103 protein-coding genes, 2 tRNA genes, 1 pseudogene and 1 riboswitch (1 of these 107 only partly in view) are annotated in these 113845 nt (G+C 69.1%); of the genes and pseudogenes, 51 read left to right on the top strand and 55 right to left on the bottom strand.

What is annotated here, in order from left to right:
- Positions 1 to 130, bottom strand: the 5' end (the start) of a protein-coding gene (locus ACFZDI_RS23090) for a helix-turn-helix domain-containing protein (RefSeq protein WP_391252882.1). The gene continues 1106 nt to the left of window position 1, outside the view; only the first 130 of its 1236 coding nucleotides appear in the window; the start codon lies at positions 128 to 130; its stop codon lies off the left edge, out of view.
- A complete protein-coding gene (locus ACFZDI_RS23095; RefSeq protein ID WP_391252884.1) occupies positions 127 to 447 on the bottom strand; it encodes an antibiotic biosynthesis monooxygenase in 321 nt (106 codons plus the stop codon). The genes ACFZDI_RS23090 and ACFZDI_RS23095 overlap by 4 nt, the downstream gene beginning before the upstream one ends.
- Before the next feature lie 190 nt (positions 448 to 637).
- Here ACFZDI_RS23095 and ACFZDI_RS23100 point away from each other — a divergent pair, with 190 nt between their 5' ends.
- The 13 genes from ACFZDI_RS23100 (at position 638) to ACFZDI_RS23160 (ending at position 7429) form a co-directional block, all read left to right on the top strand.
- Positions 638 to 967 (top strand): hypothetical protein, encoded by a 330-nt coding sequence (locus ACFZDI_RS23100; protein WP_193505173.1) that lies wholly within the window; start codon positions 638 to 640, stop codon positions 965 to 967.
- 2 nt (positions 968 to 969) lie between these two features.
- Entirely contained in the window at positions 970 to 2310 is a 1341-nt protein-coding gene (locus ACFZDI_RS23105; RefSeq protein WP_391252887.1) for an FtsK/SpoIIIE domain-containing protein, read from the top strand.
- Between the two features lie 77 nt (positions 2311 to 2387).
- On the top strand, positions 2388 to 2567 hold the full coding sequence (locus tag ACFZDI_RS23110; RefSeq protein ID WP_391252889.1) for a hypothetical protein: 180 nt from the start codon (positions 2388 to 2390) through the stop codon (positions 2565 to 2567).
- A gap of 76 nt (positions 2568 to 2643) precedes the next feature.
- Positions 2644 to 3312: a DUF2637 domain-containing protein gene (locus tag ACFZDI_RS23115; RefSeq protein ID WP_391252891.1), complete on the top strand. Its 669-nt coding sequence runs from the start codon at positions 2644 to 2646 to the stop codon at positions 3310 to 3312.
- 19 nt (positions 3313 to 3331) lie between these two features.
- On the top strand, positions 3332 to 3520 hold the full coding sequence (locus tag ACFZDI_RS23120) for a mobile element transfer protein (protein ID WP_391252893.1): 189 nt from the start codon (positions 3332 to 3334) through the stop codon (positions 3518 to 3520).
- A gap of 12 nt (positions 3521 to 3532) precedes the next feature.
- Positions 3533 to 3688, top strand: coding sequence for a hypothetical protein (locus tag ACFZDI_RS23125; protein WP_391252894.1), 156 nt, complete (start codon positions 3533 to 3535; stop codon positions 3686 to 3688).
- Between the two features lie 14 nt (positions 3689 to 3702).
- A complete protein-coding gene (locus tag ACFZDI_RS23130) occupies positions 3703 to 4011 on the top strand; it encodes a SpdD protein (RefSeq protein ID WP_391252896.1) in 309 nt (102 codons plus the stop codon).
- A gap of 1 nt (position 4012) precedes the next feature.
- A complete protein-coding gene (locus ACFZDI_RS23135; protein WP_391252898.1) occupies positions 4013 to 4249 on the top strand; it encodes a hypothetical protein in 237 nt (78 codons plus the stop codon).
- A 94-nt stretch (positions 4250 to 4343) separates the two neighbouring features.
- Positions 4344 to 4523, top strand: coding sequence for a hypothetical protein (locus tag ACFZDI_RS23140; protein ID WP_391252900.1), 180 nt, complete (start codon positions 4344 to 4346; stop codon positions 4521 to 4523).
- A 5-nt stretch (positions 4524 to 4528) separates the two neighbouring features.
- A complete protein-coding gene (locus ACFZDI_RS23145) occupies positions 4529 to 4699 on the top strand; it encodes a hypothetical protein (RefSeq protein WP_391252902.1) in 171 nt (56 codons plus the stop codon).
- Complete coding sequence (repSA, locus tag ACFZDI_RS23150) at positions 4696 to 6087, top strand: replication initiator protein RepSA (RefSeq protein WP_391252904.1); 1392 nt, start codon at positions 4696 to 4698, stop codon at positions 6085 to 6087. Before ACFZDI_RS23145 ends, repSA begins: the two co-directional genes overlap by 4 nt.
- Positions 6084 to 6272, top strand: a complete 189-nt coding sequence (locus ACFZDI_RS23155) for a helix-turn-helix domain-containing protein (RefSeq protein ID WP_007453452.1) — start codon at positions 6084 to 6086, stop codon at positions 6270 to 6272. Before repSA ends, ACFZDI_RS23155 begins: the two co-directional genes overlap by 4 nt.
- Positions 6272 to 7429, top strand: coding sequence for a tyrosine-type recombinase/integrase (locus tag ACFZDI_RS23160; RefSeq protein ID WP_391252907.1), 1158 nt, complete (start codon positions 6272 to 6274; stop codon positions 7427 to 7429). Before ACFZDI_RS23155 ends, ACFZDI_RS23160 begins: the two co-directional genes overlap by 1 nt.
- A 55-nt stretch (positions 7430 to 7484) precedes the next feature.
- Here the strand turns inward: ACFZDI_RS23160 and ACFZDI_RS23165 are convergent.
- From ACFZDI_RS23165 to dnaA, 9 genes are all read right to left on the bottom strand, one after another.
- Positions 7485 to 7561 (bottom strand) — tRNA-Ile (locus tag ACFZDI_RS23165).
- Positions 7562 to 7686: 125 nt separating this feature from the next.
- Complete coding sequence (locus ACFZDI_RS23170; protein ID WP_391252909.1) at positions 7687 to 8475, bottom strand: DUF3566 domain-containing protein; 789 nt, start codon at positions 8473 to 8475, stop codon at positions 7687 to 7689.
- Between the two features lie 19 nt (positions 8476 to 8494).
- Positions 8495 to 11089, bottom strand: a complete 2595-nt coding sequence (gene gyrA / locus ACFZDI_RS23175) for a DNA gyrase subunit A (RefSeq protein ID WP_361114610.1) — start codon at positions 11087 to 11089, stop codon at positions 8495 to 8497.
- Between the two features lie 42 nt (positions 11090 to 11131).
- Positions 11132 to 13192 carry a DNA topoisomerase (ATP-hydrolyzing) subunit B gene (gene gyrB / locus ACFZDI_RS23180; protein ID WP_234750274.1) on the bottom strand — a complete coding sequence of 687 codons (2061 nt, stop codon included), beginning with the start codon at positions 13190 to 13192 and terminating at the stop codon, positions 11132 to 11134.
- 433 nt (positions 13193 to 13625) lie between these two features.
- Positions 13626 to 14171, bottom strand: coding sequence for a DUF721 domain-containing protein (locus tag ACFZDI_RS23185; RefSeq protein WP_234750276.1), 546 nt, complete (start codon positions 14169 to 14171; stop codon positions 13626 to 13628).
- The gene (gene recF / locus ACFZDI_RS23190) at positions 14168 to 15289 is read right to left on the bottom strand and encodes a DNA replication/repair protein RecF (RefSeq protein WP_234750279.1); all 1122 of its coding nucleotides are present in this window, start codon (positions 15287 to 15289) and stop codon (positions 14168 to 14170) included. Before recF ends, ACFZDI_RS23185 begins: the two co-directional genes overlap by 4 nt.
- 54 nt (positions 15290 to 15343) lie before the next feature.
- Positions 15344 to 16219, bottom strand: a complete 876-nt coding sequence (gene gnd, locus ACFZDI_RS23195; protein WP_361114601.1) for a phosphogluconate dehydrogenase (NAD(+)-dependent, decarboxylating) — start codon at positions 16217 to 16219, stop codon at positions 15344 to 15346.
- A 208-nt stretch (positions 16220 to 16427) separates the two neighbouring features.
- The gene (dnaN, locus tag ACFZDI_RS23200; protein ID WP_234750285.1) at positions 16428 to 17558 is read right to left on the bottom strand and encodes a DNA polymerase III subunit beta; all 1131 of its coding nucleotides are present in this window, start codon (positions 17556 to 17558) and stop codon (positions 16428 to 16430) included.
- Between the two features lie 904 nt (positions 17559 to 18462).
- Complete coding sequence (gene dnaA, locus ACFZDI_RS23205; protein WP_391252914.1) at positions 18463 to 20493, bottom strand: chromosomal replication initiator protein DnaA; 2031 nt, start codon at positions 20491 to 20493, stop codon at positions 18463 to 18465.
- 374 nt (positions 20494 to 20867) lie between these two features.
- On the opposite strand from dnaA, the gene rpmH reads away from it, so the two are divergent.
- The 9 genes from rpmH (at position 20868) to ACFZDI_RS23250 (ending at position 27865) form a co-directional block, all read left to right on the top strand.
- Entirely contained in the window at positions 20868 to 21005 is a 138-nt protein-coding gene (gene rpmH, locus ACFZDI_RS23210; protein WP_003956500.1) for a 50S ribosomal protein L34, read from the top strand.
- A gap of 21 nt (positions 21006 to 21026) precedes the next feature.
- Entirely contained in the window at positions 21027 to 21398 is a 372-nt protein-coding gene (rnpA, locus tag ACFZDI_RS23215; protein WP_361114595.1) for a ribonuclease P protein component, read from the top strand.
- Complete coding sequence (gene yidD / locus ACFZDI_RS23220) at positions 21395 to 21769, top strand: membrane protein insertion efficiency factor YidD (RefSeq protein ID WP_234750289.1); 375 nt, start codon at positions 21395 to 21397, stop codon at positions 21767 to 21769. Before rnpA ends, yidD begins: the two co-directional genes overlap by 4 nt.
- A 3-nt stretch (positions 21770 to 21772) precedes the next feature.
- On the top strand, positions 21773 to 23059 hold the full coding sequence (yidC, locus tag ACFZDI_RS23225; RefSeq protein WP_234750291.1) for a membrane protein insertase YidC: 1287 nt from the start codon (positions 21773 to 21775) through the stop codon (positions 23057 to 23059).
- A 15-nt stretch (positions 23060 to 23074) separates the two neighbouring features.
- The gene (locus ACFZDI_RS23230; protein ID WP_053670147.1) at positions 23075 to 23587 is read left to right on the top strand and encodes a R3H domain-containing nucleic acid-binding protein; all 513 of its coding nucleotides are present in this window, start codon (positions 23075 to 23077) and stop codon (positions 23585 to 23587) included.
- Positions 23588 to 23711: 124 nt separating this feature from the next.
- Positions 23712 to 24428, top strand: coding sequence for a 16S rRNA (guanine(527)-N(7))-methyltransferase RsmG (rsmG, locus tag ACFZDI_RS23235; protein ID WP_234750293.1), 717 nt, complete (start codon positions 23712 to 23714; stop codon positions 24426 to 24428).
- Between the two features lie 322 nt (positions 24429 to 24750).
- Entirely contained in the window at positions 24751 to 25827 is a 1077-nt protein-coding gene (locus ACFZDI_RS23240; protein WP_308287298.1) for a ParA family protein, read from the top strand.
- Positions 25824 to 26924 carry a ParB/RepB/Spo0J family partition protein gene (locus ACFZDI_RS23245; RefSeq protein ID WP_391252918.1) on the top strand — a complete coding sequence of 367 codons (1101 nt, stop codon included), beginning with the start codon at positions 25824 to 25826 and terminating at the stop codon, positions 26922 to 26924. Before ACFZDI_RS23240 ends, ACFZDI_RS23245 begins: the two co-directional genes overlap by 4 nt.
- Before the next feature lie 323 nt (positions 26925 to 27247).
- Positions 27248 to 27865 carry a GNAT family N-acetyltransferase gene (locus ACFZDI_RS23250; protein ID WP_391252920.1) on the top strand — a complete coding sequence of 206 codons (618 nt, stop codon included), beginning with the start codon at positions 27248 to 27250 and terminating at the stop codon, positions 27863 to 27865.
- A gap of 89 nt (positions 27866 to 27954) precedes the next feature.
- Here ACFZDI_RS23250 and trxA read toward each other — a convergent pair whose 3' ends face one another.
- From trxA to ACFZDI_RS23285, 7 genes are all read right to left on the bottom strand, one after another.
- Positions 27955 to 28287, bottom strand: a complete 333-nt coding sequence (gene trxA, locus ACFZDI_RS23255; protein ID WP_030847066.1) for a thioredoxin — start codon at positions 28285 to 28287, stop codon at positions 27955 to 27957.
- A gap of 43 nt (positions 28288 to 28330) precedes the next feature.
- Positions 28331 to 29299: a thioredoxin-disulfide reductase gene (trxB, locus tag ACFZDI_RS23260; protein WP_234750300.1), complete on the bottom strand. Its 969-nt coding sequence runs from the start codon at positions 29297 to 29299 to the stop codon at positions 28331 to 28333.
- A gap of 166 nt (positions 29300 to 29465) precedes the next feature.
- On the bottom strand, positions 29466 to 30386 hold the full coding sequence (locus ACFZDI_RS23265) for an anti-sigma factor family protein (protein WP_391252923.1): 921 nt from the start codon (positions 30384 to 30386) through the stop codon (positions 29466 to 29468).
- Positions 30383 to 31108, bottom strand: a complete 726-nt coding sequence (gene sigM, locus ACFZDI_RS23270) for an RNA polymerase sigma factor SigM (protein ID WP_391252925.1) — start codon at positions 31106 to 31108, stop codon at positions 30383 to 30385. The genes ACFZDI_RS23265 and sigM overlap by 4 nt, the downstream gene beginning before the upstream one ends.
- 27 nt (positions 31109 to 31135) lie before the next feature.
- Positions 31136 to 32833, bottom strand: a complete 1698-nt coding sequence (locus ACFZDI_RS23275; RefSeq protein WP_234750306.1) for a protein kinase family protein — start codon at positions 32831 to 32833, stop codon at positions 31136 to 31138.
- 140 nt (positions 32834 to 32973) lie between these two features.
- Positions 32974 to 35268, bottom strand: coding sequence for a murein biosynthesis integral membrane protein MurJ (murJ, locus tag ACFZDI_RS23280; RefSeq protein WP_391252928.1), 2295 nt, complete (start codon positions 35266 to 35268; stop codon positions 32974 to 32976).
- A gap of 42 nt (positions 35269 to 35310) precedes the next feature.
- Positions 35311 to 37713 (bottom strand): DUF6049 family protein, encoded by a 2403-nt coding sequence (locus ACFZDI_RS23285; protein ID WP_234750311.1) that lies wholly within the window; start codon positions 37711 to 37713, stop codon positions 35311 to 35313.
- A 266-nt stretch (positions 37714 to 37979) separates the two neighbouring features.
- Here ACFZDI_RS23285 and ACFZDI_RS23290 point away from each other — a divergent pair, with 266 nt between their 5' ends.
- Positions 37980 to 39425, top strand: a complete 1446-nt coding sequence (locus ACFZDI_RS23290) for a CCA tRNA nucleotidyltransferase (RefSeq protein WP_391252931.1) — start codon at positions 37980 to 37982, stop codon at positions 39423 to 39425.
- A gap of 117 nt (positions 39426 to 39542) precedes the next feature.
- Here the strand turns inward: ACFZDI_RS23290 and ACFZDI_RS23295 are convergent, their stop codons facing one another.
- The 4 genes from ACFZDI_RS23295 to ACFZDI_RS23310 form a co-directional block, all read right to left on the bottom strand.
- On the bottom strand, positions 39543 to 40055 hold the full coding sequence (locus tag ACFZDI_RS23295; protein ID WP_234750316.1) for a hypothetical protein: 513 nt from the start codon (positions 40053 to 40055) through the stop codon (positions 39543 to 39545).
- A 125-nt stretch (positions 40056 to 40180) separates the two neighbouring features.
- Entirely contained in the window at positions 40181 to 41443 is a 1263-nt protein-coding gene (locus tag ACFZDI_RS23300) for an MFS transporter (RefSeq protein WP_361114561.1), read from the bottom strand.
- An 87-nt stretch (positions 41444 to 41530) separates the two neighbouring features.
- A complete protein-coding gene (locus ACFZDI_RS23305) occupies positions 41531 to 42613 on the bottom strand; it encodes an inositol-3-phosphate synthase (RefSeq protein ID WP_234750322.1) in 1083 nt (360 codons plus the stop codon).
- A 44-nt stretch (positions 42614 to 42657) separates the two neighbouring features.
- The gene (locus tag ACFZDI_RS23310) at positions 42658 to 43341 is read right to left on the bottom strand and encodes a PadR family transcriptional regulator (protein WP_234750325.1); all 684 of its coding nucleotides are present in this window, start codon (positions 43339 to 43341) and stop codon (positions 42658 to 42660) included.
- A gap of 402 nt (positions 43342 to 43743) precedes the next feature.
- Between ACFZDI_RS23310 and ACFZDI_RS23315 the strand changes: the two genes are divergently transcribed.
- Positions 43744 to 46398, top strand: a complete 2655-nt coding sequence (locus ACFZDI_RS23315; RefSeq protein WP_391252934.1) for a transglycosylase domain-containing protein — start codon at positions 43744 to 43746, stop codon at positions 46396 to 46398.
- 124 nt (positions 46399 to 46522) lie between these two features.
- Positions 46523 to 48034, top strand: coding sequence for a glycosyltransferase 87 family protein (locus ACFZDI_RS23320; RefSeq protein ID WP_391253234.1), 1512 nt, complete (start codon positions 46523 to 46525; stop codon positions 48032 to 48034).
- Between the two features lie 99 nt (positions 48035 to 48133).
- Here the strand turns inward: ACFZDI_RS23320 and ACFZDI_RS23325 are convergent, their stop codons facing one another.
- The 3 genes from ACFZDI_RS23325 to ACFZDI_RS23335 form a co-directional block, all read right to left on the bottom strand.
- Positions 48134 to 49165, bottom strand: coding sequence for an alanine racemase (locus ACFZDI_RS23325; RefSeq protein WP_234750329.1), 1032 nt, complete (start codon positions 49163 to 49165; stop codon positions 48134 to 48136).
- Positions 49166 to 49247: 82 nt separating this feature from the next.
- Entirely contained in the window at positions 49248 to 50369 is a 1122-nt protein-coding gene (femX, locus tag ACFZDI_RS23330; protein ID WP_351631819.1) for a peptidoglycan bridge formation glycyltransferase FemX, read from the bottom strand.
- Between the two features lie 168 nt (positions 50370 to 50537).
- Entirely contained in the window at positions 50538 to 50843 is a 306-nt protein-coding gene (locus ACFZDI_RS23335; RefSeq protein WP_234750333.1) for a hypothetical protein, read from the bottom strand.
- Positions 50844 to 51106: 263 nt separating this feature from the next.
- Here ACFZDI_RS23335 and rpsF point away from each other — a divergent pair, with 263 nt between their 5' ends.
- The 4 genes from rpsF (at position 51107) to rplI (ending at position 52804) form a co-directional block, all read left to right on the top strand.
- The gene (rpsF, locus tag ACFZDI_RS23340; protein ID WP_030847098.1) at positions 51107 to 51397 is read left to right on the top strand and encodes a 30S ribosomal protein S6; all 291 of its coding nucleotides are present in this window, start codon (positions 51107 to 51109) and stop codon (positions 51395 to 51397) included.
- A 71-nt stretch (positions 51398 to 51468) separates the two neighbouring features.
- Positions 51469 to 52056, top strand: a complete 588-nt coding sequence (locus ACFZDI_RS23345; protein WP_391252937.1) for a single-stranded DNA-binding protein — start codon at positions 51469 to 51471, stop codon at positions 52054 to 52056.
- Between the two features lie 46 nt (positions 52057 to 52102).
- On the top strand, positions 52103 to 52339 hold the full coding sequence (gene rpsR / locus ACFZDI_RS23350) for a 30S ribosomal protein S18 (RefSeq protein ID WP_003949403.1): 237 nt from the start codon (positions 52103 to 52105) through the stop codon (positions 52337 to 52339).
- Between the two features lie 18 nt (positions 52340 to 52357).
- Positions 52358 to 52804, top strand: coding sequence for a 50S ribosomal protein L9 (rplI, locus tag ACFZDI_RS23355; protein WP_033309881.1), 447 nt, complete (start codon positions 52358 to 52360; stop codon positions 52802 to 52804).
- A gap of 189 nt (positions 52805 to 52993) precedes the next feature.
- Here rplI and ACFZDI_RS23360 read toward each other — a convergent pair whose 3' ends face one another.
- On the bottom strand, positions 52994 to 54331 hold the full coding sequence (locus ACFZDI_RS23360; RefSeq protein ID WP_234750336.1) for an MATE family efflux transporter: 1338 nt from the start codon (positions 54329 to 54331) through the stop codon (positions 52994 to 52996).
- Positions 54332 to 54791: 460 nt separating this feature from the next.
- Between ACFZDI_RS23360 and dnaB the strand changes: the two genes are divergently transcribed.
- Both dnaB and ACFZDI_RS23370 read left to right on the top strand, forming a co-directional pair.
- A complete protein-coding gene (dnaB, locus tag ACFZDI_RS23365; RefSeq protein ID WP_234750338.1) occupies positions 54792 to 56273 on the top strand; it encodes a replicative DNA helicase in 1482 nt (493 codons plus the stop codon).
- Between the two features lie 73 nt (positions 56274 to 56346).
- Positions 56347 to 57732, top strand: coding sequence for a serine hydrolase (locus tag ACFZDI_RS23370; RefSeq protein ID WP_391252940.1), 1386 nt, complete (start codon positions 56347 to 56349; stop codon positions 57730 to 57732).
- A 55-nt stretch (positions 57733 to 57787) separates the two neighbouring features.
- Here ACFZDI_RS23370 and ACFZDI_RS23375 read toward each other — a convergent pair whose 3' ends face one another.
- Both ACFZDI_RS23375 and ACFZDI_RS23380 read right to left on the bottom strand, forming a co-directional pair.
- Entirely contained in the window at positions 57788 to 58240 is a 453-nt protein-coding gene (locus ACFZDI_RS23375) for a GNAT family N-acetyltransferase (RefSeq protein ID WP_234750340.1), read from the bottom strand.
- A gap of 56 nt (positions 58241 to 58296) precedes the next feature.
- Entirely contained in the window at positions 58297 to 58761 is a 465-nt protein-coding gene (locus tag ACFZDI_RS23380; protein ID WP_361114542.1) for a MarR family transcriptional regulator, read from the bottom strand.
- A 139-nt stretch (positions 58762 to 58900) separates the two neighbouring features.
- On the opposite strand from ACFZDI_RS23380, the gene ACFZDI_RS23385 reads away from it, so the two are divergent.
- Positions 58901 to 60109, top strand: coding sequence for an MFS transporter (locus tag ACFZDI_RS23385; protein ID WP_391252944.1), 1209 nt, complete (start codon positions 58901 to 58903; stop codon positions 60107 to 60109).
- A gap of 67 nt (positions 60110 to 60176) precedes the next feature.
- Positions 60177 to 60599 carry a heme-binding protein gene (locus ACFZDI_RS23390; RefSeq protein WP_391252946.1) on the top strand — a complete coding sequence of 141 codons (423 nt, stop codon included), beginning with the start codon at positions 60177 to 60179 and terminating at the stop codon, positions 60597 to 60599.
- 71 nt (positions 60600 to 60670) lie between these two features.
- Here ACFZDI_RS23390 and ACFZDI_RS23395 read toward each other — a convergent pair whose 3' ends face one another.
- Complete coding sequence (locus ACFZDI_RS23395) at positions 60671 to 61534, bottom strand: GNAT family N-acetyltransferase (RefSeq protein WP_391252948.1); 864 nt, start codon at positions 61532 to 61534, stop codon at positions 60671 to 60673.
- A 569-nt stretch (positions 61535 to 62103) separates the two neighbouring features.
- Between ACFZDI_RS23395 and ACFZDI_RS23400 the strand changes: the two genes are divergently transcribed.
- A complete protein-coding gene (locus ACFZDI_RS23400; protein WP_391252950.1) occupies positions 62104 to 63582 on the top strand; it encodes a globin domain-containing protein in 1479 nt (492 codons plus the stop codon).
- Between the two features lie 9 nt (positions 63583 to 63591).
- On the opposite strand, the gene ACFZDI_RS23405 is transcribed toward ACFZDI_RS23400, so the two are convergent.
- The 5 genes from ACFZDI_RS23405 to ACFZDI_RS23425 all read right to left on the bottom strand — a co-directional run bounded on the left by ACFZDI_RS23405 (position 63592) and on the right by ACFZDI_RS23425 (position 67437).
- Positions 63592 to 64074: an NUDIX domain-containing protein gene (locus ACFZDI_RS23405; RefSeq protein ID WP_234750352.1), complete on the bottom strand. Its 483-nt coding sequence runs from the start codon at positions 64072 to 64074 to the stop codon at positions 63592 to 63594.
- Positions 64075 to 64204: 130 nt separating this feature from the next.
- On the bottom strand, positions 64205 to 65110 hold the full coding sequence (locus tag ACFZDI_RS23410) for a LysR substrate-binding domain-containing protein (RefSeq protein WP_391252953.1): 906 nt from the start codon (positions 65108 to 65110) through the stop codon (positions 64205 to 64207).
- 198 nt (positions 65111 to 65308) lie between these two features.
- Positions 65309 to 66565 (bottom strand): cystathionine gamma-lyase, encoded by a 1257-nt coding sequence (locus ACFZDI_RS23415; RefSeq protein WP_391252955.1) that lies wholly within the window; start codon positions 66563 to 66565, stop codon positions 65309 to 65311.
- Positions 66562 to 67053, bottom strand: a complete 492-nt coding sequence (locus ACFZDI_RS23420; RefSeq protein WP_391252956.1) for a low molecular weight protein-tyrosine-phosphatase — start codon at positions 67051 to 67053, stop codon at positions 66562 to 66564. The genes ACFZDI_RS23415 and ACFZDI_RS23420 overlap by 4 nt, the downstream gene beginning before the upstream one ends.
- Positions 67054 to 67059: 6 nt before the next feature.
- On the bottom strand, positions 67060 to 67437 hold the full coding sequence (locus tag ACFZDI_RS23425; protein WP_234750357.1) for a phage holin family protein: 378 nt from the start codon (positions 67435 to 67437) through the stop codon (positions 67060 to 67062).
- A 60-nt stretch (positions 67438 to 67497) separates the two neighbouring features.
- Between ACFZDI_RS23425 and ACFZDI_RS23430 the strand changes: the two genes are divergently transcribed.
- The 4 genes from ACFZDI_RS23430 to ACFZDI_RS23445 all read left to right on the top strand — a co-directional run bounded on the left by ACFZDI_RS23430 (position 67498) and on the right by ACFZDI_RS23445 (position 69774).
- On the top strand, positions 67498 to 67815 hold the full coding sequence (locus ACFZDI_RS23430) for a cupin domain-containing protein (RefSeq protein WP_234750358.1): 318 nt from the start codon (positions 67498 to 67500) through the stop codon (positions 67813 to 67815).
- A gap of 163 nt (positions 67816 to 67978) precedes the next feature.
- Positions 67979 to 68191, top strand: a complete 213-nt coding sequence (locus ACFZDI_RS23435) for a DUF5326 family protein (RefSeq protein ID WP_234750359.1) — start codon at positions 67979 to 67981, stop codon at positions 68189 to 68191.
- Between the two features lie 324 nt (positions 68192 to 68515).
- The gene (locus ACFZDI_RS23440; RefSeq protein WP_308287297.1) at positions 68516 to 69241 is read left to right on the top strand and encodes an IclR family transcriptional regulator C-terminal domain-containing protein; all 726 of its coding nucleotides are present in this window, start codon (positions 68516 to 68518) and stop codon (positions 69239 to 69241) included.
- Positions 69242 to 69339: 98 nt separating this feature from the next.
- Positions 69340 to 69774, top strand: a complete 435-nt coding sequence (locus tag ACFZDI_RS23445; RefSeq protein ID WP_234750360.1) for an SsgA family sporulation/cell division regulator — start codon at positions 69340 to 69342, stop codon at positions 69772 to 69774.
- A gap of 229 nt (positions 69775 to 70003) precedes the next feature.
- On the opposite strand, the gene ACFZDI_RS23450 is transcribed toward ACFZDI_RS23445, so the two are convergent.
- Positions 70004 to 71752 (bottom strand): YibE/F family protein, encoded by a 1749-nt coding sequence (locus ACFZDI_RS23450; RefSeq protein ID WP_391252960.1) that lies wholly within the window; start codon positions 71750 to 71752, stop codon positions 70004 to 70006.
- A 72-nt stretch (positions 71753 to 71824) separates the two neighbouring features.
- A riboswitch (TPP riboswitch) is annotated at positions 71825 to 72014 on the top strand.
- Here ACFZDI_RS23450 and thiC point away from each other — a divergent pair.
- Positions 72007 to 73809, top strand: coding sequence for a phosphomethylpyrimidine synthase ThiC (gene thiC / locus ACFZDI_RS23455; RefSeq protein ID WP_391252962.1), 1803 nt, complete (start codon positions 72007 to 72009; stop codon positions 73807 to 73809). Its footprint overlaps the riboswitch before it by 8 nt.
- 90 nt (positions 73810 to 73899) lie before the next feature.
- Here the strand turns inward: thiC and ACFZDI_RS23460 are convergent, their stop codons facing one another.
- Positions 73900 to 74664 (bottom strand): hypothetical protein, encoded by a 765-nt coding sequence (locus ACFZDI_RS23460; protein ID WP_391252964.1) that lies wholly within the window; start codon positions 74662 to 74664, stop codon positions 73900 to 73902.
- Between the two features lie 814 nt (positions 74665 to 75478).
- On the opposite strand from ACFZDI_RS23460, the gene ACFZDI_RS23465 reads away from it, so the two are divergent.
- Positions 75479 to 76393: a phosphotransferase gene (locus ACFZDI_RS23465; RefSeq protein ID WP_391252966.1), complete on the top strand. Its 915-nt coding sequence runs from the start codon at positions 75479 to 75481 to the stop codon at positions 76391 to 76393.
- Between the two features lie 75 nt (positions 76394 to 76468).
- On the opposite strand, the gene ACFZDI_RS23470 is transcribed toward ACFZDI_RS23465, so the two are convergent.
- The 4 genes from ACFZDI_RS23470 to ACFZDI_RS23485 all read right to left on the bottom strand — a co-directional run bounded on the left by ACFZDI_RS23470 (position 76469) and on the right by ACFZDI_RS23485 (position 81863).
- Positions 76469 to 78034 carry a recombinase family protein gene (locus ACFZDI_RS23470; protein WP_391252968.1) on the bottom strand — a complete coding sequence of 522 codons (1566 nt, stop codon included), beginning with the start codon at positions 78032 to 78034 and terminating at the stop codon, positions 76469 to 76471.
- Between the two features lie 296 nt (positions 78035 to 78330).
- Positions 78331 to 79203, bottom strand: a complete 873-nt coding sequence (locus ACFZDI_RS23475) for a hypothetical protein (RefSeq protein ID WP_391252970.1) — start codon at positions 79201 to 79203, stop codon at positions 78331 to 78333.
- A 183-nt stretch (positions 79204 to 79386) separates the two neighbouring features.
- Complete coding sequence (locus tag ACFZDI_RS23480; RefSeq protein ID WP_391253236.1) at positions 79387 to 80472, bottom strand: metallophosphoesterase; 1086 nt, start codon at positions 80470 to 80472, stop codon at positions 79387 to 79389.
- A gap of 278 nt (positions 80473 to 80750) precedes the next feature.
- The gene (locus tag ACFZDI_RS23485; RefSeq protein WP_234750368.1) at positions 80751 to 81863 is read right to left on the bottom strand and encodes a LacI family DNA-binding transcriptional regulator; all 1113 of its coding nucleotides are present in this window, start codon (positions 81861 to 81863) and stop codon (positions 80751 to 80753) included.
- 431 nt (positions 81864 to 82294) lie between these two features.
- Here ACFZDI_RS23485 and hisC point away from each other — a divergent pair, with 431 nt between their 5' ends.
- Positions 82295 to 83374 (top strand): histidinol-phosphate transaminase, encoded by a 1080-nt coding sequence (gene hisC, locus ACFZDI_RS23490; protein ID WP_391252972.1) that lies wholly within the window; start codon positions 82295 to 82297, stop codon positions 83372 to 83374.
- A 161-nt stretch (positions 83375 to 83535) separates the two neighbouring features.
- Here the strand turns inward: hisC and ACFZDI_RS23495 are convergent.
- Positions 83536 to 83923: pseudogene (locus ACFZDI_RS23495) on the bottom strand (cyclophilin-like fold protein).
- Positions 83924 to 84072: 149 nt separating this feature from the next.
- Here ACFZDI_RS23495 and ACFZDI_RS23500 point away from each other — a divergent pair.
- The 4 genes from ACFZDI_RS23500 to ACFZDI_RS23515 all read left to right on the top strand — a co-directional run bounded on the left by ACFZDI_RS23500 (position 84073) and on the right by ACFZDI_RS23515 (position 91338).
- Positions 84073 to 85581 (top strand): cytochrome ubiquinol oxidase subunit I, encoded by a 1509-nt coding sequence (locus tag ACFZDI_RS23500; protein WP_391252974.1) that lies wholly within the window; start codon positions 84073 to 84075, stop codon positions 85579 to 85581.
- A 20-nt stretch (positions 85582 to 85601) separates the two neighbouring features.
- On the top strand, positions 85602 to 86606 hold the full coding sequence (cydB, locus tag ACFZDI_RS23505) for a cytochrome d ubiquinol oxidase subunit II (RefSeq protein ID WP_391252976.1): 1005 nt from the start codon (positions 85602 to 85604) through the stop codon (positions 86604 to 86606).
- Between the two features lie 12 nt (positions 86607 to 86618).
- Positions 86619 to 90107 (top strand): thiol reductant ABC exporter subunit CydD, encoded by a 3489-nt coding sequence (gene cydD, locus ACFZDI_RS23510; RefSeq protein ID WP_391252978.1) that lies wholly within the window; start codon positions 86619 to 86621, stop codon positions 90105 to 90107.
- Between the two features lie 175 nt (positions 90108 to 90282).
- Positions 90283 to 91338, top strand: a complete 1056-nt coding sequence (locus tag ACFZDI_RS23515) for a peptidoglycan DD-metalloendopeptidase family protein (RefSeq protein ID WP_234750378.1) — start codon at positions 90283 to 90285, stop codon at positions 91336 to 91338.
- Between the two features lie 18 nt (positions 91339 to 91356).
- Here the strand turns inward: ACFZDI_RS23515 and ACFZDI_RS23520 are convergent, their stop codons facing one another.
- The 4 genes from ACFZDI_RS23520 to ACFZDI_RS23535 form a co-directional block, all read right to left on the bottom strand.
- Positions 91357 to 92244, bottom strand: a complete 888-nt coding sequence (locus ACFZDI_RS23520) for a Cof-type HAD-IIB family hydrolase (RefSeq protein WP_234750380.1) — start codon at positions 92242 to 92244, stop codon at positions 91357 to 91359.
- Positions 92245 to 92326: 82 nt separating this feature from the next.
- Entirely contained in the window at positions 92327 to 93229 is a 903-nt protein-coding gene (locus ACFZDI_RS23525; protein ID WP_391252980.1) for an LLM class flavin-dependent oxidoreductase, read from the bottom strand.
- 79 nt (positions 93230 to 93308) lie between these two features.
- The gene (locus tag ACFZDI_RS23530; protein ID WP_391252982.1) at positions 93309 to 93851 is read right to left on the bottom strand and encodes an RNA 2'-phosphotransferase; all 543 of its coding nucleotides are present in this window, start codon (positions 93849 to 93851) and stop codon (positions 93309 to 93311) included.
- Positions 93852 to 94036: 185 nt separating this feature from the next.
- Complete coding sequence (locus ACFZDI_RS23535; protein ID WP_391252984.1) at positions 94037 to 95794, bottom strand: SDR family oxidoreductase; 1758 nt, start codon at positions 95792 to 95794, stop codon at positions 94037 to 94039.
- A 168-nt stretch (positions 95795 to 95962) separates the two neighbouring features.
- Between ACFZDI_RS23535 and ACFZDI_RS23540 the strand changes: the two genes are divergently transcribed.
- The 5 genes from ACFZDI_RS23540 (at position 95963) to ACFZDI_RS23560 (ending at position 99901) form a co-directional block, all read left to right on the top strand.
- Positions 95963 to 96931, top strand: coding sequence for an ABC transporter ATP-binding protein (locus tag ACFZDI_RS23540; protein WP_234750417.1), 969 nt, complete (start codon positions 95963 to 95965; stop codon positions 96929 to 96931).
- The gene (locus ACFZDI_RS23545; RefSeq protein WP_391252986.1) at positions 96921 to 97838 is read left to right on the top strand and encodes an ABC transporter permease; all 918 of its coding nucleotides are present in this window, start codon (positions 96921 to 96923) and stop codon (positions 97836 to 97838) included. The genes ACFZDI_RS23540 and ACFZDI_RS23545 overlap by 11 nt, the downstream gene beginning before the upstream one ends.
- Positions 97835 to 98746, top strand: coding sequence for an ATP-binding cassette domain-containing protein (locus ACFZDI_RS23550; protein WP_391252987.1), 912 nt, complete (start codon positions 97835 to 97837; stop codon positions 98744 to 98746). Before ACFZDI_RS23545 ends, ACFZDI_RS23550 begins: the two co-directional genes overlap by 4 nt.
- A gap of 9 nt (positions 98747 to 98755) precedes the next feature.
- Positions 98756 to 99475 (top strand): ABC transporter permease, encoded by a 720-nt coding sequence (locus ACFZDI_RS23555; protein WP_234750387.1) that lies wholly within the window; start codon positions 98756 to 98758, stop codon positions 99473 to 99475.
- Positions 99476 to 99814: 339 nt separating this feature from the next.
- Positions 99815 to 99901 (top strand) — tRNA-Ser (locus ACFZDI_RS23560).
- A 104-nt stretch (positions 99902 to 100005) separates the two neighbouring features.
- On the opposite strand, the gene ACFZDI_RS23565 is transcribed toward ACFZDI_RS23560, so the two are convergent.
- The 9 genes from ACFZDI_RS23565 to ACFZDI_RS23605 all read right to left on the bottom strand — a co-directional run bounded on the left by ACFZDI_RS23565 (position 100006) and on the right by ACFZDI_RS23605 (position 109936).
- Entirely contained in the window at positions 100006 to 100824 is an 819-nt protein-coding gene (locus ACFZDI_RS23565) for an HAD family hydrolase (protein WP_234750388.1), read from the bottom strand.
- Positions 100821 to 102098: a serine--tRNA ligase gene (serS, locus tag ACFZDI_RS23570; RefSeq protein WP_391252991.1), complete on the bottom strand. Its 1278-nt coding sequence runs from the start codon at positions 102096 to 102098 to the stop codon at positions 100821 to 100823. Before serS ends, ACFZDI_RS23565 begins: the two co-directional genes overlap by 4 nt.
- A gap of 539 nt (positions 102099 to 102637) precedes the next feature.
- Entirely contained in the window at positions 102638 to 103570 is a 933-nt protein-coding gene (gene pheA / locus ACFZDI_RS23575) for a prephenate dehydratase (protein ID WP_234750390.1), read from the bottom strand.
- 71 nt (positions 103571 to 103641) lie between these two features.
- On the bottom strand, positions 103642 to 104940 hold the full coding sequence (gene efeB, locus ACFZDI_RS23580; RefSeq protein ID WP_234750391.1) for an iron uptake transporter deferrochelatase/peroxidase subunit: 1299 nt from the start codon (positions 104938 to 104940) through the stop codon (positions 103642 to 103644).
- A 6-nt stretch (positions 104941 to 104946) separates the two neighbouring features.
- Positions 104947 to 107022 (bottom strand): copper resistance protein CopC, encoded by a 2076-nt coding sequence (locus tag ACFZDI_RS23585; protein WP_391252993.1) that lies wholly within the window; start codon positions 107020 to 107022, stop codon positions 104947 to 104949.
- 13 nt (positions 107023 to 107035) lie between these two features.
- The gene (locus ACFZDI_RS23590) at positions 107036 to 107509 is read right to left on the bottom strand and encodes a copper chaperone PCu(A)C (protein WP_234750393.1); all 474 of its coding nucleotides are present in this window, start codon (positions 107507 to 107509) and stop codon (positions 107036 to 107038) included.
- Positions 107506 to 108159: an SCO family protein gene (locus ACFZDI_RS23595; RefSeq protein WP_234750395.1), complete on the bottom strand. Its 654-nt coding sequence runs from the start codon at positions 108157 to 108159 to the stop codon at positions 107506 to 107508. Before ACFZDI_RS23595 ends, ACFZDI_RS23590 begins: the two co-directional genes overlap by 4 nt.
- 91 nt (positions 108160 to 108250) lie before the next feature.
- Positions 108251 to 108994: a DUF1775 domain-containing protein gene (locus ACFZDI_RS23600; protein WP_391252996.1), complete on the bottom strand. Its 744-nt coding sequence runs from the start codon at positions 108992 to 108994 to the stop codon at positions 108251 to 108253.
- Positions 108995 to 109114: 120 nt separating this feature from the next.
- Complete coding sequence (locus ACFZDI_RS23605; RefSeq protein ID WP_391252998.1) at positions 109115 to 109936, bottom strand: hypothetical protein; 822 nt, start codon at positions 109934 to 109936, stop codon at positions 109115 to 109117.
- A 245-nt stretch (positions 109937 to 110181) separates the two neighbouring features.
- On the opposite strand from ACFZDI_RS23605, the gene ACFZDI_RS23610 reads away from it, so the two are divergent.
- Positions 110182 to 110646 (top strand): ATP-binding protein, encoded by a 465-nt coding sequence (locus ACFZDI_RS23610; protein ID WP_391253000.1) that lies wholly within the window; start codon positions 110182 to 110184, stop codon positions 110644 to 110646.
- Between the two features lie 89 nt (positions 110647 to 110735).
- Here the strand turns inward: ACFZDI_RS23610 and ACFZDI_RS23615 are convergent, their stop codons facing one another.
- The gene (locus ACFZDI_RS23615) at positions 110736 to 113729 is read right to left on the bottom strand and encodes a glycine--tRNA ligase (RefSeq protein ID WP_391253002.1); all 2994 of its coding nucleotides are present in this window, start codon (positions 113727 to 113729) and stop codon (positions 110736 to 110738) included.
- Positions 113730 to 113845 lie beyond the last annotated feature (116 nt).

Here is a 113845-nt window from a genome sequence, read left to right on the forward strand (position 1 = left end):
CTCTTTCGACCTGTGACACCCAACTCTCTGAGCGCCCCATCGCGGCGGCAAGGTCACTCTGCGACATGCCTGCGGCGCGGCGCAGCTCCTTGATCCTCTGACCTGCCGTCTTGGTGTCGGAAGTCGTCACTTCTCGGCCTCGGTCGGGTACTTGCCGGCATACGGCTGGAGGCGGTCAACCTCGGTCTTCTCAACGTACTTGGAGCGCTCCGCCAGGAAGTGACGCGTGTGGGGCTGACGCTCGTGCTCCTCGAAGGCCGCTTGATCGGCGTACAGCTCGTAGAAGGTCCGCTCATTGGGCGCATCTTCGACCGTGTGGCACGAGTAGATCAGCGTGCCCGGTTCGTGCGCCCGGATCCCTGCTGCGGTCTGCTCGACCAGCGCGTCAAACGCTTCCCCTGCACCGTCGCGCAGCGTGAAGCGAACAAAAAGCCCATAGTTGGCCATTTCTTCCTCCTTCTTGTCGCATCCAGTCTCGCAGACTCGGAGATCTCCTACTAGTCGCAGCTTTTCTGTTGACTCGCAGTTTTTCTGCGAGTAGCTTCGATGGTGTCGCAAACACAAGCGGCCCCGGACTGCGTGCCATCCGCCAAGATCACGACGCAGCCCGGGGCCTTCCCCAAAGGGAGACTCCATAATGCCGTCCTTCAAGATCGACACGTCGACCGCCATCGTGTTCGTAGCGACCGCGCCGGAACCGAAGATGGCCAACAAGAAGACCGGTGAGCGGGCCGTGGACCGGGACACGGGTGCGGGTCTGTCGACCGTGGGTCTGCTCGTCTCGGATGAGGGGGAGGGCAACCTCTACCAGGTGACCATCCCGGAGACGGGCTACCCCGAGGGTCTCCAGCCGGGCATGCCGGTCAAGGTCATCGGTCTGAAGGCCCGTGACTGGGAGAACGAGTTCAACGGCCAGAAGCGCCACGGCATCTCGTTCCGCGCGGTCGCGATTACTCCGGCGGCCTGATCATGAGTGACCTGACGATGTGGTTGGAGGCCACGGGAGCCTTAGCGGGCGCCGGTGGTCTCGGCTACGCGAAGGTACGCGCTCCGCGTGTGTACTGGTCCTTGGTTGGGATGCCGGTCACCTGGGGCCGGTTCATCCTGTCGTACCGGTCGACGATGGACGTGTGTGGGCTGACGGTGCACCCATCGCGTCTGCGGGCGTTCATGACCCGCAGCGTGGCCCGCCGGGAGGTGCAGCCGGTCCCGCCGAAGATCCGCCGGGTACGCGGCACATCGACCGGGCTGCGGGTCACTCTGCGGCTTCCGGCTGGTCTGGAGCCTGCGGATGTGATGGCTTCCTCGGAGCGGCTCCGGCACGCCTGGGGCGTCCACTCCGTGACCGTGGTCGAAACCAAGCCCGGTTTCGTGGAACTGCGGATGACCGGCTATGACGTGCTGCGCAGGGTGCGGATGCCGCGCAAGGCTCGCCCGCACGACATGGCCGTGCCGGTCGCGGTTCGTGAGGACGGGACCGCGTTCGAGCGGGACTACCGCAAGGCCCCGATGGCCCTCACGCTCGGTGCGAACCACTCGGGCAAGTCCATGTATCAGCGCAACCTGATCAAGGGGCTGGCGCAACTGCCGGTGGCCCTGGTCGGGATCGACTGCAAGCGCGGGGTGGAGCAGTCCGCGTTCACGCCCCGGCTGTCGGCGCTGGTCACCAGCCCCGATGATGCCTCCTCCTTGCTCGGCGTGCTGGTTGCGGAGATGGAAGACCGCTTCGACCTGCTGAGTCGTCATGGGGTCTCGGACCTGTGGGAGCTGCCCGACGAGGTGCGGCCTGTGCCGGTGGTGGTCCTGGTGGACGAGGTGGCGGAACTGTTCCTGATCTCCTCCAGGAAGGATGAGGAGCGCCGGGAGCGGATCGTCACCGCGTTGATCCGGCTCGCGCAGATGGCTCGGGCGATCGGCATCTATCTGGAGATCTGCGGGCAGCGCTTCGGCTCCGACCTCGGCAAGGGGGCCACCATGCTCCGCGCTCAGCTCACCGGCCGCGTGGTGCACCGCGTCAACGACAAGCAGACCGCCGAAATGGGCCTGGCAGACGTGGCCCCCGACGCAGTCCCGGCCGCGAGCCTGATCCCGATGAACCGCCCGGGAACCGCCGTCGCAGCGGACGCTTCCGGCGGCTGGTCGAAGATCCGCACCCCGGAGACCTCGCGGGACGAAGCGGTGGCCATCTGCCGGGAGTTCGCTCACCTGGTCCCAGAGCTGCCGTTCCTCGAACCGTTCCGCCCCTACGTGCCCGCTGAGGCACCGGCGGCCGGTCCGTCGCTCGTCAAGCCCCGTCCGGTCACCGAGTAACCCACCCGAACCGCCACGGTCGGCGCGACCGCATCGCGCCAGGTCCCTACCCGAGCCATGCCCGAAGAGAGGACGTCATGGCCGAACGTAAGACCACTCGCCGCCGCAAGCCCGCCCCGAAGCCGTGCCCGGACTGCCAGGCAGGCCAGACCTCCGAGTCCTTCCAGGTCGGCGGACGCCGCAAGCGTCTGAGCAACGACCGGCAGGAGGCCCTCTGCCTGACCTGCCTCGGCACCGGCGAAGCCTGCACCGACTGAACCCGCCGGGGCCGGGCGGCCTGACATCGCTGGTCGCCCGCCCTCGGCCCGACCTCCGTGAAGGGAGGTGCCTCATATGCCCCGCTCAATCCGCATGGACGCCGTCCTCGTCCAAGCCGTCATCGCTGGCGCCCTGTCCTTCGCCCACCTGCACGACCTGGCCGAAGCCGCCGGACAGACCGGCTGGAAAGCCTGGGCCTACCCGATCAGCGTCGACCTGCTCCTGGTCGCCGCCTGGCGCCGACTGCGCACCGCCCGCTGTGACCGCTCCGCCTGGACCTGGTTCGTCATCGCCCTGACAGCCTCACTCGGCGCGAACATCGCCACCGCCGGACTCCTCGACCTGAACCAAGTGCCCGCCTGGCTGCGCATCCTCGTCGCCGGTTGGCCCGCCCTGGCCTTCCTCGGCGGAACCCTCCTGGTCCACACCCCCACCGAACCCACTGCTCCTGCACAGCCTGTGGACGACGAGTCGGCCGCGCCGGAAGTCGAGATGCACCGCACCGACGAACCCGAGCCTGCACCGCCTGCGGCTGCGACGCCGGAACTCGCACCGGCCCCGCCGAAGCCCACCCCGCCCCCGGCGCCGGTCGTCCCGGCCGCGCTCCTCGACCACGCCCGAAAGATCGCCGACACACACCGCGCCTCGACCGGCACACCGATGCCTGCCGACGCCCTGTCAGCCCGGCTCCAACTGCCTGCCCCGATGGCCGACGCCATCGCTGCCGAACTCCAACTCACCTGACCAGAAGGGAGAAATCGCCGTGCCTGCTTACCGACGCTTTCGCGACCTGATCCGCATCGGCCCCGTGCAGGTCGCCACCGCCTACGACGGCCGTGGCCGCGACAAGCACACCGCCGCCTGCACCGCCCCCGGCTGTGACTTCTCGGTCGAGTACGTCAAGCGCTCGGCGGCCGAACTCGCCGCCCGCACCCACCGCTGCAAGGCCTGAGAGGAGACCGCCATGGACGTACCGCTCTGGCTCGCCCTGCTCGCCGTCGGATGGCTCGGCATCAAGCTCGCCCGCCCGCCGTGGTGGCTGGTCGCCGTGCTCCTGGTCGGCGGCTACCTCGTCGCCGACAGCTTCCTCGCCCCCGCCCTCGGCACCGTCCTCAAGTAGAAGGGACCCCCCTCGTGTTCACCCCGAAGTACCCGCCCCAGGACACCGCACCACCGGTCACGGCCACCGCGTCGACCGCCCAGGCCCCGGCGTCCGTCCAGCCGACGGCCCCGGTGCCGGTCGCTCCCGCGGCGTCGAACCGGCCGACGGTCCAGCTCACCCCGGGTAGCGCGCTCGCCCTCGCCGCCGGTGGTGGCGCCGTGGTCCTGGTCGTCGGCGCGGTCCTGGTCTCCATGCTCCTCGCGGTCGCCATCACCGCCACCTCCGTGGCCGTGTGCGCGGTCGTCCTCCGCTCCCTCCTCAACGCCGAAAGGAACCGCTGACATGGGCATCTTCAGCCGTAAGAGCAACGACACCCCGTCCAACCCGGAAATGGCTGAACTGGGCCGCGAGTACGCCATCGCCAAGCGCCACGGCGACCGCAAGGCCCTGGGCCGCATCAATCGCCAGATCGGCGAGTCCGGCATGAGCGACAGCGACCGCGCCTCCTTCCAGCAGGGCCGCGAGTCCTACGAGTCCATCCCGCCGGCCTACTCCAAGCGCAACAACCGCCGCCGCTGAACGGCCCCCGGAGCGGCCTCGGTCGCCAAACTTCCGCCGCTCCGGGCGCCTGCACCCCTTCCAGACCCAACGGACCCGAAAGGGAAACCCCATCATGCCCGAGCACGCCCAGAACACGCCCGTCTGCCGCGACTGCGACGGCTTCCCCGTCGTCGCCATCACCACCGGCGCACGCCACCACGACGGCTCCCGGATCCTCCTGCGCATCGAGTGCCGCACCTGCCAGGGCACCGGCCGCACCCTACCCGCCGCCCTCGCACGGGCCGGGAGGTGACCGCCGTGGCTCTCCTCGACTGGCGCTCGCCCGAGCACTTCGACCACACCGGCGACAAGCCCTGCGTGATCTGCACCAAGCCCACCCCCCTGCGCTCCGACCGCGGCAAGCCCGTCCACAAGGTCTGCGCCGAGGACTGGATCGACCGCCACACCGTCCAGGAGGAGGACGCGTGACCGACACCGCCACTATGGCGGGCCTGGACCCGGCCACCCTCGCCGACGTGCTGAGGGTGGCCGGGTCCCCCGGCTTCGACCGCATCCAAGAACAGATCCGCCGCACCGGCGGCTGCTCCGACCCCATCCACCTGCAAGGCACCACCGTCACCCGTGACGCGGTCACCGGGCAGGTCCTGCACTCGTACTCGACGGACACCGAGCCCGGCGGTCGGCTTCGCGTCGCCTGCGGCAACCGCCGTGCCTCCCGCTGCCCGGCCTGCGCCTGGACCTACGCTGGCGACACCTACCACCTCATCCGCGCCGGACTCGTCGGCGACCCCGACAAGGGCACTCCGCACACCATCCGCGACCACCCGCGGGTGTTCGCGACCCTGACCCCGCCCTCGTTCGGGCCGGTCCACAACCGTCTCGGGAACCGGCCCTGCCGCTGCGGTACCCGCCACGGCGAGGACGCGCCCGAGCTGGGCACCCCCCTCGATGCCGCCACGTACGACTACGCGGGCGCCGTGCTGTGGAACAACCACGCCTCCGAGCTGTGGCGCTACTTCACGATCTACCTGCGCCGCGAGATCGCCAAGCGGGCCGGACTGACCCAGAGGGACGCCAAGGAACAGTCCCGGGTCTCCTTCGGCAAGGTCGCCGAGTACCAGAAGCGCGGGTCCGTCCACTTCCATGCCGTGATCCGCTTCGATGGCCCCGACGGGCCAGACGACCCCCCGCCTGCCTGGGCCACCCTCGACCTGCTCACCGACTCCATCCATGCCGCCGCCGCCCGGGTCACCGTCGACGTGCCCGCGGCAGGAGACCAGCCCGCCCGCACCCTGCGCTGGGGCAAACAGGTCGACGTACGCCCCATCCGGGCCTTCGACGACGGCGAGGAAATCAGCGAACAGGCCGTCGCCTCCTACGTCGCCAAGTACGCCACCAAAGCAGCCGAGACCACCGGCACCGTCGACCGCCGCATCGGCAACAAGGAAGCCCTGGTCCTCCTCGGCGTCCCCGACCACCCTGCCCGGCTCATCGAGGCCTGCCTCGACCTGCACGCGCTCTATCCGGACCGCAAGCTGCGGGACTGGGCCCACATGCTCGGCTTCCGCGGCCACTTCTCCACCAAGTCCCGCCGCTACTCCACCACTCTCGGCGCCCTGCGCCAGACCCGCGCCGACTATCGCGCCACCCAGCAACGCGAAGCCCTCGGCCTGCCCGACCCCGACGACGAGGAAGCAACCACTCTCACCCTCGCCCACTGGTCCTACGCCGGTCACGGCCACACTCCCGGCGAATCCTGGCTCGCCGCCAACATCCGCCGCGACATCCAGCACAACCGCGAGATCGCCCGCGAGGAACTACCCGCCCTGCTCGACCTGGAAGGAGCCGCTGCATGACCACTGCTGCCCCGGAACTGCTGACCGTGCCTGAGGTCATGGCGCGGTTGAAGGTGGGCCGTACCAAGGTCTACGACCTGATCCGGACGCACCGCCTCGTGTCCATCAAAGTCGACGGGTGCCGTCGCATCCCGGACCACGCGGTCCGCGACTTCATCGTTGGCCAGATCGGGGAGGCTGCCTGATGGCGAAGCGTCGGCCCAACGGCGGCGGCACGATCACCAAGCGGTCCGATGGCCGGTACCACGGCGCCGCCTACGTAACCGATACGGACGGCCACCGCGTGCGCAAGTACGTGTACGGCCGGACGTGGGATGAAGCCAACGAGAAGCTCGGCAAGCTCCAGGACCAGGAGCGCAACGGCATCCCGGTGCCCTCTCGGTCTTGGACGCTCGGCGAGTGGCTGGCCTACTGGCTGGAGCACATCGTCAAGCCGGAACGCGAGCACAACACGTACGTGAAGTACGAGTCCAAGGTCCGGCTCTACCTGCTGCCTCACCTCGGCAAAAAATCGCTGGTCAAGCTCACCCCGGCACAGATCCGCGTCTTCATGGCGGCTTTGGCCCGGGAGAAGGTTGGTGCTTCGGCCCGCTTCGAGGTCCTCCGCGTCCTCCGCAACGCCCTCAACCGGGCCATGCGCGAGGAGCTGGTCACGCGCAACGTCGCGCTCCTGGTCGATATGCCCAAGGTCACCAAAGACAGGGGCACGGCATGGAACGCCCGGGAAGCCATCGCGTTCCTACGGTCGGTCCGCGCTCACCGGCTCTACGCGGCCTGCGTCCTCGTTCTGGTCCTCGGGCTCCGCCGCAGCGAGGTGCTCGGGCTGCGCTGGCAGGACATCGACTTCGAGGCCAGCCGCTTCACCCCGGTCAAGCAGGTTCAGCGGGTCAAGGGCGTCGGCCTGGTCCTCAAGGACCTCAAGACGGAGTCCTCACAGGCCGTGCTCCCGCTTCCCGAGTTCTGCGCCCGCGTCTTGGAGGAGCGGCGCGAGCTGCAAGCCCTGGAACAAAAGATCGCCGGTGAGCACTGGTCCCAGGAGCCGGACCATGACCTGATCTTCTCCTCGGAGCACGGCGGCATGATCGACCCGGTCGGCTTCTCCCGCACCTTCGATCGGCTCGTCAAGCGGGCTGGCGTCCGCCGGATCACTGTCCGCCTCGCCCGGCACACCTGCGGCACCCTGCTCGCCTTCCTGAAGGTGCACCCCAAGGTCGCTCAGGCGATCCTCCGGCACAGCCAGATCAGCATGACCATGGACGTCTATACGCACGTGGTCGGCGACAGTGAGCGCGAAGCGGTGGGCATGCTCGCCGAGCTTCTGGAAGATCCGCTCATCGGCTGATGTCAGCCATGGATGTCAAAGACCCCCAGCCGCTATCGGCTGGGGGTCTTTTCGCTGGTGGGGCTAACAGGATTTGAACCTGTGGCCTCATCCTTATCAGGGATGCGCTCTAACCAACTGAGCTATAGCCCCGCCGCGCTCTGCGGTGTGTGTCCCGCGCGCTGACTCCTGAAGATTAGCGCACGACATGGGCAGTCCCAAAATCGGTTGTCAGTGCATCGCCAGACGGCTTCTTCAGGACAGCGACGAAGGTGACGTCACTCGTCCTCGGCGAGCGTCAGCTCCACCCCGCCCACGAAGCCCGCGGACAGGTTGTAGATGAACGCGCCGAGCGTCGCGAGGGCGGTCGCCAGGACCACGTCGATGACCGCGATGACCGACGTGAACAGCAGCACGTTGGGCAGGGACAGGAAAGCCTGCAGGTCGAAGCCGTTGGACTCGTTCGAGCCGGTGGCCTCGGAGATCGTGCCGCCGACCGTCGAGAAGACGCCCATCGCGTCCATGACCATCCACAGCACGGCGGACGCGACGATCGTGCAGATGCCCAGGGCGATGGAGAGCAGGAAGCTGACCTTCATCACCGACCACGGATCGGCCTTTGCCACGCGCAGCCGCGCCTTGCGGACGCGGGGCGTGGTGCTCGCCCCCGTGCGCGGACGCCGTACCGCACCGGCGCCGGCCGCCGCCTGCTGCTGCGCCGGGTAGGCCTGCGGCGGGTGGTACGGGCCGGCCTGCTGCTGTGACGTGCGTTCGCCGGGCAGGGGCGAGGCCGTGGCCGGTTCCTGCGCGGCCGGCTGCGGCCGCGCTCCGGCGGCGGACGTCCCCGCACCGGACTTGGCCTGCTGGGTCTGCGGACCTCGGGTGTCCGTCACAGTTCCCCCCTGTGATTCGTGCGCGTCAGGCGACGGCTCGTCCTTGGTCGAGGACTTGATCGCCTTCAGGTTGGTCGTCTGCGGGTCCGCCGCACGCGCGGCGGAGCCACGGCCGCCGTCGTCCTCCGTACCCCTCGAGGTACCGGCCGGTCCGGCGCCCGTGGCTCCGCTCACGCTGACTCACTCCTCGTGCCTACTCGGCCGAGGGCGCCTCACCCTCGTCCGTGCCGCTGGTTGCGGCGGTCTCGGCGGTCTCGTCGACGACCACATCGCCGTCGACCTCCTCCGCCTCGCGCCCCGCCTCGGCGTTGCGAGCGATGCCCACGACGGCATCGCGCTTGCCCAGATTGATCAGTTGGACGCCCATGGTGTCACGGCCGGTTTCCCTGATCTCGTTGACTCGCGTACGAATCACACCGCCCGACAGCGTGATGGCGAGGATCTCGTCGGTCTCCTCGACCACCAGCGCGCCGACGAGGGAGCCGCGGTCCTCCACGATCTTGGCAGCCTTGATGCCGAGGCCGCCGCGACCCTGGACGCGGTACTCGTCGACGGCGGTCCGCTTCGCGTACCCGCCGTCTGTGGCAGTGAACACGAACGTACCGGGTCGAACAACATTCATCGAGAGCAGCTCGTCGCCTTCGCGGAAGCTCATGCCCTTGACGCCCGAGGTGGCACGGCCCATGGGCCGCAGGGTGTCGTCCGAGGCGGTGAACCTGATCGACTGCGCCTTCTTGCTGATCAGAAGCAGATCGTCGTCCGACGAAACGAGTTCGGCGCCGATCAGTTCGTCATCGGTACCGTCCTCCATCGCGCGGAGGTTGATCGCGATCACACCGCCGGAACGGGGCGAATCGTAATCCTTCAGAGGCGTCTTCTTCACCAGTCCGGCCTTGGTGGCGAGCACCAGGTAGGGGACCGCCTCGTAGTCGCGGATCGCCAGGATCTCGGCGATCGACTCGTCCGGCTGGAAGGCCAGCAGGTTCGCCACGTGCTGACCGCGCGCGTCCCGGCCGGCGTCGGGCAGCTCGTAGCCCTTCACGCGGTAGACGCGGCCCTTGTTGGTGAAGAACAGCAGCCAGTGGTGTGTGGTGGACACGAAGAAGTGGTCGACGATGTCGTCTTCCTTGAGCTTCGTGCCGCGCACGCCCTTGCCGCCGCGCTTCTGGGCGCGATAGTCGTCGGTCTTGGTGCGCTTGATGTAGCCGCCCCGGGTGACCGTGACGACGATGTCCTCCTCGGCGATCAGGTCCTCGATGGACATGTCGCCCTCGTAGGGGATCAGCGTCGTCTTGCGGTCGTCACCGTACTTCTCGACGATCGCGGCCAGTTCGGCGCTGACGATGCCGCGCTGGCGGACGGGGGAGGCCAGGATCTCGTTGTACTCGTTGATCTTCGCCTGGAGCTCGTCGTGCTCCTGGACGATCTTCTGGCGCTCCAGGGCGGCCAGTCGGCGCAGCTGCATCTCGAGGATGGCGTTGGCCTGGATCTCGTCGATCGTCAGCAGCTCCATCAGGCCGCCGCGGGCGATCTCGACGGTCTCACTGCGCCGGATCAGCGCGATGACCTCGTCGATGGCGTCCAGGGCCTTCAGCAGACCACGCAGGATGTGCGCCCGCTCCTCGGCCTTGCGCAGCCGGAAGCGCGTACGGCGGACGATGACCTCGATCTGGTGCGTCACCCAGTGGCGGATGAACGCGTCCAGCGAGAGCGTGCGCGGCACGCCGTCCACCAGCGCCAGCATGTTGGCGCCGAAGTTGGTCTGCAGGTCGGTGTGCTTGTAGAGGTTGTTCAGCACGACCTTGGCGACCGCGTCCCGCTTCAGCACGATGACCAGGCGCTGGCCGGTGCGCGAGGAGGTCTCGTCGCGGACGTCCGCGATGCCGCCGATCTTGCCGTCCTTCACGAGGTCGGCGATCTTCTGCGCGAGGTTGTCCGGGTTGACCTGGTACGGCAGCTCCGTGACCACCAGGCACTGGCGGTTCTGGATCTCCTCGACCTCTACGACCGCGCGCATCGTGATGGAGCCGCGGCCGGTGCGGTACGCCTCCTCGATGCCCCGGCGGCCGACGACGAGCGCGCCGGTCGGGAAGTCCGGGCCCTTGATGCGCTCGATGAGCGCGTCCAGCAGCTCCTCGTGCGAGGCCTCGGGGTTCTCCAGGTACCACTGGGCACCGGCGGCGACCTCGCGCAGGTTGTGCGGCGGGATGTTGGTCGCCATACCGACCGCGATACCGGCCGAGCCGTTGATCAGCAGGTTCGGGAAGCGGGCCGGCAGGACGGTCGGCTCCTGGGAGCGGCCGTCGTAGTTGTCCGTGAAGTCGACGGTCTCCTCGTCGATGTCGCGGACCATCTCCATCGACAGCGGCGCCATCTTGCACTCGGTGTACCGCATGGCCGCGGCCGGGTCGTTGCCCGGGGAGCCGAAGTTGCCGTTGGAGTCGACGAGCGGCATGCGCATCGACCACGGCTGGGCGAGGCGCACGAGGGCGTCGTAGATGGAGGAGTCGCCGTGCGGGTGGTAGTTGCCCATGACGTCGCCGACGACGCGGGCGCACTTGTAGAAACCGCGCTCGGGGCGGTAGCCGCCGTCGTACATGGCGTACAGCACGCGGCGGTGGACGGGCTTGAGGCCGTCGCGGACGTCGGGCAGCGCACGCGAGACGATGACGGACATCGCGTAGTCGAGGTACGAGCGCTGCATCTCCGTCTCGAGCCCGACGGGCTCGACGCGCATGGCCAGGGCGTCACCCTCGGGCGTCGTCACGGGAGTGTTCTCGTCGGTCATTGCTGGTGAAGGTCCTTCCTGGTGCGGTCAGCTGAGACCGACTCAGATGTCGAGGAAGCGGACGTCCTTGGCGTTGCGCTGGATGAACGCGCGGCGGGCCTCGACGTCCTCGCCCATGAGGACCGAGAACAGGTCGTCGGCCTGGGCGGCGTCGTCGAGGGTGACCTGGCCGAGGACGCGGTGCTCCTGGTCCATGGTCGTGATGCGCAGCTCTTCGGCGTTCATCTCGCCGAGACCCTTGAACCGCTGGACCGAGTCCTCGCGGATGCGCTTGCCGGCGTTGCGCCCCATCTCGATCAGGGCGTCGCGCTCGCGGTCGGAGTACGCGTACTCGAAGTCGTCCTTGCCCCACTTGATCTTGTACAGCGGCGGACGCGAGAGGTACACGTGCCCGGCCTCGACCAGGGGCCGCATGAAGCGGAACAGGAAGGTCAGCAGCAGGGTGTTGATGTGCTGGCCGTCGACGTCGGCGTCCGCCATCAGGATGATCTTGTGATAGCGGAGCTTCTCGATGTCGAAGTCCTCGTGGACTCCGGTGCCGAAGGCCGAGATCAGCGCCTGGATCTCCTGGTTCTGCAGGATCTTGTCGATCCGCGCCTTCTCGACGTTCAGGATCTTGCCGCGGATCGGGAGGATCGCCTGGTACTGCGGGTTGCGGCCGGACTTGGCCGAGCCGCCGGCGGAGTCACCCTCGACGATGAAGATCTCGCACTTGGTGGGGTCGTTCGACTGGCAGTCGGAGAGCTTGCCCGGCAGGGACGCGGTCTCCAGCAGGCCCTTGCGGCGGGTCAGGTCACGGGCCTTGCGGGCCGCCACGCGCGCGGTGGCCGCCTGGATGCCCTTGCGGATGATGTCCGCGGCCTCGTTCGGGTTGCGGTCCAGCCAGTCCGCGAGGTGCTCGTAGACGACCTTCTGGACGAACGTCTTGGCCTCGGTGTTGCCCAGCTTGGTCTTCGTCTGGCCCTCGAACTGCGGCTCGCTCAGCTTGACCGAGATGATCGCCGTCAGACCCTCGCGGATGTCGTCGCCCGTGAGGTTGTCGTCCTTCTCGCGCAGCAGCCTCTTGTCGCGCGCGTACTTGTTGATCAGCGAGGTCAGCGCGGCCCGGAAGCCCTCTTCGTGCGTACCGCCCTCGTGGGTGTGGATGATGTTCGCGAAGGAGTACACACCCTCGGTGTAGCCGCCGTTCCACTGCATGGCGACCTCGAGGGACAGCTGCCTGTCCTTGTCCTCGGCCTCCAGGTCGATGACGGTGGGGTGCACCGCCTCGCCCTTGCGGGAGTTGAGGTACTTCACGAAGTCGACGATGCCGCCCTCGTAGTGGTACGTGACCGTCTTGACCTCGGCGGTCTCGTCCGCCCCCGCCTCGTCCGCCCCCGACGTGGCCTTCGCGGACTCGCGCTCGTCCGTGAGCTTGATCGTGAGGCCCTTGTTGAGGAACGCCATCTCCTGGAAGCGCCGCGAGAGCGTCTCGAAGGAGTAGTCGGTGGTCTCGAAGATGTCGCCGTCGGCCCAGAAGGTGACCGAGGTGCCGGTCTCCTCGATGGCCTCGTGCTGGGCGAGCGGCGCCGTGGGGACGCCCATCTTGTAGTCCTGCGTCCAGCGGTGGCCGTCGGTCTTCACCTCGACGGAGACCTTGCTGGACAGGGCGTTCACCACCGAGACGCCGACGCCGTGCAGACCACCGGAGACCGCGTAGCCGCCGCCGCCGAACTTGCCGCCCGCGTGCAGCACGGTCAGCACGACCTCGACGGCCGGCTTGCCCTCGGACGGGACGATGCCCACCGGGATGCCACGGCCGTTGTCGACGACGCGGACGCCGCCGTCGGGGAGGATCGTCACCTCGATCGTGTCCGCGTGCCCGGCCAGCGCCTCGTCGACGGAGTTGTCGACGACCTCGTACACGAGGTGGTGCAGGCCCCGCTCACCGGTCGAGCCGATGTACATGCCGGGTCGCTTGCGGACCGCGTCCAGACCCTCGAGGACGGTGATGGCACTGGCGTCGTACGAGGCGGTGACCTCGCTGCTGGAGGTGATCGCCTCGCTGCTCACGCCTTCGTCGGTGGACGGGATGTTCTCGTTGGGGTTGCCGGAATCGGCCACGAAGCGCCCTTTCTGGCACAGCACGAGCCAGGCTCGTCGGCGGGTTGCCGGAGCGGCTGCGGCATGTTGCGTTGGTAAGCCTTGATCAGCGTTGCTCAGCTTTTCCCGGACGGTCCCCAGCGAGTGGGGCGGGATTGCTTCCAGTCTACCGGTAGCACTGACACTGATGGGGGTTTGCCGGTACCTGAGTCCGCATGTGCCGCCCTCGACGGGTCTCGTCCGACTCCCGATATACGGAAGGGGGCTCCAAGAGGCTCACGGAGGCACTCAGCGCTTCCGGCCGTCAACCCTTGGCTACTTCGGAGTCAGGTCGCGATTCGCAACCGTGTGCGGGTACACGACAAGAGGGCCTCCGGCACTCCGAGAGAGGCGCCGGAAGCCCTTGATGTGATGTCAGTCACGTGCTGTCGACGGGCGGGAAAACCGGCGCCGATCAGCCGTAGGTGTCGCCCGGGCCGGTGCTGCCGGGAGCGCGCAGCGGGCCGTAGCGGCGGGCGGGTCCGCCGGGTCCCTGCACCTTGATCAGCGTCACCCTGCCGTGGCCCAGGTCCTCGTTCAGCCGCGCGACCAGCGTGGGCGCCAGCAGCCGGAGGTTCGTCGCCCAGGCCGTGGAGTCGCAGCGCACCGTCAGGACGCGCTCGTCCTCGTCGTACTTCTCCGGCACGCAGTGCTTGGCCACGTCCTCGCCGACGATCTGCGGCCAGCGGCCCATCACACCGCCCACCGCGGCCGGCGCCTCCCAGCCGCGTTCGGTGATCAGCCGGTTGATCGCGGACCCGAGCGCCATGGGGTCGCGTCCGTCGGCTCGCGCCCCGGAGCGCAGACCGCCGCGGCGCGCCTGCTTCTTCTGCTGCGCCGCGTCCCCCCGCGCGCGTGCCGCCTCCTTGGCCGCGCGCAGCGCCACGCGCGCGAGGTCGACACCGGAGGGCTCCTGGGGTCCGGAGGACTTGGGGGCGTCGCCGGGTGTGTTCTGCGTCATACGCGCTCCACCGTCCCCTCGGACACGGCGAACCGCGTCCCGGACAGCACATGCGGTACGTCGTCGTCGACCGCGGCCGTCACCAGGACCTGCTCACCCGGCGCGACCAGTTCGGCCAGGCGCTCACGGCGACGGGTGTCCAGCTCGGCGAAGACGTCGTCGAGCACCAGCACCGGCTCGTTGCCCTCCGCCCTGAGCAGGTCGTACGAGGCCAGGCGCAGTGCCAGCGCATAGGACCAGGACTCGCCGTGGGAGGCGTAGCCCTTGGCCGGGAGCTGGCCGAGCTTCAGCTGCAGGTCGTCCCGGTGCGGGCCGATCAGGGTGACACCGCGCTCGATCTCCTGCTTGCGGGCCTCCGCGAGCGCCGTCATGAGCTGCTCGAAGAGATCCTCGCGAGTGTGCGCCTCGCCCGGCGCGGACGGCTTGTACTCCAGCGCGACCGGGCCGCCGCCGGGCGCGAGCTGCTCGTAGGCCTTGTCCGCCAGCGGCTGGATCGTGGCGATCAGGTCCAGGCGCTGGGCCAGCAACTCGGCGCCCGCGCGCGCGAGATGCTGGTCCCACACGTCCAACGTGGACATGTCCATGGTGCGACCACCGTGCCGACGGGCCAGCGCCGCCGACTTCAGGAGCGTGTTGCGCTGCTTGAGGACCCGGTCGTAGTCGGAGCGGACCCCGGCCATCCGCGGGGAGCGCGCGGTGATCAGCTCGTCGAGGAAACGACGCCGCTCGCCGGGGTCGCCCTTGACCAGCGCGAGATCCTCGGGCGCGAACAGCACGCTCCGTACGATCCCCAGCACGTCACGCGGTCTGACCTGCGAGGACCTGTTGATACGCGCCCGGTTGGCGCGCCCCGGGTTCAGCTCCAGTTCGACCAGCTGCTGCCGTTCGCCCTGCCGGACCTGGGCCCGGATGATCGCGCGCTCGGCGCCCATGCGGACCAGGGGGGCGTCGGAGGAGACCCGGTGGCTGCCGAGGGTGGCGAGATAGCCGACGGCCTCGACCAGGTTGGTCTTGCCCTGCCCGTTCGGCCCGACGAAGGCCGTCACCCCGGGGTCGAGCGGAACCTCGACCCGGGGGTACGAACGGAAGTCGGCCAGCGACAGATGCGTGACGTGCATGGTCGTTTCGCCGACCTCCCCTGGCGTTCGTGGACTGCGGTGCAGCCCTGTGGACTACTTCTTCTCGACCGCGTGGCCGCCGAACTGGTTCCGCAGCGCCGCGATCATCTTCATCTGGGGCGAGTCCTCCTGGCGGGAGGCGAACCGCGCGAACAGCGACGCGGTGATCGCCGGCAGCGGCACCGCGTTGTCGATGGCGGCCTCCACAGTCCAGCGTCCCTCGCCGGAGTCCTGTGCATAACCCCGCAGCTCGTCCAGGTGCTCGTCCTCGTCGAGCGCGTTGACCGCGAGGTCGAGCAGCCAGGAACGGATGACCGTGCCCTCCTGCCAGGAGCGGAACACCTCCCGGACGTCGGTCACGGAGTCGACCTTCTCCAGGAGCTCCCAGCCCTCGGCATAAGCCTGCATCATCGCGTACTCGATGCCGTTGTGGACCATCTTCGCGAAGTGGCCCGCGCCGACCTTGCCGGCGTGCACCGAGCCGAAATCGCCCTCCGGCTTGAGGGCGTCGAAGACCGGCTGCACCTTGGCGACGTTCTCCTTGTCGCCGCCGTACATCAGCGCGTAGCCGTTCTCCAGGCCCCAGACGCCGCCGGAGACACCGCAGTCGACGAACCCGATGCCCTTGGCCGCCAGCTCCTCCGCGTGCCGCTCGTCGTCGGTCCAGCGGGAGTTGCCGCCGTCCACGACGACGTCGCCGGGCTCCAGCAGCTCGGCGAGCCGGTCGATCGTGGTCTGCGTGGCCTCACCGGCCGGGACCATCACCCAGATCACACGCGGGCCGCTGAGCTTGCCCACAAGCTCTTCCAGGCTGTGGACATCGGCGAGGTCCGGGTTGCGGTCGTATCCGAGGACGGTGTGACCTGCGCGGCGGATCCGCTCGCGCATGTTGCCGCCCATCTTGCCGAGGCCGACGAGACCGAGCTCCATCAGTTGTGTTCCTTAGGTTCTGCGACGTGGCGTGGCGGCACGTGTGTACCGCCAGGCACTTTCGTACCCGCGTCCGACCCTAAACCCGGACGCTCGCGCACATCTGTGGGCATACGCGCTCACTCGTACGCCCTCACCTGCGGCTTTGTCCTCAGCCTGTGGACAACCGACGGTGATCCCCAGCCTGCCTGCGGCCCTCGGACCCGGCTCAGCCGCTGAGGCGCACCGGCATGATCAGGTACTTGTAGGCGTCGTCCGCCTCGGCGTCCAGCGCCGGCTTGCCGCTGAGCAGCGCGGGCTTGGTGGACGTCGTGAACGACAGCTGGGCCACCGGGGAGTCGATGGCGCTCAGGCCGTCCAGCAGGAACGTCGGGTTGAAGGCGATCGAGATGTCGTCGCCCTCGAGCTGGGCGTCGACCCTCTCCACAGCCTGTGCGTCGTCGCTGGAACCGGCCTCCAGGATGAGCACGCCCTGCTCGAAGCTGAGCCGCACCGGGGTGTTGCGCTCGGCGACCAGGGCCACGCGCTTGACGGCCTCCACGAAGGGGGCGGTCTCGATCACGGCGACGCTGTTGAACTCCGTCGGGAACAGCGTGCGGTACTTCGGGAGGTCGCCCTCCAGCAGGCGGGTCGTCGTGCGGCGGCCGGCGCCCTCGAAGCCGATCAGGCCCTCGCCGGAGCCCGAGCCGGACAGCGCCAGGGTGACCTGGTCACCGCTGGTCAGGGCCTTGGCCGTGTCCAGGAGCGTCTTGGCGGGCACCAGGGCGACCGCGGAGGCCTCCGGGTTCTCCGGCTTCCACAGGAACTCGCGGACCGCGAAGCGGTAGCGGTCGGTGGACGCCAGCGTGACGGTGTCGCCCTCGATCTCGATGCGCACACCGGTGAGGACGGGCAGCGTGTCGTCACGGCCGGCCGCGATGGCGACCTGGGAGGCGGCGGAGGCGAAGACCTCGCCGGGGACCGTGCCCGTCGCGTTCGGCATCTGGGGCAGGGCCGGGTACTCCTCCACAGGCAGGGTGTGGAGTGTGAACCGGGACGAGCCGCAGACCACGGTCGCCCGTACACCGTCTGTGGAAATCTCCACCGGACGGTTGGGCAGCGCGCGGCAGATGTCCGCGAGCAGGCGGCCGGAGACCAGGACCGTGCCCTCCTCCTCGACCTCGGCGTCCACGGAGACCCGCGCGGAGACCTCGTAGTCGAAGCCGGACAGGCTCAGCTGGCCCTCCTCGGTCTTCAGCAGGAGGCCGGCGAGGACAGGCGCCGGCGGACGGGCCGGGAGGCTGCGTGCCGCCCAGGCCACTGCCTCCGCGAGTACGTCGCGTTCCACCCGGATCTTCACTGTTGCCGCCTCCTGCTGTTGCCGGCGCTTCTCGCTCTGCCTGGCCCTCGTCGTCTGTCTCGGTGTCGACGGTCCCTGTGAGGGGGAGGACACCGGGGACCAGTCTGACGCACGGCACTGACAGTAGGTGCCTCTCGGGGTCAAGTCGTGACGAGGGGCGGCCGGGCACCGAAGAGCGAGTTGTGCACAGGGCCCCCTTCGAAACGGATTCCCAGCTCTCTCTAGTCGGGAGTAGTAGTAGGGCCTGTGGATACCGTGGATAACCTCGTTTGCCCAGCTCAGGGTGGGAATTTTGTCCACGGGTCCTGTGGGTGGAGGCGGTGGACAACCGGGCGTATCTGTGGAGAACAGAAAGTTCTGCACACGCCGTGCACAGGGGGAGGCGAGTTCTCCCCAACGCCATCCCCAGCTTTACCCGGCTTTCCCACAGCCCAACCCGGCACCTTTGTGTGACGCCTTTCACTCGACCCGGTGAGGAGGCGCGTCGGGTTGCCGAACAGTGGACAGGCATGTGGAGAAGCGCCCGTTTGCTGGGGACAACCGCCCCCAGCCTGTGGGCGGCCGGTGGACAACTCGGTGCACAGCCTGTGGATCATCTCGTCGTCCACAGTCTGTGGAGATCCTTCATCCACCAATCCACAACCACCTGAGCTGGTCTGATGGTCTTTCAACAGCGGCCGCTGTGGACACGATCTGGACAACTCCCCGGTCCCCAGGATGTGGACGGCAGAAAGTCACCGAATCTGTGGAGAGAGGCCGTAACCCGGCGCCTAATCGAACAGCGGGTTGCGGTCGGATGCCCGGCGGATGCCAGGGGTGGCTCGCGGCGGCTGCCTCCCCGGGCATGAAAAAGGGCGCCCCCGGACCACAGGAGGGCGCCCTCAGCGGCGTTGTGCCGTCGGCGTCAGCCGTTCTTGATGCGGTTGGTCAGCTCCGTGACCTGGTTGTAGATGGAGCGGCGCTCGGCCATCAGGTTGCGGATCTTGCGATCCGCGTGCATGACCGTGGTGTGGTCCCGCCCGCCGAACAACGCGCCGATCTTGGGCAGCGACAGGTCCGTCAGCTCACGGCACAGGTACATGGCGATCTGCCGGGCGGTGACCAGGGCGCGGCCGCGCGAGGTGCCGCACAGGTCCTCGACGGTCAGCCCGAAGTAGTCCGCCGTGGCGCCCATGATGGCCGTCGAGGTGATCTCGGGGGCCGAGTCCTCGCCGCCGGGGATCAGGTCCTTCAGGACGATCTCCGTCAGGCCCAGGTCGACCGGCTGCCGGTTGAGCGACGCGAACGCCGTGACCCGGATCAGCGCGCCCTCCAGCTCACGGATGTTCCGCGAGATCCGGGACGCGATGAACTCCAGCACCTCCGGCGGCGCGTTCAGCTGCTCCTGGACCGCCTTCTTGCGGAGGATCGCGATGCGCGTCTCCAGCTCGGGCGGCTGGACATCCGTGATCAGGCCCCACTCGAAACGGTTCCGCAGCCGGTCCTCCAGCGTGACCAGCTGCTTCGGCGGCCGGTCGGAGGACAGCACGATCTGCTTGTTGGCGTTGTGGAGCGTGTTGAAGGTGTGGAAGAACTCCTCCTGCGTCGACTCCTTGTCCGCGAGGAACTGGATGTCGTCGACGAGCAGGATGTCCATCTCCCGGTACCGCTTGCGGAAGCTGTCGCCCTTGCCGTCGCGGATGGAGTTGATGAACTCGTTGGTGAACTCCTCCGAGCTCACGTACCGCACCCGGGTGCCCGGGTACAGGCTGCGCGCGTAGTGCCCGATCGCGTGCAGCAGGTGGGTCTTGCCGAGCCCGGACTCCCCGTAGATGAACAAGGGGTTGTACGCCTTGGCCGGCGCCTCGGCCACGGCGACCGCGGCCGCGTGGGCGAAGCGGTTGGAGGCGCCGATGACGAAGGTGTCGAAGAGGTACTTCGGGTTCAGACGGGCGGTCGGCTCACCCGGGCCGGTCGCCGGCGCGGGCTGCGCGGCCAAGGGGCCGGGCGCACCGGTCGTCGGCAGGTTCGGACCGACCGGGCCGCCCCGGTGCACGTGGCCCGAACCGGCCGGGGGCTCGGGCAGCTCCCGGCGCACGGCGTCGCGCTGGTCGTAGTCGCCCCGCGAGCCGTCGTAGTCGGACCGCTGCTGGTCGTAGGAGGGCCGCTCGACGGGCTGCGGGCGGTAGTCCTGGGAGGGGGAACCGTAGGAGTCCTGGGGTCCATAGGCGTCCTGAGGGCCGGAGCCGTACGAGTCCTGTCCGGGTGACGCGTACGGGTCACGCTCGGGGAAGCCGAGGCGCTGCTGCTGCCAGCCGTACTCGTCCTGCTGCGACGGCCGCGGCCAGGCGCCGGGCTCGGGGCGCTGGTACTCGGAGGGGTATGCGGGACGGGCCGTCGGAATCTGATCTGCGCGCGTAGGCGGAAGCGGGTCGCCGGCCGGCCCGGGCAGTGGCTCGGCGCGGTGCCGGCCGTACCCCTCATATCCGTCGCGGTCCTGGCCGTCGTACCCGTCGCGGTCGCGGTCCTGGCGGCCGTACCCGTCGCGGTCCTGGCGGTCGTACCCGTCACGTTCGGGGCGGTCGTACCCGTCCCGGTCAGGGCGCGCGGACGGGAGCTCGGGCTCCTCGTAGCGCTGCTGGGGGCGCGCCGGGGGCGCGGGAGGGGCGGAGGGCTCGCCCGCGGAGTCGTCGACGGTGATCGCGATCCGGATCGGGCGCCCGCACTCGCGGCTCAGCGTCTCGCTGACGATCGGCGCCAGCCGGCCCTCCAGTACGCCCTTCGCGAACTCGTTCGGCACGGCGAGCAGCGCGGTGTCCGCGACCAGCGCGAGGGGCTGGCAGCGCCGGATCCAGTGCTCGTCCTTCCCTTCGACCCCTTGGCCGCGGCCCTCCCCGAGGAGCTGCTCCAATACGCGTGGCCACACTGCGGCAAGATCGGCAGGTACGTCAGCCACAGGGCACGCTCTCTCACAGGTCCCACGAACGTGTGGTTCTGGGACGGCTCGGGATGTAAATCGGGTGGGGCAGGGATAAGGGAACGAATCGGGGTTCCGTCACGGTAGTCAGCGCGGCCGGTAGGGTTCAAGTTGTTGTCCCCAGCCTGTGGACAAGTGTCTCCCGGCGACTCCCGGTTTGACCGGATGGCGTAGCCGCGCGTACCGTAACCAGGTCGAGTTGTCGATGGCTGCTGCCGCCTGCCTCCGATGGGCACAGATCATTTGGGTGATCGGTAAGCGGTGCACTCGGGCGTAACTGCGAGCTACTCGTGGGCGCACGGTGACAGCCAGGACGGCACCCCGCAACCACCGATTCTTTCTGGAGCCCCCGAGTGAGCAAGCGCACCTTCCAGCCGAACAACCGTCGTCGCGCGAAGACCCACGGCTTCCGGCTGCGTATGCGCACCCGTGCCGGCCGCGCGATTCTCGCGTCCCGCCGTAGCAAGGGTCGCGCCCGTCTGTCCGCCTGATCCCGATCAGGTCATGACGTCGTGCTGCCCACCGAGAACCGGCTGAGGCGGCGCGAGGACTTCGCGACCGCGGTACGGCGAGGACGTCGGGCAGGACGCCCGCACCTCGTCGTCCACCTTCGAAGCGGTGCCACGGACCCGCATGCGCCTGGGGAGAGCGCTCCCCCGACGCGTGCGGGTTTCGTCGTGAGCAAAGCCGTGGGTGGCGCGGTCGTACGCAACAAAGTCAAGCGCAGGCTTCGCCACCTGATGCGCGAACGAGTCGCCCAGCTGCCCCCCGGTAGCCTGGTAGTCGTACGAGCGCTGCCCGGATCGGGCGACGCCGACCATGCACAGCTGGCCCGAGACCTGGATGCCGCTTTCCAGCGGTTGCTGGGAGGGGGCGCGCGATGAAGTACCCGCTGCTGGCTCTGATCAAGCTCTACCAGTGGACGATCAGTCCGCTGCTGGGGCCGGTCTGCAAGTACTACCCGTCGTGCTCCCATTACGGCTACACGGCCATCGACCGGCACGGTGCCATCAAGGGAACGGCACTCACGGCCTGGCGCATCCTGCGGTGCAACCCGTGGTCGCTGGGTGGTGTGGACCATGTCCCGCCGCGCAAGCGCCCGCGGTGGCACGAAACGCTGCGTAACGCGTGGCGTGCACGCAAGGGCGGGTCCTCCGCCGCCGAACCGGCCCTCGATGGACCGACTTCTCCCACAAGTCGGTCCGGCCCCTCGAGCCCGGCCGCAGAGACACCGTCCCATGCCCAAGGAGCATGATTAGTGGACACGATTGCCAGCCTCTTCAGCTTCATCACCACACCCGTCTCCTGGGTCATCGTCCAGTTCCACTCGGTGTACGGCGCCATCTTCGGCCCCGACACCGGCTGGGCCTGGGGCCTGTCGATCGTGTCCCTGGTGATCCTGATCCGCATCTGCCTCATCCCGCTCTTCGTGAAGCAGATCAAGTCCACTCGGGCCATGCAGACGCTGCAGCCCGAGATGAAGAAGATCCAAGAGCGCTACAAGAACGACAAGCAGCGTCAGTCCGAAGAGATGATGAAGCTGTACAAGGAGACGGGCACCAACCCGCTCTCCTCGTGCCTTCCCATCCTGGCGCAGTCCCCGTTCTTCTTCGCCCTGTACCACGTGCTCAACAGCATCGCGACGGGCGACACCATCGGTGTGATCAACCAGAGCCTGCTGCAGAGCGCGCAGAAGGCGCACATCGTCGGGGCTCCGCTGGCCGCGAAGTTCACCGACAGTTCGTCGAAGGTGGAAGCACTCGGTGCCTCCCTCACCGACGTCCGTGTGGTCACCGCCGTCATGATCGTCCTGATGTCGGCGTCGCAGTTCTTCACCCAGCGCCAGCTGATGACGAAGAACGTCGACACCACCGTGAAGACCCCGTTCATGCAGCAGCAGAAGATGCTGATGTACGTCTTCCCGGTCATGTTCGCCGTCTTCGGCATCAACTTCCCCGTCGGTGTCCTCGTCTACTGGCTGACCACCAACGTGTGGACCATGGGCCAGCAGATGTACGTCATCCGCAACAACCCGACGCCGGGTTCCAAGGCCCAGGCCACGTACCTGGAGCGCCTGCACAAGCACGTCGCGCAGCACGAGAAGGTCGGTCGCCGTCGCGACCGCGCCATCGTCAAGGCGATCGTCGCCAAGGGCCGTGACCGTAACGAGTTCGAGCGCAAGTTCATCAACGGCCTGAGCAAGGCCGGCCTCGCCGCCCAGCCCGACGGCACCGTGATCAAGAGCGAGAGCGCGGCCGCGGCCCAGGCCGAGGACGGTACGCCGACCACCGCCGTCGGCACCGCGAAGCGCCAGCAGCCCAAGCGACAGAGCAAGTCGCAGCGGCAGCACGGCGGCGCCGTCGGCCCGAAGGCGGCCGGTGAGAACGAGCCGAAGACGTCGCTGACCAAGTCCGGCCAGGCCGACGACAAGCCCGCGACCGCTGCCAAGCAGGGCGGTCCGAAGCCCGCCGGCGGTGCCCGCAGCAAGGCCCAGTCCGGACAGCGCAAGGGCCCGCAGCGGCCCAAGTCCCCGTCCAAGAAGTAAGAAGGAGTCCATCCCGTGACGGAAGGCACCACCTCCGCCGCTGCCGAGGGTGCAGACACCCTGACCCGCCTGGAGCAGGAAGGCGAGATCGCGGCGGACTACCTGGAGGGTCTGCTCGACATCGCCGACCTCGACGGCGACATCGACATGGACGTCGAGGCCGACCGCGCCTCCGTCTCGATCATCAGTGACACGGGCGGCCGCGACCTGCAGAAGCTGGTCGGCCGTGACGGCGAGGTGCTGGAGGCGCTCCAGGAGCTCACCCGCCTGGCCGTGCACCGGGAGACCGGCGACCGCAGCCGTCTGATGCTCGACATCGCGGGGTACCGGGCACAGAAGCGCTCCGAGCTGTCCGAGCTCGGAGCGAAGGCGGCCGCGGAGGCCAAGAGCAGCGGTGAGGCCGTGAAGCTGAAGCCGATGACGCCCTTCGAGCGCAAGGTCGTGCACGACGCGGTCAAGGCCGCCGGTCTGCGCAGCGAGTCCGAGGGCGAGGAGCCGCAGCGCTTCGTCGTCGTGCTGCCGGCCTGATCGGCCCCCACGTTTCCGGCCCCGTCTGTTGCGCAGGCGGGGCCGAGCTTTGTCAGCCTGATAGTTCTGGTGGTTCTGGTGTCGGCGCCGGGTGCGCTGACGCGGTACGGAAGGACGGTCCCCCGTGACGGAGGCAGCGGAGCTTCCCCCCGCGCCCGAGCAGGCGCGCGAGGTGTTCGGTGATCGCTTCGCGGATGCGGTGCGGTACGCCGAGCTGCTCGCCGAGGCGGGCGTGCAGCGCGGTCTCATCGGCCCGCGCGAGGTGCCCCGCCTGTGGGAGCGGCACCTGCTGAACTGCGCGGTGCTCTCGGAGGTCGTGCCCGACAACGTGACCGTGTGCGATGTCGGCTCCGGCGCCGGGCTCCCCGGCATTCCGCTGGCGCTGGTCCGGACCGACTTGAAGATCACGCTCCTGGAGCCCCTGCTCCGGCGCACCACCTTCCTCACCGAGGTCGTGGAGCTGCTCGGTCTCGACCACGTGACGGTCATGCGTGGCCGGGCCGAAGAGGTCATGGGCAAGATCCAGCCTGTCCACGTGGTGACGGCTCGAGCCGTTGCGCCCCTCGACCGGCTCGCCACCTGGGGCATTCCGCTGCTGCGGCCCTACGGGGAGATGCTCGCGCTCAAGGGCGACACCGCCGAGGAGGAGCTGAAGAGCGCGTCGGCGGCGCTGAGCAAGCTGGGCGCGGTGGAGACGTCCATCCTGCATGTGGGTGAGGGCGTGGTGGACCCGACGTCCACCGTCGTACGGGTTGAGGTCGGGGAGAGTCCGGGCGGTGTGCGCTTTGCCGCCAAGCGTGCCAAGGCGGCTCGCACGGGGCGGACGCGCCGTCGGCGCTGACGCAACACGCGGCGGATGGACCATCGGCGCTGAGGAGATCCTTCGGAGCGGGTGTGATCCGTCCTGAGGAAGAGACGTACTCCACACAAGCTGCCAAAGCCGTGCATGCCGGAGTGTCGCGACAGTCCGGCCACGGCGGCTGTGCATCGTGTTTCACGTGAAACGTCGCTCACTGCTGCACGGCATCATCAGTCGGGGCCGCGCTGCGGCCGAACCCCGCGACCGAAAGCCTCTCGGTTCACTCGATGAGGGACCTGAGGTATCCACAGAAGTGGATTTCTCCACAGAACGCCAGGCCTCACTGGTTCGCGACCCCGAAGACATGGGAGGCTCTGTTCATTGCGAGCCTGAAGTCGAGGAGAGTGAATCCTTGCGGTCCGACGCCAACATCGCGGGACCGATGACCGATCCGGTCCCCGGTCCCCGTACCGAGTCGATGGGGGCGGATGTTTCACGTGAAACACCGCCTCCGATGGACGACACTCCCATCGGTCGTGCTGCCCAACTGGCGGTGGAGGCTCTGGGTCGTGCCGGCGAGGGCCTGCCACGGCCCGAGCAGACGCGCATCATCGTGGTCGCCAACCAGAAGGGCGGTGTGGGGAAGACGACGACGACCGTCAACCTCGCCGCATCGCTGGCGCTGCACGGTGGCCGGGTTTTGGTGGTCGACCTCGACCCTCAGGGCAACGCCTCCACCGCCCTCGGCATCGACCATCACGCCGAAGTCCCTTCCATCTACGATGTGTTGGTCGAGAGCAAGCCGCTCTCGGAGGTGGTCCAGCCGGTCCCCGACGTCGAGGGGCTCTTCTGCGCTCCCGCCACGATCGATCTCGCCGGTGCGGAGATCGAGCTGGTATCCCTGGTGGCTCGGGAGAGCAGGCTACAGCGCGCGATCCAGGCGTACGAACAGCCGCTGGACTACATCCTCATCGACTGCCCGCCCTCGCTCGGTCTTCTGACGGTCAACGCCCTCGTGGCGGGTCAGGAAGTGCTGATCCCCATCCAGTGCGAGTACTACGCGCTGGAAGGCCTCGGGCAACTGCTGCGCAATGTCGACCTGGTACGGGGGCACCTCAACCCCGCGCTGCACGTGTCGACCATCCTGCTCACCATGTACGACGGCCGGACGCGTCTCGCGTCGCAGGTCGCGGAAGAGGTGCGCACCCACTTCGGCGACGAGGTACTGCGGACGAGCATCCCGCGCTCCGTCAGGATCTCGGAGGCGCCGAGTTATGGGCAGACGGTACTGACCTACGATCCTGGATCGAGTGGTGCCCTCTCCTATCTTGAGGCGGCACGAGAGATCGCGTTGAAGGGTGTCGGGATCAGTTATGACGCGACGCACGCCCATATCGGCGCACAGCAGAACGACCCGAGCATGGTGGAGGGCATCCAGTGAGCGAGCGACGAAGGGGGCTGGGCCGTGGTCTCGGCGCACTGATCCCTGCCGCACCGACGGAGAAATCGGTGACCCAGGCTGCGGCGGGGAACGTCGTTTCCCCGTCCCCTGCGGCAGTGCCTGCGCTGCCGAACGACCGCGGGGTGGCCGCGGCGAAGGTAGCGACGCTGCCGCCTGTTTCACGTGAAACGGAGGAGCCGACGCAGTCGAGTGCCCTCGCCACGTCTGCGGCACCCGTCGGTGCGCACTTCGCTGAGATCCCTCTCGACTCCATCACGCCGAACCCGCGCCAGCCGCGTGAGGTCTTCGACGAGGACGCGCTGTCCGAGCTCATCACGTCCATCAAGGAAGTGGGGCTTCTCCAGCCGGTCGTCGTACGGCAGGTGGGGCAGTCCCGCTACGAGCTCATCATGGGCGAGCGTCGCTGGCGGGCCTGTCGTGAGGCAGGGCTGGAGGCGATCCCGGCCATCGTGCGCGCCACGGAGGACGAGAAGCTCCTCCTGGACGCCCTGCTGGAAAACCTGCACCGGGCCCAGCTCAACCCGCTGGAAGAGGCAGCTGCCTACGACCAGTTGCTGCGGGACTTCAACTGCACGCATGACCAGCTGGCGGACCGCATCGGCCGATCCCGTCCTCAGGTCTCCAACACCCTGCGTCTGCTGAAGCTCTCACCGGCCGTGCAGCGCCGGGTCGCCGCCGGGGTGCTCTCCGCCGGCCACGCGCGGGCACTGCTCTCCGTGGACGACTCGGAGGAGCAGGACCGGCTGGCTCACCGCATCGTGGCGGAGGGTCTCTCGGTGCGGGCCGTCGAGGAGATCGTGACGCTGATGGGCTCGCGGCCCCAGAAGGCGCAGAAGCCGAAAGGTCCGCGTGCCGGCGCACGGGTTTCGCCCGCGCTGTCCGACCTTGCCACACGGCTCTCCGACCGCTTCGAGACCCGGGTGAAGGTCGACTTGGGGCAGAAGAAGGGCAAGATCACTGTCGAGTTCGCCTCGATGGAGGACCTTGAGCGGATCCTCGGCTCGCTCGCTCCTGGCGAGGGACCGGTCCTGCAGAAGAGTCTCCTGGAGGGCGACTCCGAGGAGAACGATTCCTGAGCCTCCGGCGAGGAACCTCCGCTGCACAGGAGACGGAGCGGGCCATGTCCGGTGTGTGCCGGAACATGGCCCGCTCTTTCCTTTCTGGCGGTATCGATGGAATCCCTTCGTGGATACGATGCGTCGGGTACGGCGCAACCACTGGGCAGCACCTCTGAGAGGGAGGCAGGGGCCATGCGAACCATGAGGCGCACCGGACTGGTGAGCGCCGGTTTGGGGCTGGGAGCAGTCGGTGGGTTCATCGGCAGTCTCCTCAGGGAACGGAGCGCTCTGACAGCCGCCCGCGACGCGGCGGCGGGAGAAGGAAGCGAGGATCAGCCTTCATGGGCCGCCGGCTCGTACCGCTCACGCTGGACAACCTCCAGGACCTTCCCGAGCGTTGTCGCTCGTGTGTCTTCTGGGAACTCGACCCCGTCAGCGGTGAGGCCGCGGTAAAGGCGGGCACGTCCGCCCCGGAGAAGGAAGCCTGGATCTCAGCGGTTCTGCTGGACTGGGGCTCCTGCGGGCGCGTGGTGTACGTCGACGACGTGCCGGTGGGCTTCGTGCTCTACGCCCCACCGGCCTATGTTCCGCGCTCCACGGCGTTTCCCACGAGTCCTGTCTCGCCCGACGCGGTGCAACTGATGACGGCGTTCATCGTGCCCGGTTATCAGGGGCAGGGGCTGGGCCGGGTGATGGTACAGACGGTGGCCAAGGATCTGCTGCGGCGCGGCTTCAAAGCGATTGAGGCGTTCGGTGACGCGCGCTGGAAGGAACCCGCTTGCCTCCTGCCCGCAGACCATCTGCTGGCGGTGGGCTTCAAAACGGTCCGCCAGCACCCCACACATCCCCGTTTGCGACTGGAGCTGAGGTCGACGCTCTCCTGGAAGGAAGACGTCGAGATGGCGCTGGACCGTCTTCTGGGAGCCGTACAGAAAGAGCCGGCGCTGCGACCGCTGTAAGACAGGCAAACGAATGGGCCAGCCCTTCCGGGCTGGCCCATTCGTGTTTCACGTGAAACACGCATCGTCGGTCCGACGACTCAGCCGATTCACTCGGCGATGAACTCCTCGAGGTCGCGAACGATCGCGGCCTTCGGCTTCGCGCCCACGATGGTCTTGGCGACCTCGCCACCCTGGTAGACGTTCAGGGTCGGGATGGACATGACGCCGTACTTGGCGGCCGTACCCGGGTTCTCGTCGATGTTCAGCTTGACGATCTCGATCTTGTCGCCGTACTCGGAGGCGATGGCCTCGAGGGACGGAGCGATCTGGCGGCACGGTCCGCACCAGGCGGCCCAGAAGTCCACCAGAACGGGCTTGTCGCTCTTGAGGACGTCCTGCTCGAAGGAGTCGTCGGTCACATTCTTCAGGGTGCCGGCCACGGCGGGCTCCTTAACTGTTGGTGCGTGGGGCGGGTAGGGGAGGTCAGGCGGGGGTCTTCTCGGGCTCGGGCTGCTCCTCGTCCGCCAGGGCGGCGAGGTAGCGCTCGGCGTCGAGAGCTGCGGAGCAGCCGGTCCCGGCCGCGGTGATCGCCTGACGGTAGGTGTGGTCGACCACGTCGCCGGCACCGAAGACACCGGTCAGGTTCGTGCGCGTCGACGGCGCCTGCACCTTCAGGTACCCCTCTTCGTCCAGGTCGAGCTGACCCTTGAAGAGCTCGGTGCGCGGGTCGTGGCCGATGGCGATGAACAGTCCGGTGACCGGCAGGTCCGAGAGCTCGCCCGTCTTGAGGTTGCGCAGCTTCAGACCGGAGAGCTTGGGGTCGCCCTGGATCTCGGCGACCTCGCTGTCCCAGACGAAGGAGATCTTCGGGTCGGCGAAGGCGCGTTCCTGCATGGCCTTGGAGGCGCGCAGGGTGTCACGGCGGTGGACGATGGTCACGGACTTGGCGAACCGCGAGAGGAAGGTCGCCTCCTCCATCGCGGTGTCGCCGCCACCGATCACAGCGATGTCCTGGTCCTTGAAGAAGAACCCGTCACAGGTGGCGCACCAGGACACGCCACGACCGGAGAGAGCGTCCTCGTTCGGCAGGCCGAGCTTGCGGTGCTGCGAGCCGGTGGCGACGATGACGGCCTTCGCCCGGTGCACTGTGCCGGCCGTGTCCGTGACGGTCTTGATCTCACCACTCAGGTCGACGGCCACGATGTCGTCCGGGACGAGCTCGGCCCCGAAGCGCTCCGACTGGGCACGCATGTTGTCCATGAGCTCGGGGCCCATGATGCCGTCCTGGAAGCCAGGGAAGTTCTCGACGTCGGTGGTGTTCATGAGCGCACCACCAGCGGTGACGGCGCCCTCGAACACCAGGGGCTTCAGCGACGCGCGCGCGGTGTAGAGCGCCGCCGTGTAGCCGGCGGGCCCGGAGCCGATGATGATCACGTTACGGACGTCGCTCACGGCTTGATTCCTCGTCTCTGGACTGCGTCGTTCGACCGGTGGGAGCTTCTCTCGGAGCTCTCACCCCACCCAACGGATCCTAAGGGGCGCGCATTCCCACTGTGTCCGGGCACACGGAGATGCGGCACCAAGCGGTGACCCTGCGAGGCAGGGACGAGGCGCTTGGTCAGGCGGAGGGGTAGGTGCGCTCCAGGAGCACCTCGCCGGTCACCGTGGACGGCGCGTGATCCACACACCTGGCGTCGACGATGTAGGCGTTGACCCGAGTCGCGTCGGAGGCATCGGGAAGCAGCACGAGCATGGCTTTCTTGCCTTGGAAGGTGCCGTTCTCGGTGGCCAGGGCCGCATCGTCGCGTCCGATGCCGTCTCGGACGCAGCCGGGCACCACGGGCTCCCGGAAGACCCTGGGCTGGTTGCTGCCGGGAGCCGTTGCCGCACCCAGCGGGGTGCGGGAGCCGCCCTCCTTGGTCTTGTTCTCCGCCAGCAGATCGGTGACCTGCTTCTGCAGCTTTCCTTCGGAGAAGGTGTCGGCGGTGGTCTCCCGTTCGCCTGCCGTGTCATGGGAGGGCTTGTTGTCGCCGAGCGACGACAGCAAGACGGAGCCCAGCCCCAGAGCGGCCACCGTGAAGACGGTTCCCAGGACGGCGATCCTGCGCCGTCCGGCGCGGGTGTGGCCCTTGCGGCCCGGGCCGGTGGTGGAGGAGCGGGGGCGGCCGGCAGGCCGATCGGCAGACGTCGATGTTTCACGTGAAACACGCACATCGCTGTCGTCCTCGGCTGTGGCACGGGGGGCACTCACCGGCTCCGGGGTCTCGGACGCATTCGGGCCGCCGGTGTTCAACAGGGCTTCGGCAGCAAGGGCGGCATCGATGCGCCCCGCGATCTCAGCAGGCATACGCGGCGGGCCCGGCAGCGTGCCGAGCAGGCCGCGGATCTCCTCCAGAGAGCTGTACACGTCCGCACAGAGCTCGCACTCGTCCAGATGCCGCCGCAGCTCGGTGGTCCGGTCCGGTGGAAGGAGCCCCTCGGCGAGGTCGGAGATCTCCGCGACGTCCGGGTGCCCGGCCATGTCTGTCGTCGACGTCACGCTCGTCCACCTCCGCCCTTCACTGCGGCTGGGTCGCTGGGTCCCTTGCCCGGGGGGTCCGCTTGACGGGGCCCCGCTGCGGGTGGGACGGCCGACCCCTGCGTCCGGTTCCGTTCTCCCCCCGGGTTCTTGCCCTCACCGCCGTTGTCCGGTCGTAGGTGCGTGAGCAACGGCAGGAGTCTCGCTCTTCCCCGCGCGCATCTGCTCTTCACCGTGCCGGTGGGCACGTCGAGGATGCGGGCAGCCTCGGCCACCGGGTAGCCCTGCATGTCCACCAGTACGAGCGCGGCACGCTGATCGGCGGGGAGGGTCCCCAGGGCTTCGATGAGCTGCCGGTGGAGATCATTGCGCTCGGCGGGGGCCGAGGCCGACTCGTGCGGCTCCAGCAGCTGCTCCAGGCGCTCGGTGTCGTCGACGGGAGAGGTCTTCCGGGAGGCGGCCTTGCGGGCGCGGTCCAGGCAGGCGTTCACCGTGATCCTGTGCAGCCACGTCGTGACGGCCGACTGGCCCCGGAAGGTGTGGGCGGCCCGATAGGCGGACACGAGGGCGTCCTGCACGGCGTCAGCGGCCTCCTCGCGGTCACCGAGCGTCCGCAGTGCGACGGCCCAGAGCCGATCACGATGCCGCCGTACGATCTCACCGAAGGCATCGGGGTCGCCTTCGACGTGCTGGGCGAGCAGGTCCTGATCGCTCACTCCGTCATATCCGGTGCCGTCTGCCATCGGCCTCCTTCCTCGAGGCAGATGCCGTCAGCTGGTCACCTTGATATCCGCCAACCTGCCGCGCCACTTGCCGTCATCCGGTTGCAGCGGCAGCTTCGTCAGCCACACGAGGAGGTACCTGCTCTTGAGGGTCTTGCCGGGCTTCAGCTGGACGGTCGTCCCCGTGCCCTCGGCGACCTTGGAGTAAGCGTTCAGGGACGTGGGCTGCGAGCCTGCGTCCGAGCTCGCACTGCGGAGCTCGACCGAGGTGTCCCCCACGAACGTGACGGTCACCTTCCCGACCTGCTGGGTCTTGCCGAGGTCGAGGATGATGCCGACGCCCGACTTCAGTCGGCCGAAGTCCGGGCTCAGATAGAAGTCGGTCTGCCAATAGGTGGCCGTGCTGTTGTCGTAGACCTTCCCTATGTCGGACGGCTTCTCCGTCTGATCCCCGAGAGGGTCGAAGTCGCGGGCACCGCTGATGGCGATCGGCTTGCCGGACGTGGGCTTCTTCGGGCTCTTGTCGTTCCCGTCGTTCGTCTGCGTCTGACCCGGGTCGTCGTTCTTGCCGCCCTGGTCCATCAGCGCGTCCGCCAACTGCCAGCTGCCCAGGCCCAGGGCGGCGATCAGGAGTGCGGAGACGGCCCACTTCAGGGCCTTGCCCGTGCGGCTCTGGAGCGGGGTCGGCGGGGGCGGCACCGGCTGGGTGACGCCGGGACGCGGGGTCTGACGGCCGTACGTGCCCTGTTGGTAGGTCGTGCGCTGGTACTCGGGCGGCGCGGTGAACGCGGGCTCCGGCGGGCGGATGCGGGGCATCTCACCGATCGCCTTCACCAGCTCCTCCGGCGTGGTGCACGGCGACTCGTGCCGGGAGGCGGTGGCGCCGTCGTTGGCGAGCGCGCGCATGGAGAGCTCGGACAGGCCGCGGTGCACACCGGCCCGCACCTGGTCGGGCGCGATGAGACCGATGTCCTTCGGCAGGCCCGACAGACCGTAGGCGTCGCTCTCGTACGGCCAGCGCTGCGTGAGCGCCGCGTACAGCAGAGCGCCGATGGCCTCGGTGTCGGTGCGCTGCGGCGTGTCCGACGAGACGCCCCGCAGCGCGGCGTTCACGGCGAGGCCGCGGATGCGCCACTGGCCGGTCGAGGCGCGCAGCACCGCGTTGGGGTTCAGCCGCAGATGGGCGAGGCCCTCACGGTGTGCGGCCGCCATGGCGGAGGAGACCTGACTGACCATTTGGTAGGCGTCGTAGGGCTCCAGGGGGCCGGAGGCGAGCAGCGTGGTCAGTTCCGTCGCGTCGGGAAGCCACTCGTGGACGACATAGACGACGTCGTTCTCCTCCACCGCGTCCAGCACCTGGACGAAGCGGGGGTCGCCCAGGAGGGCGGAGGAACGGGCGGCGGCCAGCACGGAGCGGGCCCGTGAGTGGTCGGCGGGCAGGATGTGCACTCCGACGGCACGGCGGAGCTTCTCATCGACGGCACGCCAACTGCTGAAACCGTCCAGTCGGGTGACGCACTCCTCGAGACGGTAGCGTCTGGCGAGCTTGTGACCACTGTGCAGTTCGGGCGGCGAGGTCGTTCCGGCACCGTCGGTCCTGGTGCTCTCCTGTACCTCGTCGCTGTCCGTGTCCCGCTCCCGGTTCTTGGCCACCCCGTCGGCCGTGGACTGGTCCGCCTGTGCGGTCAGCGACGTCTCGCCGCTGTTGTCTGCCACGTCGACGGCAGCCGTACTCCGATCCGCCACCGTCGTTCCTGCCTCCCCATCCATTACGCCCCGGCCGGCATCCCGTGCGCGCCGTGCGATGCCGAAACCAATTGTGCCCACAGTCCGCCGCTATGCACGACACGCGGTGGCTGACGATGGTTGTGCGCCTACCCCCCGACTCAGCGTCCCAGGCGTCCGCGGACCATGCCGACCAGGGAGTTGAGCTCCTCGATGCGCATGCGGCGGGCGGCGACGAAGAAGATCCCGAGCAGCACGGCGCCACCCACCAGGACGGCGGCCAGCGAGCCGGCCGGGCCCTGGCCGAGCGTGTGGCCGATGCCGTAGCAGGCCGCGCCGCTGAGCAGGGCCGCCGGCACCGACGCGATGCACAGGCGGGCGTAGGTCCGCAGGACACGGGCGCCGTCGAGGTCCCCGCCCAGCCGCTTGCGCAGCCGTCGCCAGGCGACGCCGACGCCGATCGCGTAGGCCAGCCCGTACGAGGCGGCCATGCCGACCACGGCCCAGCGGGACGGGATGACGAAGTAGCAGATCGCCGAGGCGCCCGCGTTGACCGCGGCCACGATGACCGTGTTGTAGAAGGGAGTTCGGGTGTCCTCGTAGGCGTAGAAGGCACGCAGGACCACGTATTGCACGGAGTACGGGATCAGGCCGAGGCCGAACGCCATCAGCATGAAGCCCATGTTGGTGGCCTCGCTGGTGCCCGAGGAGCCGAACATCAGCGTGCACATCGGGATGCCGAGGGAGAGGAAGCCGAATGCGATCGGCACGATCGCGACCGCCGTGGTGCGCAGTCCCTGGGAGATGTCGTCGCGTACGGCGCCCCCGTCGCCCTCGGCGGCGGAGCGCGACAGACGCGGCAGCAGGGCGGCCATGAGAGAGACGGTGATGATGGCCTGCGGCAGGCCCCAGATCAGCTGTGCGTTGGCGTAGGCGGAGAACCCGGTGCCGTCGACGGGCGAGGCCTTGCCCGCCGCGGTGGACAGCCAGATGACGATCATGGCGCCCGCCTGGTTGGCGAGGACGAACAGGACCGTCCACTTGGCGAGCGTGACGGCCTTGCCGAGGCCCTGGCCCTTCCAGTCGAAGCGCAGCCGCAGCCGGAAGCCGGTCTCGCGCAGGTACGGGATCATCGCCAGCGCTTGGACCACGAGGCCGAGCAGGACACCGATGCCGAGGAGGCGCTGGCCCTCCGGCGGGATGTTGGTGACCTTCATCCCGGAGTCTGCGGCGGTGCCGTAGACGTAGATGAACATGCCCAGCGTCACGATGATGACGATGTTGTTCAGGACCGGAGTCCACATCATCGCGCCGAACTTGCCGCGGGCGTTGAGGATCTGGCCCATCACCACGTGGACGCCCATGAAGAAGATCGAGGGCAGGAAGTACTGGGCGAAGGTGATGCCGACCTGGTTCGCCGCCGGATCGCCGGCGACCGAGGGGGACATCAGGCGGATCAGGAGCGGTGCGCCGAAGACGCCCACCGCTGTGAGTGCGCCGAGCGCCACCATGACCAAGGTCAGCAGGCGGTTGGCGTAGGCCTCGCCGCCGTCCTCGTCGTCTTTCATAGCGCGCACCAGCTGCGGCACGAAGACGGAGTTGAGGCCACCGCCGACCGTGAGGATGTAGATCATCGTCGGCAGCTGGTAGGCGACCTGGAAGGTGTCACCGAGGAAGCCGACGCCCAGGGCCGACACGATCAGCGCGGAGCGGATGAAACCCGTGAGGCGGGAGACCATCGTGCCCGCGGCCATCACGGCGCTGGACTTCATCAGGCCCGCCGCGCGGCTGCTCTTCTTCGGCGCGGGCGGTGCCTCGGGCTCGGGCTCCTGTGCCTCGTCCACGAGGTGCGGTGCCGCCACGGTCTGATCGGCATCCCCGTACGGGCCCTGCGCCGCGTACGGGCCCTGCGCCGGCTGCATCGGGGCCGGCGCAGGGCCGGGGACCGACGGCGGCTCGTACGACGGGTGGGCGCTGCTCTGCTGCTGGTCCCGGAAGAGGTGCGCGAAGGCGTCCTGCTCCTGGCGGGGCCCGCCCGCCTGGGAGACGAGGTCGTCCACGCCCACGAACTGCGTGGTGCGCGGGTCGTCGCCGTAGGGCAGGTGCCGCGTGGGGCCCTCCGGCTCCGGCGCGGGCGTCTGGGCCCACACCTGCGGGTCGGGCGCGTACGGCGACTGCGGCGGCGGGCCGTAGAGCTGCTGCTGCGGCTGGTACGTGCCGGGAACGGGCGGCGGGTGCGCGGCGCGGTCGTAGAGCGCCTCACCGACCGGGTCCTGCGCGGAGAGGTCCTGCGCGCGGTAGGGGTCCTGCCGGTAGGCGTCCTGGAGGTACAGGTCCGTGGGCGGCTGCGGCGGCACCTGGCCGTGCTCGGGCGACGAACCCTCGGGCCCGCCCGCGTCGGGGTGGCCCGAGCTGCCCGCGGCACGGCCGCGGTCACCGTCGTACGGCGCGTTCATGGTTACCCACCTCATCGTCCCGGGCCCACCGGTCAAGATTTCTCAACGGTCCACTCTCTCACCCGTGCCGGACGGGGCGGCGCTTTCCACCGCGGTGTCCGGGGCCGGGTCACTCGGCTGCGCGGGGGTGTCCGCGCGTGAACCGGCCTCCTCCTCCTTGAGACGTGCGCCGGTGGCCTCCGGGTTCTGCGGAGCGTCGGCCTGGTCCTGCGGGCCTTCGACCTCGTCGTCCGCCTCGGTGGTCTCGTCCTCGGCGGCCTCGCGGGCGGCGGCGCGCTTGCGCTGGGTGTACATCCGGAAGCCCGCGAGGACCAGGAGCAGGACGCCACCGCCGATGACCAGCATCACCGTCGGCGTGACCTCGGTGACCCGTACGTCGAAGGTGACCGGGGCGCCGTACCGCTGGCCGTCCTCCGTGTACAGCTGGGCGACGACTTTCGCCCGGCCGTTGGCGTTGGCCGACGTGGTGAACTTCACCGACTGGGCGTGGCCGCCGTTGACGGTGACACGCTGCTCATCGTAGGCGTCGCCGCCGATCTTGAGTCGCGTGGGGTTCATCGACGTGAGCCGCAGCTGCAGGTGCTCGACGCCCTGGACCAGGTTGTTCTGGACGGTCACGGGGATCGTGGCGCTGCGACCGGAGAGCTTGGTCTCCGACTTCTGGATCAGTTTGACCCCGTCGATGAGTCCGTTGAGGTACGACTCGATGCCACCGCGGTAGCCCACCGCCGCGACACCACGGCCGCGCCACGACGTGGACATCTCACGGTTCATGGCCCGTCCGAACGGGGTCACCACCCGGGCCTGGCGGGTGAGGATCACCCTGAACTTGTCGAGCTTGGCCTGGGTCCTGGCGATCTGCTCGAAGGCGGCCCGCGGCAGTTCCTGCTTGCGCAACGCGGAGGGGTAGGCGGAGGCCGACGGCACCCTCGTGTTGGCGGACGGGTCCGGCTTGGCCTTGGCGGCGGCCGTGAGGTCCTGCGACTCCGACCAGTTCCCCACCTGAAGGGCGCCCACCGCCTCGGCCATGGCCTGTGCCTGGCTCACGGACGGCATGCGCTGCGGGGCGATGACGACGCTGCGCTGCTTGCCGGTCTGCAGGTTGAGCGTCAGGCTCTGAGCCAGGAAACGCTGCACGGCGAGCGTGGAGGCGGAGGCTCTGGTCAGGTCGCCCTGGAACGCCGTGGACATCCGGGAGTCCGCGACGACGGCGGTGGTGCCGCCGCCGATGGGCCGGGCCGCGGAGGGCGTGTACGACAGGTTGTCCTGGAGGCTGTCGCCGCGGGTGATCACCTTGTCGGCGCCCGCGGATGTGGCGACCTTCACGATGGAGGGGTCGACGGCGCCGTCCACCGGCCACACGAAGTCCGTGGACGGTTTCACGTGGAGGATGGTCTCCACCGTGTCGTCGGCGGCGTCGGTGGCCTCCTTGAGGTGGTTCAGGGAGCCGGTGACGTTCGTGCCGTTGTGGGCGAGGGAGGCCAGGTCCGGGTCGCCGAACGGCAGAGCGGTGACCTCCTCGCCCGTGACCGCCTGCTGGAGCTCGGCCAGCCAGTGCTTGGCGGCCTCCTGGTTCTTCCCAGGCGTGGTGGTGCCGTCCGCGCCGCGGACCTCGTAGCTCCCCGTCATGGCGTCGACGGACGCCAGCAGGTCCGGGTCGATCACCCAGGTGACGTCGAGGCCCTTGCCCAGCGACACCATCTGGTCGAGGCGGCCACCCGGGGCGATCTCTTCGGCGAGCTCGTCGTCACGGAAGACCGGCGTCTGCTGTTCGTTCGACCCGGTCTCGGCCGCCATGTGCGCGCTGGAGACCAGCGGCCACAGGAACGTGGTCTTCGTCTTGGTGCCGGCTTCCTCCGGCTGCCACGGCAGGAACGTGCGCTGGACGCCGAGAACCTGGTCCCAGGGCTGTGCCGCGGTCTCACCAGAGAGCGCGACGGCCAGCTGGTAGACGCCGTCGCGGCCGAGATCCAGCTTGTCGGCCGGCACGGAGATGCTGAACGGTTCCGCGACGCCGGGGGTGAGCGCGGAGAACTTCTCGGTGTACTTGCCGCCGACCTTCTCTCCGGTGGGCCCCTGGAGATCGTCGCTCTTCTTGGCGAGGGTGTCGATCGCCGAGCGGGTCTCCAGCGGTGGGCCCACCTGAAGGTCGACGTGGGCGCCGGTGACCGTCTGCTTGCCGTTGTTGGTCACCGTCCCCGAGACGGTGACCGTGTCTCCCTCGGAGGGGGCGCTGGGGCTCAGCGAGTCGACCGCGACCGACACCGAGCCCGTGCCGGCGGCAGCCTGCGGGGAGGCTTGTACGGCCGCGTCCGCCGGCGTCGCAGCGGGCAGCTGGAGGAGCCCGGCCAGCAGGGGCGCGCCGGTGAGCAGTGCCCCGGTGCGCCGCAGCCAGCGGCGGGCAGGTGAGGCACTGGTCCCTCGGAAGTCTGCCGCCTCGGCCACGCGCTCGTCCGTCCCTCGTCGTCGTCAGTGGTCGTCGGAATGTGCGTCCACGCATGGTAACGATGCGCGCTGAGGGGAAGTGCCACGGTCCGCTCCACAGGATCGCGGGCGGGCACCCGCGCTGTCCGGTATATCGCCCTATGGAGGAGAGCGCTTCTTTACTGCTCAAGGGCTTGCCTTGTGCGCGGACGGCGGACGTGTCCCCTGCTTCTGCCAGCAGAATAGGAGGAGCTTGCGATGGCGCGGGCCACGTACCCTCTTTTGTTGTGCCGAACGCCAACGAAGAATCGTCCAACGCCCTCAGCCAGGTGCAGCACCGCGCGGTGAGTGAACTGCTGCGGGTCGCCCCTGTCGCCGACGACCTCGCCCGCCGCTTCCAGGAGGCCGGGTTCTCACTCGCCCTGGTCGGTGGCTCGGTCAGGGATGCGCTGCTGGGCCGGCTCGGCAACGACCTGGACTTCACCACGGACGCCCGCCCCCAGGACGTCCTCAAGATCGTGCGGCCCTGGGCGGACGCGGTGTGGGAGGTCGGCATCGCCTTCGGCACCGTCGGTGCGCACAAGGACGGCTACCAGATCGAGGTGACCACCTACCGATCCGAGGCCTACGACCGCACCTCGCGCAAGCCGGAGGTGTCGTACGGGGACTCCATCGAGGAGGACCTCGTTCGTCGGGACTTCACCGTGAACGCGATGGCGGTGGCACTGCCGGAGAAGGAGTTCGTCGACCCGCACGGCGGGCTGAAGGACCTCGCCGCACGGGTGCTGCGCACTCCCGGCACTCCGGAGGAGTCGTTCTCGGACGACCCGCTGCGGATGATGAGGGCCGCGCGTTTCGCGGCTCAGCTCGACTTCGAGGTCGCTCCCGAGGTCGTCACGGCGATGAAGGAAATGTCCGGGCGTATCGAGATCGTCTCGGCCGAGCGGGTGCGGGACGAGCTGAACAAGCTGATCCTCTCCCAGCAGCCGCGCAAGGGCCTGACGCTGCTGGTCGAGACGGGCCTGGCCGAACGCGTGATGCCCGAGCTGCCGGCCCTGCGCCTGGAGCGTGATGAGCACCACCGTCACAAGGACGTCTACGACCACACGCTGATCGTTCTCGAGCAGGCGATGGCGTTGGAGGAGGACGGCCCCGACCTCACGCTGCGCCTGGCCGCCCTGCTGCACGACATCGGCAAGCCCCGCACACGTCGCTTCGAGAAGGACGGCCGGGTCTCGTTCCACCACCACGAGGTGGTCGGGGCGAAGATGACCAAGAAGCGCATGACGGCGCTGAAGTACTCCAACGAGCTGGTGAAGGACGTCTCACGTCTGGTCGAACTCCACCTGCGCTTCCACGGCTACGGCACCGGCGAGTGGACGGATTCGGCAGTGCGCCGCTATGTCCGTGATGCCGGGCCTCTCCTCGACCGCCTCCACAAGCTGACCCGCTCGGACTGCACGACCCGGAACAAGCGCAAGGCGGCGGCTCTGTCGCGGGCCTACGACGGGCTTGAGGAGCGGATCGCCAAGCTGCAGGAGCAGGAGGAGCTGGACGCGATCCGCCCGGACCTCGACGGCAACCAGATCATGGAGATCCTCGGCGTGGGGCCCGGCCCGGTCATCGGCCGTGCCTACCAGCACATGCTGGAGCTGCGTCTGGAGAACGGGCCCATGGAGCCCGACGCCGCGGTGGCGGCACTCAAGGAGTGGTGGGCCGGCCAGGAGGGCTGAGCCTGTGGAACGCGGTCATGTTTCACGTGAAACATGACCCGGCGGAGATCTGCCGCCTGCTGGGGACAACGCGAGGGGCACTGTTTCACGTGAAACAGTGCCCCTCGGTGCGTCTGCTTACTTCTTGTAGTCCTTCAGGCAGAGCAGGAAGTCCTTGCCGTCACCGCTCTCGGTGTACGTGTACTGGAAGTCCTTGGCTTCGGACTCGCACTTGCTGGAGGCCAGGGTGTCCGTGAGGAACGAACCCTCGATCTTGGCCAGCACCTTGTACTGGGCCTTGGCGTCGTCGCAGTTCACGACTTCCAGGTCCGGGTTGTTGTCGCTGCTGCTGCCTCGGTGCATGCAGTCACCCACCGCAGCGGTGTTGGCGTCGTCCCGGCTCGTGGCGTAGCCGACGATGGCGATGGTCGCCACGGCTATGACGACGACGATGTTTTTGATCGTCTTGAAGCTGAGCTTGCGACCGGCGGGCTGCGGGGGGACCGGAGCGTACGGAGCGGCGCCCTGGGGCGGGAAGCCGGGCTGGCCGGGCTGCTGCGGGTAACCGCCCTGGGGCGGGAACGGAGCCTGGGGCGCAGCCGCGGGCTGTCCCTGCGCGAACGGATTGCCCTGGGGCGGCGGAGTAGTCACTTGGGGGTCCCCCTAGAACATGGTGAGTGTGACGCGAACATGTCGCGAGATAAGACCCACGTAAGGTAGCGGTCCCCGCTGACAACGCAGTAGCCAGAGGTGGCTCTGTGTCATTGATGTGACACTTACTGACGGCCAAACCGTGCCATAGCCCCAGCTACTGCCGCGTAGATAACGGCGATCGTGATCACCAGCGGCACGGATCGGCCGTCCGGTGGCAGCATCAGGGCCGCGACGGCGGCCGCACCGACGAAGAAGACATTGAAGAGGACGTCGTAGACCGAGAAGATCCGGCCACGGAAGCCGTCCTCGACGGAGGACTGGACGATGGTGTCCGTGGCGATTTTCGCGCCCTGAGTCGTCAGCCCCAGGACGAAGGCCGCGGCCAGCAGCGGGGCGGCGGCGAACGGCAGCCCGAGAGCGGGCTCCAGCAGCGCTGCGGCTCCCGCGCACACGACGATCCAGCGGCCCGGTCCGAGCCTTCCCGCGGTCCAGGGTGTCACCACGGCCGCCGCGAAGAATCCCGCGCCGGAAACGCCCAACGCCAGTCCCAGCAGGGCCAGTCCGTCGTCCGTGGTCGAGGTGAGGGCGTACCGGCACAGCATCAGCAGCATGACCAGCAGGGCGCCATAGCAGAACCGCATCATCGACATCGCCGCCAGCGCCCAGGCGGCCTCCCGGCGCTGCGGAGCGGCCAGGTGACGCACGCCCGCTGCCAGGTCACGGGCTGTTCCCGTGAGGGCCGTCCCGAGCTGTTCACGCGGCAAGGGCCGGTCAGGGCCGAGAAGTTCCCGCGCCATGCTCAGCGACGCCAGGGCCGCGCACAGGTACAGCCCGGCTCCCACGAGCACCACCGCGGCGTCCGAGTCCGCCACCGCCAGGCGTACGACGAAGGCGAGCCCGCCGCCCGCGGTCGCCGCCAGCGTTCCGGCGGTGGGGGAAAGGGAGTTGGCGATGACCAGGCGATCGGCGTCGACCACCCGCGGCAGGGCGGCGGACAGGCCCGACAGGACGAAACGGTTGACCGCGGTGACGCACAACGCCGAGACGTAGAAGAGCCAGTCCGGGGCCGGGCTGAGGATCAGCACGGCCGTCGCACCGGCCAGCAGAGCACGCAGCAGACTCCCGTACAGCAGGACCTGACGGCGCCGCCAGCGGTCCAGGAGGACACCGGCGAAGGGGCCGACGAGGGAGTACGGAAGCAGCAGCACCGCCATCGCGGAGGCGACCGCGGCCGCCGAGGTCTGCTTCTCCGGCGAGAAGACCACGTACGCGGCGAGCGCGACCTGGTAGACGCCGTCGGCCCCCTGGGACAGCAGACGCACGGCGAGCAGGCGCCGGAAGCCCTGGAAGCGCAACAGGACGCGCAGGTCACGGACGACGGCCATGGGGCCCAGCCTCACATACGGGGAAGGTCCCCGGGTCGTACGACCCGGGGACCCTCACAGCCCTGGCAGGAGCGACTGTTGTGCGCGTCAGCGCTCGACCTCACCCTTGATGAACTTCTCGACGTTCTCGCGGGCCTCGTCGTCGAAGTACTGCACGGGCGGGGACTTCATGAAGTAGCTCGACGCGGAGAGGATCGGACCGCCGATGCCGCGGTCCTTGGCGATCTTCGCGGCGCGCAGGGCGTCGATGATGACGCCGGCCGAGTTCGGGGAGTCCCAGACCTCGAGCTTGTACTCCAGGTTCAGCGGGACGTCGCCGAAGGCGCGGCCCTCGAGGCGGACGTAGGCCCACTTGCGGTCGTCCAGCCAGGCGACGTAGTCGGACGGGCCGATGTGGACGTTGCCCTCGCCCAGTTCACGGTCGCGGATCTGGGAGGTGACGGCCTGCGTCTTGGAGATCTTCTTCGACTCGAGGCGGTCACGCTCGAGCATGTTCTTGAAGTCCATGTTGCCGCCGACGTTCAGCTGCATCGTGCGGTCCAGGATGACGCCCCGGTCCTCGAACAGCTTCGCCATCACGCGGTGCGTGATGGTGGCGCCCACCTGGGACTTGATGTCGTCACCGACGATCGGGACGCCCGCCTCGGTGAACTTGTCGGCCCACTCCTTGGTGCCGGCGATGAAGACCGGGAGGGCGTTGACGAAGGCGACCTTGGCGTCGATGGCGCACTGCGCGTAGAACTTCGCCGCGTCCTCGGAACCGACGGGCAGGTAGCAGACGAGGACGTCGACCTGCTTGTCCTTGAGGACCTGGACGATGTCGGCCGGCTCCTCGGCGGACTCCTCGATCGTCTCGCGGTAGTACTTGCCGAGGCCGTCGAGGGTGTGGCCGCGCTGCACCGTGACGCCCGTGCGGGGCACGTCGCAGATCTTGATGGTGTTGTTCTCGGAGGCGCCGATGGCGTCCGCCAGGTCCAGGCCGACCTTCTTGGCGTCCACGTCGAACGCGGCGACGAACTCGACGTCGCGCACGTGGTAGTCGCCGAACTGGACATGCATCAGGCCCGGCACCCTGGACGCCGGGTCGGCGTCCTTGTAGTACTCGACTCCCTGCACCAGCGATGCGGCGCAGTTGCCCACACCGACGATGGCTACGCGAACCGAACCCATTCCGGTTGCTCCCTGTGTGTACGAGTGAGGCCCTGAGTGGGCTCTCACGTGGCGGTGTCGTCGGGCGCATCCGGCCGGGGGGCGTCCCCCGGCCGGGGCAGGGCGCCCGACGCTCCAGATGTGGTGTCACGCGAGGCGGGCTCTCCGGCGGCCGGACCCTTGAGGTCCCGCCCAGCCCGCTCGCTCTCGATGAGCTCGTTCAGCCAGCGCACCTCGCGCTCCACGGACTCCATCCCGTGGCGCTGGAGCTCTAGCGTGTAGTCGTCGAGGCGCTCCCGGGTCCGGGCCAGGGAGGCGCTCATCTTCTCCAGCCGCTCCTCCAGCCGGCTGCGGCGGCCCTCCAGCACGCGCATGCGGACATCGCGTGAGGTTTGCCCGAAGAAGGCGAAACGGGCTGCGAAGGTTTCGTCCTCGTATGCGTCGGGCCCGGTCTGCGAGAGCAGCTGCTCGAAGTGCTCCTTACCCTCCGCCGTCAACCGGTAGACGATCTTGGCGCGGCGCCCCGCGAGGGGGGCGGCGAGGGCGTCCTCGGGGGTACTGCCCGTTTCCTCGATCAACCAGCCGTTTGCGACCAGCGTCTTGAGGCAGGGGTAGAGCGTTCCGTAGCTGAACGCACGGAACACACCCAGCGATGTGTTGAGCCGTTTACGCAGCTCATAGCCGTGCATCGGAGATTCGCGGAGCAGACCGAGTACGGCGAACTCGAGGATCCCGGAACGCCGGCTCATCGTCGCCTCCTCTCGCCGCGGTGCGCGTGTATCAGTCCGATGTGTCGGGCCGATGTGTCGAGCTGATGTATCGAGTCGATACATCACGACGATAGAACGACCTTCCGGATGCGACAAGAGGGGGGTGGGTGAACGGGATCACATCACCGATTCATCCGACGCGAGTTGCCTGATTTGAGGTGAACTTCTGGGCTCGGCAGGTTTTGACGGTGCGTAGTCTGTGCGCCATGCACATCACCGGGAACCGAGTGACGCCTGAGCGCGTCCTCGTCTTCGGTGTAGTACGGGTGCACGCGGGACCGATGAATGCGGAGCCGACCGCATCCGTACTTCGGGGGGACCGGAAACTAGCCGCCGTTTCCAGGCGCGCAGGGGTGCGCCTGCCCGAGGAGTAGTCGTTCGATGAGCGAGCACCGTCGCAAACCGCCGCAGCCGCAGGGAGGCGGACGTGCCGCGGCCCGACGCGGCACGTCCGCCTCGTCCTCCGGCCGCCGTGCGGCACCGCGAGGCGCCACCGGGTCTCCGTCCGACTCCTATGGGTCGGGCGCGTACGACTCGGGGGGTGAGGAGCGTCAGTACGGCGGCCGTGCCGAGGCCCGACGTGCTGCGCAGAGAAGTACGGGTGGCAACCGCCGCAGAGCCGCCGAGCCGGCCCGTGGCGGCCGGCGCGCCGCACCCGGAGGGCCGGGTGGACCCGGCCGGGGCAGGGGACGCGCGGCCGCCGTCCCGGACAAGAAGCGGCTGATCGACTATCCGCGGGCCGGCAAGTACGGCTGGCAGCGCTGGATGCCGTCCTGGAAGCTGGTCTCCGGACTGTGCATCGGCTTCTTCGGCAGCCTGGTGGCCGTGGCGGGCATCGGTTACGCCATGGTGGGCGTCCCCAATGAGGAGAACGCCGCGGCCCTGTCGCAGAACAACGTCTACTACTGGGCCGACGGCAGCCAGATGGTCGCGGCCGGCAGTGGTCAGAACCGGCAGAATGTCACGATCGACCGGATCCCCAAGGCCATGCAGTGGGCGGTGATCTCGGCCGAGAACAAGAGCTTCTACGACGACTCCGGCGTCGACCCCATGGGTATCGCCCGCGCCCTGGCGAACATGGCCCGGGGCGGCGACACGCAGGGCGGCTCGACGATCACCCAGCAGTTCGTCAAGAACACCTACCTGAGCCAGGAACAGACGGTCACCCGTAAGTTCAAGGAGATGTTCATCTCCATCAAGGTGGGCACGAAGGTCTCCAAGCCGGTGATCCTCCAGGGCTATCTGAACACCTCGTACTACGGCCGTGGCGCCTACGGTATCCAGGCCGCCGCCCAGGCCTACTACGGCAAGGAGGCGAAGGAGCTCACACCGAGTGAGTGCGCCTTCCTCGCCGCCCTGCTGAAGGGCCCGACGTACTACGACCCGGCGGGCAACGAGAGCATCGACCCGAACGCGAGCAAGGAAAAGAACACCAAGCGGTCCAAGGACCGTTGGGCCTGGATCCTCGAGCAGATGCACAACGACAAGAGGATCACGGACAGGGAGTACCAGGACGCGATCAAGAAGTACCCCATGCCCCAGGACCGCAAGGCCTCCAAGGGCATGAGCGGCCAGATCGGGTACCTGGCGGAGACGGCCAAGAAGTACGTCCTGAACCACTCCAACATCTCCGAGAAGCAGTTCGACCTGGGCGGCTACCAGATCAAGACGACCTTCAAGAAGGCCAACGTCGAGGCGCTGGCGAAGGCCGTCAAGAAGGTCGAGAAGGAGAAGCTGGACCCGAAGAACCGGGAGCTGGACAAGCACGTCCAGTTCGGTGCGGCCTCGGTGAAGCCCAAGGACGGCGCGATCGTCGCGCTCTACGGCGGTGCGGGGTACGAGAACGGCCACTTCAACAACAACGCGGACACCTCGGGTGTCCCCGTCGGTTCGACGTGGAAGCCGTTCGTGCTCGCCGCCGCGATGGAGCACGGCACGTACCGGAGCAACGGTCCCCTCTCGCCGCTGAGCAAGTACAACGGCAACGACCACCTCAAGGTCAAGAACAACGACGGCACCTACGTCCTGAAGAAGGACAACACGCCCTTCTTCCAGGAGAACGAGAGCGACTACCCCTGGGGCTACATCTCCTTGCGCAAGGCGATGGAGCAGTCCGTCAACACGCCGTTCGTGCAGCTCGGCATGGATGTGGGGATGAAGAACGTGCGGGACGTGGCAGAGAAGTCCGGCATCCTGGACCCCAGCTTCGCCACCCTCAACCCTTCGTTCGCGCTCGGTACGTCGACTCCCAGTGCGATCCGTATGGCAGACGCCTACGCGACGTTCGCCGCGGCGGGCAAGCAGGCTGCTCCCTACTCGGTGACCAGCGTCAAGTACAACGGCCAGGAGATCGAGGGCTTCGACAAGCCGAGGGTCACGCAGGCGATGCCCGAGAACGTGGCCAACAACGTCACGGATGTTCTGGAGAACGTCATCCAGAACGGTACGGGTAAGAACGCGCTCTCCCTGGGCCGTACGGCGGCCGGCAAGACCGGTACCACCGACGAGAACAAGTCGGCTTGGTTCGTCGGCTACACCCAGCAGCTGTCGACCTCGGTCGCGATGTTCCGTGAGGACCCCAAGAGCGCCAAGCTGCTTTCCATGAACGGCACGGCGGGTGAGAAGTCCATTCACGGTGGTGACGTCCCCACGCTGGTGTGGACGGAGTACATGAAGGCCGCGCTGAAGGGCAAGCCCGACCTCGGCTTCCCCGAGGCCGAGAAGATCGGCGAGATCCAGGACGAGGTGGGTGCTCCGTCGCCGAAGCCGACGCCCACCGTGGAGCCCAGCGAGACCGTGACCGAGTCCCCGAGTCCCACTCCGACCGAGAGCTCGTCTCCGTCGCCGACGCCGAGCGACACCTGCGGGTTCTTCGGTTGTGAGACCGACGGCGGCGCGCAGAACGGCGGCGGCACCGGTAACGGCGGCACGGACGGTGGCGTTTCTCCCGAACCGACGCCGACCGATACGAACCTGGACGGCGGCAACAGCAGAGGTAACGGCAACGGAGGCATCTTCGGAGGCCCCGAAGGGTAGGCGTCGGCAGTTCGCCCGGCTTGGGTGTTTCACGTGAAACGCGAGGGTGTTTCACGTGAAACAAGGGCCGCCGTCCCCATGGGGTACGGCGGCCCTCGGCGTTTTCCTGGACGCGTACGGCAGGATGTGCGGCATGCCCAGTGCAGAATCGACGCAAGCGAGCGTCCATGAGCGGGAGCCGGTGCGGCCGACCAAGGAGGACGAGGTCGCCGCGGCCGGCAGCGAGCTGATCGGCGGTCCGCTCGGGCGGCGTGCCCTGCTCGGGTCGTCCTGGTGGACGCCCGTGCGGGTGATCGCGCTGGTGGCGATCGGCATGTTCGCCCTCGGCCTGGTCCAGAAGGCGCCCTGCTACAACGGCGCCTGGTTCTTCGGCGCCAGCTCCCAGTACACGCACGCGTGCTACTCGGACATCCCGCACCTGTACCAGGGGCGCGGCTTCGCCGACGGGCTCGTGCCGTACTTCGACCGGCTCCCCGGCGACATGCAGTACCTGGAGTACCCGGTGCTCACCGGAGTCTTCATGGAGGTCGCCTCCTGGCTCACGCCCGGGAGCGGCACCATCCAGGACCAGGAACAGTGGTACTGGATGGTCAATGCCGGAATGCTCATGGTGTGCGCGTCGGTCATCGCCGTCTGCGTGAGCCGTACCCACGCCCGGCGCCCCTGGGACGGTCTGCTCCTCGCCCTGGCACCCGCGGTCGCCCTGACGGCGACCATCAACTGGGACCTGCTGGCGGTCGCTCTGACCGCCGCGGCGATGCTGATGTGGTCACGTGGCCGCTCCCTCGCTTTCGGCGTCCTGCTGGGGCTTGCCACGGCCGCCAAGCTCTACCCCTTCCTGCTCCTCGGGCCGCTGATGGTGCTGTGCTGGCGCGCGGGCAGGTGGCGGGAGTTCGGGACGGCGTTGGGGGGCGCGATCGTCGCCTGGGTCGTGGTGAACGGACCGGTGATGCTCTTCGCCTTCGAGGGCTGGTCGAAGTTCTACACATTCAGCCAGGAACGGGGCGTCGACTTCGGTTCCTTCTGGCTGATCATGGCGCAGAACTCGGACGACCCGCTCAGCACCGACACGGTCAACACCCTGGCCACGCTGCTGATGCTGGTCTGCTGTGCGGCCGTCGCGGCGCTCGCACTGACCGCTCCCCGACGCCCGCGGTTCGCCCAGCTCGCCTTCCTGATCGTCGCGGCCTTCATCCTCACCAACAAGGTCTACTCGCCGCAGTACGTGTTGTGGCTGGTGCCGCTGGCTGCCCTCGCCCGGCCGAAGTGGCGGGACTTCCTGATCTGGCAGGCCTGCGAGGTGGTGTACTTCCTGGGGATCTGGCTCTACCTCGCGTACACGACCAGCGGAGATGCCCACAAAGGGCTGCCCACGGACGGCTACCACTGGGCCATCGGCCTGCATCTGCTCGGGACGCTCTACCTGTGCGTGATGGTCGTGCGCGACATCTTCATGCCGGATCGGGACCCGGTGCGTCGGTCCGGTGACGACGACCCCTCGGGCGGTGTCCTCGACGGTGCCGACGACGTCTTCGTCCTCGGCCCGGCGGCCCGCCCACGGCAGCCCGTGACCGCCCAGTTCGACGGGACATCGGTCGAGTGGGGCAGGCCTGGTGCCACGGGCGGTTCGCTCTGAGCGAACCGTCGGGATGCCGTAGCGGGCAACGCCGAAGGCCGTACACGTACACCGTGTACGGCCTTCTTGCTGTGCTGCGGGAGAGGTGACTCGTGGCGGTCAGCGGTCCATGATCCGGTCGAACTGCGTGGTGGTGTGCCGCAGATGGGCCACCAGCTCGTCGCCGACCTTCGGCTCGGGCGCGTCCGCCGGCACGAACAGGATCGAGACCTGCATGTGCGGCGGCTCCGCGAACCAGCGCTGCTTGCCGCCCCAGACGAACGGAGACAGGTTCCGGTTCACCGTCGCGAGGCCGGCGCGGGCGACTCCCTTGGCACGCGGCATGACGCCGTGCAGCGCCTTGGGGGCTTCAAGGCCCACTCCGTGCGACGTACCGCCCGCCACGACCACCAGGAAGCCGTCCGAGGCCGCCTTCTGCTGCCGGTAGCCGAAACGGTCCCCCTTGGCGACGCGCGTGACGTCCAGAACCGCCCCTCGGTACTCGGTGGCGTCGTGGTCCCCCAGCCACAGCCGCGTGCCGATGCGGGCCCGGAAGCGAGTCTGCGGGAACTGCTGCTGGAGCCGGGCGAGGTCCTCGGCCTTGAGGTGGCTGACGAACATGGTGTGCAGGGGCAGCCGGGCGGCACGCAGCCGGTCCATCCAGCCGATGACCTCCTCGACGGCGTCCGAGCCGTCGGTGCGGTCCAGCGGGAGATGGATGGCGAAACCTTCCAGACGGACGTTCTCGATGGCCGCGTGCAGCTGGGCCAGGTCCTGCTCGCCGATGCCGTGCCGCTTCATCGAGGACATCACCTCGATCACGACGCGCGCGCCGACCAGACCATAGACACCGTCTATCGACGAGACGGAGCGGATGACGCGGTCCGGCAGCGGCACCGGCTCCTCGCCGCGCCGGTACGGCGTCAGCACCAGCAGGTCCCCGCCGAACCAGTCCTTGATCCGGGCGGCCTCGTAGGTCGTGCCGACGGCCAGGACGTCCGAGCCCAGCCGTGTGGCCTCCTCCGCCAGCCGCTCGTGCCCGAAGCCATAGCCGTTGCCCTTGCAGACCGGTACGAGGCCCGGGAACTGCTCCTGTACGTGCTTGTGGTGCGCACGCCAGCGCGCGGTGTCGACGTAGAGCGTGAGCGCCATGGCCGGACCTGGAACCTTTCTCGCGGTGCCGTGATATCGGCGGTTGCCGTGTGTCAGAGGTATAGAAGCACTGAACGGGACATCAGCGGCGCGACATGTAGATGTCGAGCGCCTTGTGCAGCAGCTTGTTCAGCGGGAAGTCCCACTCGCCGAGGTATTCGGCCGCCTGGCCGCCGGTACCCACCTTGAACTGGATCAGGCCGAAGAGGTGGTCGGTCTCGTCCAGCGAGTCGGAGATGCCGCGCAGGTCGTAGACGGTGGCGCCGAGCGCGTAGGCGTCGCGCAGCATCCGCCACTGCATCGCGTTCGAAGGCCGCACCTCGCGGCCGATGTTGTCGGAGGCGCCGTAGGAGTACCAGACGTGCCCGCCGACGATCAGCATCGTCGCGGCCGACAGGTTCACGCCGTTGTGCCGGGCGAAGTACAGCCGCATGCGGTTGGGGTCCTCGGTGTTGAGGGCCGTCCACATGCGCTGGAAGTACGACAGCGGGCGCGGCCGGAAGTGGTCACGCACGGCCGTGATCTCGTACAGCCGCTGCCACTCCTCGAGGTCCTGGTAGCCGCCCTGGACGACCTCCACGCCGGCCTTCTCGGCCTTCTTGATGTTGCGGCGCCACAGCTGGTTGAAGTTCTTGTGGACCTCTTCCAGGGAACGGTTCGCCAGCGGCACCTGGTACACGTAGCGGGGCTGGACGTCGCCGAAGCCGGCGCCGCCGTCCTCACCCTGCTGCCAGCCCATGCGGCGCAGCTTGTCGGCCACCTCGAAGGCACGCGGCTCGATGTGGTCGGCCTCGATGTCGCGCAGGCGCTTCACGTCCGGGTTCTGGATGCCCGCCTTGATGGAGGGGGCCTCCCAGCGCCGGATGATCACCGGCGGGCCCATCTTCACGGAGAAGGCACCCTGCTGCTTCAGGTGCGCCAGCATCGGTTCGAGCCATTCCTGCAGATTCGGCGCGAACCAGTTGATGACCGGGCCCTCGGGCAGGTAGGCGAGGTAGCGCTTGATCTTGGGAAGCTGCCGGTAGAGGACCAGCCCCGCACCGACCATCTCGCCGGTGCGGTCGTCGAACCAGCCAAGGTTCTCGGAGCGCCACTCCGCCTTGACGTCAGCCCAGGCCGGGACCTGCATGTGGCTCGCCGACGGCAGGCTCTGGATGTAGGCCAGATGCTGCTCGCGACTGATGGTCCTCAGGGTCAGGCTCATTTCGGGGCGCTCCTCGGGCTGGTGTGTCCCCATGGGGTCAGGGGCTCCGGCTCTCGCGCGAAGCCTACTGCGCCTTGGGAGCGCGCCGGTTGGGCGTACGGGGCCTATGCCCCGGCCCGAGGCCGGCCGGGGCGTGATCCGCTGTTCAGATGAGGAGGTGTCCTGGCGTCAGCCGATGAGGCCGCCGTGCGCCATGCCCAGGAAGAACCCGACGCCCGATGCGCCCAGGCCGAGGATGAGACCGAAGCGCTCCCGGGTCGTCTCCGAGATCCACTGGCCGTAGGCACCCGTGAGGATGCCCACGAGGCCGGCCCAGGAGCTGAGCAGATGCAGGTCTTCGTCGATGATCGCCGTGAGGAACGACAAGAGGCCCAGCAGCAGGGTCACCGCGAGCAGGGCGTCCTGGAGGGGATGGGGTTTGCCGTCCGTGGCGAAGAGGCCGCCGCCGGTGTTGGGTCGCAATGCCTGTGCCATAGGGCACCTCCTGCGAAAGTCGGCGCATCGTAGCGCCATACACACCCGATGTGTACAGATTGGCTGCCCTGGCGGTCGGATTTCAACCGCAAGCCGCTGTGCGGGTACTCTGTACCGTCCGCACCGGTGTCTGCCCACGTCATGGCAGGGGCTTCTCGCCAGAACCCCGATTGTCAGTGGTGGTCGATACCGTTGCCTACGCATCACAACCCTCCTGCCACGGAACGACCGTGGCCGCTGAGTCCAAAGGAGGTGGGTTCCACATGCGTCACTACGAGGTGATGGTCATCCTCGACCCCGAGGTCGAGGAGCGCGCTGTCTCTCCGCTGATCGAGAACTTCCTCTCCGTCGTCCGTGATGGCGGCGGAAAGGTCGAGAAGGTCGACACCTGGGGCCGTCGTCGTCTCGCGTACGAGATCAAGAAGAAGCCCGAGGGCATCTACTCGGTCATCGACCTGCAGGCCGAGCCTGCGGTCGTCAAGGAGCTCGACCGCCAGATGAACCTGAACGAGTCGGTCCTCCGGACCAAGGTCCTCCGTCCCGAGACCCACTGAGCTTCCCAGCTCAGCTGGTTCCGGGATTCGAGTAGCAAGCAGCCAGAGCAAACCCGCCGAGAGGTTCCCCCATGGCAGGCGAGACCGTCATCACGGTTGTCGGCAATCTTGTCGACGACCCCGAGCTGCGCTTCACCCCCTCCGGTGCGGCGGTCGCGAAGTTCCGTGTCGCGTCCACCCCCCGCACCTTCGACCGCCAGACGAACGAGTGGAAGGACGGCGAGAGCCTCTTCCTGACCTGCTCGGTCTGGCGTCAGGCGGCGGAGAACGTCGCCGAGTCGCTCCAGCGAGGCATGCGCGTCATCGTGCAGGGCCGGCTGAAGCAGCGGTCCTACGAGGACCGTGAGGGCGTCAAGCGCACGGTCTACGAGCTGGACGTCGAGGAAGTCGGCGCCAGCCTGCGCAACGCCACGGCCAAGGTCACCAAGACCACCGGCCGCGGCGGACAGGGTGGCCAGGGTGGCTACGGCGGTGGCGGCGGCCAGGGTGGCGGCGGCTGGGGCGGCGGCCCCGGTGGCGGTCAGCAGGGCGGCGGCGCTCCCGCCGACGACCCGTGGGCGACCGGTGCTCCCGCCGGTGGCAACCAGGGAACTGGCGGCGGCTGGGGTGGAAACTCCGGCGGCGGCGGTGGCGGCTACTCGGACGAGCCCCCCTTCTAAGGGCGGGCTCGCACCCCACACTTCTTGATCACACAGGAGAAACACCATGGCGAAGCCGCCTGTGCGCAAGCCGAAGAAGAAGGTCTGCGCTTTCTGCAAGGACAAGGTCACGTACGTGGACTACAAGGACACGAACATGCTGCGGAAGTTCATTTCCGACCGCGGCAAGATCCGTGCCCGCCGCGTGACCGGTAACTGCACGCAGCACCAGCGTGACGTCGCCACGGCCGTGAAGAACAGCCGTGAGATGGCGCTGCTGCCCTACACGTCCACCGCGCGATAAGGGAAGGGTGACCGACACATGAAGATCATCCTCACCCACGAGGTCTCCGGCCTCGGTGCCGCGGGCGACGTCGTCGACGTCAAGGACGGTTACGCTCGCAACTACCTGATCCCGCGGAAGTTCGCTATCCGCTGGACCAAGGGTGGCGAGAAGGACGTCGAGCAGATCCGCCGTGCTCGCAAGATCCACGAGATCCAGACCATCGAGCAGGCCAACGCTGTGAAGGCCCAGCTCGAGGGCGTCAAGGTCCGTCTGGCCGTCCGCTCCGGCGACGCCGGTCGTCTCTTCGGTTCCGTCACCCCGGCCGACATCGCTTCCGCGATCAAGGCGTCCGGTGGCCCCGAGGTCGACAAGCGCCGCATCGAGCTCGGCTCGCCGATCAAGACGCTGGGCGCTCACGAGACGTCCGTGCGTCTGCACCCCGAGGTTGCCGCCAAGGTCAACATCGAGGTCGTCGCGGCCTGAGTGCCGCGCTCGCTGAGGCAATGAGCGAAGGGGCCGCACCCTGTGGGGTGCGGCCCCTTCGTGTCTGCTGGGCGGATCTGTCGAGCGACGCCATGTTTCACGTGAAACACCACGTTCTGTGGAGCATCCTCTGTTTCACGTGAAACACAGAGCGTTTCACGTGAAACAGACCGCGGTCTACGCCAACGGTCAGCGGGTGGCGCCCGTGACGATCCAGCGGCCCGAGCGGGTACGGAGCCACAGGGTCAGCATCCGGACGGTCATCATCAGCGTCATCGTGGCCCAGAGCGCGGTCAGGCCGCCGCCCAGTACCGGGACCAGGAGAGCGGCGGGTGTGAATACCGCCAGGGTGAGCAGCATGGCCCAGGCGAGATACGGGCCGTCGCCGGCTCCCATCAGGACGCCGTCCAGGACGAAGACGATCCCGGAGATCGGCTGGGAGAGGGCGACGATGATCAGGGCGGGCAGCGCCACGTCCTTCACGGCTGGGTCGCTGGTGAACAACGGCAGGAACACCGGTCGGGTGAGAACCACCAGAGCGCCGAGGACGACGCCGACGGCGATACCCCACTCCACCATGCGGCGGCACGCGTCCCGGGCCCCCTGGGCATCACCGGCTCCGAGGTAGCGCCCGATGATGGCCTGTCCCGCGATAGCGATGGCATCGAGGGCAAAGGCCAGCAGGCTCCACAGCGAGAGGATGATCTGGTGGGCGGCGATGTCGGCATCTCCGAGACGGGCGGCGACCGCTGTGGCGATCATCAGGATGGCCCGCAGTGAGAGGGTGCGCACCAGGAGCGGGACACCGGCTTGAGCGGAGGCCCTGATCCCGGCGGCATCCGGGCGCAGTGAGGCCCCGTGCCTGCGTGCTCCTCGCAGAACCACCACGAGATAGACGGCGGCCATGCCGCACTGGGCGATGACGGTGCCCCACGCGGAACCGGCGATCCCCAGGTCGGCGCCGTAGACCAGGCCGGCGTTGAGGGCACCGTTGGCGACGAAGCCCGCGATGGCGACGTAGAGCGGGGTGCGGGTGTCCTGCAATCCGCGCAGGACACCGGTGGCAGCCAGGACGACGAGCATGGCGGGTATGCCGAGCACGGAAATGCGCAGATACGTGATCGCGTAGGGAGTCGCCGCGTCCGAGGCGCCGAAGAGGTCCACGAGGTGAGGGGCTGTGGGCAACGCCGCGGCGACCACGGCGGTGCCGAGGAGCAGGGCCAGCCAGATGCCGTCCATGCCCTGTCGGATGGCGGCCTGGAGGTCGCCCGCGCCGACACGGCGGGCCACTGCTGCCGTCGTGGCGTAGGCGAGGAAGACGAAGACGCTGACGGCAGTCATCAGCAGGGCGGAGGCGACGCCGAGACCGGCGAGTTGGGCCGTGCCCAGATGGCCCACGATGGCGGTGTCGGCCATCAGGAAGAGGGGCTCGGCGACCAGGGCACCGAAGGCCGGCACAGCCAACGCGATGATCTCTCGGTCGTGCTGTCTCCGGCCGGTGGGACGACGCGCGGGGGCCTGTGTCATGTGCACCAATCTAATCGTCCACAGGTAAGAGATGCAAAGGTATTGCGATCCTTACTTTGCGTCCTGGCGTGCGCACTGCTGTGCACTGTTCGAGGTGATCTTGGGCCGGTTGGGAAAGTTTTTCTTCTGCACAGCCGGTGGACGGTAACGATGCAGGTCAGAGGCTCTTCCTTGGCGCCCGGGGTCGCTTGTTCACAGGCCTGTCCACCGGGTCGTGCACAGGTTTCGCGGAGTTCTCCACAGCATCTGGGCCGTCGTCCACATGGCCTGTGGATAACCAGATTGGCTGACGGTGCCGAGAGGCCTACGGTGGTCCGGCGCCCGCTCCGTCCGCCGGTTTTCAGAACGCCACAAAACCGGCGTGTGCCAACCGGAGTTGGGCCTCTTATTTGTCAGTGCCGTGCCGTAGAAAAGAGGGGCACGGCTAGGTCTGCTTCGGCGGACGGGAGGAGGTGGCTCGGTGAGCATTTCCGAGCCCTTGGACGACCCGTGGGCCGAGACCGGTCCCAGTGATCGTCTCCCCGCCTCCCGCCGACGCGACGACGGAGCCCGGGGCCGCGACGAACAGCACGAGCGCGGCAGGGACAACGGGGCGTGGGACGGCGGATCGTCCCCGTCGTTCGAGCGGGTACCGCCGCAGGACATCGACGCCGAGCAGTCCGTCCTCGGCGGCATGCTCCTGTCCAAGGACGCCATCGCCGACGTCGTCGAGATCATCAAGGGTCACGACTTCTACAAGCCGGCCCACGAGACGATCTTCCAGGCCGTCCTCGACGTCTACGCCAAGGGCGAGCCGGCCGACCCCATCACGATCGCGGCCGAACTCACCAAGCGCGGCGAGATCAACAAGGTCGGCGGCGCCTCGTACCTGCACACCCTCGTCCAGACGGTGCCGACGGCCGCCAATGCGGCGTACTACGCGGAGATCGTTCACGAGCGGGCCGTCCTGCGCCGCCTGGTCGAGGCCGGGACCCGTATCACGCAGATGGGATACGCGGCCGATGACGACGTCGACGAGATCGTCAACCGCGCCCAGGCAGAGGTCTACGCGGTCACCGAGCAGCGCACCAGTGAGGATTACCTGCCGCTCGGCGACATCATGGAGGGCGCGCTCGACGAGATCGAGGCGATCGGCTCGCGCAGCGGCGAGATGACCGGTGTGCCCACCGGGTTCACCGACTTCGACTCGCTCACCAACGGCCTGCACCCGGGCCAGATGATCGTCATCGCGGCCCGTCCCGCCATGGGTAAGTCGACGCTGGCCCTCGACTTCGCCCGGGCCGCGTCGATCAAGCACAACCTGCCGAGTGTGATCTTCTCCCTGGAAATGGGGCGCAACGAGATCGCGATGCGTCTGCTGTCCGCGGAGGCCCGCGTCGCCCTGCACCACATGCGGTCCGGCACCATGACGGACGAGGACTGGACGCGTCTGGCGCGCCGGATGCCCGAGGTCTCCTCCGCGCCTCTGTACATCGACGACTCCCCGAACCTGTCGATGATGGAGATCCGAGCGAAGTGCCGTCGGCTGAAGCAGCGCAACGACATCAGGCTCGTGATCATCGACTATCTGCAGCTGATGCAGTCCGGTGGATCCAAGCGCGCCGAGAGCCGTCAGCAGGAAGTCTCGGACATGTCCCGTAACCTCAAGCTCCTGGCCAAGGAGCTGGAAGTCCCGGTGATCGCGCTCTCCCAGCTCAACCGTGGTCCCGAGCAGCGCACGGACAAGAAGCCGATGGTGTCCGACCTGCGTGAGTCGGGCTCCATCGAGCAGGACGCCGACATGGTGATCCTTCTCCACCGCGAGGACGCGTACGAGAAGGAGTCGCCCCGCGCGGGCGAGGCGGACATCATCGTGGGCAAGCACCGAAACGGCCCGACGGCGACGATCACTGTCGCCTTCCAGGGGCACTACTCGCGGTTCGTGGACATGGCGCAGACCTGATCCGTCCCGGCCCCACATGCCCTGATGCCGAATGTGCTCGACTCGGGGACACCGGGCCGGGTGGACTGGGCCCATGACGACATTTCAGGGAGAGCTGCTTCCCGGCACACGTCGCGCTCTGCTGCACCGCATCGCCGTCGCGCAGGCCGAGGGCCGGACTCCGTCGCTCGTCGCGGCCGTCGTACGAGACGGTACGACGGTGTGGACGGGCGCACGGACCTCGGTGGAAGGGCACGCGCCGGACGAGAACGTGCAGTACCGGATCGGCTCGATCACCAAGACCTTCACGGCGGTTCTCGTGCTGCGGCTGCGTGACGAGGGCGCACTCGCTCTCGAGGACCCGCTCGAGAAGCATCTGCCGGGTACCGGCGTGGGGGAGGCGACCATCGCCGAACTCCTCGCGCACACAGGAGGGCTGCCGGCCGAGACGCCGGGCCCGTGGTGGGAGCGGAGCCCCGGGGACCTGCGGCCCGAACTCGCCGACGTACTCGGCGACCGGCCCCTGCTGACCCCGCCAGGCCGGCGATTCCACTACTCCAACCCGGGTTATGCCCTGCTCGGCGCTCTCATCGAGAAGCTCCGTGGAGCTTCCTGGGAGGAGGTCCTTCGGCGCGAAGTGCTCGAACCTCTGGGTTTGCGTCGCACGAGCGTGCGGCCTGTGGCACCTCACGCGGGGGGCTGGGCCGTGCATCCCTGGGCGGACGTAATGCTTCCCGAGCCCGTCGAGGATCTGGGGCGTATGGCTCCGGCCGGCCAACTGTGGTCGACGGGAGGTGACTTGGCGCGGTTCGCGGCCTTCCTGCTCAACGGTGACGAGCGGGTGCTGAGGGCCGATTCGCTGCGAGAGATGAGGACACCGGCCGCGGCCCATGAGGCGGCGGACGTGGCGAGCGGTTACGCCTACTGCCTCGGCATGGAGATCCGGCGTCGGAACGGCCGCTCCCTGGTCGGTCACACCGGTTCGCTGCCCGGGTTCCTCGCGTGTCTCATGATCAGCATCGAGGACGACGTGGCGGCGATCGCCCTGGCCAACTCCACGTCAGGACCGCTGCTGTTCCCTGTCGCGGCCGATCTGGTCCGCATCGTGGCCGAGGCAGAGCCACGCATCCCCGCTCCGTGGAAGCCGCTGCGTGGGGCCGACCCGTCGCTGCTGGAGCTGACGGGGCAGTGGTACTGGGGGACGCACGCCTTCGCCCTGCGCCTGATGGCCGACGGACTCGTCTCGCTGGGGCCGTTGACCGGCGTAGGCCGTCGCTCGCGGTTCCGCTCGAACGGTGACGGCACCTGGACGGGACTGGAGGGCTACTACGCGGGCGAGCTCCTGCAAGCCGTACGGCGGTCTGACGGGGCCGTGAGCCACCTGGACCTCGGTTCGTTCGTGTTCACGCGTCAGCCGTATGACGAGGGCGCTCCTGTACCGGGTGGTGTCGACCCCGAGGGGTGGCGCGGAATCGGGTAGACGTGAGATGCGTGGGCGCCCTGTTTCACGTGAAACAGGGCGCCCACGCCTGCCGTCACAACGGGAGCTTGAAGCCCGTGTGGGAAGCCGTGAACCCGAGCCGCTCGTAGAAGCGGTGGGCATCGGTGCGGGTCTTGTCGGAGGTCAGCTGGACCAACTGGCATTCCAGGTTCCGGGACTCCTCGATCGCCCACTCGATGAGCCGGGTTCCCAGGCCGCTGCCGCGCTCGTCCGCATGGATGCGCACGCCCTCGATGATCGACCTGGTCGCCCCGCGCCGGGAAAGGCCGGGGATGATCGTGAGCTGGAGCGTGCCGACGACCTTGCCCTCCCGGGCCGCCACGACCAGATGCTGATTCGGGTCGGCGCTGAGCCGCTCCAGCGCGGTCAGGTACGGGGTGAGGTCGTCCGGTGACTCGCGCTGCGCACCCAGTGGGTCGTCCGCGAGCATGGCGACGATCGCGGGGACGTCGTCGGCCACGGCAGCGCGTATCTCAAGATCTCCCATGCACGTACCTTACGCAGCTGCGGTGCGCCGGTGCCGTGCGGAGGGGCTCGAGGGCTCTATGCGGGCACCGGCGCCTTCAGCGTCTCCACGGCTCGGACCAGGGGTGCCAGTTCCGGGTTCTTCGCCGCTTCGTCGAGGGCTTCGCGCAGGGCGGCGTCGTTGGTCGGGCGCGCGGCTTCCAGCAACTCGAGGCCCGCCGCAGTGACGTTCGTGTAGATGCCCCGGCGGTCGGTGGGGCACAGGTAGCGCTCCAGGAGACCCCGGTCTTCCAGCCGGGTGACCAGGCGTGTGGTGGCGCTCTGGCTGAGGACGACCGCGTCGGCGACCTGCTTCATCTGCAGATGTCCCCCGTCGCCGTCGTGCTGTCGGCTGAGCACGTCCAGCAGGGAGTACTCACGCGCGCTGAGGTCGTGCCCGGCCTGCAGAGCGCGCTCGATGTGCGCCTCGATCCTCCCGTGGAGCAGGGAGAGGGCGCACCAGCTCTGGGCGAGAGCGGTGAGCGCGGGGTCCGTCGCTGTCATTGGTTTCCTCCGTCCCGGAGCGGCTGACACCCAGGATAGAGCAGCACCGCAATTGACGGCGGTTGCATATAGCCCGCGTCTGCAACTATTGTGGACGCACGCAAAGCGCTCCTGCAATCGTTTGGGAAGGTACCCCTCCATGCCTCTCGCGCTTCTGGCCCTCGCGATCGGGGCCTTCGGGATCGGAACGACGGAATTCGTGATCATGGGTCTGCTGCCCGAGGTCGCGAGTGACTACGGGGTCTCCATCCCCACGGCCGGCTACCTGGTGACCGGCTACGCGCTCGGCGTCATGTTCGGCGCCCCGTTGATGACCGTGCTCGGCACCAGGATCTCCCGCAAGCGGATGCTGATGCTGCTGATGGGGTTGTTCATCGCGGGCAACCTGCTCTCGGCGCTCGCCCCCGCCTTCTCCGTCATGCTGACCGGCCGGATCATCGCCTCACTCGCCCACGGCGCCTTCTTCGGCATAGGTTCGGTCGTCGCGGCGGACCTCGTCGCTCCGGACAAGAAGGCCGGAGCCATCGCGATGATGTTCACCGGTCTGACCGTCGCCAACGTCGTCGGTGTCCCGCTGGGCACGCTCGTCGGACAGTCCGTCGGCTGGCGGGTGACCTTCGGCATCGTCGCCGCCCTCGGCGTCATCGGCCTGGCCGGCATCGCCCGGCTCGTCCCCGACATGCCCAAGGCGGAGGGCGTACGTCTGCGGCACGAGCTGGCCGCCTTCAAGAACGTGCAGGTCCTGCTCGCGATGGCCATGACGGTCCTGGGCTTCGGCGGTGTCTTCGCGGCCATCACCTACATCGCGCCGATGATGACCCAGGTCGCGGGCTTCGCCGACGGCTCCGTCACCTGGCTGCTGGTCCTCTTCGGCCTGGGCATGGTCGGCGGCAACCTCGTCGGCGGCAGGTTCGCCGACCGCGCCCTGATGCCCATGCTGTACGTCTCTCTGGGCGCCCTGGCCGTCGTCCTGGCCCTGTTCACTGTCACCGCCCACGACAAGCTGCTCTCGGCGATCACCATCGCGCTGATCGGTGCCCTGGGCTTCGCCACCGTGCCACCGCTGCAGAAGCGCGTTCTCGACCAGGCGCACGGCGCCCCGACCCTGGCCTCGGCCGTCAACATCGGCGCCTTCAACCTCGGCAACGCGCTCTCCGCCTGGCTGGGCGGCCTGGTGATCGCGGCGGGCCTCGGCTACACCGCCCCCAACTGGGTCGGTGCCGCCCTGGCCACCGGTGCTCTGGTCCTGGCCCTCGTCTCGGCCGCCCTGGAGCGCCGCGCCGACGGCCCCAGCACCGTCGTCACCCGCTCCGCTCGAGCCGAGCAGCGCGCTGCCGTCCACCAATGAGCAACCGAACCACCCCCACCGGCCTCACCGCCCGGAACGACCGGAAGTCTTCAAGGAGAACCCCATCATGAGCACCACCACCGCAGTCGCCCCCCTCACCACCCAGGACGCCGACGCCCTCATGGCCGCCGCCCATCGTGCCGCCGAGTCGGCGGGCGTCACCGTCAGCGTCACCGTCCTCGACGCGGGCGGCCACCTGCTCGCTTTCCGGCGCGACGACCGTGCCGTGCTGATCTCCGGCGAGACCAGCACCCGCAAGGCCTACACGGCCCTCCAGCTGAACGCGCCCACCGCCGACCTGGTGGACGCGGTGCAGCCCGGAGGCCTCTTCCACACGCTGCCCACCGCACTCGACCGGCCGTTGCTGTTCATCGCCGGAGGCGTGCCGGTGCACCGCGACGGTCGCCTGATCGGCGCGATCGGCGTCGGCGGCGGCGCCCCCGAGCAGGATCACGGCTTTGCCGCGACCGCCGTGGAGGCACTCGCCTGACCCGGCCCCTTCAGCGAGACGACGCCGGTCCCCTCTTCCCCGGGGGGCCGGCGTCGTCGCGTCGAAGTCGGTCAGCCCGCCGCGACCGTGACCGGCGCGAACCGTCGGCTCCAGTCCCCGGGCAGCTCCGTGATCCCGTACGTCATCACCGCGTTGAAGGCGACGGATTCCAGGCCGCGCTCCTTCACCCACGCCAGGAGTTCTTCGTGCCGCACGTCGATGTCGGTGCGCAAAGGGCGGTTGGTGCCGGCGGCGAGAGACGTGATGAGAGCCTGGGCGGCCGACGTGTCACGCGCGATGAGCGGGCCGATCACGTGGGTGTCCATGTTGGGCCAGGCGGCCGCGTACCCGATGATCCGCCCGTTCTCCTCGGCCACGCGCAACTGGTCGGCGAAAGCCGGCAACCGGGTGACGATGTGCGTGCGGTCGGTCCCGAAGACCTGCTCATCGAGACGGAGGATGGCCGTGAGGTCCTCGGCGGTCGCAGCGCGGGTGGCGACCTTCGGCTCAGGCCCGCCGGGAGTGAAGTGCCCGACGACCATGTCGGCCTGTCCGGTGACCTTGAAGCCGAGTTCCTCGTAGAGAGGCCGGCCGTACGGCGTCGCGTGCAGGGTGAGGGGCGTGGTGCCCATGTCCGAGACGACATGGCGCATCAGCCGGCGTCCCACGCCCTGCCGAGCGTGCCGTTGGGCCACCAGTACCATGCCGATCGCGGCGAGGGCAGGATCCTGCGGTCCGTACTCGGTGACGACGCAGGCGCTCACCAGGCCACCCTCGGGGTCGTCGATGCCGTAACCCTTCCCGGCCGCGAGCAGGAAGCTCCACTTGTGCTCCTCCCGTGGCCACCCCCGGTCCTCGGACAAGTCGGCACAGGCGGCGTGATCGTGCAGTGTCAGACGGCGGATGGGCAATGAGGCAAGGGAAGGAGTCGGCACGCAGGTCAGGCTGTCCGACAGGAGCCCCTGACGTCCACCTGTTTCAGCGGAGACGTACGACCTTTTGGCCAGTTGTCACCGCTCGCACAGACCGTAGACCGACACCGGATGTTTCACGTGAAACAGGTAAGAAGGTCAGATGTTCGACCGAGGCGCTGAACACGGCTTCCCCAGCTCCTGGTTGACGGGTGGGCGATCCGCGTCGTGCCCGCATTCGTGACGAGAGGAGGGGGGACTTGTGTGCACAGCGGTGGCCGGTAGGGTCGAGTCCGGTTCGCATCCGGGACGGGACGCCTCGTCCTGTTTGAGGCAGTGCAGGGCAATGCAGCCTAACGGGACGGAGAGATCGAAGACCCGTGTTTCCGGGTATACGCCGGAAGCGGCCACGCGGGTGGGAAGCTCGATGAGAGTCACTGCGGCCAATGTCACACTCTCGCCTTACTTGTCCGTACGGAGCCGGATGACGGGTTGAATGTGGCCGCATTGGCCGAGACAAGGATGGGAACGCAGACCGTCCACGGGGGAAGCAGGCACATTCCGACTCCGGAAGTGCGCAGACCGACCGAAAGATGCTCGAGGCGAGGCACACCATGGACGCTCCGACCACGACGTCGGCCGACAACGGCACTTCTGGCGGCGCGGGCGACTGGTTCACACCTCGCAGTACCCCGGGCACCGGTGAGCCCGACCACGGACGTGAAACCCCCGACGCGATACCCACCCCCGCCGCTCCGCCCGCGTCACACGCTCAGCCCCCGGCTGCAGACCCCACTGCTGCCGCTTCGCCGGGCCCCGCACCGACGACGCTCACCCCGACGCCCTTCGCGTCCACCGTGGCTCCGCCGGGGACCGCCGCCGAACAGCCGGATCCCACCCAGGAGCAGGCCCCGGTGCCGCCGTCGGCAGAGGCCGCCACCGCCCCGGCCGGAACGGGCTCCCCGGACGCGCTCCTCATCCGCCGCACCATGGCCGAGGTCACGCCGGTCGCCGACAAGGTCACGTCGTACTTCTACGCCCTGCTCTTCGTGCGCCACCCCGACCTGCGCTCGCTGTTCCCGGCCGCGATGGACACCCAGCGGGACCGACTGCTCAGAGCGCTGCTCACGGCAGCCGAGCACATCGACAACAGGGACGTGCTCGTCGACTACCTGCAAAAACTCGGCAGGGGCCACCGCAAGTACGGGACGCGGCCCGAGCACTACCCGGCCGTCGGCGAGTGCCTGATCGGCGCGCTGAGCAAGTACGCGGCCGGAGTGTGGAACCCGGAGACGGAGGCGGCCTGGGTCCGGGCCTACACCACGATCTCCCAGGTCATGATCGACGCAGCGGCCGCGGACGAACTGCGTGCACCGGCCTGGTGGTATGCCGAGATCGTCGCGCACGACCTGAGAACGCCGGACGTAGCGGTCGTCACCGTCCGCCCCGACCAGCCCTACCCCTTCCTCGCCGGGCAGTACACGAGCGTGGAGACGCCCTGGTGGCCCCGGATCTGGCGGCACTACTCCTTCGCCTCGGCGCCGCGGTCCGACGGGCTGCTGTCGTTCCACGTCAAGGCCGTCCCGGCCGGCTGGGTCTCCAATGCCCTGGTGCACCGTGCCCGGCCCGGCGACATCATCCGGCTCGGGCCGCCCGCGGGGTCCATGACCGTCGACCACACCACCGACAGCGGCCTGCTCTGCCTGGGCGGCGGCACGGGCATCGCACCCATCAAGGCCTTGGTGGAGGACGTCGCCGAGCACGGGGACCGCCGGTCGGTCGAGGTCTTCTACGGCGCCCGCACCGACCACGACCTGTACGACATCGACACCATGCTGCGGCTCCAGCAGACCCACCCGTGGCTCTCGGTCCGCGCGATCATCGACCAGCAGGCGCACGTGCAGCTGCCGGACGCCATCCGCACCTACGGGCCGTGGGACGAGTTCGACGCCTACCTCTCCGGGCCACCCGGGATGATCCGCAGTGGTGTGGACGTCCTGAGGGACGTCGGCGTCCCCTCGGAGCGCATACGCCACGACTCCGTCGAGGAACTGGTCGCGGCCGGAAGCTGACCGGGCGTCTCAGCCCAGGTCGGGCGCATGCATCGCGAGTACGCCCTCGATGTTGCCGTCCAGGTAGTGCCGCAGCGACAGCGGCACGAGATGGACCGACGCGATCCCGACCCGGGTGAAGGGCACGCGCACGATCTCGTACTCGCCGACCGGCTCTTCCACCTCGGGGCCGTGGCGCAGGGAGGGGTCCATCGACTCCAGGCGGCAGACGAAGAAGTGCTGCACCTTCACACCCGTCGCGCCGCCGTCCTCCCCGATGTGCTCCATGGTGTCCACGAAGCAGGGCACCACATCGGTGATCTTCGCTCCGAGTTCCTCGTACACCTCGCGGTGCAAGGCGTCGACGACGGTCGGGTCGCTGGGCTCGACCCCGCCGCCGGGCGTGAGCCAGTAGGGATCCACTCCCGGCTTGGTGCGCTTGATCAGGATCAGGTCGGCACCGTCCAGCAGAACGGCGCGGGCGGTGCGCTTGACCACGGGTCGGACGGTCATGAGTGAAATGTGGCCCGGCTGGTTCCACGTGAAACATCGCGAAACGTCACCGGACGAGCCCCCAGAGTGAGACGGGTTCCTCAGCGCCCGCGCCCCGCCTCAGGCAACCCGGCACACCACCCCGGGCGCCTCAGCACCAGTCGGCCGAAGACCGCAGCAACCAGTCGTGCGCTCGCGCGATGTGAGGCATCGCGAGGGTCCCGGTCCGGACCACGAGGAAGTACGTACGCAGCGGTGGCACCGGCGGCTCGTGCAGGGGGACGACGTCACCCCGCTCCAGCGCCGGCGCGCACAGATAACGGGGCAGCACCGCCAGACCGGCGCCCGCGACCGCGCAGGCCAGGACCGCGCGCAGGTCGGGGACGATCACCGTGCCCGGGGCGGCCGGCTGCGCGTCGAAGACGGAGGCCCAGTAGCGGGAGACGAAGGGCAGCGACTCGTGCACCTCCACCACCGGCACCTTCTCGAGGGCGGGTTCCGGCTCGTGATCGGGCTGCCCGGGACCGAGCTGTTCCGACCAGCGCGGGGCGGCGACCAGGACGTGCTCCTCGTCGCAGAGCGCAGTCGCCGTGAGCAGGGGGCCGCGCGGCTGGGCCGTGCTGATGGCCAGATCATGATGCCCGGCGGACAGCCCTTCCAGGGTTTCCTCGGCGGTTCCGAAGGAGACGCGCAAGGCGAAGCCCTGCCCATCCTCGCGGGTCAGCTCCGTGAGGGCGGGCAGGGCTCGTTCGGCGGTGAATTCCGGCGGACCTGCGAGGTGCAGCGTCCGTAAGGAGGAGTCGTCGTCGAGGCCGGTCTCGGTGATCTCCACCAGGGCGTCGAGATGGGGTGCGGCCTTGTGGGCGAGTTCGTCGCCGATGCTCGTCGGGGTCACGCCGCGGGCCTGCCGGAGGAACAGGGGGCGGCCCAGCTGCCGTTCCAGCGTCCGTATCTGGGAGGTGACAGCAGGCTGGGAAAGGCCGAGCAGAGCGGCGGCGCGAGTGAAGGAGCCGGCCCGGTGCACGGTCACGAAGGTCCGCAGCAAGGCCAGATCCACCGCGCACACTCCCCTCTCCGGCCACTGCTCCCCGGCCGCCGACCGTGCTCAACTATAAATAAGTCGATAGGTCTCTGTCGCTACTGTGATTGGACACTGACAGAGAGTCAACTAGCCTTGGTCGCGCGGTTCTTGCGCGCGGAACCGGAGGACGGTCCGAGCCATGAGGGGGGAGGCTCGGACCGTCCGCGGGGGTGATCAGGCGGCTGACGCGTCCAGCGCACGCAGCAGGTCCGCCACCAGGTCCTCGGGATCCTCGGCACCTACCGACAGGCGGACGAAGCCCTCCGGCACCGCGTCCCCACCCCAGCGGCCGCGCCGTTCGGCCGTGGACCGCACCCCGCCGAAGCTCGTCGCGTCGTCCACGAGACGCAGGGCGTCGAGGAAGCGGTCGGCACGCGCGCGTGTGGGCAGCGTGAACGACACGACACAGCCGAAGCGCCGCATCTGCCGTGCGGCGATCTCGTGGGAGGGGTCGTCGGGCAGTCCCGGGTAGCGCAGCCCCGTCACCTCGGGCCGCTCCCGCAGCGCCTTCGCGATCGCCAGGGCCGTCGCGTTCTGCCGGTCGACGCGCATCTGGAGGGTCGCGAGTGAACGGTGCGCGAGCCAGGCCTCCATGGGCCCGGGGATCGCACCGACGATCTTTCGCCAGCGGCGCACGGCAGCCATGGCCTCGGCGTCCCGGCCGGCCACATAGCCCAGGAGGACATCGCCGTGGCCGGTGAGCTGCTTGGTGCCGCTGGCCACCGCGAAATCGGCGCCGAGCTCCAGCGGGCGCTGGCCGAGCGGTGTCGCGAGGGTGTTGTCGACGGCCACCAGAGCACCACGCGCGCGTGCCGCCTCGGTGAGCCGCCTGATGTCGCACACGGCGAGCCCGGGATTCGACGGGGACTCGATCCACAGCAGCCTCGCCCCGTCGAGCACGTCCAGCTGGGCGTCCCCGCCGGTCGGCGCCGTGCGCACCTCGATGCCGAACGCCTCCAGCTGGGCACGGACCAGCGGCAGCGCCTGGTAGCCGTCGTCCGGCAGGACGCACACGTCGCCGGTGCGCAGCTGGGAGAAGAGCACCGCCGAGATCGCCGCCATGCCCGAGGCGAAGACGAGCGTCTCGGCGTCCCCGCCCGGTGCCTCCAGCTCGCCGATGGCGCGTTCCAGCAGCGTCCAGGTCGGGTTCTCGTCCCGGCCGTACGTGTAGGGGCCGGTCGGGTCGCCCGGGAGATGGAAGTGGGCGGCGAACACGGGGCCGGGCAGAGTGGGCTCGTGCTTGACCGGCTCGGGCAGCCCGGCCCGCACGGCGCGTGTGCCGTCACCGACACCCGTGACCGCCCGAGCCGCAGCGCCCGTCACCGCACCCGAGGTCTCCGCGCCGCCGCCCTTCACCTGGTCCGCGTCGGCCGTCGTCCGGACCGGGTCGCCCGTCGTTCCGCCCGCGTCACCCGTCGCGGAATCACTCATGCCGCCTGTCCCTCCACGTGCTCGCGTACTGCGGCGAGCAGACCGGTGCTCGCCGCCTCCACCATCTCAAGGCACTCCTCGAAGCCGTCCATCCCCCCGTAGTAGGGGTCCGGTACGTCGAGGTCGTCGCCGGCGGCGGGATCGTACGAGCGGAGCAGCCGCACCTTTCCGGCGTCCTGCTCCGTGGGAGCGAGGCGGCGCAGGGCCCCGAGATGGCCGGAGTCGAGGGCGATCACGAGGTCGAGGCGGGAGAACCAGGACGGCTGGAACTGCCGGGCCGTGTGGTCCCCCGGGTATCCGTTGTCCTCCAGGACGGCCACGGTGCGCGGGTCGGCGCCGTCGCCCTCGTGCCAGCCGCCCGTGCCGGCGCTGTCGACCTGCACCAGCTCGTCGAGACCGGCCTCCGCCACCCGCGCGCGGAAGACGATCTCGGCCATCGGCGAGCGGCAGATGTTGCCCGTGCAGACGAAGCAGACCCGGTACGTCATGTCCGCTCAGTCCCCGTCGGGCAGGATGACGTGCAGGGCCCAGGAGACGACCGAGATGATCAGGCCTCCGACGACGGCCGTCCAGAAGCCCTCCACGTGGAAGCTCAGGTCGAGCTTGTCCGCCAGCCACGAGGTGAGCAGCAGCATCAACGCGTTGACGACCAGCGTGAACAGGCCGAGGGTCAGTATCAGCAGCGGCAGGCTGAGGAGCTTGACCACCGGCTTGACCAGGAAGTTCACCAGGCCGAAGAGCAGCGCCACGATGATCAGGGTGGCGAACTCCTTGCCGGTGCTGTCACCGGTCAGGGTGATCTTGTCGAGCAGCCACACGGCGACCGCCAGGGCGCCCGCGTTGGCGATCGTCTTGACTAGGAAATTCATCATGTGTCTGATCGTGGCAGACCTGATCGGACACGGGCACGAGAGGCAGGGGCGGACAAGGCGATGAAGGCATTCCGGCTGGATGAACTGGAGGCGGAGCGCGCCGCCAACGACGGCGCCTACCTGCAGTTTCTACGGGAACGGAACATGTCGGTCGGCCTGTACGCCCTTGACGCGGGCGAGCAGGATCCACAGAAGCCGCACCATCAGGACGAGGTCTACTTCATTGTGAGCGGCCGTGCCTCGATCACCGTCGGCCTGGAGACGACCCAGGTGGCACGCGGCAGCGTGGTCTACGTGCCGGCGGGCGTCGCCCACAAGTTCCACCACATCACCGAGGACCTGCGGGTGATGGTGGTCTTCTCTCCGCCCGAGGGGTGACGAAGCGCCTCGGGGTTCCCTAGGGGTTCGGTCAGGGGCAGACAAGGGCTGCGGGGCGCCCGTCGCACCCCTCACGGACCTAGCATCGAGTGCAGGACATCAGAGATCGGCAGGACCGACAGGACCCGGCACTCGAACGGGCGGAGAGGTAAGGACGAGGGCGATGCGAGAGATCTTCACGGGACTGCCGTGGTGGGTGAAGTGGATCGCGGTGCCGGTCATCGCCCTGGTCGTGTTCGGCGGGCTGATCGCCAGCGTGGTCGGCTTCGTCATCGGACTGCTCTTCAAGGTGCTGGTCTTCGTGGCACTGGTCGGCGGGCTGGTCTACGTCGTACGCAAGTTCACGTCGAGCTCCTCGTCGCGCAGCGACTGGTGAGACCGGTGGGAAGCCGGTGGGGGTAGCGGGTCTGCCATCACCGGTTCCCTCGGGCGAGGGAAGTTTCCCGGCGGGGTGGTCTGCCCGCGGTGGCAGGCGAATAGAGTCCGGAACTCGACGCGGGGACCTCCCCGCGAGCGGCATTCACCCCCACCCGTGTCCCCCCGCACGGTGTGCCCCCTCGCGTTTCGGGAGAGCCCCTTGGTCCCGGCTGACACCGCACCTGTTCACCTGCGCACCGTCCCCGCGCAACCCCGCTCGGCGACGCCCTCCGGACCACCGCCACCGTCGGCACCACCTCCTCCGCCGACCCTCATCGGATCGGTGCAGCGCGCCATGCGCCTGCTGGAGACCGTCGCCGCGCACGAGTACGGTGCCCCGGCCAAGCAACTGGCCCGTGAGACCGGGCTGGCGCTGCCCACGACGTACCACCTGCTGCGCACGCTCGTGCACGAGGGCTATCTGCGCCGGGACAAGGGCCTGTTCTTCCTGGGCGAGGCGGCCGAGCGGCTGGGCAGCAGCGGGGCGCGGCAGAAACGTCGCAGCACGATCGTCGACGCGCTCGCGCACTGGCGGGACGCCCTGGGCGTGCCCGTGTACTACGCGGTCTACCGCGAGGGCGAGATCGAGGTCATGTGTGTCTCCGACACGCCGGTCAACCCGGCGGTCGAGGAGTGGGCCGACTTCCGGGAGACCGGACACGCGCACGCCATCGGGCAGTGTCTGCTGTCCCAGCTGGACGAGGACGCCCGCCGCGACCACCTCGACCGCTATCCGGTGCAGCCCCTCACGCCCTACACGGTGCGCGACAACCACAGTCTGCTGAGACGCCTGGAGCGGCTCCGGCGCATGGAGCCGGTGACCGAGCGCCAGGAGTATGCCCTGGGCTCGGTCTGCGCCGCGATTCCCCTCACGCTCGGCAGTACGGCAGCGACGATGGCCATTTCACTCCCCGCACACCAGGTCGACCGGCTGCTGCCCGCGGCGCGTCAACTGCAGGTCGAGGTCGGGCGCGTGCTCGGCTCGCTCGCGCTCTCTATCAGTATGTGAAAACTCACTCCTTGTGATCTGCTGTGTACGTTCAGCAAGATTCCACCAAGTGTCAGAGGTTTGTTCCCGGCCAGTAACGGCGATTGACGGGGTTGTCGATGCGCGAGTCCGTACAAGCAGAGGTCATGATGAGCTTTCTCGTGTCAGAGGAGCTCTCCTTCCGCATTCCGGTGGAGCTGCGCTATGAGTCCAGTGATCCCTATGCCGTCCGGCTGACGTTCCACTTGCCCGGTGATGCCCCGGTGACGTGGGCTTTCGGGCGGGAGTTGCTGATCGACGGGGTCGGCCAGCCGTGCGGGGAGGGCGATGTGCGCGTCACGCCCGTCGAACCCGATGCCCTGGGCGAGGTGTTGATCCGGCTTCAGGTGGGCAGCGACCAGGCGTTGTTCCGGTCGTCGACGGCACCGCTCGTCGCTTTCCTCGACCGTACGGACAAGTTGGTGCCGTTGGGCCAAGAGGGTTCGCTCGCCGACTTCGACGCGCACCTCGACGAGGCCCTGGACCGCATCCTCGCCGAGCAGGGCGCCGGCTGAGACATGGACCCGGCGGCACGGTGGAGTAACGCTTCACCGGGTGCCGCCGAGCTGTGCAGGAACGCTTCTTCCTGCGATCGTCCTACGATCTTCTTCGAGTCGGCCTTTGCGGGTCGGCCCTTTGTGGCTCGGCCTTTGCGGGTCTGCCTTGTCGGGTAGGCCGTTCTCGCGACGACCCTCCTCGGTTCGGTCTTCCTCCGGTCGGCGGGGCGTCCCGAACGCGCAGGCGTCAGCGCTTGCGGCGTCGGCCTCTTCCTCCGCGCGCCGGGGCCGCGGTGGTCTCCAGGGCGGGCTCCGTGCCGGGACGGTCGGCCGAGACCACCAGCGCCGCCAGGGCGGTGGTGACCGGCACCGAGGCGACCAGGCCGATCGAACCGATCAGCGTGCGCACGATCTCCTCCGCGACCAGCTCGCTGTTGGCGACCGTCCCCACACTGGACTGCGCGATGGAGAACAGCAGCAACAGCGGCAGCGCGGCACCCGCGTAGGCGAGGACGAGCGTGTTGACGACCGAGGCGATGTGGTCGCGGCCGATCCGGATCCCCGCGCGGTAGAGCCCCCGCCAGCCCATCGACGGGTTGGCCTCGTGCAACTCCCAGACCGCCGAGGTCTGCGTGACCGTGACGTCGTCGAGCACACCGAGCGAGCCGATGATGACGCCGGCCAGCAGCAGACCGCTCATGTCGATCGTCGGGTAGAGGCCGTGGATCAGCCCGGTGTTGTCGTCGGTGTTGCCGGTCAGGGCCGCCCAGTCGATGAACACCGAGCCGAGGATGCCGATCAGCAGCAGTGAGATGAGGGTGCCGAGCACCGCGACGGATGTCCGTGCGGACAGGCCGTGACACAGGTACAGCGCGATGAGCATGATGGCGCTCGCGCCGACCACCGCCACGACCAGCGGGTTGGAGCCCTGAAGGATCGCGGGCAGGATGAAGACGTTCAGCACCATGAAGCTGATGGCCAGCGCGACCAGCGCCATGACGCCCCGCATCCGCCCGACGACCACCACGGCGATGGCGAAGATGCCCGCGAGCAGCGCCATGGGCATACCGCGGTTGATGTCGGTGACCGAGTACTGCAGGTCCTTCGGCGCCGAAGGCTCGTAGGCGACCACGACCTCCTGGCCCTCCTGCAACTGGCGGGACTGGTCCGGCTGGACGATCTCGGTGAAGGTACGGCCCTTGTCGTCGCCGGTGTCGACCCGGATGGTCGCCCGCTTGCAGGTGCCCTTCTCCTCCTGCACCGCGGAGGAGCCCTCGGCGGTGGACGTGTCGCCGGTCGGTGGAACGCCCGAAGCGCCGGCCTCCTTGCAGCTCACCTCGACCACCTTGGTGACGGTGGCGTCCTGCGTCTGCCGGTCGAAACCGACGCCGGTGCGCTCGTGCCCAGGGGCTCCGCCCGGCCACAGCACGGCGAGACCGACCAGGACGGCGGCGGCGAACGGGATCAGGATCGCCGCGATGACCTTGCGCAGGTGCAGGGAGACGGGGGTGGCCGGGCCATGACTGTGGGAGTGCCCGTGCCCGCCACCCGGGCCGTGACCGTGTCCGTGGCCGCCGTCTCCTCCGTGTCCGTGCCCGTGGCCGCCGTCTCCGTGCCCCGGTCCACCGTCTCCGCCATGACCGTGCCCCGGTCCGCCGCCTCCGTCGTGGCCGGGACCCTGCCCTCCGGCGGGTCCCGGGCCGTGCCCGGCAGCGTGGCCCTGACCGGGCCCCCGCCCGTACTCACCGCGGTCCTGGGGGCCGAAGCCCGCGTCCTGCCCGTACCCGTACTGGGGGGCCCGTCTCGGGGCCGGGGGCTGCGTCACGCCCTGCCCCTGCGGTCCGCGCGGCTGCTGCGGCTCGGCCGGACCCTGTCCGGACCCGCCGACGAAATCATGGCCCTCACCTGGACCGTCACCACGGCCGTTGCCGTTTCCGGCGCCGGATCCGCGGGGCGGCTCGGGCGAGGGGTAGGAGGGACGCTGCGTCGTGGTCACCGCCCGATCATCGCAAGAACGAGGGGGGCCCTCTGTTCACCGCGCCAGAATTGCCGCTAGCGTGGGGGCACCTTTTGTACACGCGGGAGCTCGGAGCACCGGGCTGAGAGGGCGCTGACCTCCGTCCCAGCGATGTTTCACATGAAACATCGCCGGAGTCGAGTGATGTTTCACACGAAGCATCGCCGGACGGAAACCGCTGCGTCGACCGCCGAACCTGTTACCGGGTAATGCCGGCGTAGGGAGTAGGTCTCATGACCGACAAGGACGCACGCACGCCTGCCTCCGTTCAGGACGAGACGTCCGAGGAGGCCGGGAAGTCCATCGGCTGGCACAAGGCGTACATCGAGGGCACCCGCCCCGACCTGCGCGTGCCGGTTCGTCAGGTGCACCTCACCAACGGCCAGGCGGTCACGCTGTACGACACGTCAGGCCCTTACACCGATCCACTCGTCGACACCGACGTCCGCAGGGGCCTGTCGCCACTGCGCGAGAACTGGATCATCGCCCGCGGCGACACCGAGGAGTACGCGGGCCGCCCCGTCCGTCCCGAGGACGACGGCATCAAGCACACCTCGCCCCGCGGCGGTCTCCGCAATCTGGACGCGGTCTTCCCCGGCCGGCCCCGCCAGCCGCGCCGCGGCAGGAACGGCGAGGCGGTCACCCAGCTCGCGTACGCCCGCCGCGGCGAGATCACGCCCGAGATGGAGTACGTGGCCATCCGGGAGAACGTCTCGCCCGAGGTCGTGCGCGACGAGATCGCCGCAGGCCGGGCCGTGCTGCCGGCCAACGTCAACCACCCGGAGATCGAGCCGATGATCATCGGCAAGCGGTTCCTGGTGAAGGTCAACGCCAACATCGGCAACTCGGCGGTGACGTCCTCCATCGAGGAGGAGGTCGAGAAGATGACCTGGGCGACCCGCTGGGGCGCCGACACGGTCATGGACCTGTCCACCGGCCGCAACATCCACACCACGCGCGAGTGGGTGCTGCGCAACTCCCCCGTGCCCATCGGCACGGTGCCGCTCTACCAGGCACTGGAGAAGGTCGACGGCCGGGCCGAGGAGCTGACCTGGGAGATCTACAAGGACACGGTCATCGAACAGGCCGAGCAGGGCGTGGACTACATGACGGTCCACGCGGGAGTGCGCCTGGCCTACGTGCCGTTGACGGCGAACCGCAAGACCGGCATCGTCTCCCGCGGCGGCTCGATCATGGCCGCTTGGTGCCTCGCGCACCACAAGGAGTCGTTCCTGTACGAGAACTTCGAGGAGCTCTGCGAGATCCTCGCGGCCTACGACGTCACGTACTCGCTCGGCGACGGCCTCCGGCCCGGCTCGATCGCGGACGCCAATGACGAGGCACAGTTCGCGGAGTTGAGGACGCTCGGGGAACTCAACCGGATCGCCAAGCGTTTCCACGTACAAACCATGATCGAGGGCCCGGGCCACGTCCCGATGCACAAGATCAAGGAGAACATCGACCTTCAGCAGGAGATCTGCGATGAAGCTCCGTTCTATACGCTCGGCCCGCTGACCACGGACGTCGCCCCGGCGTACGACCACATCACCTCCGGCATCGGCGCCGCGATGATCGCCTGGTGGGGCACGGCGATGCTGTGCTACGTCACCCCCAAGGAGCACTTGGGCCTGCCGAATCGCGACGACGTCAAGACCGGCGTCATCACCTACAAGATCGCGGCCCACGCGGCGGACCTCGCCAAGGGACACCCGGGTGCGCAGGAGTGGGACGACGCGTTGTCCGACGCCCGTTTCGAGTTCCGGTGGGAGGACCAGTTCAACCTGGCCCTCGACCCGGACACGGCACGGGAGTTCCACGACGAGACCCTGCCCGCCGAGCCGGCCAAGACGGCTCACTTCTGCTCGATGTGCGGTCCCAAGTTCTGCAGTATGAAGATTAGCCAAAGCATCACAGAGCGGTTTGGTGGCGCGGCGGCTGAGGGGGCGTCGGCTGAGGAGGTCGCCGAGGGGATGCTCCAGAAGTCGAAGGAGTTCGCTGAGGCAGGGAACCGGGTGTACTTGCCGATCGCCGACTGAGGCGCGCAGCAGCACGCGGTCCGCGTTCCCTGTGGCAAGTACATGGGGAGCGCGGACCACTTTTGTCCATCTGGGTAGCCACTAGCTGGGTCACGTATTAGACCGTCTCGGCGGTGATGAATCAGGGGTCCGCTGCACATCGGAAAGCGTGACCTGCGCTTGCCGATCAATAATGTGTGTCACAAATTGCTGAGATGCTCCGAACACAATTGCCCATGCGATTATTTGTATCGGACTATCCAGTGCGCTCAGTCCAGGGAGAAATCCCCCGCTGATAAACAATATACCGGCGAATGCGGATATGGCGCCCAAGGGCAGCTTGAGTGTAGCGGCGGCAAGGGGCAGGGTGTAGGGGGCGTTGTGGTCGTCATGTATTTTTCGTAGTGATGAAACCGTCGTCAATGCTGCCCCGACCAAGCCAGCGAGTTCCACAGAAAATACGTCAAGACGATTGGCGTAGTCGTCGGGGAAATTCATATCTGGATCCGCTTGTTGTTCTCCTGTCGGGCAGACGACCACATTTTGTGTGGTCGCGTCACCTTCGAGATCCTCATTTTCGATTGGTACGTCCCTGTTCTCGAAGCATAGGCTGAGCGTCTGTTCGTCGAATGCGCCCCAGGTGGCAAGTGCGGCAGCGCCAAGAACAGATAGGCCTGTTGCTGCCCACAGGACGTTCGCGAATACGCGAACCCGCCTGTACTTGGCGTCGAGTGATGAATAGGATATCCTTAGGGCCGAAATGAGCGTTTCTCGATCTTCTTTGGTTATCTTTCCCTGGCCTTTCGAGATGGCTTCAATCACGCGCTCTGCTTGCACGCGCTGAGGGCTCTCCTTCGATATGTGATGCTCCACCATGGAGCGGACGGTGCTACTTCGGGCCCTCAGCTCTTCATCCGAGCTGAGGGCGAGAATATCTACGTTGGCGGCGCGAATGTTGCCCCATATGCGCTCCAATACGGGAGCCGTCCTTATCAAACGCCGATGGGTGCAGGTCCTTTCTGCGATTTCTAGATGCCTTTTGGCTCCGGCGAGTAGCACCTCCCGCTCGCACTGCTGATCAGAGTATCGAACCTTCCCTAGCTCGCATTCCTTGCGATGAATCTCCGTGCTCAGGTATCCGATCCAAACTAGCGGAAGCTCGAGCCATGGTTTCTTCGCTTTATGAGAGGGTATTTTCGCGCTCCACGAGGGTACATTGGGGTTTGCGGTTAGAGTCGCGCGTCTGCGGCCGGTCAAATGTTTCCAGAGGCCTAGCAAGACTATGACTACCCAGACTCTCAGGGCCTTCATTTCTGATCCATTGGAGAAGCGACATTTATTGCGGTCTGGGGTGCGGCTCATCGTATTTCCTTAGATGATTGCTGGCATCGATTGGCGAGCCGCAGGAAAAGATGAGAGGCGAGGGGGGAGAGCGTTTCAGAAGCTGTCGACTGCTCGCGAGCCAGCACGTGAGATAGCGCTGCACTCTCCGATGACGGCTCATTCCCAGGATGCCTCCGGGACTCCTGTGGTGCATCTCAGGCAAGCACCCTCGATTTGCCGGAGCTGGGTGGGCTGGGGTGTGGCAGTCAGCGACGGGTACGGTCTAAGCCGTGTCTGGCGTACGTTGGGTTGGTCACCTATCGCGTCCGCCGGAGGATCGCGCGCGACTAGGGGAGCTGGTACGGGCATGGCGCTTGACGCTGCTCGATCGCAAGAGGGGTTCACATCCACGAGGGCCGCGCAGGTGATGACTGCGGCATGCCGGGCGGCCGGGTTGGACGACAGAGGGGCCGAGCTGATCCGGCTGGGAGAGAACGCGCTCTTCCGCCTGGACGCAGAGCCAGTGATCGTGCGAGTGGCGCGTGGAGAACCGTGGCTGCCCAAGGCACGCGTTGAGGTTGCGGTGTCACAGTGGTTGGCCGAGGAAGGGTTCCCTGCCGCGCGCCTGGTCGATGGGCTGGAGCAGCCGTTCCTGATTGATGGCCACCCGGTGACCTTTTGGCGGCTCATCGTCGAGGGCAGCCGCAAGGCCACGTATGGGGAACTCGGCGGCATCCTGCGAGACCTGCACTCCATGACGTTGCCCGTTGGCCTGGAGCTGCCCTCGTTCAACCCCTTCGACAAGCAGGAACTGCGGATCAGCAAGGCAGCGATCCCGGAAGATGACAGGGTCTTCCTCCGCAAGCGGTGGAGTGAGCTGCGGGACCAGTTCGAGGGCTTGCGGTTCGAGACGCCCAAGGGGCCGGTCCACGGTGACGCTCACGTGCAGAACCTCATGGTCAACGACCGGGGGGAAGTCATCCTGATCGACTTCGAAGCATTCTGCTTCGATCATCCTGAGTGGGACCTGATGGTCACCTCGGTGGAGCACCACAGCTTGGGGTGGCAGACCGTAGAGCAGTACGCCGACTTCGTGCGGGCGTACGGGCGGGACCTGCACGACTGGCACGGCTACGACACGCTCCGGCGGCTCCAAGAGTTCGGCATGACCACGTGGTTGATGCAGAACGTACGGGAGGACGAAGGGACGGCGGCCGAGTACCGCCGGCGCATCGCTGCCTTGAGGAACGACGACGCGCCGCGCGATTGGCGTCCTTCGTAGCTGTTACTCGTCCTCGTCCAGACGGGCGAGCGCTTCGTTCACTGCGGAGCGTGGGGGAGATCCTCGGCCTTCAGCTCACTCGGAAGTCCGCCACACAGGCTTGAGAAGCTCAGGGTCGAATGTCTTGTTGCCCTTGCCACCCGGCACTGCGATCACGGCGCTCAGAACCTTCTTGATCGCCTCGCGCTTCTGCGTGAGCGTCTTCGATCCCCACGCGTTCCTGACGTCTTCCTTGGCCTCCTCGGCCTCCGCCTTCAGAGCTTCGTGCGCCCGCTGATCCGCACGAAGCTCCTTGATCCGCCGTTCGAGGACCGGGAGATTGCGGAAGAACGTCTCATCGTCGATGTCCGTGTCTTCGTCGTCGTGCCAACGCCGCTCCAGCTCGTTGCGGCTCCTGACGGCTCGCTCCAGGGCATCGGCCTTGTCCCAGTCCGGTACATCCTGGGCCTTGCTCGCCGCGTCGCGCTCCAGCTTGGCGATGACCAGTTCCTCGATGGCCTTGTCCGTCTTGTCGCCCCGCTTGTAGGTCTTGTTGCAGCCGCCGTCCACGGTCTTCTTGCACATGTAGGCGTGCCGGTACTTGAGCCAGTCGTTCGCCTTGATTCCGATCATCTTGTTGTTGCAGACCGTGCCGTCTTCCAGCACGTGTCCGCATCGCAGGATGCCGGTCAGCAGGTACTTGTGGACCAGGCCACCGCGCGGCATCCCGGTTCCTCGGCCACGCTCCTTGATCTTGGCCGTGACCGCGAACCACTCCTTCGGAGTGATGATCGGCTCCCACTCGCCCACGATGGGCTGATCGTCGCCGTCACGTACAAGCTCGCCCTTGATCTCGCGATATCCGCACAGCCGCGCGTTCACCAAGACCTGCTTGACGGTCTGGTACTGGAAAGCGTTCCCACGACTCGTGATGAAGCCGGCCTCCTTCCACCGGCGCGTGATCTCGGAAATGGAGGCACCCGCGATCACGTCCTTCACCGCCTGACGGATGGCTTCTGCCTCGTCCGGGCGCAACGAGACCTTGTCGTCCTCCCATCCGAAGGGGCGCCATGCCGCTACCGACTGCCCGCGGATCGCCCGGCTGCGGTGGCTGTTCCGGCTCCGACGCTCCTTCTTCCTCGTCTCGCTGAGGGACATGGCGACCCCCAGAAGCCCCTTGATCTCGAACCCTTCTGCGTAGAGGTCCTGGATGCCATTCGAGTCGTGGTAGACGCGACCTTCCTGCGTGGTGAACGCCTTCAGATACCGCTCCCAGTCACTCGGGCGCCGGTACAGCCGGTCGTCGTTGACCGCCATAACGCCGTGGATCGGATAGCCGTCCGGCGTCGTCCCGGCGGCAAGATCGGCAAGCAGCTGCTCGAAGTCATCGCGAACGATGTTCTCCTTGCTCGCGCTCTTGTCGTTGTCCGTGTAGCGGTAGACGACGAGCCATCCGAACCTGCGGGCGGTCTCGGTCATGTCCCGGTGCTGGTCCTCGACGCCGTGGGCGTCCTTCACCCGGCCGTCGAACGAGATCCGTGCGTAGCAGACGACGCACTTCAGCTCCGGGTCGGAAGCCAGCATGGCGCGCACTTCCTCGACGGACGGCAGTCCCTCGGGCGTACCTCGCAGCTTGCTGACCAACTCCTCGCGCTTGCCCACGTGTTCCCCCTCGGTCCATGTCTGGGCTGCTGGGACGACCGTAGCGCATGTGTAGGTTCTAGTAATGCTCTACAGCATGAAGATCTCGCAGGACATCCGCCGGGAACACGGCGGCACCCGGAACGAGATCGAGGAGGGCATGGCCCTGAAGTCGAAGGAGTTCGCCGCGAGCGGCAACCGCGTGTACCTGCCATCGCGGACTGACCGCCCGCGCACAGGCCCGGGGGCGGGTGGGCCCCGGCCCCCGGCCTGTGGGAGCCGCCGCTCGGAACGGACCCCGAGGGATGTTCCGACGGTCAGTCCGGCTGGTGCTCCGGTCCTCCGAAGTCCGGGCTGGAATAGTCCGGGCTGCTGAAGCTGGGGCGCGAGCCGCGGTCGCCGTCGTCGGGGCTCGTGAACCCCGGGCGGTCGTAGCCGAGGTGCGGCATGCGGCTGACCGGTGTGGACGAGGGCGTGGGGTGCAGGGCCGCGGCCGCGCCCGGGTCGGCGAGTGCTTCCTGCAGAAAAGGCAGGATGCCGCGTTCCAGCAGGGCCTCGTGCCAGGCCTCCTTGGCCTGGGCCACCTCGCCCCGCAGTTCGCCGTACGGCCCGACCTCGGCCGTGGGCTTGTTGCGCAGGGCGGTGAGCAGCAGCCCCACGGCGGCGACGAGGATCGCGACCGCGGTCACGGCACCGAACACCCAGCCCGTGGTGAGCATGGTCCGGGCGAATCCCTGGTCGGGGTCGAGCATCCGCAGGAGGTAGCCGACGAGCAGGAAGATCGCCGCGGCGGTCCCGGCCAGGACGGGTGCGAGGACGGCGACGACGGCGACGGCGCCCGCGCCGGTGGCCTCCGCGACCCCTCCCACGGTGGCGGCGAGCCCCGAGGCGTCCGTGCCCGGCTCGGAGGAGCCGGACCCGGAGCCGCGCACGGCCGGTGAACCGGCCGACGCCGGCTGGCGCAGTTCGTCGCGGACCTTGACGTAGTGCTGGTATTCGGTCGCCGCGGCCGCGGTGATGAGCGCGGTGGCGCTCAGGGCCATGGTGCGCAGCTGTTCGGGGTTGAGCCGCTGTCCGACAGCGGCCAGTTCCGGACGGTGTGGTGCGGAGCGCAGCGCCTCATCGAGGATCCGCTCGTATTCCTGGCGGTCCTCGCTCAGCAGGTGCTGCGGAACGCTGTTCATGTGCATCCCCCGATGCTCCGTAGGGCTTGGGGCTCGGCATGCTGACGAGCCGTCGGGCAGAAACGGAGGGGAGCCTGCTACGGATAAGCCGATGGTAGAGCGGCGACGGTATGCGGTGACAGGGGGTTTACCGAAATTGGCCCCTCACCGGCCCGGTCCGCCGACGCGGGACGCCGGCGCGGTGAACGTTCACGTCTCCAGCGGCAGTTGCTGGACCAGCAGCTTTCCGGCCATGGTCACGCCGCCGTCCATCGCGATGGCGAGTCCGTCGGCGTAGACGTGCGGGCCCTCGATCACGGGGTCGCGGCTCTCCTCGTCCTCCTCCGAGCCGACCTCGCCGAGCAGATACGGAATCGGGCTGTGCCCGTGAACGATGCGAGTGCCGCCGTACGTATCGAGCAGGGAGCGCACGGCGTCCGCGCCACCCTCGTCGCGGAAGGAGAACCGCTTGGTGAACTTACGGAACAGGTCCCAGACCTCGTCCGCGTCGTTGCGGGTGATCGTCTCGCGGACGGTGTCGTTGACCTCTTCGATGGAGCGGCCGTAGTCGAGGTAGGCGGTGGTGTCGGAGTGGACGAGCAGGTGTCCGTCGACCTCCTCGACGGCGTCCAGGCGGGACATCCACTGCAGGTGGTGGTCCTGGAGGCGGTCCATGTCGGTCTTCTGGCCGCCGTTGAGCAGCCAGGCCGCCTGGAAGGTGGCGGTGCCTGCTCCGGAGTTGACGGGGGTGTCGCCGAACCGCTTCGCACCCAGCAGGAGCAGCTCGTGGTTGCCCATGAGCGCCTTGCAGTAGCCGCCGGCCGCGGCGGCCTCGGCGGACAGCCGCATGACCAGGTCGATGACGCCGATGCCGTCCGGGCCGCGGTCGGTGAAGTCGCCGAGGAACCAGAGCCGGGCGGTGCCCGCGCACCAGTTGCCGGCCGCGTCGAGCAGGCCCTTCTCCTGGAGGGCGGACACCAGCTGGTCGAGGTAGCCGTGCACGTCCCCCACGACGTACAGCGGGCCCTGCCCGGTGGTGGACTGCGGGGCGGCGGTCTCGGGATCCACGGTCACCTGAACAGTGTCACCCCGGTTGACGACGGGGAGGTCGCGCTGGGTCGGCGTGTATCCCTCGGGGTAGGTCTCCTCGGGCGGCGGGGCGACCTCGGGGCGGACGCTGTGGATGTACGGACCGGCCTCGTGGACGTACGCGGGCACCCGGAAGTCGCGCAGCGTCGCCGTCCGCTCCACCTCGGGTCCCTGACCGGCCCCCTGAGTCATCGACCCCTCCACCATCGCGCCGCGTTGCACCGCATCGGACTGCCTGGTCGTGGCGGCCCGCGGGTGCCGTGGGCCCATCATAGGAATGCGGATCGCGCCATGTGATGACCCAGGGGTGCTGAATCAGAGCAAGAGTCCAGTTCACCGCGGCTTTCGCCCCGATTGGGCCGGGCTTTGACCACCGTGTGACCGCCTTCGCCCTTCTTCTCTTCGCGAGAACGATCCCTTCTCTCCGGGGGACCGGCCCTGTTTCTCCCCGGGAGTGCGTTCTTCCCCCTGGCCCGGTGCGGGGCCTAGGCGCCCTCGGGCGATCGCGGGGGGCTGACCGTCGTGCGCGGCGGGCGTCGCTGGGACGAGGTGCGCACGATCAGCTCCGTCGGTATCACCTGCTCCACCGTGTGGTCGGATTGCACTCCCTCGATGGCGTCGATGAGGAGCTGCACCACCGCGGTGCCGATGCGGCGCGGTTTCAGGGAGAGGGTGGTGATGGGCGGCTCGGTGTTGGCGTACACCGTGGACTCGCTGCAGCAGACCAGCAGCAGGTCGTCGGGGACGCGCAGGCCGTACCGGCGGGCGGCGGCGAGCAGGTCGGTGCCGTTCGGGTCGAACAGTCCGTAGACCGCGTCGGGCCGGTCGGGCCGGGCGAGGAGGCGGTCGGCGGCGACGGCGCCCGCGCATGGATCGTGCGCCGGATAGGCCTCGTACACCGGGTCCTGTCCCACGCGCTCGCACCAGCGCAGGTATGCGGTGGTCGACAGGTGGGTGTAGGTGTCCGTCGTCGTACCGGTCAGCAGACCGATGCGGCGGGCGCCGGCGGCGGCCAGGTGGTCGAGGATGCCGAGGACGGCGGCCTCGTGGTCGTTGTCGACCCAGGCCGTGACCGGCAGCGCACCGGCCGGGCGGCCGTCGGAGACCACCGGTAGCCCCTGCCGGACCAGCTCGCTGACGACCGGGTCCTGGTCGGAGGGGTCGATGACGACCGTGCCGTCCAGGGCGACGTTCGACCACACGTCGTGGCGGGAGGTCGCGGGCAGGATGACGAGGGCGTAGCCGCGGGCGAGCGCGGCGGAGGTCGCGGCCCGTGCCATCTCGGCGAAGTACGCGAACTCCGTGAAGGTGAAAGGTTCATCCCCGTACGTGGTCACGGTCAGGCCGATGAGGCCCGACTTGCCGGTACGGAGGGTCCGGGCGGCGGCCGAGGGCCGGTAGCCCAGCCGGTCGGCGACTTCCCGGACATGGCGCCGGGTGGCGTCCGGGAGCCGGCCCTTGCCGTTGAGGGCGTCGGAGACGGTCGTGATGGAGACTCCGGCGGCGGCGGCCACGTCTCTGATGCCGGCCCGACCCGGTCGGCTGCCTCGCCGTGAGGTTTCCGCGCGACTCACCTGGTGCTTCCCTGCTGCTGTCATGGCGAGCCGATAGTAGGGCTCATGCGGTGGGGTAGTGCGGACGCATATGCACGCGTTGACAGGCACGTTTCTGCATGATCATTTCACTTCAATTGCCTTGGAACTCAAGGAGGTTGAGCGCTTTCTTGACAGTACGTGTGTTGTCGGCGCGCACGTGCCTGCCAAGTGGCTGAGGTTGCGAAGAGGTCTCAACTCACCTGCACGGGGGATGCGCGCCACGGCGTACACCACCGGCGCATAGATATATGTGCGGCGCGCCCCCGCATTCATACGCCTTGGTGTGGTGATGCCCCAGATGCCCGTGGGACAGAGGAGGACGGGGCCGGCCGCTCGGTCGTGGCTATACGCAGCGGCGCCGAATCCTCATAAGGTGAGGAGTATTGGATGTCGGCGGCGGTCATGGGCCGCCGGTCTTCACGAGGAGGACTGCGGTGAGCGAGACGAGCCCCAAGCTGCGCGCCGAGCTGGAGGGGATCCCCACCTACAAGCCGGGCAAGCCCGCCGCGGCAGGTGGGCCGGTGGCCTACAAGCTGTCCTCCAACGAGAACCCGTATCCGCCGCTGCCGGGCGTGATGGAGAGCGTGACGGCGGCGGCCTGCAACTTCAACCGCTACCCGGACATGGCCTGTACGGCGCTGATGAACGAGCTGTCCGAGCGGTTCGGCGTGCCTCTCTCCCACCTGGCCACCGGTACCGGCTCGGTCGGTGTCGCCCAGCAGCTGATCCAGGCCACGTCCGGCCCCGGCGACGAGGTGATGTACGCCTGGCGGTCCTTCGAGGCGTACCCGATCATCACGCAGATCAGCGGCGCGACGTCGGTCCAGGTACCGCTGACCCCCGGCGATGTGCACGACCTCGACGCGATGGCCGACGCGATCACCGACCGGACCCGGCTGATCTTCGTCTGCAACCCCAACAACCCGACCGGCACGGTGGTGCGGCGGGCGGAGCTGGAGCGGTTCCTCAACCGGGTCCCGCGCGATGTCCTGGTGGTCCTCGACGAGGCCTACCGTGAGTTCATCCGCGACCCCGAGGTGCCGGACGGTGTCGAGATCTACCGCGACCGGCCCAACGTCTGTGTCCTGCGGACCTTCTCCAAGGCGTACGGCCTCGCCGGCCTGCGGGTCGGTTTCGCCATCGCCCATGAGCCGGTGGCGGCGGCGCTGCGCAAGACGGCGGTGCCGTTCGGCGTGAGCCAGCTCGCGCAGGAGGCGGCGATCGCCTCACTGCGCGCCGAGGACGAACTGTTCGGCCGGGTCGGTTCGCTGGTGTGTGAGCGCACGCGCGTGGTCGACGGGCTGCGCTCGCAGGGCTGGACGGTGCCGGAGACCCAGGCCAACTTCGTGTGGCTGCGGCTGGGGGAGCGCACGGTCGCCTTCGCGCAGGCCTGTGAGCAGGCGGGAGTGGTGATCCGGCCGTTCCCGGGCGAGGGTGTGCGGGTGACGGTCGGGGAGGCCGAGGGGAACGACATCTTCCTGAAGGTGTCGGAAGGGTTCCGCAAGGAGCAGTAGGGCTTCGTGTGCCTACCGGGATGCAGGGAGCTGTGGCGCTCCGCGAGTCCGGCACGGACAAGGAGGCTGTGGCGCTCCGCGAGTCCGCTACGGACAAGGAGGCTGTGGCGCTCCGCGAGTCCGGTCAAGGACTGGAAGGCTGTCGCGCTCCGCGTGTCCGGTCAGAGGTCCAGGAGTTCCACGCGGACGGGGTCGCCGTCCCGCACGGTTGCGAGCAGTCCCGGGTCGCCGTCGAGGCGGCCCAGGACATTGCACGGCCCGGCGAGACGGCATTCGTCGCCCCGTGAGATCGGCGTGGGGCCCGTAGGGGAGGGCGAGGGCGTCACCGTCGGTCCAAAAGGCGACGGTCCCCGGCTCGACGACCTCGCGGGCGCCTGTTTCACGTGAAACGGAAACCCCCGTGTCGAAGTACACCTCCGCGCCCCAGGTTCGAGCCGTGGAGACGAGGGGCAGCGCCCTGGCGAGGGCCTGACTGGTGACCGTGTCGTCGAGCGACGCGTTGAGGTGCCCCGAAGGCCAAGATATTCGTATCTGTAGTGGTGCTTGCATGCCGTCGATTCAACAATATGTTGAAGTTCCAGCCAAGGGGTTGACTGTGACGGGGGAGACAGGGACCCCCTCGGGGCGCTCGAATGTCCGTGCTGCATAATGGCTTGTGAATGTGAACGCTTTCACAAGCGTATGTAAGGAGCGGCGACGTGGACCTGGCTTTGGCGCCGGAGACCCTGGCGCGATGGCAGTTCGGAATCACCACCGTCTACCACTTTCTGTTCGTCCCCCTGACGATCTCGCTGGCCGCGCTCACGGCCGGTCTGCAGACGGCGTGGGTGCGGACGGAGAAGGAGAAGTACCTCCGGGCGACGAAGTTCTGGGGCAAGCTCTTCCTGATCAACATCGCGATGGGCGTGGTCACCGGCATCGTGCAGGAGTTCCAGTTCGGCATGAACTGGTCCGACTACTCGCGCTTCGTCGGTGACGTCTTCGGTGCGCCGCTGGCCTTCGAGGCCCTGATCGCCTTCTTCTTCGAGTCCACCTTCATCGGCCTGTGGATCTTCGGCTGGGACAAGCTGCCGAAGAAGATCCACCTGGCCTGTATATGGATGGTCTCCATCGGCACGATCCTGTCGGCCTACTTCATCCTCGCGGCCAACTCCTGGATGCAGCACCCCGTCGGCTACCGGATCAACGAGGCGAAGGGCCGGGCCGAGCTCACCGACTTCTGGCTCGTGCTGACCCAGAACACCGCGCTCGCCCAGGTCTTCCACACGCTCACCGCGGCGTTCCTCACCGGTGGCGCCTTCATGGTCGGCATCGCCGCCTTCCACCTGGTCCGCAAGAAGCACGTCCCCGTGATGAAGACCTCGCTCCGGCTGGGCCTGGTCACCGTCGTCATCGGCGGCCTCCTCACCGCGGTCAGCGGTGACGTGCTCGGCAAGATCATGTACCAGCAGCAGCCGATGAAGATGGCCGCGGCCGAGGCGCTGTGGGACGGCGAGAAGCCGGCTCCCTTCTCGGTCTTCGCCGTCGGTGACGTCGACAAGGGCCACAACAAGGTCGCCATCGAGATCCCCGGACTGCTGTCCTTCCTCGCGAAAGACGACTTCAGCTCGTACGTCCCCGGCATCAACGACGTCAACAAGGCCGAGCAGGAGAAGTACGGACCGGGCGACTACCGGCCCAACATCCCCGTCGCCTACTGGGGCTTCCGGTGGATGATCGGCTTCGGTATGACGTCGTTCGCCATCGGCCTGGCCGGGCTGTGGCTGACCCGCAAGAAGTTCATGCTGCCGCAGCACCTGAGGGTGGGCGACGACGAGGTGCCTCATCTCGTCCTGCTGCCGAAGAAGGCACTCGGCCCGACCCTCACCAAGTGGTACTGGCGCATCGCGATCCTGACCCTGGGCTTCCCGTTGATCGCCAGCTCCTGGGGCTGGATCTTCACCGAGATGGGCCGCCAGCCGTGGGTCGTCTACGGCCTGTTCCAGACGCGGGACGCGGTCTCCCCCGGTGTCTCGCAGGCCGAGGTCATCACGTCGATGGTCGTCTTCACCACGCTGTACGCGATCCTCGCCATCGTCGAGGTGAAGCTGCTGGTCAAGTACGTCAAGGCGGGCCCGCCGGAACTCACCGAGGCCGACCTCAACCCGCCCACGAAGATCGGCGGCGACTCCCGTGACGCCGACAAGCCGATGGCCTTCTCGTACTAGGCCGAGGGAGCTGCACAGTCATGGAACTGCACGACGTCTGGTTCGTCTTGATCGCCGTCCTGTGGACCGGCTACTTCTTCCTGGAGGGCTTCGACTTCGGGGTCGGCGTGCTCACGAAGCTGCTCGCCCGGAACCGGCCCGAGAAGCGGGTGCTGATCAACACCATCGGCCCCGTCTGGGACGGCAACGAGGTGTGGCTGCTCTCCGCGGGCGGCGCCACTTTCGCCGCCTTCCCCGAGTGGTACGCCACGCTCTTCTCCGGCTTCTACCTGCCCCTGCTGCTCATCCTGGTCTGCCTGATCGTCCGGGGGGTGGCCTTCGAGTACCGCGTGAAGCGGCCCGAGGAGAACTGGCAGCGCAACTGGGAGACGGCGATCTTCTGGGCCTCGCTGCTGCCCGCGTTCCTGTGGGGTGTCGCCTTCGGCAACATCGTGCGGGGCGTGCAGATCGACCAGGACTTCAACTACGCCGGCGGCGTTCTGGACCTGCTCAATCCGTATGCACTGCTGGGCGGCCTGGTCACACTGTCCCTGTTCACCTTCCACGGCACGGTGTTCGTCGGGCTCAAGACGGTCGGGGAGATCCGGGAGCGGGCGCGGAAGCTGGCGCTGCGCGTCGGAGCGGTGACCGCCCTGCTGGCGCTCGCCTTCCTGCTGTGGACGCAGGCCGACCGCGGTGACGGTTCGTCGCTGGTGGCGATGGTCGCTGCCGTGGCCTCGCTCCTCATCGCCCTGGTCGCGGCACGGGCCGGACGCGAGGGCTGGGCGTTCGCGTGGTCGGGACTCACCATCGTGGCCACGGTGGCGATGCTGTTCCTGACGCTCTTCCCGAACGTCATGCCGTCGACGCTGAACCCGGACTGGAGCCTGACGGTCACCAACGCCTCCTCCAGCCCCTACACGCTGAAGATCATGACCTGGTGTGCCGGGATCGCCACTCCGGTCGTCCTGCTCTACCAGGGCTGGACCTACTGGGTGTTCCGCAAGCGGATCGGCACGCAGCACATCGCCGAGACCGTGCACTGAGGTGTGTTTCACGTGAAACCGATCGATCCCCGTCTGCTGCGCTACGCCCGTGCCACCCGACTGTTCCTGGTGGCGGTCGTGGCCCTCGGGGCCGTGGGGGCGGGGCTGGTCATCGCTCAGGCGATGCTCATCGCCGAGGTGGTCGTCGGCGCGTTCCAGCACCGCATGGCGGTGTCCGGACTCGGCACTCCCCTGCTGCTGTTGGCCGCTGTCGCGGTCGGGCGGGCGCTGGTCGGCTGGCTCACCGAGCTCGCCGCGCACCGGGCGAGCGCGGCGGTGAAGTCCGAGCTGCGGGGACGACTGCTGGAGCGTGCCGTCGAGCTGGGGCCCGGCTGGCTGGGCGGGCAGCGGACCGGTTCACTGGTCGCCCTGGCCACCCGAGGCGTCGACGCCCTGGACGACTACTTCTCGCGGTACCTGCCACAGTTGGGTCTCGCGGTGGTCGTGCCGGTGGCGGTGCTGGCGCGGATCGTCACCGAGGACTGGGTCTCTGCGGCCATCATCGTGGGCACCCTGCCCCTCATCCCGGTGTTCATGGTGCTGATCGGCTGGGCCACCCAGTCCCGGATGGACCGTCAGTGGCAGCTGCTGTCGCGGCTGTCCGGGCACTTCCTTGACGTCGTCGCGGGGCTGCCGACGCTGAAGGTCTTCGGCCGGGCCAAGGCGCAGGCCGAGTCGATCCGGCGCATCACCGGCGAGTACCGGCGCGCGACCATGCGGACGCTGCGGATCGCCTTCATCTCCTCCTTCGCTCTGGAACTGCTCGCGACGATCTCGGTGGCGCTGGTCGCCGTGACGATCGGCATGCGGCTGGTGCACGGGGAGATGGACCTGTACATCGGCCTTGTCATCCTGATCCTCGCGCCCGAGGCCTATCTGCCGTTGCGGCAGGTGGGGGCCCAGTACCACGCGGCGGCCGAGGGGCTCGCCGCCGCCGAGGAGATCTTCGAGGTCCTGGAGACGCCCGTCCCGGCGTCCGGTTCCGTGGCCGTGCCGGAGGGTGCGCTGTCCTTCGAGGGCGTGACCGTCCGGTACCCGGGGCGGTCGGCGGATGCCGTCTCGGACGTGACCTTCCGCGTCGAGCCCGGGGAGACGGTCGCACTCGTGGGACCGAGTGGCGCCGGCAAGTCGACGCTGCTGAGCGTTCTGCTGGGGTTCGCCCGTCCGGCCGAGGGGCGGGTGAGGGTCGGGCGTGTCGATCTCGCTGACGCCGACCTGAAGCAGTGGCACTCCCGGATCGCGTGGGTGCCGCAGCGGCCCCACCTCTACGCCGGGACGATCGCCGAGAACGTACGGCTGGCGCGGCCCGGTGCCGATGACGCTTCCGTCCGGCGGGCGCTTGGGGACGCCGGGGCGCTGGAGTTCGTCGACGCGCTGCCCGCGGGTGTCGAGACAGTGCTCGGTGAGGACGGCGCCGGGCTGTCCGCCGGGCAGCGGCAACGGCTCGCGCTGGCCCGCGCTTTCCTCGAGGACCGGTCCGTGCTGCTGCTCGACGAGCCGACGGCGGCGCTGGACGGGGCCACCGAGGCCGAGGTCGTCGCAGCGGTGCGCCGTCTCGTGGCGGGCCGGACGGTCCTGCTGGTGGTGCACCGGCCGGCGCTGCTGGAGGTCGCCGACCGGGTCGTGCGGCTGGCGGAGCCCGAAGCCGCCCCTGTGGTGCCCGCGACGTCCGCCGCGGCGCCCGGCACCGAGACCCGCTCTGTCGAGACCGAGGCGACCGCCCCGGCTGCGTCCGACGAACCGTCCGCTTCCGCCGGAGTCCTCGGCCGCGTCCGCGCGCTGTCCGGTGCCCGGCGCGGGCGGCTGGGGCTCGCCCTGCTGCTGGGGAGTCTCGCGCTGGGGAGTGCCGTGGGGCTGATGGCCACCTCGGGATGGCTGATCTCGCGAGCCTCGCAGCAGCCGCCCGTGCTGTATTTGATGATGGCCGTCACCGCGACGCGGGCGTTCGGGATCGGGCGGGCCGTGTTCCGGTACGCCGAGCGGCTGGTGTCGCACGACGCCGTGTTGCGGATGCTGGCGGACACCCGGGTCGCGGTGTTCCGCCGGCTGGAGCGGCTCGCACCGGCCGGACTGCTCCGGGTCCGCCGGGGCGATCTGCTGTCCCGGCTGGTCGCGGACGTGGACGCGTTGCAGGACTACTGGCTGCGGTGGCTGTTGCCGGCCGGGGCAGCCCTGGTCGTCTCGGCCGCGTCGGTCGGCTTCACGGCGTGGCTGCTGCCCGAGGCCGGGGCGGTGCTCGCGGCCGGGCTCCTGGCGGCGGGGGTCGGCGTGCCGCTGATCACCGGAGCGGTGGCCCGGCGGGCCGAGCACACACTGGCGCCCGCCCGCGGGGTGCTCGCGACGAGGGTGACCGATCTGCTGACCGGCACCGCGGAACTGGCCGTCGCCGGTGCCCTGCCCGCGCGGACCGCCCAGGCCCGCGAGGCCGACGGAACGCTGACCCGGATCGCCTCGCGCGCGGCCACTGCCACCGCCCTGGGCGACGGTCTCACCGCGCTGGTCTCCGGGCTGACCGTCACGGCCGCTGCCCTGGCCGGTGCCCAGGCGGTCGCCGCGGGGCGGCTCGACGGCGTGGCCATGGCCGTCGTCGTCCTCACCCCGCTCGCCGCCTTCGAGGCCGTGCTCGGGCTGCCGCTCGCCGTGCAGTACCGGCAGCGCGTGCGCCGCAGCGCGGAACGGGTGTACGAGGTGCTGGACGCGCCGGAGCCGGTGCGGGAGCCGGAGCGGCCCCGGCAGGCGCCCGCGTCGCCGTTCCCGGTCGTCGTCAAGGGACTGACCGCCCGGCACGCCGGGCAGGACCGGGAGGCGCTCGGCAGGCTCGATCTGACCCTGGAGGAGGGGCGCCGGATCGCCGTGGTCGGGCCCTCCGGCTCCGGCAAGACCACCCTGGCGCAGGCGCTGCTGCGGTTCCTCGACGCGGAGGCCGGGTCGTACACGCTCGGGGGTGTGGACGCGTACGCGCTCCACGGTGACGACGTACGGAGGTTCGTCGGGCTGTGTGCACAGGATGCGCACCTCTTCGACAGCTCGCTGCGCGAGAACCTGCTGCTCGCCCGCAAGGACGCCACCGAGAACGAGCTGCGCGCCGTGCTGGGCCGTGCCAGGTTGCTGGACTGGGCGGACAGCCTGCCCGAGGGTCTGGACACGCTCGTCGGCGAGCACGGGGCGCGGCTGTCGGGAGGCCAGCGCCAGCGGCTGGCACTGGCCCGGGCCCTGCTCGCCGACTTCCCCGTCCTGGTGCTGGACGAGCCCGCCGAGCACCTCGACCTGGTGACGGCCGACGCGCTCACCGCCGATCTGCTGGCCGTCACCGAGGGACGCACGACGCTGCTCATCACGCACCGGCTGGCCGGCCTCGAAGCGGTCGACGACGTGCTCGTGCTCGACCGGGGCCGGGTCGTGCAGCGTGGTCCCTACGCGGACCTGCTGGCGGTGGACGGGCCGCTGCGAAGGATGGCGGACCGCGAGGCGGCGGCACAGTCGCTGGTGGGAGCGCGGTAGCAGCCGACCCACGGGCACCGGGACCTTCGGCGCAGCCGGCCACTACGGGCACCGAGTCCTTCGGGGCAGCCGGTCCAGCCGGTCACCACGGGCACTGGGCCGTTCGGCGCAGCCGGTCCCCCGGCCGTACGACGTGAACAGGACCGGGCCCGCGTGCTGGGTGACGATCGCTGACATGCGCTCATATCGCCGCCTTCGGCTGATCGTTCCGGTCCTGCTGTGTGCACTGGCCGTGCTCGCGGCCCGGCCGACGACAGCGCACAAGGAACCCGGCACCGGCCCGGAGACCGGCCTCAGCGCCGAGGTGGTGCGGCTGTACGAGGAGGCCGCGGTGGCGACCCAGCAGTACGAGGCCGGGCGCAAGGAGGCCGACGCGCAGCGGGCCGAGGCCCAGCGGGCGGAGGCGCTCCTGGACGTGCAGCGGCGACACATCGCCTCCCTGCACGAGGACCTGGGCCGCATCGCCCGCGCCCAGTACCGCAGCAGCGGTGGCCTGCCGGTGGCCGCCCACATCATCCTCGCCGACAGTCCCGAGAGCCTGATGCGCGGTCAGCACGCCTTCTCCCAGGCGGACCTCGCCGTGAACAACGCGATCTCCAAGAACCGGCGTGCCGAGGCGCGACTGGCGGCGGACGAGGCCAGGGCCGCCGACCGGTGGCAGGCGCTGGAGAGACGCAACACGCAACTGGCCGCTCTGAAGGCCGACATCGAGCAGAAGCTGGAGACGGCCCGTTCGGAGCTTCAAGGACAGGCGGACGCCGCGGTCGCCGCCGGGGCGTGCCGCGGAGCCGTCCGGCTCGACCAGCCGGTGACGGGGTTCACCGACGGGGACTGGGTCGCCCCGGTGGAGACGTACGAGCTGTCGGCGTCCTACGGCAGCGGTGGTGCGCGCTGGTCGAACCGGCACACCGGGCAGGACTTCGCGGTGCCGATCGGGACGCCGGTACGGGCCGTGGGCGCGGGCCGGGTGGTGAAGGTGTCCTGCGGTGGCCCGTTCGGGATGGAGGTCGTGCTCAAGCACGCGGGCGGCTACTACACGCAGTACGCCCATCTCGCCTCGCTCGCGGTCGACCAGGGGGAGCACGTCAGTCCCGGACAGTGGATCGGCCAGTCCGGCACCACGGGCAACTCCACCGGGCCCCACCTGCACTTCGAGGCCCGGATCACAGCGGAGTCGGGCTCGTCGGTGGACCCGGTCTCGTGGCTGACCGCGCGCGGGGTGTCCCTCTGACAGACCCGGCTCCGGCTGCTACGGCCGTTCCGCCAGCAGCTGCTCGATCACGACCGCCACCCCGTCCTCGTTGTTCGCCACCGTCCGGCCCGAGGCGGCGGCGACCACGTCCGGGTGGGCGTTGCCCATCGCGAACGACCGGCCCGCCCAGGTCAGCATCTCCACGTCGTTCGGCATGTCACCGAAGGCGACGACCTGCTCGTGCGAGATGCCGCGCTCGGCGCAGCACAGGGCGAGAGTGCTTGCCTTGGACACTCCGGGACCGCTGATCTCGAGCAGAGCGCTGGGGCTGGAGCGGGTCACGCCGGCACGGTCGCCGATGGCGAGGCGGGCCAGGGTCAGGAACGCGTCGGGGTCGAGCTCGGGGTGGTAGGCGAGGATCTTCAGCACCGGCTCCGCGGCGGCCCGATGGTCCGGGCCCAGCACTTCCTCGGCCGGGGCGAGGCTGTCCGGTGTCTCCATGTGCAGCTTCGGGTACGCCGGCTCCTGGTAGAAGCCGTAGGTCTGCTCCACCGCGTACACCGTGCCCGGTGCCGCGTCGCGCAGCAGCCGTACGGCGTCCAGGGCGTTCTCCCGGGCCAGCTCCCGCACCTTCACGAACCGGTGGGCACCGGGGCCGCCGTGCAGGTCGACCACGGCGGCGCCGTTTCCGCAGATCGCCAGGCCGTGGCCGTGCACATGGTCGCTGACGACATCCATCCAGCGGGCCGGGCGGCCGGTCACGAAGAAGACCTCGATGCCCGCCTCCTCAGCGGCGGCCAGTGCGGCGACCGTACGCGGGGACACCGACTTGTCGTCGCGCAGCAGAGTGCCGTCGAGGTCGGTGGCGATCAGCCGCGGTGGGAGGGTCTCGGCCGCGGTCTCGGGCTGTCGGGTCGCTGAGGTCACCCGGCCATTGTCCCGCACATGTCTGCACGGGCGTGCGGGGCTCCGCACAGGTGAGTGGATACCGCCCTGAACAGGGGCCCCCGGGCCTGTCCGTCGACGCTCAGCGCAGTTGCGCCGGTGCCTCCATCGCGATCTGCTCGAAGACCTTCTCGTCCGCGGCGAACGGCGAGTCGGGGATCGGCCAGTGGATGACGATCTCGGTGAAGCCCAGCTCCACATGCCGTCCGGCGAAGTCGACGAACGCGTTCAGGGACTGGAGCGGTCCGACGCGGTCCGGCGTGAATCCGGTGAGCAGCACCCGGTCGAGATCGGTCATGTCGCGGCCGACCTCGGCGCAGATGTCGTCGAGCCGCTCCGCCTGCCCGCGAATGGCCTGAATCGACTGTTCAGGGGTGCCGTTCTCGTACAGCTTCGGGTCGCCCGTGGTGACCCATGCCTGCCCGAACCGGGCGGCGAGCCGCATCCCGCGCGGCCCAGTCGCGGCCACCGCGAACGGCAGCCTGGGGCGCTGCACACAGCCGGGGATGTTCCGCGCCTCGTGGGCGGAGTAGAAGTCGCCCTCGTACGACACGGCGTCCTCGCACAGCAGCCGGTCGAGGAGCGGGACGAACTCGGCGAAGCGGTCGGCCCGCTCGCGCGGGGTCCAGGGCTCCTGGCCGAGCGCGGTGGCGTCGAAGCCGGAGCCGCCCGCGCCTATGCCCAGCGTGACCCGCCCGCCGGAGATGTCGTCGAGGGAGATCAGCTCCTTGGCGAGGGTCACGGGGTGCCGGAAGTTCGGCGAGGTGACCAGGGTGCCCAGCCGCAGCCGGTCGGTCACGCTCGCGGCGGCCGTGAGGGTCGGCACGGCGCCGAACCACGGGCCGTCCCGGAAGGTGCGCCAGGACAGATGGTCGTAGGTGTACGCGGTGTGGAAGCCGAGCTGCTCGGCGCGCGTCCAGGCCGCGCGGCCGCCTTCGTGCCAGCGGCGGTACGGGAGGATCACGGTGCTCAGACGCAGACTCATGACACGAGCCTAAGGGAGCCCCGACGGTCCCCCCTGTTTCACGTGAAACAGTCACCGTGCGCGTCCGGGTGGACACGGTCTAGTCGGGAAAGTGCAGGTACCGTGCCGGCACGGCCTCGGTCAGCCACACCCCGTTCGCGCTGACCTGGAAGGCATGGCCGTCGCGGTGCATGGCGTCCGCGTCGACCGTCAGTACGACCGGCCGACCCCGGCGGGCTCCGACACGGGTCGCCGTCTCCCGGTCGGGCGAGAGGTGCACCGCGTGCCGGTTCATCGGGCGCAGGCCCTCGGCCCGGATCGCGTCCAGGTTGCGGGCGACGGTGCCGTGGTAGAGGTGCGCGGGCGGGGTGGCCGGCGCCAGTCCGAGGTCGACGTCCACACTGTGGCCCTGGCTGGCGCGGATCCGGGTGCCTTCGACGGCGAAGCGCCGTTTGTCGTTCGTGGCGACGACATGGTCCAGCTCGTCGCGGGTGAACCGGAAGCCGTGTGCGGTTGCCGCGGCGATCAAGGTGTCGATCTCGACCCAGCCGGCCTCGTCGAGCGTGAGCCCGATGCGTTCCGGCTGGTGGCGCAGATGCTTCGACAGGTACTTCGACACCTTCACGGTGCGTCTTTCGTCCATCCCACCAGGGTGCGGGAGAGACCCGAATCACGCGATCGAGTTTCACCTCGGAGGTTTGGTCCACAGCGAAGTATGGTTATCCACAGCGGAATTGACGCTTCTGTGGACAACTGGGCGCTACAGCAGAGGACTTGGGCCTCGCCTCGCCTCGGCCGGTGCCTCACCTGCACCTGCCACACCGCGTCCTACATCGGCGGCTTCATCCGCGCCAGGCCTCGCAGCGCCCCCGGTGCCCACCGCGACAGCCACCGCGCACCCCGCGCCTCCGGTGTCACCGGCACCACCGCCTCGTTGCGCGTCACCGACCGCAGGATCGCACGGGCGACCTTCTCCGGCGGATAGTTCCGCAGCCCGTACAGGCGGGCGGCACGCTGCTGCAGCCTCTTCTCCTCCGGGGCGTCGGCCCCGGCGAAGCGCGCGGTCGACGTGATGGCGGTGTTCACGATGCCCGGGCACACCGTCGTCACGCCGATCCCCTGCCCGGCGAGCTCCGCCCGCAGGCACTCGCCGAGCATCAGCACGGCCGCCTTGGAGGTGCTGTACGCGGGCAGCGCGCGGGACGGCTGGTACGCCGCGGCGGACGCCACATTGACGATGTGGCCGCCCTGGCCACGCTCGGCCATCCGCCGGCCGAAGAGCCGGCACCCGTGGATGACGCCCCACAGATTGACGTCGAGGACCTTCTTCCAGTCCTCCGGGGTGGTGTCGAAGAAGGAACCGGCCAGTCCGATCCCCGCGTTGTTCACGAGGACGTCCACCACCCCGTACTCGGTGGTGACCCTGTCGGCGAGCTTCTCCATGGCCTGCTCGTCGGAGACGTCGACCGTCTCCGCCCAGGCGTCGGCAGCGCCTCGAAGGCGGCAGGACTCGGCGGTGCGTGCCGCCGCCTCCCCGTTCCGGTCGACGGCCACGACGCGCGCACCGGCCGCGGCGAACGCGAGCGCGGTCGCCCGCCCGATACCGCTGCCCGCGCCGGTGACCAGCGCGAGCTGCCCGCCGAAGCGCTCGGCGTGCTCGCCGTCCGCCGCCACCGGGGGCCGCCCGCTCTCGACGGACGTCACGAACTTCTCGATCCACGAGGCCAGTCGGTCGGGGCGGGTGCGCGGGACCCAGTGCCCCGCCTGGATGGTCCTGCGCGTCAGCTGCGGAACCCACCGCTCCAGTTCGTCGTGGAGCCGCTCCGAGAGGAACCGGTCCTCCAGGGGTGTGATGACCTGTACGGGCGCGTGGGCGTGCGCGTCCGGGCGGGGAGCGCGCATCCTGGGCCGGACGTTGTCCCGGTACAACCAGGCCCCGTGGGCCGCGTCCGACGGCAGGGACGCGGTGGGGTAGTCACCCCGGGGCACCTTCTCGGCGCGTTCCAGCATCCGTGGCCAGCGCTTGCCGAGCGGGCCGCGCCAGGCCAGCTCGGGCAGCAGGGGCGTGTGCAGCAGGTACACGTACCAGGAGCGGGCGCCCTGGCCGAGCAGCTGGGCGACCCGGCGCGGGGTGGGCCGCTTCATCCGCTTGCCGATCCAGTGTCCGAAGTGGTCGAGGGACGGCCCGGACATCGAGGTGAAGGAAGCGATCCGGCCCCTGGTGCGCTGCGCGGTGGTGAACTCCCAGGCCTGCACCGACCCCCAGTCGTGCCCGACCAGGTGCACCGGCGCGCCCGGACTCACCGCGTCCGCGACGGCCAGGAAGTCGTCCGTCAGCTTCTCCAGCGTGAACCCGCCCCGCAGCGGTCGCGGCGCCGTCGACCGGCCGTGGCCGCGGACGTCGTAGGCCACCACGTGAAAGCGGTCGGCGAGCCGCGCGGCGACCTCGGACCACACCTCTTTGCTGTCGGGGTAGCCGTGCAGCAGGACGACCGTCGGCCGTCCCGGATCACCCATCTCGGCCACGCACAGCTCGACTTCGCCCGCCCGAACCCTGCGCTCCCGCGCGCCCGTCAGCAACGTCATCCGGCGAATCTCGCAGTTGTTAGAGAGTTCGTCAATAGGGGCTTCCGGGTGGTGGTAACTCTCAAGGAGCAGCTCCCCTAGGGGCCCGTAATACTCAGGGCTGATCCGAAGACAGCTCTGCGGAGTGACGACCGCCACTCGCACCGCCCCTACCTTCGTAGGGTGACTGTGATCGCGACCGAAAGCCTGAGCAAGCGGTTCCCCCGGGTGACCGCGCTTGACCGGCTCTCCGTGGACGTCGGGCCCGGTGTGACCGGACTCGTCGGAGCCAACGGAGCCGGCAAGTCCACACTGATCAAGATCCTGCTGGGTCTGTCCCCCGCCACCGAGGGCCGCGCCGAAGTGCTCGGTCTCGATGTCGCCACCGACGGCGCCGCCATCCGTGAGCGGGTCGGCTACATGCCCGAGCACGACTGCCTGCCACCGGACGTCTCGGCCACCGAGTTCGTCGTCCACATGGCGCGCATGTCCGGCCTGCCGCCCACCGCCGCGCGCGAGCGCACCGCCGACACCCTGCGCCACGTCGGGCTGTACGAGGAGCGCTACCGCCCCATCGGCGGCTACTCGACCGGCATGAAACAGCGCGTCAAGCTCGCGCAGGCCCTCGTCCACGACCCGCAGCTGGTCTTCCTGGACGAGCCCACCAACGGCCTCGACCCGGTCGGCCGCGACGAGATGCTCGGCCTGATCCGCAGGATCCACACCGACTTCGGCATCTCGGTCCTGGTCACCTCCCATCTGCTGGGCGAGCTGGAGCGCACCTGCGACCACGTCGTCGTCGTGGACGGCGGCAAGCTCCTGCGCTCCAGTTCCACCACGGACTTCACGCAGACCACCACGACCCTGGCGATCGAGGTCACCGACTCCGACGCGCACCCGGACGGCACCCGCGCGGTCCGCGAGGCGCTGCACGCGCGCGGAGTGACCGTCGAGGACGGCAGCGGCCTGCCCGGCGCCGGCCACGTCCTGCTGCTCACCGCGCAGGGCGAGGAGACGTACGACCTGGTCCGGGACGTGATCGCGGACCTCGGTCTCGGCCTGGTGCGCATGGAGCAGCGCCGGCACCACATCTCCGAGGTCTTCACCGGTAGCGACGAGCGCGAACAGCGGAAGGAGGCGGTCGGCCATGGCGGTTGAGCACTCCACGGGGGCACCCGCCCCGGCACCGGGCGACCAGACCCGCATCCACAACATCGGCTACCGCAACTACGACGGCCCGCGCCTGGGCCGCGCCTACGCCCGCCGCTCCCTTTACTCGCAGTCCCTGCGCGGCTCCTACGGCCTCGGCCGCTCGGTGAAGTCGAAGGTGCTGCCGATGCTGCTCTTCGTGGTGATGTGCGTGCCCGCGGCCATCATGGTCGCCGTCGCGGTCGCCACCAAGGCCAAGGAACTGCCCGTCGACTACACGCGCTACGCGATCATCATGCAGGCGGTCATCAGCCTGTATGTCGCCTCGCAGGCGCCCCAGTCCGTCTCGCGGGACCTGCGCTTCAAGACCGTTCCGCTGTACTTCTCGCGGCCCATCGAGACCTCCGACTACGTCCGCGCCAAGTTCGCGGCCCTGGCCTCGGCGCTGTTCGTCCTCACGGCCGCTCCGCTGCTCGTGCTCTACGTGGGCGCGCTGCTGGCCAAGCTGGACTTCGCCGACCAGACCAAGGGATTCGCACAGGGGCTGGTCTCCGTGGCTCTGCTCTCACTGCTGTTCGCCGGCATCGGCCTGGTCATCGCATCCGTCACCCCGCGCCGCGGCTTCGGCATCGCGGCCGTGATCGCCGTGCTGACCATCACCTACGGCGCGGTCTCCACCCTCCAGGCCATCGCCGACGCCCAGGGCAGCGGCGACGCCGTGCCGTGGATCGGACTGTTCTCGCCGATCACGATCGTCGACGGTGTGCAGTCCGCGTTCCTGGGCGCGACATCCGCCTCCCCCAGCGGGGTGGGCCCGAGCACCGCCGAGGGCGTCGTCTACGTCCTCGTCGCCCTGGGCCTGATCGCGGCGAGCTACGGCCTCCTGATGCGCCGCTACAAGAAGGTGGGACTGTGACCACGCTCAACATCGACCACGTCTCCCGCTGGTTCGGCAACGTGGTCGCCGTCAACGACATCACCATGACCATCGGCCCCGGCGTCACGGGCCTGCTGGGTCCCAACGGTGCCGGGAAGTCCACCCTCATCAACATGATGGGCGGCTTCCTGGCCCCCTCCACCGGCACCGTCACCCTCGACGGCCAGGCCGTGTGGCGCAACGAGCAGATCTACCGGCACATCGGCGTCGTCCCCGAGCGGGAGGCGATGTACGACTTCCTCACCGGCAAGGAATTCGTCCTGGCCAACGCCGAGCTGCACGGCCTGGGCGCGAAGGCCGCCCAGAAGGCGCTCGCCACGGTCGAGATGGAGTACGCGCAGGACCGCAAGATCCAGACGTACTCCAAGGGCATGCGCCAGCGCGTGAAGATGGCCTCCGCCCTGGTGCACGACCCCTCTCTGCTCTTGCTGGACGAGCCGTTCAACGGCATGGACCCGCGCCAGCGCATGCAGCTGATGGACCTGCTGCGCCGCATGGGCGACGAGGGCCGCACGGTGCTGTTCTCGTCCCACATCCTCGAAGAGGTCGAGCAGCTCGCCTGGCACATCGAGGTCGTCGTCGCCGGCCGGCACGCCGCCAGTGGTGACTTCCGCAAGATCCGCCGTCTGATGACCGACCGGCCGCACCGCTACCTGGTGCGTTCCAGCGACGACCGCGCCCTCGCGGCCGCGCTGATCGCCGACCCGTCGACGTCCGGCATCGAGGTCGACGTCACTGAGGGCGCGCTGCGCATCCAGGCCGTCGACTTCGGCCGCTTCACCACGCTGCTGCCCAAGGTCGCCAGGGACCACGGCATCCGGCTGCTCACGGTCTCGCCGTCCGACGAGTCCCTCGAGTCCGTCTTCTCGTACCTGGTCGCGGCGTAGGAGGCCCTGATGTACGACCCCACAGTCGCCCGGCTCACCTACCGGGCCCTGCTCGGCCGTCGCCGGGCCCTCATCCTCGGCGCCCTGCCGATGCTGCTGATCGTGATCGCCGTGGCCGTGCGCGGCCTGGCCGGGGCGGACGACCAGACGGCGTCCGACCTGCTCGGCGGACTCGCCCTGGCCACGATGGTGCCGATCATCGGCGTCATCGCCGGAACGGGCGCGATCGGCCCCGAGATCGACGACGGCTCGGTGGTGTACCTGCTGTCCAAGCCGATCAAGAGGCCGACGATCATCTTCACCAAGCTGATCGTCGCCATCGCCGTGACCATGGTGTTCTCGGCCGTGCCGACGCTCATCGCCGGGTTCATCCTCAACGGCAACGGCCAGCAGGTCGCCGTCGCCTACACGGTGGCCGCGCTGGTCGCCTCCATCGCCTACGCGGCCCTGTTCCTGCTGCTGGGCACGGTCTCCCGGCACGCGGTGGTGTTCGGTCTGGTCTATGCCCTGGTCTGGGAGGCCCTGTTCGGCTCCCTGGTGCCGGGTGCGCGCACGCTGAGCGTCCAGCAGTGGTCGCTGGCGGTGGCGCAGAAGGTGTCCGGCGGGGACCTGGTCTCCTCCGACGTGGGCCTGACGACGGCGACGGTGCTGCTGGTCGCCGTCACGGTGCTGGCCACCTGGTACGCCGGGCAGAAGCTGCGTTCCCTCACGCTCGCGGGCGAGGAGTGACGCAGCCCGGCCTTGAGGAGGCCCGCCGCCGCAGATGGCGCAGGCGCTAGCTGTATTGATCACGAGCGGCCGTAGCAGCCGGTGATTTATTCGGTGGCGTCCCATTCGCCCGGCGGGCAGAGTGGTTGTCGTCGCCGCCGGGCCTGGAGCCCGGCGCCACAGTCCGGGAGAGGAGCGGGGCGATGTCCATGCACGGCAGTACGCCCAGCTCCCTTCAGGGCAGCCGGCGGCGGGATCCGGAGTAGCCACTATCTCTCCGTGGAACCCGCCGCGCACGGGGAGCTGCCCGGGGCGGCCGCTTCGAGCACGCGAATCGCACATCGCGTGGGCCGCCCACCCGGAGGATTGGCCGAGTGGTAAGGCACCGGTTTGCTCAACCGTGGTCGGGTCGGAAGGCCCGCGCACGTTCGATCCGTGCATCCTCCGCCGAACACCATGGAACCCTGAGTATCGGGGCCTGAAGACCAGGCCCTCATAGCGGGCCTTGAGCACTGGCGTTGAGCTGCGGTTCCGACCACCGGGCCAGGGGTTCAGCCCAGCAGTCGCTCCAGTACCACCGCGATGCCGTCCTCGTCGTGGGACGACGTCACCTCGTCGGCGACCGCCTTCAGTTCCTCGTGGGCGTCCGCCATGGCGACGCCGTAGGAGGCCCAGGCGAACATCGGGATGTCGTTGGGCATGTCGCCGAAGGCGATCGTGTCGGCCGCCTTCAGACCGAGCCGGCGGGCCGCCAGGGACAGCCCCGTCGCCTTGGACAGGCCCAGCGGGAGCAGCTCCACGATGCCCGCGCCCGCCATGGTGACGGTGACGAAACCGCCGGCCGTGCGCGTGGCCGCCTCGCAGAGCTCGTCGTCGCTCAGCGTCGGGTGCTGGATGTACAGCTTGTTCAGGGGCGCGGACCACAGGTCCGACGCGTCAGTGAAGGGGGTGGCGGGCAGGCTGCCCGTGACCGCGTAGCCCGGGCCCACCAGCACCTCGCCGTCGAGGCCGTCACGGCTCGCCGCCAGGTGCAGCGGGCCCACCTCCGCCTCGATCTTGGCCAGTGCCACCCCGGCCAGCTGCCGGTCCAGCGTCACGGACGTCAGCAGGCGGTGCGCGCCGGCGTCGTAGACCTGCGCGCCCTGGCCGCAGACGGCGAGGCCCTGGTAGCCGAGGTCGTCGAGGATGTGCCGGGTCCAGGGGACGGCACGGCCGGTGACGACGATGTGGGCGGCGCCCGCCGCGGTGGCCGCGGCGAGCGCGTCACGGGTGCGCTGCGACACCGTGTCGTCGGAGCGCAGCAGCGTGCCGTCGAGATCGGTGGCGACGAGCCGGTACGGGAAGGCGCCCGGGGAGGCCGTGTCGCTCACTTGGCCACCGGCTCCAAGACCTCCCGGCCTCCCAGGTACGGACGGAGCACCTCGGGCACGCGCACCGAGCCGTCGGCCTGCTGGTGGTTCTCCAGGATCGCCACGATCGTGCGCGGGACGGCGCACAGCGTGCCGTTGAGCGTGGCCAGCGGGCGGACCTGCTTGCCCTCACGGACGCGGATCGACAGGCGGCGGGACTGGAACTCGGCGCAGTCCGAGGTCGAGGTCAGCTCGCGGTACTTGCCCTGGGTGGGGATCCACGCTTCGCAGTCGAACTTGCGGGAGGCCGAGGCCCCCAGGTCGGCGCTCGCCACGTCGATCACGCGGAACGGCAGCTCCAGCGAGGTCAGCCACTGCTTCTCCCACTCCAGCAGGCGCTGGTGCTCGGCCTGCGAGTCCTCGGGAGTGACGTAGGAGAACATCTCGACCTTGTCGAACTGGTGCACGCGGAAGATGCCCCGGGTGTCCTTGCCGTGCGAACCCGCCTCGCGGCGGAAGCAGGGCGAGAAGCCCGCGTAGCGCAGGGGGAGGCGGTCGGCGTCGAGGATCTCGTCCATGTGGTACGCGGCGAGCGCGACCTCGGAGGTGCCGACGAGGTAGAGGTCGTCGTCGGCGAGGTGGTAGACGTCCTGCGCGGCCTGGCCGAGGAAGCCCGTGCCCGCCATGGACTGGGGGCGGACCAGCGCCGGGGTCAGCATCGGGGTGAAGCCGGCCGCGGTGGCCTGCGCCATCGCCGCGTTCACCAGGGCGAACTCCAGGAGCGCGCCCACGCCGGTGAGGAAGTAGAAGCGCGAGCCGGAGACCTTGGCGCCCCGCTCGACGTCGATCGCGCCGAGGAGCTGGCCGAGCGCCAGGTGGTCCTTCGGCTCGAAGCCCTCGGCGCCGAAGTCGCGGATCGTGCCGTGCGTCTCGAGCGTGACGAAGTCCTCCTCGCCGCCCACGGGCACGTGCGGGTGGACGAGGTTGCCGAGTCGCTGGAGGAGCTCCTGGGTCTCGGTCGCGGCCGCGTCGCGGTCCGCGTCGGCGGCCTTGACGTCCGCGGCGAGCTGACCCGCCTTCTTCAGCAGTTCGGCCTTCTCGTCGCCGGCCGCCTTCGGGATGAGCTTGCCGAGCGCCTTCTGCTCGGCGCGCAGCTCGTCGAAGCGGACGCCGGACGACCTGCGCCGCTCGTCGGCAGACAGGAGGGCGTCGACGAGCGCGACGTCCTCTCCACGGGCGCGCTGCGACGCGCGCACACGGTCGGGGTCCTCACGGAGCAGGCGAAGGTCAATCACGCGCCCAAGGCTACCGGTGCGGGGTGACCGCCCACGACTCACTATCCACGGCGTGGCATACGTACCGTTATGGGTGAATTACGTGGAGTGTCAATTAAGCAATCGCCTGTCCCCGGCACGAGGCATCTGCCGGACGTCACATTGACGCGAATCCCTTGCGGGGAGCGGGACTTGGCCGTGTGTTGTCCACAGGAATGCACGCCCCTCGGAAAGTTATCCACAGGCTGTGTGGAAGATCTGTGGACTGCGGAATTGATCACTCCGGAAGGCATGGGTGCCCCTGAGAATTCCCTGCGCAAACCCGCTTTACCCTCACTTTCGAGTGGAAATGGGTCGCCCCTAAGAGTTACTCAAGGGAAAACAGTGGACGAAGGATGACCTGCCGACGGATGGATGCATCCAGGGCTCATAGGCGATTTGTCGACTGAGTCATGCTTCGTTGTCGACTTGTCCCCAGGTCGAGAAGCGCACCTGTGGATAACCCCTGTGGATAACGACAATCAGCAGGTACGACCGGCCCGGAAAGGGCCGGTGAGCTGCTAGAAGCGCCCGTCCTGGCACCGCGCGACCCAGTCCGCCGCCCCCGCGAACTCCTCGTCGGACGTCCCCAGCCGCGGTGGCTGCACTTCCTCCGGCTGCACGTCCGCGCGCGGGTAGGAGCCCAGATAGCGCACCTGGAGGCAGATCCGCTTCAGACCCATCAGGGCGTCGGCCACCCGGCGGTCGGAGATGTGGCCCTCGGCGTCGATGCAGAAGCAGTAGTTGCCGATGCCGGCGCCGGTGGGCCGGGACTGGAGCAGCATGAGGTTGATGCCGCGGGTGGCGAACTCGCCCAGCAGGTCGCGCAGGCCACCGGGGTGGTCGTCGCGCTGCCACAGCACGATCGAGGTTTTGTCCGCGCCGGTCGGCGCCGCGGGACGGGCGGGCCGGCCGACCAGAACGAACCGCGTCTGGGCGTTCTCCGCGTCGTGGATCCCGGTCTCCAGGGCCTCCAGGCCGTAGCGGGCGGCCGCGAACTCACCCGCGAAGGCGGCGTCGTACTGACCCTCCTGGACCAGCCGCGCGGCGTCCGCGTTCGAGGCGGCCGACTCCCAGTGCGCGTCCGGCAGGTGCTTCTTCAGCCAGTTGCGCACCTGCGGCTGCGCGGCCGGGTGGGCGGAGACGGTCTTGATGTCCGACAGCTTCGTGCCTGGGCGGACCAGCAGCGCGAAGGTGATCGACAGCAGCACCTCGCGGTAGATCATCAGCGGCGCGCCGGCGACCAGCTCGTCGAGGGTGGTGGTGATGCCGCCCTCGACGGAGTTCTCGATCGGCACGAACGCGGCCTCGGCCTCGCCGGCGCGCACGGCGTCGAGCGCGGACTGGACGGACACGTACGGGATGAGCTCCCTGGTGGCGGCCTCGGGGAGGGTGCGCAGGGCGACTTCGGTGAAGGTGCCCTCAGGGCCGAGATACGCGTAGCTCGCTGGCATGACCTCACCCTAATGGGCGCGCGGAAGCGCTATCCCCCACAAGCCGAACCATCCCACCCAATAATGAACTCTCACCCCTCCAGCAACTTCTGCCCCACGTACTCCCCCTCGGCGGCCCCGCCCGGCACCGCGAACAGCCCGCTCGACTCGTGCCGGATGAACTGCGACAGGGCGTCGCCGCGGTCGAGCTTGCGCTGCACGGGCACGAAGCCGCGCAGCGGATCGGCCTGCCAGCAGATGAAGAGCAGGCCCGCGTCGGGCACCCCGTCGGCGTCGATGCCGTCATGGAAGGAGAAGGGACGGCGGAGCATCGCCGCGCCGCCGTTCTGGTCAGGCCGGGTGATGCGGGCGTGGGCGTTGATCGGGACGACCAGGTTGCCCTGGGCGTCCGTCTTCTCCAGGTCCATCGCGGTCGTCTCGGTGCCGCCGGACAGGGCCGCGCCGTCGGACTTGCGCCGCCCGATGACATCCTCCTGCGCCTTGACGGAGAGCTGCTCCCAGTCGTCGAGGAGCATGCGGATTCGGCGTACGACGGCGTAGGAGCCGTTCGCCATCCAGGCCGGTTCGCCCTTCTCCGGTTTCTCCGGCACGAAGATGCGCTGGTCGAAGTCGGCCTCACCCGGCTTGGGGTTGCGGGTGCCGTCGATCTGGCCCATCAGGTTGCGGGCCGTCATGGGGTGGGAGGTGGCGCCCGGTGAGCGGTTGAAGCCGTTCATCTGCCAGCGCACCTTGGCGGCCCGGCCCGCGTCCTTCTGGATCGCGCGCAGGGCGTGGAAGGCGACGAGGGCGTCGTTGGCGCCGATCTGCACCCACAGGTCACCGTTGCTGCGGTTCTTGTCGAGGTGGTCGGAGGAGAACTCGGGCAGCGGGTCCAGGGCCGCCGGACGCTGCCTCTCCAGGCCTGTCCTGGCGAAGAAGCTGTGGCCGAAGCCGAAGGTGATCGTCAGCGAGGAGGGCCCGGCGTCGCGGGCGACGTCCGTGTCCCCGTGGGTGCTCGGTTCGCCCGCCATGAGCCGCCGGGCCGTCTCCGACCAGCGGCGGAGCAGCGCGGCGGCCTCCTTGCGGCCGGCCCCCGCAGCCAGGTCGAAGGCGACGAGGTGGCCGCGCGCCTGGAGGCCGTCGGTGATGCCGGGCTGATGTTTCCCGTGAAACATCGCCCGGTCCGTGCCGAGGGAGGTGAGGGGAGCGACCGCTTCGGAGGGGGCGGCGGCGTAGCCCACGGTGGCGCCGGCGGTGCCGAGGACGAGCCCGGTGGCACCGGCGGTACCGAGCAGCCGCCGCCGTGAGATGCCCTCGTGCGTGGGGGCCGCCTCGTTCTTCACCGGGCCGGCCTCGGGGGTGCGGGCCTTCGGGAGGGACTGGTCAGGCATGGTCGTTCAGCCGATCTGCGCGTTCTTGGAGACGGTCACCTCGTCGATGTCGGAGGTCCGCACGGTCACGTCGACCTTCCAGTCGCCGGCCATGGGGATCTGCACTCCGTTCGCCGACCAGTGTCCGGTGGCGAGGTGGTCCGGGACGACGGGCAGGGGCCCGATGTCCTTGGCTTTCAGGGTGAAGTCCACCTTGACCTCGGGGATGTCGAAGGCCCTGCCGTTGGGCCGCTCCACGTAGACGTGCATTTCGTTGTCGCCCACGCGCGCGGGGTCGAGGTCGATGGTGACGATGCCCTTGCCGTCCTCACCGCCGGTGTCGAACGGCATGTTCAGGGTCAGTGCCCCGGACGCGCCCGTGTCGGCGGAGGCGGATGCGGAGGACGAGGTGGCGGCCTTGGCCTCCTGCTCGGTGCGTCCCGGCTCGGTCTGCGTCAGCACGGTGGTGACGGCGAGCAGGACGACCGCGACGCCGGCCTCGGTCAGCACGGAGCGGCGCAGTCCGAAGCGGTTCGGGTCCGCGTCCCGGATCCGCTTCCGCCGGGCGGCGTCCCGGGCGGCCCGCTGCCGGGCGAGCTGTGCGGCACGTTCGCTGCCGGCGGGCTCGGTGCCGGCGGGCTTGGTATCTGTGGGCTCGGTAGCTGTGGGCTCGCTGCCGGATGGTTCGTCCGTGTCGAGGCCTCGGTCGCGCTCGTCGTCACCCTGGCCCTCGCCGACCGGGTCCGCTTCGTCGACGGCGTCCGTGCTTCCGGCCGCGTGGCCGGTGGCAGCGGGCTCCACGGCGCCGGTGTCATCCGTCCGCGCGCCGACCCGTTCCTTCTCCCGTACCGCCGATACGGCCACCGGTGACGTCTCCGTCAGCCGTCCCGTCCACCGGCGCGAGATCCACGCGATGCCGACCAGGACGACCACGAGGGCGATCTTGGCGAGGAGGAGTTGGCCGTAGCGGGTGTCGGTGAAGGCCGACCAGGAGCCGAGCTGGCGCCAGGACTGGTACGTCCCGGTCGCGATCAGCACGAGGACGCTGCCGAAGGCGACCTGCGAGAAGCGGCGTACGGCCGCCGCGTCGACGGGCGTCTCGGCGGGCGCGCGGTACAGGGCGACCAGCAGCGCGCCCAGCCCGCCGAGCCAGGCGGCGACGGCCAGCAGGTGGAGCACGTCCACCGGCATGGCGATGCCCGCCTGGAGGCCGACGGAGGCGTGCTCGGACATCGCCCAGCTCGCCGCGAGCCCGGCCGCCACGACGACACCGCCGATCGAGAGCCCGAAGGTCAGGTCCCTCTTCTCCCGGGCGTCCTCCCGCTTGTCGTAGGCCCCGAACAGCACGGCGATGAACAGGGCGGCCGCGGCGAGCAGCAGCAGCCGGGACACCAGGGCCGCGCCGGTCTTGGTCTGCAGCACCTGTCCGAGCAGGGACAGGTCGAAGACGTCGGCGACCTTCCCGGAGCCGGTGAAGGAGCCGCGCAGGAGCAGCAGCGCGAGGGTCGCCGCGGTGAGGGCGACCCACCCGGAGACGACGTACCGCTGCACCGGCCGCACCCCGGAACCGCGCTGCCAGCAGGCGAGCACGAAGGCGGCGCCGCCGGCCATCACGAGAAACCCGGCGTACGACACGTACCGTCCGAAGCCGTACAGCCAGCCCACGACCCCGTCGTCCGTCGACTGCCCGGAGACCGAGACGGAGGTCTTGGAGGGGGCCCCGATGGAGAAGGTGTAGGCACCCGCGACGGGATGGCTGTCCGCGGAGACCACCTGGTAGGCCACCGTGTACGTGCCGTCGGGCAGCCCCGAGTGCAGCGGCACGGCATACGTCGTGCCACTGACGTTGGCCGGCTTGGCCGTGTCGACGCGCTTGCCCTCGGGGTCGAGCACGCGCAGCGAGTCGTCGGACAGCGCGACCTGCTCGGAGAAGGTGAGCGAGATCCGGGCCGGGGCCTTGTCGACCACCGCCCCCTGCCCGGGGTCGCTGCCGGTCACCGCGGCGTGCGCGGAGGCCGGGCCGGCTCCGGCCAGGAGTGCGCAGGCCGCGGCCAGGAGCAGCAGCACCAGTGCCCGGACGCGGGGGGCGATGGTCTGTGTCACGGAGGTCCCTCCCTCAGTGTCCGGTCGTCGGGGTGTAGGTCGGCGGCTTCACCGGCATCTCGACCTTCACCGGGTCGGAGTGCGCGAAGTGCAGCTCGACGGAGACCGTCTGGCCTTCCTCGGGCTTGCTCTTCAGCTGCTCGAACATCAGGTGGTCGCCGCCGCTCCTCAGCTCCAGCCGGCCGCCCGCGGGGATCTTGAGGCTCTTGACCTCCTGCATTGCCCCGTCGACGGTCTTGTGCACGGTGACCTGTCCGGCGACGTCGCTGGTGACCGAGGTCAGCTCGTCGGCGGCGTCGCCCTTGTTGGTGACGGTGAGGAAGCCGGCCGCCATGTCGTCGGACACCGGCTGCGGCATGTAGGCGGAGCCGGCGGAGAGTTCAGGCTTTCCCGAATCGTTTCCGCTGTCGGAGTCCGAGCCGCCGCAGCCCGCCAGGGCCAGGGCACCGGCTATGGCGAGGGCCGCCGGGGCGAGTCGCCGCCTCACGGGTTCTCCCCCTTGATGATCTTGGGGAGGTCCTTGGTGTAGTCGTCGACGTCGGCGTCCTCGCCGTAGAGCACGTAGCCGCCGTCGGTCTTCGGGGAGAACGCGATGACCTGGGTGCCGTGCTCGGAGATCGTCTTGCCGTTCTTGTCCTTGCGCGTCGGCTCGATGGAGATGCCGAGGGTGCGGGCGCCCGCCTGGATGGTCGCGAAGTCACCGGTGAGGCCGACGAACCGGGTGTCGATGCCCTTGAGCCACTTGCCGAGTTCGGCCGAGGTGTCGCGCTGGGGGTCGGTGGTGACGAACACCACGCGCAGCTGGTCCTGCTCGGCCTTGGACAGCTGCTTCTTGGCGACGGCGATGTTGTTCATCGTCAGCGGGCAGACGTCGGGGCAGTGGGTGTAGCCGAAGTAGATCAGCGTGGGCTTGCCCTCGGTCTCCTTGCGGAGGTCGTACTTCTTGCCCTGGGTGTCGGTGAGGACCAGGTCCGGCTTCTCGAACGGCTTGTCGAGGACGGTGGCGGCCTTGTCGGCACCGGCCTCCTCGGACACCACGGAGACGGGCTGGTCGCTCGCGTCGCCGCTGCCGCAGGCGGTCAGGGTCAGGGAGGCGGCGGCGAGCAGCGCGGCCGCGGCGAAGGTCTTGGTGCGCATAGAAAAATGTCCCAGATGTCGGTGACCCGGCGCGCACCGGGGTGCCCCGCCCGAAGCGGGGATCCGGCGCGCGCCGTCAACGGAGGCAGTCTCAGGCGGTGGCCCGTCGGCGTCCGGCGAGCACGCCGTAGGCGACACCCGCGGCGCCGACCACGATGCCGACGACGCCCAGCACCCGGGCGGTGGTGTCGGTGCCGTCGGAGGAGGCGGAGTCGGAGGCGGAGGTGTGGGCGGAGGCCTTCTCGGCCGACTTGGCGTCGGAGTCCTCATCGGCCGCGGCGCCGTGGTGCCCGTCCTCGGAGGCGGCGGACAGCTGCAGCACCGGGGCCGGGTTGTCGGGCTCCTCCTTGCCCTCCTGCGGCACCTCGATCCAGCGGACGACCTCCTTGTTGGAGTACGTCTGCAGGGCCTTGAAGGCCAGCTGGTCGGTGTCCTCGGGCAGCTGGCCGACGGAGAGCGGGAACTTCTCGAAGTAGCCGGGCTCGATGCCCTTGCCGTCGGCGGTCCACGTGACCTTGGAGACAGCCTCGGTGATCTTCTCGCCGTGCATCTCCAGCGGCTTCTCCAGCTTGGACTTGGTGACCTCGACCTTCCAGCCGGGCATGGGCTCCGGCATGACGGAGGCCAGCGGGTGGTCGGTCGGGAAGGTGACCTCGAGCTTGGTGGTCGAGGCGTCGTCGCGCTCGTTGGGGACCTTGAAGTCGATGACCGCGTAGCCGCCCTTGGCGGCCGTGCCCTCGGGCTGCACGCTGACGTGCGCGAAGGCGGGGGCGGACAGGGCGAGAACGGTGATACCGGCGGCGGCACCGGCCGCGACGATACGGGAAGCCTTCATGGAAGGAGCACTCCGCTGTGAGTCGGTCTGAATGAGGAAGGAGGGGTAGCGCGCACACGCGCGTGCCGCACGACGGCAACCCCTCCTCCGCGGAAGCGGAGTGGTGGTGGTCGCGTCGCGTCAGGCGACGAGGGCGAGTGCGGCTGCGGAAACCGTGGCGGCCGGTGGGCCGCGTCGGATCACGGTGTGCTGGAGCGCCGCCGTGCGGGGCGTCGGCGGGGCGGACTGCGTGGTGTGCGCCGGGCGGGGGTGGGCCTGCGGGGCTCCCGGGAGTCCGGCGCGCAGGGCGCGGACCAGTGCGAGAGCGGCCCGCAGGGAGCGCATCAGCGCCCCTTCGGCGACTCCTTGCGCCGACAGCTGGGTGAGCCGCAGCAGGGCGAGGTCGCCGTGGCGCAGCAGCCAGCCGGCGGCCAGGGCCGCGAGGACGTGGCCGAGCAGCATCGGCAGGGACGGCCACAGCGAGGCGGGGTCCCCGGACGTGGTGTCCGCGACCAGATGCCTGTGCGTGCCCGTGGGCGGCTGGATCCGGGCGTCGGTGAGGATCCGGTGGGCCTGTGCCGGGCTGATGGCGGCCGCTGTCGTACCGCACACGAACCGTGCGGCCTGCTGGACCAGCGCGGCGTCACTCCCGCCCACGGGCGCCGAGGACGTGGCGACGGCCGTACCGTGCTGGCCGAGGCCGAACAGGGTGTGCAGCACCGTCTGGCCGACCGCGAGCAGCGCGGCGACCCCCGCCAGTGAGCGCGCGCGCCCGGCGAGCGGGGCGGCCACCGCGGCCACCCCGAGGAACCCGGCGCCCAGTGTCCACAGCGGGATGGTGTCGCAGGAGGCGAGCGCGTGACCTGCCCCGGCCAGCACGACGCAGACCGCGGCGAACACCGCGGCCCGAAGGAACCGGAGCGTGTGTCCGGAGCGCGTCGCGCGCGCGTGGGGGGCAGACATGGCGGGCTCATCATCGCACTGGCCCCGCAGGCGTCGTGCGGCAGGTCCACAAGATGCCGTACGAGCGGAACGTCACACTCTGGCCCCGCACGCCCCCGGATGCACCGATACCTGCCCCCCACATACACCGATCAGGACCAGCGCGCATCCGCCGTATGGGCGGCGTCACGTCAACTTCACGCTTACACAGGGGGACTCGGGGCAATACGTAACGGTATGTCGAGCCGCGGCCGGGAGGCTGGAGCATGAGCATCTGGTGGTCACTCCATCTGCGGCGCGAAGCTGCGAGCGTGCCGCTCGCCCGCCGCCTCCTGATCGGCACGATGGAGACCGCGGGCGTCGACCCGGACATCTCCTACGACCTCTCCGTCGCCCTCAGCGAGGCGTGCGCGAACGCCGTGGAGCACGGCGGGGACACCGGACGCGGCCCCGGCTCGGAGGCGTACCGGGTCACCGCCTACCTCGACGGCGAGACGTGCCGGATCGAGGTCGCGGACGCGGGCCCGGGCTTTCCCGCGGCGCCCACGGGCCGCTCCCGCCCGCCGATCCGTCCCGCGCACTGCGACGCGGAGAACGGCAGGGGGCTGTGTCTCATCGAGGAGCTCGCCGACCACGTCCACATCGGCAACAAGCCGGGCAAGGGCGGAGCCGTGGTGAGCTTCGACAAGGTCCTGAAGTGGCGCTCCGACGCCCCGCTGATGGCGGTCTGACCACCCGGTCGATCGACTGACCGGAGCCGGGGGCGGCGTTTCACGTGAAACAGTCTCGTTTCACGTGAAACACGCCCCCGGTCTGCTGTCTACAGCGCTCCCCAGTCCAGGGTCGTCCGGGCCAGCCCCGCCACGTCCCTCAGCAGCGCCAGCCGCGCCGCCCGGACCGCCGGGTCGGGGTCCATGACCAGCACCTCGTCGAAGAAGACGCCGATCGCCTCGACCAGCGGCGCGGAGACCTCGATCAGCGCGCCGAGATCGTCCTCCCGCCCCTGCAGCGCCTGCCGGACGGCCTGCGCGCTCTCGGCGAGGCGCAGTTCGGCCGGGGCGGTCAGCAGTGACGCATCGGACGCCTCGGCGCCGCCCTCGGGCAGGATCCGCACGACCCGCTGGAAGGCGGCGGCCAGCGCCTCGAACGCCTCGCTGGAAACATGCCGCTCCAACGTGGCCAGCGTGCGGTCGCCGTGGGCGGGCCGGTCGGCCCACACCAGTACGGCCTGAACGAGCCGGTGCTCGTGCCCGGCGTCCGTGAGCTGCTGCTCGTAGCGCCGGGTGATGAGCTCGGCGGCCTCGGCGACCCGCTCTGCGGGCACCTCGACGCCCTGGGCGGCGTAGCGTACGGCCGCCGCGCGCAGCCCCTCGCTCACCCGCACTCCGGCCACGGCGGGCACGCTGCGCAACACGTTGAGCAGCCCGATCGCGGCCCGGCGCACCCCGTACGGATCGGAACTCCCGGTCGGTGCGGCGCCGATCAGGAACATGCCCGTCACCAGGTCGAACCGGTCGGCGAGGGACAGCACGGCCCCGGCGTCCCCGGCCGGCAGGGCGCCCCCGGCGGAGCGGGGCAGCTCCATCTCCGCCAGGGCACGGGCGACCTCGGGGGACTCCCCGGCCCGGCGGGCGTACTCCTCCGCCATGACCCCGGCCAGCCCGGAGAACTCGATCACCATCTGGGACGCCAGGTCGAACTTGGCCAGCGCGCCGGCCCGCCGCACGACCTCCACCGAGTCCTCCGGGAGCCCGGCCCGCCCGGCCAGGTCCTGGGCGAGGGAGGCGAGCCGGACGGCACGGTCGGCGACTGTCCCGAGCCGGTCCTCGAAGGTCAGCTTGTCCAACCGGCGCCGGAACTCCTCCGGAGCCACCTTCAGATCGGCCCGCCAGAAGAACGCGGCGTCCTCGTAACGGGCCCGCAGCACCGCCTCGTTGCCCGCCCGCACCACGTCGTCGTCGCACAGGGCGTTGGCGAACGTCACGAAGTGCGGCATGAGCCGGTCGCCGTCCAGCACCGGCAGATAGCGCTGGTGCTTGCGCATCACGGTGGTCAGGACACTCGAGGGCAGTTCCAGGTAGCGCTCGTCGAACGAGCCCCGCACGGCGTACGGGAACTCCAGGATGTCGGTGATCTCGTCGATCAGCCCGGCCTGGTCCTCCACGTCGATGCGTCCGCCCACCTCGGCCGCCGCCTCCAGGGCACCGCGCACGACCGCGCCGCGACGGGCCTCGCGGTCGAGCAGGATGCCGTGCATGTGCAGGAAGTGGGGGTAGCCCTCGGCGGAGGTGACCCGGACCTCCGGGTAGGGGGCCTGGCGCTGCACCCGTGTGGTGTCGCCGGACGACAGGGAGGAGACCACCACGGGCAGGGGAGTGCGCCCCAGCAGCGCGAGCAGCCAGCGCACGGGACGCGAGAAGGACAGCCCCGGGTCGCTCCAGCGCATGTTGCGCCCCGCCCGCAGCCCGGAGACGACCTCGGCGAGCAGGTCGCTCAGCACCTCGACGGCCGGGCGGCCCTCCTCGTGACGGGTGAGTGCCACGTACTCGACCCCGTTGTTCTCGACCACGCGCACGTCGGCCGCCTCGGCGCCCTGGCTGCGGGCGAAGCCGAGAAGAGCGGGGGTGGGGGCGCCGTCCTTGTAGGCGGCGGCGACCTTGGGCCCGCGCACGGTCCGCATGGTGTCCCGCTCCCGCGGCTGCACCCCGTCGACCGTGATCACGATCCGGCGCGGTGTGGCCATCACGTTGATCGCGCCGTGCCCCAGCCGGGTCTCGGCGAGCTTGGCGGTGACCGACTCGCGCACCGCTTCGGTGGTGGCGGGGACGTCCGCGTACGGCAGCTCCTCCACGCCGATCTCGAACAGCAGCGTCTCGACGCCGGGTACCTTGGGCAGCGGGGCGCGCTCGGCAGGGGCCGGAGCCGCCGCCAGCCCGAGCGGATGCTCCAGCGCGGCCCGCCGCCGTTCCCACAGCTTGGCCGTCTCGTGCGTCAGACCCCGCATCAACGAGAACGCCTTGGCCCGCTCGGTGGTGCTGATCGCCCCGCGCGCATCCAGCACGTTGAAGGTGTGACTGCACTTCAGTACGTAGGTGTACGCCGGGACCGGCAGCTCCAGGTCCAGCAGGCGCCGGGCCTCGGCCGCGTACGACTCGAACAGCCGGTGATTGGTGTCGATGTCGGCGTCGTCGAGGTAGTAGCGGCTCATCTCGTACTCGCTCTGCCCGAACACCTCGCCGTAGGTGATGCCCGGCGCATAGGCGATGTCCTTGAAGTGGGACACGCCCTGAAGGTTCATCAGGATGCGTTCGAGGCCGTACGTGATCTCCACCGACACCGGGTCCAGGGCGACACCGCCGACCTGCTGGAAGTAGGTGAACTGGGTGATCTCCATGCCGTCCAGCCAGACCTCCCAGCCCAGCCCCCAGGCGCCGAGCGCGGGTGAGGCCCAGTTGTCCTCGACGAACCGCACGTCGTGGGCGTTGAGGTCGACGCCGAGGGCGCGCAGGCTGCCCAGGTAGAGCTCCTGCGGGTTGCCCGGGTCGGGCTTCAGGATCACCTGGAACTGGGTGTGGGTCTGGAGCCGGTTGGGGTTCTCGCCGTAACGCGAGTCGTCCGGCCGCACGCTCGGCTCCACATAGGCGACGCTCCACGGCTCGGGGCCGAGCACCCGCAGCGCTGTGGCCGGGTTGGCCGTACCGGCTCCGACCTCGGTGTTCAGCGGCTGCGTGATCATGCAGCCGTTGTCGCTCCAGTACTTCTGCAGGGTGAGGATGGCGTCCTGCATGGTCAGCGCCGTCGATACGTTCTTCATGATGATCGCGCCTGTTCCCCGAGTCGGACCGGCAAGGTCGGCCATGATCTCATACCTCAACTGGCGCTGACCTGCTGTTTCTTGACCGACCGGTCGGACGCCTCCGAGGATGGGCC

The sequence above is a fragment of the Streptomyces sp. NPDC007907 genome (assembly GCF_042959365.1).
GTDB lineage: Bacteria > Actinomycetota > Actinomycetes > Streptomycetales > Streptomycetaceae > Streptomyces > Streptomyces indiaensis.

What these genes read in the sequence shown, in the direction of transcription:
- ACFZDI_RS23155 (WP_007453452.1), top strand. Translation starts at nt 6,084, where the DNA reads ATGACCACTGCTGCCCCGGAACTGCTGACCGTGCCTGAGGTCATGGCG.
- gnd (WP_361114601.1), bottom strand. Translation starts at nt 16,219, where the DNA reads ATGGAGCTCGGTCTCGTCGGCCTCGGCAAGATGGGCGGCAACATGCGC.
- rpsR (WP_003949403.1), top strand. Translation starts at nt 52,103, where the DNA reads ATGGCGAAGCCGCCTGTGCGCAAGCCGAAGAAGAAGGTCTGCGCTTTC.
- ACFZDI_RS23615 (WP_391253002.1), bottom strand. Translation starts at nt 113,729, where the DNA reads ATGAAGAACGTATCGACGGCGCTGACCATGCAGGACGCCATCCTCACC.
- ACFZDI_RS23385 (WP_391252944.1), top strand. Translation starts at nt 58,901, where the DNA reads ATGCCTCTCGCGCTTCTGGCCCTCGCGATCGGGGCCTTCGGGATCGGA.
- recF (WP_234750279.1), bottom strand. Translation starts at nt 15,289, where the DNA reads ATGCACGTCACGCATCTGTCGCTGGCCGACTTCCGTTCGTACCCCCGG.
- ACFZDI_RS23380 (WP_361114542.1), bottom strand. Translation starts at nt 58,761, where the DNA reads ATGACAGCGACGGACCCCGCGCTCACCGCTCTCGCCCAGAGCTGGTGC.
- femX (WP_351631819.1), bottom strand. Translation starts at nt 50,369, where the DNA reads ATGAGCCTGACCCTGAGGACCATCAGTCGCGAGCAGCATCTGGCCTAC.
- ACFZDI_RS23160 (WP_391252907.1), top strand. Translation starts at nt 6,272, where the DNA reads ATGGCGAAGCGTCGGCCCAACGGCGGCGGCACGATCACCAAGCGGTCC.
- ACFZDI_RS23425 (WP_234750357.1), bottom strand. Translation starts at nt 67,437, where the DNA reads ATGATGAATTTCCTAGTCAAGACGATCGCCAACGCGGGCGCCCTGGCG.
- ACFZDI_RS23390 (WP_391252946.1), top strand. Translation starts at nt 60,177, where the DNA reads ATGAGCACCACCACCGCAGTCGCCCCCCTCACCACCCAGGACGCCGAC.
- ACFZDI_RS23525 (WP_391252980.1), bottom strand. Translation starts at nt 93,229, where the DNA reads ATGAGTCTGCGTCTGAGCACCGTGATCCTCCCGTACCGCCGCTGGCAC.
- ACFZDI_RS23100 (WP_193505173.1), top strand. Translation starts at nt 638, where the DNA reads ATGCCGTCCTTCAAGATCGACACGTCGACCGCCATCGTGTTCGTAGCG.
- ACFZDI_RS23545 (WP_391252986.1), top strand. Translation starts at nt 96,921, where the DNA reads ATGGCGGTTGAGCACTCCACGGGGGCACCCGCCCCGGCACCGGGCGAC.
- ACFZDI_RS23320 (WP_391253234.1), top strand. Translation starts at nt 46,523, where the DNA reads ATGTGCGGCATGCCCAGTGCAGAATCGACGCAAGCGAGCGTCCATGAG.
- ACFZDI_RS23360 (WP_234750336.1), bottom strand. Translation starts at nt 54,331, where the DNA reads ATGACACAGGCCCCCGCGCGTCGTCCCACCGGCCGGAGACAGCACGAC.
- ACFZDI_RS23310 (WP_234750325.1), bottom strand. Translation starts at nt 43,341, where the DNA reads ATGAGCCGGCGTTCCGGGATCCTCGAGTTCGCCGTACTCGGTCTGCTC.
- ACFZDI_RS23480 (WP_391253236.1), bottom strand. Translation starts at nt 80,472, where the DNA reads ATGGTGGAGGGGTCGATGACTCAGGGGGCCGGTCAGGGACCCGAGGTG.
- ACFZDI_RS23325 (WP_234750329.1), bottom strand. Translation starts at nt 49,165, where the DNA reads ATGGCGCTCACGCTCTACGTCGACACCGCGCGCTGGCGTGCGCACCAC.
- ACFZDI_RS23240 (WP_308287298.1), top strand. Translation starts at nt 24,751, where the DNA reads ATGGGAGGCTCTGTTCATTGCGAGCCTGAAGTCGAGGAGAGTGAATCC.
- pheA (WP_234750390.1), bottom strand. Translation starts at nt 103,570, where the DNA reads ATGCCAGCGAGCTACGCGTATCTCGGCCCTGAGGGCACCTTCACCGAA.
- ACFZDI_RS23535 (WP_391252984.1), bottom strand. Translation starts at nt 95,794, where the DNA reads ATGACGTTGCTGACGGGCGCGCGGGAGCGCAGGGTTCGGGCGGGCGAA.
- ACFZDI_RS23375 (WP_234750340.1), bottom strand. Translation starts at nt 58,240, where the DNA reads ATGGGAGATCTTGAGATACGCGCTGCCGTGGCCGACGACGTCCCCGCG.
- ACFZDI_RS23530 (WP_391252982.1), bottom strand. Translation starts at nt 93,851, where the DNA reads ATGGACGAAAGACGCACCGTGAAGGTGTCGAAGTACCTGTCGAAGCAT.
- rplI (WP_033309881.1), top strand. Translation starts at nt 52,358, where the DNA reads ATGAAGATCATCCTCACCCACGAGGTCTCCGGCCTCGGTGCCGCGGGC.
- gyrA (WP_361114610.1), bottom strand. Translation starts at nt 11,089, where the DNA reads ATGACCGACGAGAACACTCCCGTGACGACGCCCGAGGGTGACGCCCTG.
- ACFZDI_RS23515 (WP_234750378.1), top strand. Translation starts at nt 90,283, where the DNA reads ATGCGCTCATATCGCCGCCTTCGGCTGATCGTTCCGGTCCTGCTGTGT.
- ACFZDI_RS23415 (WP_391252955.1), bottom strand. Translation starts at nt 66,565, where the DNA reads ATGAGTGATTCCGCGACGGGTGACGCGGGCGGAACGACGGGCGACCCG.
- ACFZDI_RS23095 (WP_391252884.1), bottom strand. Translation starts at nt 447, where the DNA reads ATGGCCAACTATGGGCTTTTTGTTCGCTTCACGCTGCGCGACGGTGCA.
- ACFZDI_RS23405 (WP_234750352.1), bottom strand. Translation starts at nt 64,074, where the DNA reads ATGACCGTCCGACCCGTGGTCAAGCGCACCGCCCGCGCCGTTCTGCTG.
- ACFZDI_RS23105 (WP_391252887.1), top strand. Translation starts at nt 970, where the DNA reads ATGAGTGACCTGACGATGTGGTTGGAGGCCACGGGAGCCTTAGCGGGC.
- ACFZDI_RS23115 (WP_391252891.1), top strand. Translation starts at nt 2,644, where the DNA reads ATGCCCCGCTCAATCCGCATGGACGCCGTCCTCGTCCAAGCCGTCATC.
- ACFZDI_RS23600 (WP_391252996.1), bottom strand. Translation starts at nt 108,994, where the DNA reads ATGAAGGCTTCCCGTATCGTCGCGGCCGGTGCCGCCGCCGGTATCACC.
- ACFZDI_RS23475 (WP_391252970.1), bottom strand. Translation starts at nt 79,203, where the DNA reads ATGCACATGAACAGCGTTCCGCAGCACCTGCTGAGCGAGGACCGCCAG.
- ACFZDI_RS23305 (WP_234750322.1), bottom strand. Translation starts at nt 42,613, where the DNA reads ATGGGTTCGGTTCGCGTAGCCATCGTCGGTGTGGGCAACTGCGCCGCA.
- ACFZDI_RS23300 (WP_361114561.1), bottom strand. Translation starts at nt 41,443, where the DNA reads ATGGCCGTCGTCCGTGACCTGCGCGTCCTGTTGCGCTTCCAGGGCTTC.
- cydB (WP_391252976.1), top strand. Translation starts at nt 85,602, where the DNA reads ATGGAACTGCACGACGTCTGGTTCGTCTTGATCGCCGTCCTGTGGACC.
- ACFZDI_RS23555 (WP_234750387.1), top strand. Translation starts at nt 98,756, where the DNA reads ATGTACGACCCCACAGTCGCCCGGCTCACCTACCGGGCCCTGCTCGGC.
- ACFZDI_RS23185 (WP_234750276.1), bottom strand. Translation starts at nt 14,171, where the DNA reads ATGACGCAGAACACACCCGGCGACGCCCCCAAGTCCTCCGGACCCCAG.
- ACFZDI_RS23110 (WP_391252889.1), top strand. Translation starts at nt 2,388, where the DNA reads ATGGCCGAACGTAAGACCACTCGCCGCCGCAAGCCCGCCCCGAAGCCG.
- ACFZDI_RS23250 (WP_391252920.1), top strand. Translation starts at nt 27,248, where the DNA reads ATGGGCCGCCGGCTCGTACCGCTCACGCTGGACAACCTCCAGGACCTT.
- murJ (WP_391252928.1), bottom strand. Translation starts at nt 35,268, where the DNA reads ATGAACGCGCCGTACGACGGTGACCGCGGCCGTGCCGCGGGCAGCTCG.
- ACFZDI_RS23610 (WP_391253000.1), top strand. Translation starts at nt 110,182, where the DNA reads ATGAGCATCTGGTGGTCACTCCATCTGCGGCGCGAAGCTGCGAGCGTG.
- ACFZDI_RS23135 (WP_391252898.1), top strand. Translation starts at nt 4,013, where the DNA reads ATGGGCATCTTCAGCCGTAAGAGCAACGACACCCCGTCCAACCCGGAA.
- ACFZDI_RS23605 (WP_391252998.1), bottom strand. Translation starts at nt 109,936, where the DNA reads ATGTCTGCCCCCCACGCGCGCGCGACGCGCTCCGGACACACGCTCCGG.
- ACFZDI_RS23595 (WP_234750395.1), bottom strand. Translation starts at nt 108,159, where the DNA reads ATGCGCACCAAGACCTTCGCCGCGGCCGCGCTGCTCGCCGCCGCCTCC.
- thiC (WP_391252962.1), top strand. Translation starts at nt 72,007, where the DNA reads ATGACCGACAAGGACGCACGCACGCCTGCCTCCGTTCAGGACGAGACG.
- ACFZDI_RS23460 (WP_391252964.1), bottom strand. Translation starts at nt 74,664, where the DNA reads ATGGTGGAGCATCACATATCGAAGGAGAGCCCTCAGCGCGTGCAAGCA.
- yidD (WP_234750289.1), top strand. Translation starts at nt 21,395, where the DNA reads ATGAAGTACCCGCTGCTGGCTCTGATCAAGCTCTACCAGTGGACGATC.
- ACFZDI_RS23445 (WP_234750360.1), top strand. Translation starts at nt 69,340, where the DNA reads ATGCGCGAGTCCGTACAAGCAGAGGTCATGATGAGCTTTCTCGTGTCA.
- ACFZDI_RS23370 (WP_391252940.1), top strand. Translation starts at nt 56,347, where the DNA reads ATGACGACATTTCAGGGAGAGCTGCTTCCCGGCACACGTCGCGCTCTG.
- ACFZDI_RS23400 (WP_391252950.1), top strand. Translation starts at nt 62,104, where the DNA reads ATGCTCGAGGCGAGGCACACCATGGACGCTCCGACCACGACGTCGGCC.
- efeB (WP_234750391.1), bottom strand. Translation starts at nt 104,940, where the DNA reads ATGCCTGACCAGTCCCTCCCGAAGGCCCGCACCCCCGAGGCCGGCCCG.
- ACFZDI_RS23430 (WP_234750358.1), top strand. Translation starts at nt 67,498, where the DNA reads ATGAAGGCATTCCGGCTGGATGAACTGGAGGCGGAGCGCGCCGCCAAC.
- ACFZDI_RS23465 (WP_391252966.1), top strand. Translation starts at nt 75,479, where the DNA reads ATGGCGCTTGACGCTGCTCGATCGCAAGAGGGGTTCACATCCACGAGG.
- ACFZDI_RS23345 (WP_391252937.1), top strand. Translation starts at nt 51,469, where the DNA reads ATGGCAGGCGAGACCGTCATCACGGTTGTCGGCAATCTTGTCGACGAC.
- ACFZDI_RS23485 (WP_234750368.1), bottom strand. Translation starts at nt 81,863, where the DNA reads ATGACAGCAGCAGGGAAGCACCAGGTGAGTCGCGCGGAAACCTCACGG.
- ACFZDI_RS23335 (WP_234750333.1), bottom strand. Translation starts at nt 50,843, where the DNA reads ATGGCACAGGCATTGCGACCCAACACCGGCGGCGGCCTCTTCGCCACG.
- ACFZDI_RS23420 (WP_391252956.1), bottom strand. Translation starts at nt 67,053, where the DNA reads ATGACGTACCGGGTCTGCTTCGTCTGCACGGGCAACATCTGCCGCTCG.
- ACFZDI_RS23435 (WP_234750359.1), top strand. Translation starts at nt 67,979, where the DNA reads ATGCGAGAGATCTTCACGGGACTGCCGTGGTGGGTGAAGTGGATCGCG.
- ACFZDI_RS23125 (WP_391252894.1), top strand. Translation starts at nt 3,533, where the DNA reads ATGGACGTACCGCTCTGGCTCGCCCTGCTCGCCGTCGGATGGCTCGGC.
- ACFZDI_RS23140 (WP_391252900.1), top strand. Translation starts at nt 4,344, where the DNA reads ATGCCCGAGCACGCCCAGAACACGCCCGTCTGCCGCGACTGCGACGGC.
- sigM (WP_391252925.1), bottom strand. Translation starts at nt 31,108, where the DNA reads ATGGCAGACGGCACCGGATATGACGGAGTGAGCGATCAGGACCTGCTC.
- rpsF (WP_030847098.1), top strand. Translation starts at nt 51,107, where the DNA reads ATGCGTCACTACGAGGTGATGGTCATCCTCGACCCCGAGGTCGAGGAG.
- ACFZDI_RS23315 (WP_391252934.1), top strand. Translation starts at nt 43,744, where the DNA reads ATGAGCGAGCACCGTCGCAAACCGCCGCAGCCGCAGGGAGGCGGACGT.